The organism is Kosakonia sp. PSU_27, from assembly GCF_039409795.1.
Taxonomy (GTDB): domain Bacteria; phylum Pseudomonadota; class Gammaproteobacteria; order Enterobacterales; family Enterobacteriaceae; genus Kosakonia.
Genome location: NZ_JBCIVK010000001.1, coordinates 230,371 through 345,713, shown reverse-complemented (window position 1 = coordinate 345,713; position 115,343 = coordinate 230,371). Strand labels below are relative to the sequence as shown.

Below are 115,343 nucleotides of genomic sequence, written 5' to 3'. Positions count from 1 at the left end.
TTTTTTGTGCGTTTCTTCAAGAAAAATTTAAGTTAGCGATATTTATAAATCGACTTAATAAAGCGGCATTTTGAATTCCTTACATTCACAGCTATTGCACTGACGAAATTAACGCTCTATTATTAGCCCGACAAACCACCCCAATATAAGTTTGAGATTACTACAATGAGCGAAGCACTTAAAATTCTGAACAACATCCGTACTCTTCGTGCGCAAGCAAGAGAATGCACTCTGGAAACGCTCGAAGAGATGCTGGAGAAATTAGAAGTTGTGGTTAATGAGCGCCGCGAGGAAGAAAGCGCTGCCGCAGCTGAAGTTGAAGAACGTACACGTAAATTACAACAATATCGTGAAATGCTGATCGCTGACGGTATTGATCCGAACGAATTGCTGAACAGCATGGTTACCGCTAAGACTGGTACTAAAGCAAAACGTGCAGCACGCCCGGCTAAATATAGCTATGTTGATGAAAATGGCGAGACTAAAACCTGGACAGGTCAGGGTCGTACTCCAGCAGTAATCAAAAAAGCAATGGACGAACAAGGCAAACAACTCGACGATTTCCTGATCGAAGAGTAATCAAGCCAGATTTCAAAAGGATCCCGCCAACTGGCGGGATTTTTTTTGATAAAGCACACATTCTCTTCACAAATATAGTGTATGGCATCTGGAATATAGGTTTCTCAATGCGTGCTGCTCAAATTCTGGTCAATTCATTTATTGTTTTGTGCGATATCTTCTGCACCGCTTTGACATAACCTTTTCATTAGGAACATTCACAAATAAAAAAGGCCGGAGATAAGCGGTGCGATGCACTATTATCTCCGGCCTTATTCAGACTACTAAAGAAAGCGTATTATGCTTTCCCGGCGCCGACAGTTTCTTCGAGCCAGGCTTTAAATTCCTCGCCCAGCGAATTATGACGAATACCGTACTCTACAAATGCGCGCATATAGCCAAGTTTATTACCGCAGTCATGGCTTTTGCCTTTCATATGATAGGCTTCTACGGTTTCTTTCTCGATTAGCATATCGATAGCATCGGTAAGCTGGATCTCATCACCTGCTCCCGGAGGTGTTTTCGCCAGCAGCGGCCAAATTTCTGCGCTCAGAACATAGCGACCCACAACGGCAAGATTAGAAGGTGCGACATTAGCTTTCGGTTTTTCAACCACGCCCACCATTGGAACGCTATCACCCGGGTTCAGCGTTGCGCCTTTGCAATCCACCACGCCGTAAGCGGTAACATCATCCACAGGTTCAACCATGATCTGGCTGGCACCGGTTTCGTCAAAACGTTTAATCATCTCAGCCAGGTTATCCTGGGAGAGATCGGATTCGTATTCATCCAGAATAACGTCCGGCAAAATAACCGCTACGGGCTCGTTACCTACTACCGGGTGCGCGCACAATACGGCATGTCCCAGACCTTTCGCCAGCCCCTGACGCACCTGCATAATGGTTACGTGCGGCGGGCAAATAGACTGAACTTCTTCCAGCAACTGACGTTTTACGCGTTTTTCCAACATTGCTTCGAGTTCGAAGCTGGTATCGAAGTGGTTTTCGATAGAGTTTTTAGATGAATGTGTTACCAGAACGATTTCAGTAATGCCGGCAGCGATACACTCATTTACGACATACTGAATTAATGGCTTATCAACCAGCGGTAACATTTCTTTAGGAATTGCCTTAGTCGCTGGTAACATCCTGGTTCCCAATCCCGCAACCGGGATTACTGCTTTAGTCACTTTCGAATTTATTGCAGCCATTGAAAATCTCCTGGACTGTCCATGCTTGAACATGTTCATGAATTAACTCGCGTCTGAGTATATCAGTACCAACCCATTGACCAGGTCTGAAAAGGACGCGCTAACATCTAATTAGGACTAATACGCATAAACTGCGGCGATAGTACCACCCGTTTTTATGCGGAGGGTAAATCTATCTGCAAAGTATGATTCGATCGCTCATTCCGCGCTCAACATTAAACGCAGCCGCCCGCCGGCGCCCCACACCTGACATTGCCAGGAGTCGCAACGCTGGCTCAGCTGATTTAAATAGGTATTGCCAAGCGTACCGAGAGGCACACCATTGCTGATTTGAATTTGATGATCGCCGGTATTTAACGTTGCGTTAAGACCAGCCGAAACAAGTATCAGGTTTTTCAGTTCACTGTGGTAATAACCGACAAGCAGTGGAAACTGACCGGGTAAATTAGCCTGATGCAATAATTGGTTTACCTGCTTGAGCAGCGCACCCATCTCGGGTAAACGCTGGCGCTGGTGAGAAAGCTGTTCTTGCAGTAATCCATTAAATAAGGCGCGCAACAGCAGCGCCGCCAGCACACCGTTATTTTCTGCACGCGTCACGTCCAGGCAATAAAACGCCAGGTCCTGACCTGATATCGGCGCGATATCAAGCACCAGGCCAGGGCTTTCAACAGAAACCAGTTGCCGGTAATTTACCCGGCAACCGGAAATAACTTGCTGCACCGGAGGCTGAAGTTCCTGCAACAAATTCGCCGCGGCCTGAGGATTATCGACCAGCGCGTCCCAGTCCTGGAACAAGCGCTCCTCTTCCTCAACGCGTGAATTAAACATATTGGGATAAAGACAAGCGAAAAGCGTTTCTTTTAAACGATTAAGATCTTTAACGGGTTTAAGAACGACATCCTGAACGCCAAGACGCAATGCTTTAGCGATATCCGCCATATTTTCTGTCGCCGATATCACAAGCACCGGCGTTTGCATGCCCCGATTGCGTAACGTCTCAATGAGGACCAGGCCATTCATGCGCGGCATAGCAAGATCGCAAATCATCAGATCGGGATTATTTGCTGCCAACAGCTCAAGCGCGACAACCCCATCTTCTGCCAGCAGCGTTATCGCGCCTAAAGATTGCAACCACGAATCCAGCAGAGAGCGGAAAACGGGCTCGTCTTCAACGATCAGTATCTGTTTTCCGGCCAACGGCTGCGTCATCTTATCTCCCCTGCCTGACGATAGATCAATAGTGGCATGCTTCGCCGATAATCGCCTGTCAGAATTTGCTGAAGTCTATAAAAAATCTACTTACGAAAGGGTCCGTACTAAAGGAAGCAACTCATCCATTTTCTTTTCTGTCGCCAGTTGCCCCGCAGCAATAGCAGCATCAGCCCGATGAAAATCGAGTGTCGAAATTTGCGGGCAGAGAGGTTGCAACAGAATATCTGGCGGATCGCCAGCCATACGATTACGTTTGAGCCGGTTTTCAAGCACCTGAATAGAGGTACTCATGATTTCCATCGCCGTCGGCGCGATCGGCCGTTTTGGCGCGATCCGCCCCAGCCGTTCACGCAGACGTTGATGCCAGCGCTGCGTGGCAACCGTGTCGTTGTCTTTATCATTATTAGAAAGATTCACCGACAGCAGATCTTGCTGCATCAGATGGGCGTCATGCTGCAAATCTACGGCAATCACCACATCCGCACCTAACGCGCGGGTAAGGGAAACCGGTACGGGATTCACTACCGCGCCATCTACCAGCCAGTAACCGTTATGCGGAACCGGTGACATTAACCCGGGCATACTACAGGAGGCGCGAACAGCATGATGTAAATCCCCTTCAGTGAACCATAGCTCGCGCCCGGTGCTAAGGTTAGTTGCCACCGCGCCGAAGCGTTTCTGGCAATGGTTAAAATCCGCGAACGGCAGCAACTGGCGATACTGATTGAACACGCGTTCACCGCGCAACAGACCACCACGCTGCCAGGAGAGATCCATCAGTCGCAACACATCCCAGTAGCCAAAAGAGCGTACCCATTTCTCCAGTGCCGGCAGACGACCACACGCGTAAGCGGCACCGACCAGTGAGCCAATGGAACACCCCGCTACAATATCAATTTCGATACCGGCACGCTGTAATGCGTTAATCACGCCGATATGCGCCCAACCTCTGGCCGCGCCGGAACCGAGCGCCAGACCAATTTTCACCTTTCTCATAACGCTTATTTTACTTCCCCCGGCTTACTGTAGCCACAGCGCTACGGCTCAGTTAACATATCGCTACCCTGGCGCTAACGCGCCGTTATTTTTATTCCTGGAATGCTATTTTGTCACAATCTTGCCCTTGCGGTAGCGCTCTGGAGTATAGCCTATGTTGCCAGCCTTATCTGTCTGGTGCGCAGCTTGCGCCGGATCCGTCACGCCTGATGCGATCGCGCTATACGGCTTTTGTGTTACATCAGTCAGAGTACCTGGTAAAAACCTGGCACCCATCTTGTGGCGCAGAGGCGTTCCGCCAGCAAATTGAAGCGGGCTTCGCGGCGACCACATGGCGCGGGCTGACGGTATTTGAGCACGCTTACGGCGAAAATGATAATGAAGGCTTCGTCAGCTTCGTGGCGCGGTTTAATGAGCACGGCAAAGACGGCGCAATTATCGAGCGTTCCCGATTCTTAAAGGAGAACGGCCAGTGGTACTATATCGACGGAACGCGGCCGCAATTTGGCCGTAACGATCCCTGCCCTTGTGGGTCAGGTAAAAAATTCAAAAAGTGCTGCGGGCAATAGGTCTGCCAGCACCTTATAGCAAACACCATCAACAGGATTTACCCGGCAATGCATTCAACACAACGTAAAATTTTGCGCACCATTTGCCCCGATCAGAAAGGCCTCATCGCGCGAATCACCAATATTTGTTACAAGCACGAACTGAACATTGTGCAGAATAATGAATTTGTCGATCACCGCACTGGTCGTTTCTTTATGCGTACCGAGCTCGAAGGTATTTTTAACGACGCCACATTGCTTGCGGATCTCGATAGTGCGCTCCCGGAAGGTTCGGTACGCGAGCTGAATCCAGCCGGTCGTCGCCGCGTTGTCATTCTGGTCACCAAAGAGGCGCACTGCCTTGGCGATCTGCTGATGAAAGCAAATTACGGTGGCCTGGATGTCGATATTGCCGCCGTGATTGGCAACCATGAAACGCTGCGTTCTCTGGTTGAACGGTTTGATATCCCGTTTGAACTGGTTAGTCATGAAGGCCTGACGCGTGAAGCTCATGACCAGCAGATGGCGCAGGCCATTGAAGCGCACCAGCCGGATTACGTGGTACTGGCGAAATATATGCGCGTATTAACGCCAGAATTCGTGTCCCGCTTCCCGAATAAAATCATCAATATTCACCACTCGTTCCTGCCCGCTTTCATTGGCGCCCGGCCTTATCATCAGGCTTACGAGCGCGGCGTGAAGATAATCGGTGCCACTGCGCACTATGTGAATGACAATCTGGATGAAGGCCCAATCATTATGCAGGACGTGATCCATGTGGATCACACCTATACCGCCGAAGATATGATGCGCGCGGGCCGCGATGTCGAGAAGAACGTATTGAGCCGCGCGCTGTATCAGGTGTTAGCGCAACGCGTGTTCGTTTACGGCAATCGCACGATTATTCTTTAACCATTAATAAAATGTGTTGTTCGGCTTTGCAGCGTTACGGGCAAAAAGCAGACAACTGATTCATTTTTCTCGTTTCAACGCTTTACAGTGGCGCGTCATTTGATATGATGCGCCGCGCTTCCCGAGATGGAAGCAGGCCAGTAAGAAATAGCTTTACCCCGTGGTGGGGTTCCCGAACGAGCATAAGGTAGCTGACTGCAAATCTGCCGTCATCGACTTCGAAGGTTCGACTCGAGTGCCAGCGAGAGAACGTTGCCAGAGGCAACGGCCCGAAGGGTGAGGAGCGTTAGCTCCGAATAATCCTTCCCTTTTGCAACATCACAACAATGTAGTAGCCCCGTGGTGGGGTTCCCGAGCGGCCAAAGGGAGCAGACTGTAAATCTGCCGTCATCGACTTCGAAGGTTCGAATCCTTCCCCCACCACCATCTACATCCTGCATCGACAATTTGATTTTCCCCTGGTGGGGTTCCCGAGCGGCCAAAGGGAGCAGACTGTAAATCTGCCGTCATCGACTTCGAAGGTTCGAATCCTTCCCCCACCACCATCCTAAAATAAACTTCCAGTCTTACTATTTACTCCGATTCCTCACATTCTCCGTTCGGGGAAGGACGAGAACCTTCGATTAAGGTTCGACCCGAGCGAAGGCGAGAGAACGTTGCCGCAGGCAACGGCCCGAAGGGCGAGGAGCGCAAGCGACGAGTCATCCTTCCCCCACCACCATCCTTAAATAAATATCCAGTCTTACTATTTACTCCGATTCCTCACATTCTCTGTTCGGGGAAGGACGATGACTTTCGACCAGGGTTCGACCCGAGCGTAGGCAAGAGAACGTTGCCGCACCGGGAAACCTGACGCGCGTCTGGCAGCCGGGCCTTACAGCGGCGGTAACCGCCGTTTAACCGGCGAGCTTTTCACTATCGACGTATTACACTGCGCATATTCGGCAATGCCATCCAGTAACGTATCCAGTTGCTCAATCGAGCGCACCACCAGCCGCATAACAAAACAGTCTTCCCCCGTCACTTTGTCGCATTCGATGCACTCCGGCAGCGCCTGGAGCATTTTATCCACCTTCTGCAACATGCCTGGCATCGGGCGAACACGCACCAACGCCTGCAAGCGGTAATCCAGCGCGGCCAGGTTTACGCGCGCGCCGTAGCCTTCAATTACGCCGCGCTCTTCCAGCCGTTTCACGCGCTCTGCCGTGCTGGGCGACGTCAGCCCCACTCTCGCACTTAACACCTTCAGTGACTGGCGGGCATCCTCGGCCAGAGAGGCCAGAATCGCTCTGTCGATATCGTCAATAAGGTAATCCATTATCTTCACCTAATTTTTAAAGGAATTGGCCGTCATACACCTTACAACAACCATATAAAGCTGGCCGCCGTTTTTTCACAATATGCCAACAACGTTCAGGAGATGAAAAAATGAAAACTATCCCTAATGGCACCTGGCAGATGAGCCTGGCGATGCTGATTTCCGGGTCGATTGGCGCATTTGTGCTGCTTAGCGGTCTGCCGGTGATTGATGTTGTGTTCTGGCGCTGCCTGATTGGCGCAGGCGCGCTATTTCTTTTTATCCGCTTTGGCCGCCAGCCGTTCGCGCGCCTTGCGTTCCCGGTGTTACTGCTGGCGATAGCGGGCGGTATCGCGCTGGTGATTAACTGGCTGCTGCTGTTCGCCGCTTACAGCCGCATTTCAATGGGGCTGGCAACCGTGGTCTACAACACCCAGCCTTTTATGTTAGTGCTGATGAGTATGTTGCTCGGCGAGCGCGTTACGCTTACGAAGTGGGGATGGCTGCTGCTGGCGTTTTCCGGCGTTGTCCTCTTGTTACTCAGTGAATTGCATCACCCGAACACCCAGTGGCTTCTCGGCATTGCCATGGCGCTGGGTGCTGCCTTTTTCTATGCCGTCACCGCGTTAATCGCCCGCCACCTGAAGCAACTTCCGCCACAGCATATCGCCCTGATTCAGGTATTAACCGGCACGGTGATGTTATTACCGCTGGTGCATCTGCATGCGGCCGGCGGGACATTCCCATGGGGTGTTTTGTTAACGCTCGGCATTGTGCATACCGGCGTGATGTACCAGTTGTTGTATAGCGCGATACAAAAGCTACCCACCCCGCTGATTGGCTCGCTGTCGTTTATCTATCCGCTGGTGGCGATTGTGGTGGATAACGCGCTGTTCGGGCATACATTAAGCGCGGTGCAAATGGCGGGTGGCGTGTTAATTCTGCTGGCTGCCGCAGGCAATAACCTTGGCTGGGGCGAGCGAAAAAGCGCGCCCGCGATAATGCCAACGCGACAGTAAAAAAAGCCCCGCGTTGCGGGGCTTTTTCTGATTAGCGACGGGCGCGAACAATCTGGTATTTGCGTGTCAGGTACTCTACCGGCGCGCTCCAGATATGCACCAGGCGGGAGAACGGAAACAGCACAAACAGCGTCATGCCCAGCACCAGGTGCACGCGGTAAATAAACGCCACACCCTCAAGATGCGCGGAAGCGCCAACATGGAAGGTCACAACCGACTGTGCCCAGCCAACCAGCTTCATCATTTCGCTGCCATCCATATGCCGGGCAGAGAACGGAATGGTCAGCAGACCCAGTGCACACTGCACCATCAACAGCGACATGATCAGGATATCCGCCGTGGTTGAGGTCGCACGAATACGCGGGTTGAATAAACGGCGTTTCAGCAGCAGCAAACCACCCACCAGGCACAACACGCCGCTGGCACCACCGCCAATCATCGCCATCTTCTGTTTCACTTCAATCGGCAGGAAGGATTCATACATCCAGTGCGGTGTTAACATACCGAGGAAGTGACCGGCAAAGATCCCCAGAATACCGATATGGAATAGGTTCGACGCCAGCGTCATCCCTTTACGATCCAGCATCTGGCTGGAGCCCGCCCGCCAGCTGTACTGACCATAGTCGTAGCGCAGCCAACTGCCGAGCAGAAAAACGGCGCCGGCAATATACGGATAGATGTCAAAGAAGAACATATTAAGGAAGTGCATTAGCGCTCTCCTCCTGTTGTGATATTCAGATATTGCGGCGCAACGGCACCGGCAAAACGACGCTGATGCGCAGTGATGTCGGCATCACCGCAGCCCTGTTCGGCGAAGAATTTCACCTGCTCTTCTTCCCACACAGCATCCAGCGCCTGCGGCGTATCATCGCGGGCTTCACCGGCAATTTTTTCCGCGACCTGCGCGCTATCCACCTGCGTATTCGCCAGCGATAACAGCGCGTCGAACAGCGTTGCATAATGGCTTTCGCGCTGCGCTAAACGCGCTTTTAACAGCGCGAGGATCGGCGCGATATCCTGCAAACCACCGATAGCCTCAGACCGGGGCAGCTGTGCCAGATATTCCAGATAGAGCGGCAGATGGTCCGGCAATTCACGGCTATCCAGTTGCAGGCCGTGGCGCTCATACTGCGCCAGCAGATCGACCATCGCCTGGCCGCGATCGCGGGATTCACCGTGGACGTGTTCGAACAGCAGCAGCGAGGTTGCGCGGCCACGATCGAACAATTCGCTGTAATTCGCCTGGGCGTCCAGCAGATCCTGAGACGTCAGATCCCGCAGGAAGACGCCAACCCTCTGGGCGTCGGCTTTTGTCAGGTTTTCACCCGACGCCAGCGCATCGAAAACTTCCTGCTGATGCTGCCATAGGGCAGCATCCGGGTACTCGAGCAAACGGGAAATAACCACCAGTTCAATCATGGGTGCGGCTCCGTTTTCACTGTGACATCCACCGCGTCAATGCGACGGCTGTTGAACAGGTTGAATTTGGTATCCGAACCGTGGCAACCATCGCCGAAGCTAAAGCCGCAACCGTTTTTCTCCGGGAAGGCTTCACGCGCCAGCTCACGGTGGCTCGACGGCACCACGAAACGATCTTCATAGTTAGCAATCGCGAGGTAACGGTACATCTCCTGCGCCTGGGCGGTTGTCAGGCCAACTTCTTCCAGCGCGCGGGTATCTTCCACACCATCCACAGTTTCCGCACGTTTGAAATGGCGCATTGCCAGCATACGTTTCAGCGCCAGCAGAACCGGACCGGTGTCGCCAGCGGTCAGCAGGTTTGCCAGGTACTGCACCGGAATGCGCAGGCTTTCCACATCCGGCAGAATGCCGTTGCTGCCCAGTTCGCCCGCATCCGCAGCAGACTGGATCGGTGACAAAGGCGGCACGTACCAGACCATCGGCAACGTGCGATATTCCGGATGCAGCGGCAGCGCCAGTTTCCAGTCCATCGCCATTTTGTAAACCGGCGATTTCTGCGCCGCGTCAATCACGCTCTGCGGCACGCCATCTTCCAGCGCCTGAGCAATCACCGCCGGGTCGTTTGGATCGAGGAACACATCCAGTTGACGCTGGTAGAGATCTTTTTCACTCTCGGTGCTGGCGGCATTTTCAATCGCGTCGGCGTCGTACAGCAGAACGCCGAGGTAACGAATACGGCCCACACAGGTTTCCGCGCAGACTGTCGGCATGCCCGCTTCAATGCGCGGGTAGCAGAAAATGCACTTCTCGGATTTGCCACTCTTCCAGTTGAAGTAGATTTTTTTGTACGGGCAGCCGGTCACGCACATGCGCCAGCCGCGGCATTTATCCTGATCGATCAGCACAATGCCGTCTTCTTCACGCTTGTAGATAGCACCGCTCGGGCAGGTCGCGACACAGGCCGGGTTCAGGCAGTGTTCGCACAGGCGCGGCAGATACATCATGAAGGTGTTTTCAAACTGGCCGTACATCGCCTTCTGCATGTTCTCGAAGTTCTGATCGCGGCTCAACTTGTCGAACTCACCGCCCAAATCATCTTCCCAGTTCGGGCCTGCGGTGATTTTGTCCATCCGCTGACCGGTTATTACCGAACGCGGGCGGGCAATCGGCTGATGTTTGCCTTCCGGCGCGTTATGCAGGCGCTGGTAGTCAAAATCAAACGGCTCGTAGTAATCATCAATTTCCGGCATGTGCGGGTTAGCGAAAATTTTACCCAGCAACATCGGACGGTTACCCATACGCGGTTGCAGTTTGCCGTTGATTTTGCGGATCCAACCGCCCTTCCATTTTTCCTGGTTTTCCCAGTCGGTCGGGAAACCGGTGCCCGGTTTGGTTTCCACGTTGTTGAACCACGCGTACTCCATCCCTTCCCGGCTGGTCCAGACGTTTTTACAGGTCACTGAACAGGTATGACAGCCGATGCACTTATCGAGATTCAGCACCATGCCGACTTGTGAACGAATTTTCATTTTGCGCTCTCCTGTACCTGGTCATTGCCTTCGCCATCCAACCAGTTAATGTTCTTCATCTTACGCACCACCACGAACTCATCGCGGTTTGAACCGACCGTGCCGTAGTAGTTAAAGCCATACGCCAGTTGGGCGTAGCCGCCGATCATATGGGTCGGTTTCGGGGTAATACGGGTAACGGAGTTGTGGATCCCGCCGCGCTGCCCGGTAATTTCTGACCCCGGCAGGTTCACAATACGTTCCTGCGCGTGATACATCATGGTCATACCGGCCGGCACACGCTGGCTGACAACCGCACGAGCCGTCAAGGCACCGTTGGCGTTAAAGACTTCGATCCAGTCGTTATCCTCAATGCCGATCTCTTTGGCATCTTTATCGCTCATCCACACCACCGGACCACCGCGCCCCAGCGTCAGCATCAGCAGGTTGTCGCTGTAGGTGGAGTGGATACCCCATTTCTGGTGCGGCGTCAGGAAGTTCAGCGCTTTTTCCGGGTTACCGTTAGATTTCGTACCCATCACTTCTTTCACCGAATGGGTATCAATCGGCGGACGGTAAACCAGCAGGCTTTCGCCGAAGTCACGCATCCATTGATGATCCTGATACAACTGCTGGCGACCGGAGAGCGTGCGCCACGGAATCAGCTCATGGACGTTGGTGTAACCGGCGTTGTAGGAAACGTGCTCATCTTCAAGGCCAGACCAGGTGGGGCTGGAGATGATTTTGCGCGGCTGCGCCTGAATATCGCGGAAGCGAATTTTCTCTTCCTCTTTATTCGTGGCCAGATGCGTATGGTCGCGGCCGGTAAATTCACTCAGCGCCGCCCAGGCTTTCACCGCCACATGGCCGTTGGTTTCCGGGGCCAGCGTGAGGATCATCTCTGCGGCATCAATGGCGGTATTGAGCATCGGCTGCCCTTTCGCCGGGCCGTCCGCTTTGGTGTAGTTCAGCTTACGCAGCAGATCCATTTCGCTTTGGGTATTCCAGGCGATGCCTTTACCACCGTTGCCGATTTTTTCCATCAGCGGGCCGATGGAGGTAAAGCGCTCGTAGGTTGCCGGATAGTCGCGTTCCACCGGAATAATATGCGGCGCGGTTTTGCCCGGGATCAGGTCACACTCGCCCTTCTTCCAGTCTTTCACACCCAGCGGCTGCGCCAGTTCAGCGGCGGAGTCATGCTGAATTGGCAGCGTCACGACATCGGTCTCTTTGCCTAAATGTCCAACGCACAGCGCAGAGAAGGATTTGGCGATACCTTTATAGATTTCCCAGTCGCTTTTCGATTCCCATGCAGGGTCAACAGCGGCAGAAAGCGGATGAATAAACGGATGCATATCCGAGGTATTCATGTCGTCTTTTTCGTACCAGGTAGCGGTTGGCAGCACAATATCCGAGTAGAGACAGGTGCTGGACAGGCGGAAGTCGAGAGTCACCACCAGATCCAGTTTGCCGTCGAGACCGTTGTCATGCCATTCCACCTCTTCCGGTTTCACACCGCCCTGTTTGCCGAGATCTTTGCCCTGAATACCGTGTTCGGTGCCCAGCAAGTACTTGAGCATAAACTCGTGGCCCTTACCGGAAGAACCCAGCAGGTTGGAACGCCAGATAAACAGGTTACGCGGGTGGTTTTTGCCGTTTTCCGGCTGTTCCGCTGCGAAACGCAGCGAACCGTCTTTCAGCGATTTAACGGTGTAATCGACCGCGCTCATGCCCGCTTTTTCCGCTTCAGCGGCGATACGCAGCGGGTTGGTGCCCAGTTGCGGCGCGGACGGCAGCCAGCCCATACGTTCAGCGCGCACGTTAAAGTCAATCAGATGGCCGGTATAGCGTGATTTATCCGCTAACGGCGACAGGAATTCCTGCGCAGTTACTGTTTCGTAACGCCACTGGCTGGAGTGGTTATAGAAGTAGGAGGTGCTGTTCATGTGACGCGCCGGACGCTGCCAGTCGAGGGCAAATGCCAGCGGCTGCCAGCCGGTTTGCGGACGCAGTTTTTCCTGGCCAACATAGTGCGCCCAGCCGCCGCCGCTCTGTCCCACGCAACCGCAGAAGACCAGCATGTTGATGATCCCACGGTAGTTCATATCGAGGTGATACCAGTGGTTCATCCCGGCACCGATGATAACCATCGAGCGGCCATGCGTTTTATCGGCGTTATCGGCAAATTCACGGGCGATGCGGATAATTTGCGCCTGTGAAACTCCGGTGACTTTCTCAGCCCAGGCCGGTGTGTAAGCTTTGACTTCGTCATAACGGGTTGCGCAGTTTTCATCACCCAGACCGCGATCCAGGCCGTAGTTCGCCATGGTCAGGTCGTAAACCGTGGTCACCAGCGCGGTGGAACCGTCAGCTAATTGCAGGCGTTTAACCGGCAGTTTGTGCATCAGGATATTATCAAGTTCAACGCCAGCGAAATGCTCGGTATTGTCGCCACCGAAGTACGGGAAGCCGACCTGCGCGATATCGTCGTGTTTGCCCAGCAGGCTGAGATTCAGCTCAACATCCGCACCGCTGTTGCCGTCGCGCTGCTCAAGGTTCCACTTACCTTTTTCACCCCAGCGGAAACCGATGGAGCCATTCGGCGCGGTCAGGTTGCCTTCGCTATCGAGGGCAACGGTTTTCCACTCCGGATTATTTTCTTGGCCCAGCGCATCCACCAGATCGGCGGCGCGCAGCATGCGGCCTGCCGCATAGTAACCGTCGCGCTCTTCGAGCATCACCAGCATCGGCATGTCGGTATAACGGCGAACATAATCGGTGAAGTACTGGCTCGGTTTATCGAGGTGGAATTCACGCAGCATAACGTGGCCCATCGCCAGCGCCATTGCCGCATCGGTGCCCTGCTTCGGCGCCAGCCACAAATCACACAGTTTGGCGATTTCGGCGTAGTCCGGCGTTACCGCAACGGTTTTGGTGCCTTTGTAACGTACTTCGGTAAAGAAGTGCGCGTCCGGCGTACGGGTCTGCGGAACGTTAGAGCCCCAGGCGATGATGTAGCTGGAGTTGTACCAGTCGGCGGATTCCGGCACGTCGGTCTGCTCGCCCCAGGTTTGCGGAGAGGCTGGCGGTAAGTCGCAATACCAGTCGTAGAAACTCAGGCAGGTGCCGCCTAGCAGGGAGAGATAACGCGCGCCAGAAGCGTAAGAGACCATCGACATCGCCGGGATCGGCGAGAAGCCTGCGACACGGTCCGGGCCGTACGTTTTCACGGTATAAACGTTCGAAGCAGCAATCAGTTCATTCACTTCCTGCCAGGAGGAGCGCACAAAACCGCCGCGACCACGCGCCTGTTTAAAGCTCTTCGCTTTTTCCGCATCTTCGATGATGGAAGCCCAGGCATTAACCGGATCGCTGTGCTGCGCTTTCGCTTCACGCCACAGTTTGATCAGGCGTTTACGCATCAGGGGGTATTTCAGGCGGTTCGCACTGTAGAGGTACCAGGAGTAGCTGGCGCCACGCGGGCAGCCACGCGGTTCGTGGTTCGGCATATCCGGACGGGTGCGCGGGTAGTCAGTCTGCTGGGTTTCCCAGGTGACCAGACCGTTCTTCACGAAGATCTGCCAGCTGCACGAGCCCGTGCAGTTTACGCCATGGGTAGAACGCACGATTTTGTCGTGCTGCCAGCGGTTACGGTATCCATCCTCCCAGTCCCGGTTGGTGTTTAAGAGCTGGCCGTGCCCATCGGCAAAGGTTTCGCCTTTCTGTTTGAAGTAGCGAAACCGGTCCAGGAATTTACTCATCGGGGGTTCTCCTGTTGGAGCCTGTCAGGCTCTCTTGGTAAATCGACATTGCTGCAATTGCGGCGAAGGTAACCCCCACAAAGACAAAGAGAATTGATGGTGATCAAGCTGCCAAAGCTTCGTTTCTGCACCAAAAACACGGAGTACCCACAAAGAGTTAGGGATTTTCATTTTTTAATTCATTGATAAATAACGACTTTATATAAACTCGCAACGGTACAAGCAGATAATTCCGCGTTCCGGGGTATTAAGGGGTAGATGAACCTGCAAAGTGATGTCCGTCACAGAGGTTTCCGCAGCACGCCGCTGAGAAAATCGCAAAGTATGTTGTAACTAATGGCGACATAAAAAAAGCGCGGCTTTCACCGCGCAAGGATAATCAACATTTACTGAGTGTTATTGTTTTTTACGCCCGTATATCGCCCAGGTGATCACCACGCAGGCGATATAGAACACAAGGAACACTTTCATCGCGCCTGCCGGTGAGCCGGTTAACGCCAGTGAAGTGCCGAATGCTTTAGGAATAAAGAAACCGCCAATCGCGCCAATTGCCGAGATAAAACCCAGCGCCGCGGCTGTCTCGGTGGCGGCTTCACGCATGGCTTCACTTTCCGTGCCACCGCTTTGTTGCACGCGTTCCATGGTTTTTTTCCGGAAAATCACCGAAATCATCTGGAATGTCGAACCACTGCCCAGCCCGGCGGTCAGGAACAGCACGAGGAAGACACAGAAGAATGCGGTGAAATTGCCCCCGGAGCCGCCGGATGGCAGCGTCAGGAACAGCAAGGCGCTGAAAATCGCCATCAGCACAAAGTTCACCAGCGTTACGCGAGTCCCGCCGAGACGGTCAGAAATCGCGCCGCCTGCGGAGCGAGCCAGCGCGCCCACCAGCGGGCCGAAGAAGGCGAAATGCAGGATCTGCACGTCCGGGAACTGAGTTTTCGACAGCATTGCAAAACCGGCAGAAAAGCCGATAAATGAGCCGAACGTTGCCAGATAGAGGAAGCTCATAATCCACAGGTGCGAACGTTTGAGTACCGGAAGTTGCGCGCTAAGCGAGGCTTTAGAGGTCGCCAGCTCATTCATACCGAACCAGGCTGCCAGGGTAAACACCGCCAGTAACGGTACCCATATCCAGGCGGCGTTTTCGAGGTACAACAACGAACCATCAGGTTGTGCGACACCGGTACCGCCAAAGGCGGCAAAAATGGAGAAAGAGACCGCCAGCGGTGCGATCAACTGCATCACGCTCACACCGAGGTTGCCAAAGCCACCGTTAATACCGAGCGCGCCTCCCTGCTTCTGTTTTGGAAAAAAGAAGCTGATGTTCGCCATGCTGGAAGCAAAGTTTGCGCCGGCGAAACCACACAGCAGCGAGATAATGATAAACGTGCTAAACGGCGTGCTCAGATCCTGCACGGCAAAACCGAGCCACACACATGGAATGATTAAGATCCCGGTACTGAACGCTGTCCAGCGACGGCCACCGAACACCGGCACCATGAAGGAGTACGGGACACGTAGCAGTGCGCCGGAAACGGATGGCAACGCTGTCAGCATAAAGAGCTGGTCAGTGGTAAACTGAAAACCCACTTTCGGGAGATTGACGGCGACTGCGCTAAAAAGCATCCAGACGCAGAAAGCCAGAAGAAGACAAGGCACGGAGATCCACAAGTTGCGGCTCGCAATCTTATTGCCCTGCTGTTGCCAGAATGCCGGATCTTCAGGACGCCAGTCGGTAATAACCCGCGCTGACGAACTTTTTTCCGGGATGGTTGAGTGCTGCATATACACCTCTGCTGTTCGGTTTGATGCCTGCCACCTTAGTTTTTATAGCGGTAGTTAAGTTGATATAAATCAAAGGAAAAGCAGCCCATTTCACGGGTGAAAAATCGCCATGCTCATTTATGAGTACCTTTTACCGGCAAAAAAGGTGTGGTTTTTCACGGTTCTGACCTTCCCTACTCAGTTTGTTCCCACTCTTGTCGGCTCGCTGGCAATAAAGGGGTAATCCTTTAGAGGTATGGGTATACCCCAGGCGATGGCAGACAATAGCGCCATCCGCACCGCACGCGGCCGAGGAGCCTTAATCACCTATGCTAAAACGCCTTTTTTCACCGATCTCGCTGGTTAACCAACTGGCGTTGTTGATGCTGCTGTCGACCGCCATCGGCGTGACGGGCATGGCGATCTCCGGCTGGCTGGTACAAGGCGTTCAGGGCAGCGCACATGCGATCAACAAAGCCGGTTCACTGCGTATGCAGAGCTACCGTCTGTTGTCCGCCATTCCACTGCATGAAGACGAGCAATACTTGCTCGACGAAATGGAGTACACCGCATTCAGCCCGGAGCTGGCGCAGGCGGCACAGCGCGACGGCCAGCAAGCGCAGCTCGCTGCATTGCAAAACTACTGGCGCAGCGAAGTCGTACCGGCGATAAAACAGGCACAACAACCATCGCAAGCAGCGGAAATTATTGCGATTTTCGTTGGGCGAATCGACCGGCTGGTTACCTCGTTTGACCGCAGCACCGAACACCGTATTGAACAAGTGGTGGTGATGCACCGGCTCATGGCGATAGTGATGGGTCTGTTATTGCTGTTTGCCGTGGTCTGGCTGCGGGCGCGTCTACTCCGTCCGTGGCAGCAATTACTGAGCATGGCGCGTGCGGTCAGCCAGCGTGATTTTACCCAGCGTGCACGCATCAGCGGGCGCAACGAGATGGCGACGCTTGGCGAGGCGTTAAATAACATGTCGGCCGAGCTGGGCGAGAGCTACGCGATACTGGAACGCCGGGTACAGGAGAAAACCGCCGGGCTTGAGCAAAAGAACCAGATCCTGTCGTTTTTATGGCAGGCTAACCACCGGCTGCATTCGCGTATCCCGATGTGCGAGCGCCTGTCACCGGTGTTGAACGGTTTGCAGAATTTAACCCTGCTGCATGATATTGAGCTGCGGGTGTACGATCTGGAAGATGAGGAAAATCATCAGGATTTTACCTGCCAGTCGGATGCGAGCTGCGATGACAAAGGCTGCCATTTATGTCCGCGCAACGGTATTCTCACCGAATCCAGCGGGTTTGGCACCACGCTGAAATGGCGACTGGCGGATGCGCATATGCAGTATGGTTTGCTGCTGGCAACGCTGCCGCCGGGTCGCCATTTAAGCCATGACCAGCAGCAACTGGTCGACACGCTGGTGGAACAACTCACCGCGACGCTGGCACTCGATCGCCATCAGGACAGGCAGCAACAGTTGATGGTCATGGAAGAGCGCGCCACCATAGCCCGCGAATTACACGACTCTATCGCGCAGTCCCTCTCCTGCATGAAGATGCAGGTGAGTTGCCTGCAAATGCAGGGCGACGCACTGCCGGAAAACAGCCAGCAGTTGCTGGGGCAGATCCGCAACGAGCTGAACACCTCATGGGCGCAGCTGCGCGAGTTGCTGACCACGTTTCGTTTACAATTAACCGAACCAGGGCTGCGCCCGGCGCTGGAGTCCAGTTGCCAGGAGTACAGCGGTCGTTTCGGCTTCCAGGTACGTCTTGATTACCAGCTCCCGCCCCGGCTGGTCCCGGCGCATCAGGCGATTCACCTGTTACAGATAGCCCGCGAGGCGTTGAGCAATGCATTAAAACACTCCGGCGCAACCGCGGTCAGCGTCGCAGTGCAACAGCAGGAAAACCGGGTAATATTGCGCATCACCGACAATGGTTGCGGCATCCCGGTCAATGCTGAAAGGACGAACCATTATGGATTGATAATTATGCGTGACCGCGCGCAAAGCCTGCGCGGCGATTGCCAGGTTCGCCCCGGAGCATCCGGCGGCACCGAGGTCGTCGTGACGTTTATTCCAGAGACGTTTCTCTCATCCATGCAAGGAGATACCCATGAGTAATCAGGATCCGGCCACCATCCTCCTGATCGACGACCATCCAATGCTGCGAACCGGCGTGAAGCAGTTAATCAGCATGGCTCCCGACATCACCGTGGTCGGCGAAGCCAGCAACGGGGAACAAGGCATTGAACTGGCGGAATCGCTGGACCCGGATTTGATTTTGCTGGATCTCAACATGCCAGGCATGAACGGACTGGAAACGCTGGATAAGCTGCGGGAAAAAACCCTGTCGGGCCGCGTTGTTGTCTTTAGCGTCTCCAACCATGAAGAAGACGTGGTAACCGCGTTAAAACGCGGCGCAGATGGCTACCTGCTGAAAGATATGGAGCCGGAAGATCTGCTGAAAGCGCTGCAACAAGCCGCGGCGGGCGAAATGGTGCTCAGCGAAGCGCTCACCCCGGTGCTGGCCGCCAGCCTGCGCGCCAACCGTGCCACCACTGACCGTGATATCACCCAGCTTACGCCTCGCGAACGCGATATTCTCAAGCTGATTGCCCAGGGGCTGCCGAACAAAATGATTGCCCGCCGCCTGGACATCACCGAAAGCACGGTTAAAGTTCACGTCAAACACATGCTGAAGAAAATGAAACTGAAATCCCGCGTTGAAGCCGCCGTTTGGGTGCACCAGGAACGTATTTTCTGACAGGTTACGGGTCTGGCAGCATCCAGCCCGTATTACTGTTTTCCGCTGGCGGGATCACCGGCTCCGTCAGCTTCAGTTCGATAGTGTTCGATTCAACGCGCTGCCCTTTATCGTCTTCCACCAGTGCCGACAACGTCCAGCGGTTGGTGGCACCTTCTGCGCTATCCCAGCGCGGCATAATCAGTGTCCAGCCATCGCTGCTGCGCCCATTGGCTGGCGGCGTGAGGCTTAACGCCTGCGTATCGCCCTGCCAGGTTATCGAACGTACACCGTGCGTGCTGTTAATTTGCAGTTTCAGCGCCACCGTCTCACCCGGCTGCAAATCCCACGGCGGCGTGGCGAGAAATACCGATAACGTTTTACGCTGACGATATTCGAAAACCGGGGCATTGTTGCGCGTCGGGCTGTCATAGCGGCTACCCCGTAGCGAACGGCTCTCTGCCACCTCGCTGGCAGAGAGCTGCTTCCACAGAGGTACACCAAAGCGATAATTCACTTTCAGCCCTAAATCGTTCTGACTAACCCCACTCTCCCCCTGCCGGTGTTCGGCGGTCAGCGTCACCAGCGGGACCGGCGTGTAATTCACCCCCAGCTTCACCGCCACCGGGTTGTGATAGCCGGTGCCGGTGTCAAACAGATCAACGCTGTTGCCGAAATATTGCTCGACGCTGACGCTGGTATTGAGCTGCTGATAAAACGGCAATCGCGCCTGCGCCGTAACATCGTAGCCCCGCGCCATACGCTGTTGCAGCGTGGCGGTCTGGTATTCCCAGCTGTTTACCGGCTGGTAGTAGTTTGCTGAAAAGCGTAAGTACTCGCCCCAGGCCTCAGCGCCCAGCCCGGCGCGACCAAGATTGTCATCAAGCAGATTATCGTAAAAGGTGTTGTAGCCGAGCAGCCAGTCGCCGGCGATCCAGCGCTGACCGACGCCAACATTTCCCACCAGCCCGGCATCCTGCTGCGTCAGTCCAAGCTGGCTCCAGCTGAGATAGCGATTATTATCCTGCAATGGCACAAACCAGTCGCCGTGGCTGCCGGTGAACCCGCCTTCATTATCCACTTTGAAATCCACGCTGGCGCTGCCCCACGGCGAAAGCCAGGACTCCACTTGCTGATTCACTTCATCACTGACGACATCGCGCAGTTGTCCGAAAGCAAACTGCCGCGCCTGCTCGCCGGTGGTCAGGCCGTTATCATTCATACTGGCTTCGCCGAACGCTTTCGCCATCTCGGCGAAATGCTTTTCCTGCGCACCATTTTCCGCGGCCATGCCAAGGTCCGGCAAACCATCGCCGTCATTATCAAAGGGGTTTTCTGCTTGCTGTACGAAGCTATTCTGCCGGGCACTGGCGACGCCGCTTATCAGTGACAGCATCAGAAGTGTAAGGAGAGGATAATTCATACCGTTAAGTTTAACGGTTTTGCCAGGGCTTTACAGCCACAGACAAAATACCAGGAAAAACCTTATCCCTGCGCTTCGCTGCAGCTACAGTTAATGCACCCCTTACCGGAGAGCTGACATGAACACTAAGCATAAAATTTTGTGTAGTGCGATCCTGTTTTATGCCGCGCAGGCCGGCGCCAGCGAGCTTTTTACCCTGCAATCTTCCGCATTTGCCGATAACGCCTTAATGGAGAAAAAATTCGCCGGTAACGCCAGCAATAACCCGAACTGTACCGGCGAAAATTATTCGCCGTCGCTGGTGTGGAACAACCCACCTGCCAATACGCAGAGTTACGCGCTGGTGGTACACGATCCCGAAGGCGCGACCGGGCTGGGCGTAACGCACCTGGTGGCTTATAACATCGCCCCGTCCAGCACAGGCTTTGCGCAAAACGATCTGCGCGATGGCAAAGGCTATACGGGCGGCAAGAACACACCGGGGAATCTGCGCTGGCATGGCCCGTGCCCGCCTCCGGGTAGCGGCGCGCATCATTACACCTTCACCCTGATCGCCACGTCGCTTAAACCAACGCTGCCCGAAGGGCTGACGCGCGAAGAGTTATTTGCAAAACTGAAAGGTCACACGCTTGCCGCCACCGGGCTTATCGGTCGCTTTGGTCAGTAATTGTTGTGACTGCCTTTCGCCCGTTGCGCCGGCGCAGTAGCATAAGCGCCACGAATCCTGTTTATCGAAGGAGTGAAGATGCAAAAGATCGTGATTATCGCCAATGGCGCGGCGTACGGCAGTGAGTCGCTGTTCAATAGCTTACGGCTGGCCATCGCGCTGCGTGAGCAGAGTAGCGACACTGAACTGCGGCTGTTTTTGATGTCCGACGCAGTAACCGCCGGGTTGCGCGGACAAAAACCCGCTGAGGGCTACAACATTCAGCAGATGCTGGAAATTCTGACGGCGCAAAATATACCGGTGAAACTGTGTAAAACCTGCACCGACGGGCGCGGCATCACCGCGTTGCCGCTGATTGACGGCGTGGAGATCGGCACGCTGGTGGAGCTGGCGCAGTGGACGCTGGCGGCCGACAAAGTATTAACGTTTTAATATTGCGGCGAGTTTAATATTTTTTTCTTATGGGTGGCGTTACGTCATCAAGTTTGCCTGCTGTGTTGCCGATAGCCCTTTAAGACAACACAGCAGGTACTATAACTATGTTCAGATCGATTAAGTCCCGTATTATTGCAGCAACGGCGGGGTGTCTCGCCGGCGCTTTGCTGCTTAACACCATCATTAACTATCAGGTAACCAGCCAGCACAGCCAACAAACCCAGCAGGATATTCTCTCCAGCACCAGCGCCAGTCACAGTATTGCGATTGCCGACTGGGTCGCCAGCAAAATGAACATGATTGCCTCTTTGCAAAGCGTGGCGTTAACCGACGATCCCGTGCCGGTTTTCACGCAGATCGCACGCGCCGGTGGGTTTATCAACGTTTATGTCGGTTACGCCACGAAAACGGCGAAATTCTCCGATCCGGGCGGCGTACCGGCGGATTACGACCCGACAATCCGTCCGTGGTATCAGCAAGTGGTAAAAGCCGACGCGCCTGTCGTCACTGCGCCTTATGTTGACGCCAGCACCGGTGCGCTGGTGGTAACGTTCGCCGTCCCGGTCAAAGAGAACGGTACGTTAAAAGCCGTGGTCGCAGGCGACGTCTCGATGGATAGCGTGGTGGCTAACGTGCGCGGTATCAGCCCAACACCGAACAGCACCGGCATGTTGCTGGCAAGCGATGGTTCTGTAATTGCCGCCGCCAACGACAAACTGACCATGAAGCCCTTCAGTGAGGCGATTGGCGGGGTCAGCTTCGAACAGTTACGGGCTGGAAAACGGGTGGAAGGTGTGTATGCCGGCGAAGATAAAGCACTGCTGGCAAGCCCGGTCAAAGGCACCAACTGGCTGCTGGCGGTGGCGCTTGACAGCGCTGATTCTACCGCCGGGTTGCGCGCGCAACTGAAAGCCTCTGCGCTGTCGCTGATTGTGCTGGTGCTGATTGCCGGTACATTGATGCACTGGATTGTCGCCACCCTGCTTAAACGCCTCTTGACGGTGCGCGATGCCATGAACGCGATCAGCAGCGGCACCAACGATCTCTCGCAGCGCTTACCGGTGGATGGTCATGACGAGGTGTCACAAATAGCGCATGCCTTTAACGCCTTCAGCGACAAGCTTTCCGTAGTGATGATTAAACTGCGCGATTCCAGCAATTCGGTACAAGTGGCCGCGCAACAGATTGCCGCCGGCAACCAGGATCTCTCCGGGCGAACCGAACAAGCGGCCTCCAGCCTGCGCGAAACGGCCAGTGCGGTCGAGCAAATCACCGCGTCGGTGGCGCAGTCTACCGACGCCGCAGCTCAGGCCAACGATCAGGCGCATGTGGCTTCGCAAGCGGCGTCGCGCGGCGGTCAGGTAGTAACGCAAGCGATCAATACGATGCAGTCGATTGAAGTGGCTTCGGCAAAAATCGGCGATATCACCAGCGTGATTGACGGCATTGCTTTCCAGACCAATATCCTGGCGCTCAACGCCTCGGTTGAAGCTGCCCGTGCGGGTGAACAGGGTCGCGGTTTCGCGGTGGTTGCCGGTGAAGTGCGTAATCTGGCAAGCCGCAGTGCACAAGCGGCGAAAGAGATCAAAACGCTGATCGACTCCACCACCGAAAGCGTGGCGACCGGTTCGCGCTTTGTCCGCCTCGCGGGCGACAGCATGACGGATATTGTTGCCAGCATCGACAGTGTGTCGGTGATCATGCGTGAAATTTCCGTCGCCACCAGCGAGCAGATGAAAGGCATTCAGGAAATTAACCATGCGGTGCTAGATCTTGACCGCATGGTGCAGCAAAACGCGGAACTGGTGGTTGAATCGACCGCCGCCGCAGGCGCGCTGCGCTCGCAGGCGACGGAGCTTGCTGAAACTGCCGGTCATTTCCGCATTTAATTTTTTATCGGCGCGTTTTAACCACGGTTTTACGCGCCGTCTTCTTCCCCTGCCGAATAATGTAATTTTTGTTTAATCGTTACGTCATTATTTGATCAAAATCAGCATTCGAACCCCCTCCGTTTGGTGTTATGCACTGAGTGAATTGTGAACAAAGTCACGCACGGGGATTCTTCCCGCACGGATCGCGTTGTTAAAAAACTACGGGGTTAAAAATGGCGGTGGTAAAAGCAAGTCTGAAGTTGTTTGGTGGGGATACAGTAGTTGTTCGTTGTTCCGAAAATTGTCACATTCATTTGATGAGCGAGAAGAGCCGAACGCCGAACGCTCAAACAGATATTCTGAGTGTGCAGAATCGCGCAAGCGCCTATCTGGCTGTGCCATACAGCGGCGTCTGGAGTGTGCTGATCGACAGCCACAGCCAGTCGCTGGAGCACTCGATCAGCTACGTCGCCGCTTAACGGTTGCGGTTAGCAGGCAAAACCAGGCTGCATCTCCGGGCCTGGTTTTTCTCCCTCCAGCAGCAAACGCACTTTCCCCACCAGATCGTTCAGGCAATCATCCTGCATACCGAGCTTCATCAGCTCCTGTTCCAGTGAAAAAAGATACTGCGCATTCGTACCGAGCGGGCCGCTGGCGGCGGCAATCAATGGGGCGATGGTCTGCGCACGCGTATCGGATTCATACAGCGGGTGGCGCGGATCCATAATAAACACCAGCGCATTTACCGTGCGGCCATCATCAAGCGCCAGTTTGCACCAGCTTGGCATGTAACAGCCGGTGATCATTTCGCGTTTCCACAGCAGCGTCAGCTCATCATGCAGGGTGTCGTCGGATAAACGGTACGCCACGCCCGTGGTACGCCCGCCCTCTTTAAGCGCCAGCATGCGTCCAGGCTGGCAGGCGGTGCCGCGACCAGCGGTTAAGCGCAGACAAAACGCACGGTGCCACCCCGTCAGCGTACCGGTGCAGGATTCGTCAAACTCCAGCGCCGGGTTCCACATCAGCGAACCATAACCAAAAATCCACACCGGGCCATTGTCCGGCCGAGATGCCAGCGTCGCCGCAAGCGATGCCGCGCGCTGTTCCGCCGACCAAAGTAACGATTCGTCAATATCGCCGAATGCCGTTTTGCAATCTGCTGTTCGCAAAAAATCACGCGTTACCATCTTCTACCTCCGCCACTGCCTGCTTCCGTGCGACTGCTCAACTGCTGCCTTCCCGGCATATGCTGCTTTAAGCGCAGCTTACTACGACCTTATGCAATTCACAGGCCGCTGGCAATAGCGTCAATCCATCGAATAGAGCTATAAATGGCGAAAAGTAATTATTTCAGTGCGTTACTTCTTTTTATGCCATTTGTCATCGTCGCCTTTCTGGTAATCGTTTTTTACCGCCGCCCAGGCAACGCGGTGCGCCGTCTCCTCGCGGCTGGCATCCCCTTTGCGATCGTCTTTGTCCTTATATTGCTCCCAGGCGCTGTTAAACGCCTCTTTATAAATTTCCTGCGCATGCGCCGGCAGGACATGTTGCACGCTCTCTGGCAGATCGGACTTCGCTTTATACGGCATTTCACGCTCCTTTTGGCTTAAAGAAGTAAGCCTGGACGACAAACACCGGGCACGCCAGAAAAAGTAACAGATTGCCAGATGGTCACACCTATATCGCTGTAAGATAAATAGAAATTAAATGAGAGCGTGCATTTTATTTAGTTGATAACAAAACGAAGCGCTGAGGGTAAAACTACGTAAAAAAGCCCAGCAAAACAGCGATTTTTGTTATTTTATGACCCGTTCTTTTTCTATCTATAATTCGCAAACACCTGCACTGTGATGGAGCATCATAATGACAACAACGCACGAGGCGGTGAAAACCCGCCACAAGGAGACATCCCTTATTTTCCCGGTGCTGGCGCTGGCAGTGCTGCTTTTCTGGGGAGGTTCGCAGTCACTACCAGCGGTTATCGGCATTAATTTATTAGCACTGGTTGGTATCTTATCCAGCGCGTTTAGCGTGGTACGCCATGCCGACGTGCTTGCCCACCGGCTTGGCGAGCCCTATGGTTCACTGATCCTCAGCCTGTCGGTGGTTATCCTCGAAGTCAGCCTGATTTCCGCATTGATGGCCACCGGCGACGCCGCGCCAACGCTTATGCGTGACACGCTCTATTCCATCATCATGATTGTCACCGGCGGTCTGGTGGGCTTTTCGCTGCTGCTGGGCGGACGTAAGTTCGCCACGCAATATATGAATCTGTTTGGCATTAAACAGTATCTGATAGCGCTGTTTCCGCTGGCGATTATCGTGCTGGTGTTTCCGATGGCACTGCCGCAGGCCAATTTTACAATTGGTCAGTCGCTGCTGGTGGCGTTGATCTCAGCGGCCATGTACGGCGTATTTTTGCTTATCCAGACCAAAACGCACCAGAGCTTGTTCGTCTATGAACATGAAGACGAAGGCGATGATGACGATCCGCACCACGGCAAACCGTCCGCGCACGGAAATCTGTGGCACACGCTGTGGCTGATTATCCATCTGGTTGCGGTCATTGCCGTGACGAAAATGAATGCGACGCCGCTGGAAGCGCTGCTGACAGAAATGAATGCGCCGGTGGCATTTACAGGTTTCCTGGTGGCGCTGTTGATCCTCTCGCCGGAAGGATTAGGGGCGTTAAAAGCGGTGCTGAATAATCAGGTACAGCGCGCAATGAACCTGTTCTTTGGCTCGGTACTGGCAACGATTTCCCTCACCGTCCCGGTTGTGACGCTGATTGCGTGGCTAACCGGTAATGACCTGGTGTTCGGCCTGGGCGCGCCGGAAATGATTGTCATGGTCGCTTCGCTACTGCTGTGCCAAATCTCGTTCTCTACCGGGCGAACCAACGTGCTTAATGGCGCGGCGCACCTGGCGCTGTTCGCAGCCTATCTGATGACAATATTTGCCTGACAGGCAGAAACAAAAAACCCCGCACTCGCGGGGTTTTTTATGCTTACTCGGTATCGAGTTCGTCGAAGCTTTTCACCAGATCATCAATCGCTTTGATCTGTTTTAAGAACGGCTCCAGCTTATCCAGCGGCAGCGCGGACGGGCCGTCGCATTTTGCGTTATCCGGATCCGGGTGCGCTTCAATAAACAGCCCTGCCAGACCGGTTGCCATCCCGGCACGCGCCAGTTCAGTAACCTGAGCACGACGACCGCCAGACGCCGCGCCGAACGGGTCGCGGCACTGCAACGCGTGGGTGACATCGAAAATCACCGGCGAGTTGTTGGAGACTTTCTTCATCACGCCGAAGCCCAGCATGTCGACCACCAGGTTGTCATAGCCGAAGTTCGCGCCGCGATCGCAGAGGATCACTTTATCGTTGCCGCCTTCGTGGAATTTATCCACGATATTGCCCATCTGGCCCGGGCTGACAAACTGCGGTTTTTTCACGTTGATGACCGCGCCCGTTTTCGCCATCGCTTCAACCAGATCGGTCTGACGCGCGAGGAACGCAGGCAACTGGATCACATCCACTACATCAGCCACCGGCTGCGCCTGCGACGCTTCATGCACGTCGGTGATCACTTTCACGCCAAAGGTCTGTTTCAGTTCCTGGAAGATTTTCATCCCCTCTTCCAGACCCGGTCCACGGTAGGACTTGATGGAAGAACGGTTGGCTTTATCAAAAGAGGCTTTGAACACGTACGGGATACCCAGTTTCTGGGTCACGGTGACGTAGTGTTCGCAAATGCGCATTGCCAAATCGCGGGATTCCAGCACGTTCATACCACCAAACAGTACAAACGGCAGGTCGTTCGCGACGTTAATGTCGCCAATGCTGACCACTTTTTGTTTCATAAAATCGCCTTATCGAGTGTGAATCGGAACAAATCTTTAATGCAGGGTAATCTGCTTGTGCGCAATCGAATTGATTTGCGCGCGGATCATTTCACTTATCGGATCCTCAGGACACTGCTCTACAAAGTAGTTCAAATCATTCAGCGCCACATGGTCACAATCCAGCTGCGCATAAATCAGACCGCGATCGCGGATTTCATACGGATCTTCGGGATTGAACTGCAACAGCGCTTCACTGGCGCGCAACGCCAGTTCCATCTGCTGCTCTTCCATCAGCGCCGACTTCAAGGTATCCAGTAATTTGCGGATCACTTCGGCGTTGTCGGCCTCATCGAGATCTTCGTTAAACAGCTCGGCCACCGGGCTGATATTGCCTTTCAGCCACACTTCCAGCGTGTGTTCATCCAGCGTGTCGCCGTTAAACGGGTTGATCAGCCACATTTCACCATCCAGCCATTCGGCACGCAGGATGAGCTGAGTCGGGAAAATCACCGGCGTCAGGGGAATATCCAGCTGACCGGCGACCCACAGTAAAATCGCGCCCAGCGATACCGCGCTACCCTGACGGTTTTGCAGCACTTTATCCAGCCACAGCGCGTCAGATAAACGGTACACGCCGCGCGTATCTTTAAAACCCCATTCGCCGTAAAACAGCTCAACGAGTTTTTCCAGTTGCCAGTCCTGAGGCTTTGCCTGACCTATCTCCTCACGTGCCAGACTGAGCAACCGCTCCAGTTCGTCTTGCACATATTGCGAAGGAAAGTCATCGCGAATCAGCTCGGAAACAAGGATCATCCCGTCGCATAACGGCGCTTTGTTAAATTCGAAATCAGCTAACGATCTCATGTCTTACCCCAGTATCGGTACTTTTGTGGCGGCGAGTTTAATGATGATGTACAGCACCACCAGCCCCAGCAAGAAAGCGATAAAACCTGTTTGCTGGCTGCGCGGGCGATGTCGCCCCAGCGCAATAAAACCCAAAACGATGTAGATGATAACGCCAAACAGCTTTTCAGTCAGCCATGCGCCTTTAACCGTAAATGGCAAATAGCCTGTCACCCACATCAAACCCGCGCCGCTGAGCAGCAGCACGGTATCCACCGTGTGCGGCACCACCCGCACCCAGCGGGCGTTAATACGCGGATCGCCCGACCAACGCCACCAGTAGCGTAAAACAAACAGGCTAACGGTGAGCGCCACAGAGGTCAAATGCAATGTAATCAGCAGTTTAAAAGCATTCATTGCCCGTTACTCCTGTAAAAGCCATTGCCCCAGCGTCAGGCGTTCGTTATCACCGTAATCCCGGCACGTTGCCACGTGCTGCCAGCCGTAATGTTCGAAGATAGCGCGAACATCTGCGCCCTGTTGCCAGCCGTGTTCCAGCAGCAGCCAGCCGCCGGGCAACACATGCTGGCGGGCAGCGTCAATGATGGTGTGTAAATCTGCCAGTCCGTTGTTGGCCGCCACCAGCGCACTGAGCGGTTCAAAACGCACATCGCCCTGCGCAAGATGCGGATCATGCTCATCAATGTAAGGTGGATTGCTGACAATCATGGCAAATTGCTGCCCTTCAAGCGCGCTGAACCAGCGGCTTTGCAGGATTTCAATATTGGTGATGTTCAGATGTGCGGCGTTACGTTGTGCCAGCGCCACCGCATCCGGAATCAGATCGACCGCCGTGACGTTGCAGTCCGGGCGCTCGCTCGCCAGCGCCAGCGCGATGGCGCCAGTGCCGGTGCCTAAATCGAGAATGCGACACGGTGAGGAAGGAAGGCGCGCCAGCGCCTGCTCTACCAGGCACTCGGTGTCGGGGCGCGGAATAAGGGTTGCCGGCGAGACAAACAGCGGCAGTGACCAGAACTCCCGTACGCCAATCAGATGCGCCACCGGCTCGCCATTTACACGACGAGCCAGTAACGTCGCCAGCTGTTGCTGCTGCCAGGCGTCAAGTATGGTTTCACCAAACGCGAGAATGAACGTACGCGATTTGCCAGTGACAAAGCCCAATAAGATCTCCGCGTCGCGACGCGGGCTTTCGCTCGCGGCCAGCTCACTTATCGCCTGGCGCAACCACTGTTGATAATCCATTAGTCCTGCTCGGAGAGCGCCGCCAGCTGGTCGGCCTGGTATTCCTGCACAATCGGTTCGATCAGCATATCCAGCTTGCCTTCCATCACTTCGTCAAGGCGGTACAGCGTGACGTTGATACGGTGATCGGTCACACGGCCCTGCGGAAAGTTATAGGTGCGGTTACGGTCGCTGCGATCGCCGCTGCCCAGCAGGTTACGCCGTGTTGAGGCTTCTGCCTGCTGGCGTTTCGCGGCTTCTGCGGCGTGGATGCGCGCGCCGAGCACTGACAAGGCTTTCGCTTTGTTTTTATGCTGCGAGCGTTCATCCTGGCACTCGACCACAATCCCGGTCGGCAGGTGGGTAATACGGATTGCGGAATCGGTGGTGTTAACGTGCTGACCGCCCGCGCCGGAAGAGCGGAAGGTATCAATACGCAGATCGGCCGGGTTGATATCCGGCATTTCTGCTTCCGGCAGCTCCGGCATCACGGCCACGGTACAGGCAGACGTGTGAATACGGCCCTGCGATTCCGTCGCCGGAACGCGCTGGACGCGATGTCCGCCGGATTCAAATTTCAGACGTCCGTAAACGCCCTCGCCGCTAATTTTGGCGATCACTTCTTTAAAACCGCCGTGCTCACCTTCGTTGGCGCTCATGATCTCGACGCGCCAGCGGCGGGATTCGGCATAACGGCTGTACATACGGAACAAATCGCCGGCAAACAGCGCCGCTTCGTCGCCCCCGGTTCCGGCGCGAACTTCGACAAACGCGTTACGTTCATCATCAGGATCTTTTGGCAGCAGCAACAGCTGCAATTGCTGCTCGAGTTGCTCGCCTTTTTCTTTCGCGTCGCGCAGTTCATCCTGCGCCAGGTCGCGCATTTCCGGGTCGTCGAGCATCATCTGCGCGGTTTCGATATCTTCCTGAACCTGTTGCCAGTCAGTAAAACAGCGCGACACATCGCTCAGTTGTGCGTATTCGCGCGACAGCGCACGGAATTTATCCTGGTCGGCGATGGTTTGCGCGTCACCGAGCAGCGCCTGAACTTCTTCATGGCGCTCATGCAGGGCTTCCAGTTTGGCAACGATAGAAGGCTTCATAGGCGTAAATGCACCTTTTAATAATAAGAGAGTGTTGTGCTAATCCAGCCCGAGGCTGTTGCGCAGAATATGCAGGCGCTCATCGTCCCCGTCACGGGCGGCCTGCTGAAGAGATTTGGTTGGGGCGTGGATAAGGCGGTTGGTCAGTTTCCACGCCAGATCTTGCATGATAGCTTGCGGATCGCCGCCCTGCTCCAGCGCGGCAAGCGCTTTGGCAGTCAGTTCATCGCGTGCCGTTTCAGACTGGCTGCGGTATTCGCGAATGGTCTCGCTGGCGCTTTGCGCACGCAGCCAGGCCATAAATTCACTGGTTTCCTGGGCGACGATGGTTTCCGCCTGCACCGCCGCGGCTTTACGCTGCGCCAGGTTGTGCTGAATAATACTTTGCAGATCGTCGACGCTATAAAGATACGCGTTCGCCACTTTGCCCACTTCCGGCTCGACATCGCGCGGCACGGCGATATCCACCAGCAAAACAGGCTGATTACGCCGCGCTTTCATCGCGCGTTCCATCATCCCTTTACCAATAATTGGCAGCGGGCTGGCGGTGGAACTGATCACGATATCAGCATCTTTCAGGCGCTCATCAATATCGCTTAAAGCAATGACTTCCGCACCGACCTCATCCGCCAGCACCTGCGCACGTTCACGCGTACGGTTGGCGATGATCATTTTCTGCACTTTATGCTCACGCAGGTGGCGCGCAACCAGCTCAATGGTTTCGCCCGCGCCCACTAACAGCACGGTCACCGACGCAAGGGATTCGAAGATTTGCCGCGCCAGCGTACAGGCGGCGAAAGCGACCGATACCGCACTGGCGCCAATATCGGTTTCCGTGCGCACACGCTTGGCGACGGAGAATGATTTCTGGAACATGCGCTCCAGATCGCTGGCGTTGTCATGACCACGCCGGGAATCGGCAAAGGCCTTTTTCACCTGGCCTAAGATTTGCGGCTCGCCGAGAACCAGCGAATCCAGCCCGCTCGCCACACGCATTAAATGGCTGACGGCGTCGTTATCCTGGTGCCAGTAGAGGCTCTGGCGCACTTCGTCTTCACGCAAATGGTGATAATCACACAGCCAGCGCACCAGCGCTTCTTGCAGGTTGTCCCGCTCTTCAACGCTCAGGTAGAGCTCGGTACGGTTGCAGGTTGACAGCACCACACCGCCTTGCACCATCGGCTGTGACAGCAGGCTTTCTAACGCCTGGTCAAGCGTTTCCGGCGAAAATGCAATGCGTTCTCGCAACGAAACGGGAGCCGTTTTGTGGTTGATGCCAAGTGCTAAAAGGGTCATGAGCGCGGGAATAGTACCAACGTTGATAAGGTTAGACTGTACGCATCATACAGGATGAGTGAGGTCAATAAAAGAGACACTACCCTTTCGGAGTAATTGGTAATTTAATGATTTAAGACAACTTGAACGTAGACGCTGTTTCAGAGCGGCGCTAGCATTAAGCGTAATACTGCAACCTCGCAAGGATTTCCCCTCGTTATGACTCTGCCAGACTTCCGTTTTATTCGCCTGCTGCCGCTGGCAAGCCTCGTGTTAGCCGCTTGTACGCTCAATGCACCAAAAGGGCCGGGACAAAGTCCGGATTCGCCACAGTGGCGCGAACATCAGCAACAGGTGCGCAGCTTAAATCAGTATCAAACGCGCGGCGCATTCGCTTATATCTCTGACGAGCAAAAAGTGTATGCCCGTTTCTTCTGGCAGCAAACCGGCCAGGATCGCTATCGTCTGTTGCTGACCAACCCGCTGGGCAGCACCGAACTGGAACTGAACGCCCAGCCGGGTAACGTGCAACTGGTGGACAACAAAGGCAAACGGTATACCGCCGATGATGCTGAAGAGATGATTGGCAAACTGACCGGCATGCCGATCCCACTTAACAGCCTGCGCCAGTGGATCCTTGGTCTGCCAGGCGATGCCACCGATTATAAACTCGATGCGCAATACCGCCTGAGCGAGTTGAATTACAGCCAGGGCGGCAAAAACTGGAAAGTGGTATATGGCGGGTATGACAACAGCCAGCCCTCCCTGCCGGCCAATATGGAGCTGAGCGACGGCAAACAGAGCATCAAGCTGAAAATGGACAACTGGATTGCCAAATGACGACCTGGCCCGCTCCGGCGAAACTCAACCTGTTTTTGTACATTACCGGCCAGCGCGCCGATGGCTACCACACGCTGCAAACCCTGTTTCAGTTTCTTGATTATGGCGACACGCTGAGCATTGAACCGCGCCGCGATGGAGAGATCCGCCTGCTGACACCGGTCGAAGGCGTGCCGGACGAAGAGAATCTGATTGTACGCGCCGCACGTCTGCTCATGCAGCGCGCGGCACAAAGCGGTCGTCTGCCTGCGGGTAGCGGCGCAGAGATCGCTATCGACAAACGCCTGCCGATGGGCGGCGGGCTCGGCGGCGGGTCGTCGAATGCTGCCACCGTGCTGGTCGCCCTCAACCACCTGTGGGGCTGCAAGCTGAGCGTCGATGAGTTAGCCGAACTCGGCCTGCGACTGGGTGCCGATGTGCCAGTATTTGTCCGCGGTCACGCGGCTTTCGCCGAAGGGGTTGGCGAAATCCTCACCCCGGTCAATCCGCCGGAAAAATGGTATCTGGTGGCGCACCCTGGCGTCAGCATTCCCACGCCGGTAATTTTCAAAGATCCCGAGCTGCCGAGAAATACGCCGCAAAGGTCAATTGATACGTTATTAAAATGTGAATTCGGCAACGATTGCGAGGTTATCGCAAGAAAACGTTTTCGCGAGGTTGATGCCGCGCTTTCCTGGCTGTTAGAATACGCGCCGTCGCGCCTGACTGGCACAGGAGCCTGTGTCTTTTCCGAATTTGACACCGAATCCGCCGCTCGTCAGGTGCTTGAGCAAGCCCCGGAATGGCTGCACGGTTTTGTCGCGCGAGGCGTCAACCTCTCGCCGCTAGCGCAGACCATCGCCGGGCAAGCTGAGCTCCGGTGACAACGTCACACCTGTTCCAGACGTTGCATCGCGCTCTTTAATACACCGCATGGATAGAATTCAGCCCTGACCGCACATTTTGGCCGATTCTATCCACCACTGGACGCATGCCTGAGGTTCTTCTCGTGCCTGATATGAAGCTTTTTGCTGGTAACGCTACCCCGGAACTAGCACAACGTATTGCCAACCGCCTGTACACTTCTCTCGGCGACGCCGCCGTAGGTCGCTTTAGCGACGGCGAAGTCAGCGTACAAATTAATGAAAATGTACGCGGTGGTGATATTTTCATCATCCAGTCCACTTGTGCCCCTACCAACGACAACCTGATGGAATTGGTTGTGATGGTTGATGCCCTGCGCCGTGCTTCCGCAGGTCGTATCACCGCGGTCATTCCTTACTTTGGCTATGCCCGTCAGGATCGCCGCGTGCGCTCCGCCCGTGTACCGATTACCGCAAAAGTGGTTGCCGATTTCCTCTCAAGCGTCGGCGTTGACCGTGTACTGACCGTTGACCTGCATGCTGAACAGATTCAGGGCTTCTTCGATGTACCGGTAGATAACGTATTCGGTAGCCCAATCCTGCTTGAAGATATGCTGCAACTGAATCTGGACAACCCGATTGTGGTTTCCCCGGATATCGGTGGCGTCGTTCGCGCCCGTGCGATTGCCAAGCTGCTGAACGATACCGATATGGCGATCATTGATAAACGCCGTCCGCGCGCTAACGTCTCCCAGGTGATGCACATCATCGGTGACGTGGCAAACCGCGACTGCGTTCTGGTTGACGACATGATCGATACCGGCGGTACGCTGTGCAAAGCAGCAGAAGCGCTGAAAGAGCGTGGTGCGAAACGCGTGTTCGCCTATGCCACTCACCCGATTTTCTCCGGTAATGCGGTAAATAACCTGCGCAACTCTGTTATCGACGAAGTGGTTGTCTGCGACACCATTCCGCTGAGCGATGAGATCAAAGCGCTGCCGAACGTACGTACGCTGACGCTGTCTGGCATGCTGGCTGAAGCTATCCGTCGTATCAGTAACGAAGAATCGATTTCCGCCATGTTCGAACATTAATCGTTGCTGTATAAAAAACCCGCTCAGGCGGGTTTTTTTAGCTTTAAATATTATTTGTATGATTTATTAATTAGTTATCGAATGATTTCCAGGGGACGCCAGACTATTGTGAACAGATTGTTCTCACCTCATGTCATGCCTTTTCGCGCGCTAATCGACGCGTGCTGGAAAGAAAAATACACCACTGCCCGTTTCACCCGCGATCTGATTGCCGGGATAACGGTTGGTATTATCGCTATCCCGCTGGCGATGGCGCTGGCGATCGGCAGTGGCGTGGCACCGCAATACGGGCTTTATACATCGGCGGTTGCCGGGATTGTTATCGCCCTGAGTGGCGGTTCGCGCTACAGCGTTTCCGGTCCGACGGCCGCCTTCGTGGTGATCCTGTACCCGGTTTCGCAGCAGTTTGGTCTGTCGGGCCTGCTGGTAGCGACGCTCATGTCCGGTGTGTTTCTGATCCTCTTCGGGCTGGCGCGCTTTGGTCGGTTAATTGAATACATTCCGCTTTCTGTGACGCTCGGTTTCACTTCCGGGATCGGCATTACCATCGCCACCATGCAGATAAAAGATTTTCTCGGCCTGCAAATGCCGCATGTGCCGGAACACTATCTGCAAAAAGTCGGCGCGCTGGTGATGGCACTGCCGACAGTCAATCCGGGTGATGCGGCGATTGGTATTGTCACCCTCGCCACGCTGGTGCTGTGGCCGCGCTTGCGTTTACGTCTGCCGGGGCATCTGCCCGCGCTGCTGGCGGGCTGCGCGGTGATGCTGGTGGTCAATCTGCTCGGCGGTCACGTCGCGACCATCGGTTCGCAATTTCACTACGTACTGGCAGATGGTTCGCAGGGCAACGGCATCCCGCAGCTGCTGCCGCAACTGGTGCTGCCGTGGGATCTGCCAGGTTCTGAATTTACCCTGAGCTGGGATTCGCTGCGCGCGTTGCTGCCTGCGGCATTTTCTATGGCAATGCTTGGTGCTATCGAATCGCTGCTGTGCGCTGTCGTGCTGGACGGTATGACCGGCACCAAACATAAAGCCAACAGCGAGCTGATTGGCCAGGGGCTGGGCAATATCGCCGCACCGTTCTTCGGTGGGATCACCGCGACCGCAGCGATTGCCCGTTCGGCGGCCAACGTCCGCGCCGGGGCCACGTCACCCATTTCGGCGGTGGTTCACTCACTGTTAGTAATCATGGCGTTACTGGCGCTGGCTCCCCTGCTCTCCTGGCTGCCGCTGTCTGCCATGGCGGCGCTGTTGCTGATGGTGGCGTGGAATATGAGTGAAGCGCACAAAGTGATCGATCTGCTGCGCCGCGCGCCGGTGGATGACATTGTGGTGATGCTGATTTGCATGTCACTGACCGTGTTGTTCGATATGGTGATCGCCATCAGCGTAGGGATTGTGCTCGCGTCGCTGCTGTTTATGCGCCGTATCGCGCGGATGACTCACTTGTCCGTGGTAAACGTCAGCGTACCGGATGATGTGCTGGTGCTACGCGTGATCGGCCCGCTGTTCTTTGCTGCTGCAGAAAATGTGTTCAGCGATCTGGAAACCCGTATCGCCGGAAAGCGCATTGTGGTGCTGAAATGGGATGCGGTGCCGGTGCTGGATGCAGGCGGGCTGGACGCTTTCCGTCGTTTCGTCAACCGCCTGCCGCAGGGTACTGAACTGCGCGTCAGCAACCTTGAGTTCCAGCCGCTACGCACGCTGGCACGCGCGGGTATACAGCCAATCCCTGGCCGTCTGTCGTTCTTCCCTAACCGTGATGCGGCCTTAGCCGACCTGTAATCATGATGCGCGGCGGCGCATCATCACCTCAATCGCCCGTTGTAGCCATTGCAGCACGTCGGGCGTCATCCAGGTTCCCTTCATCAGATGCGGCTCCTGTTGCATCGCCCTGCGGAATTTTTGCTGCGTTTGCGGATCGGTTCCGGCATAAGACTGGAACAGCTCCAGCCAGTTAGCGGCCAGCGCCTGCGCTTCGTCAGACTCTGGATCTACTGCCTGACGTTGAGCGGTATACAGTTTCGCCACCAGCGGCGGCCACTCCATCATGCGGTCAAAATAGTGCGCCCGGGTAAACGCCATCTCTTGCGCAGACAAATAACGCTGCCAGATAGCGAGCTTGCTTTCCGCAAAACTGTGGGTAATAAAATCGACCGCTTCCTGCGTAATGCCTGTTTGCTCACGCATTTGGGGCTCCACGCGGTGCATCTCATTTAAGCGGGTCAGAAACTCCGGTTTGTTGGCAGTATCCTGCTCCAGCCGCGTCATCCAGCGGGTTGCCAGATCCATCGCGCGCGGATCATCCACCGGGCACTTCTGCGCTAAAAGGGTTTGCACTTCGCTCACCATTTGCGCCCAGAATCGTTCGCGAGCCTCATCGCGCGAGGCAAACGGTAATTCCTGTAACTCTTGCGGACTAAACCAACGATCGTACATTTTCATTAACTCCAGGGTCTGTAGCCAGGACTCCAGATCGGGCTCCACGCCGCTGGCGAGACCATCACGCAACACCGCAAGCTGTTCGCGCAGAGTGACAATATTGCGCATTTGCTTGTCGAGCAGCATGATTTGGTCATCCAGTAATTCCGCCAGCGGACGCGTTTCCCGCGCCAGATAATCCCCGATTGTCGCCAGTTCCATACCCGCTTTCGCCAGCGCCTGAATCATATGCAGGCGTTTGACATCCGCGAGCGCATAAAGCCGGTATCCGGCGGCGCTTCGGGCAGAAGGCAACAGCAAACCGATTTGCTCGTAGTGGTGCAACGTACGCACACTGATCCCCGCACGTCGCGCTAACTCCCCCACCTGAATCAACATAGCTGCTCCTTTCTCGCCCACAGACTGGACTATCGGGCCTCACGTTACGTGAGGGTCAAGAAAAAAGCCAAAAAAAACGGCTCCCGCAGGAACCGTTATCGAAACTGACTTTTTAACTATGATGTTGCCGGTCCCTGCGGCAGCGTTTGTCATAATGACGCACCCACCAGTACTTATCGCACACCTGCTCATGACCACTTACGCGGGCGCCAGCGAGCCAGAGAACGGCGCCGAGGAAGATGCTCAGCACAGCGCCATGGGCAAAAAACTGCGGCAGGTTAAGTTGCGGCAGCTGGTTTAAAATGGAATAACCAACGCCGACAACCATCACGACCAACCCCAACCCCATAAGCACATTACCGAGCAACGAAGCGTTTTTGCGTTTCATCTGTCACCTCCGGAACGACGGGTTGGATGGGATAACCCCAATCCTTGTGCGTAAAGTATAGACAGCCACCCTTTTAGCGGTTGCGGGCACGATCACAATTACACATCTATGACTAACACAAATTTACAAATAACCTACTGAACTACATGAAATTCGAATGGTTGATGTGAGCAATCATTATCATTTTTCGCGTTTCGCCGGGAGAATTTTGTCTTCGCGTCCCGCACAACGTAAACTACGCGCCGGACATTGATCTGGTCAGGAATAAAAAGTGACGATTAAACTGATTGTCGGACTGGCGAACCCCGGCGCTGAATACGCCGCAACGCGCCATAACGCGGGCGCCTGGTATGTTGATTTGTTGGCGGAGAGAGCCCGCGCGCCGCTGCGCGACGAACCGAAGTTTTTCGGCTATACCTCGCGCATCAATCTGGCGGGTGAAGACGTGCGTCTGCTGGTTCCCACGACATTTATGAACCTGAGCGGTAAGGCGGTCGCGGCAATGGCGACGTTTTATCGCATCAACCCGGACGAAATACTCGTCGCCCACGATGAGCTGGATCTGCCGCCAGGCGTGGCGAAATTTAAACTGGGGGGCGGCCACGGTGGCCATAATGGTCTGAAAGATATCATCAGTAAACTGGGCAATAACCCCAATTTTCACCGTTTACGCGTTGGAATTGGTCATCCGGGTGATAAAAACAAGGTTGTCGGTTTTGTGCTGGGCAAACCACCGGTTTCCGAACAGAAACTGATTGACGAAGCCGTAGACGAAGCGGCGCGTTGTACCGAGATCTGGCTGAAAGACGGTTTAACCAAAGCCACCAATCGCCTGCATGCCTTTAAGGCGCAGTAAGCGGGTTGCGGCGGCATTTTTGCCGCGCGTAACAGCGGTTACGTGTATAATAGCCAAAGTTATTCACTTTTCTACAATCTGTTTTTCGCAACAGGTTGATTATCAAGATATTAAGGTAATTACATCATGGGATTCAAATGCGGTATCGTTGGCCTGCCCAACGTAGGTAAATCCACCCTGTTCAATGCGCTCACCAAAGCAGGTATTGAAGCGGCTAACTTCCCGTTCTGTACTATTGAGCCGAACACCGGTGTCGTACCGATGCCCGATCCGCGTCTGGATAAACTCGCGGAAATCGTGAAACCGCAGCGTATTCTGCCGACCACCATGGAATTCGTCGACATCGCCGGTCTGGTAAAAGGCGCGTCCAAAGGCGAAGGTCTGGGCAACCAGTTTTTGACCAACATTCGCGAAACGGAAGCCATCGGCCACGTTGTGCGCTGTTTTGAGAACGACAATATCATCCACGTTGCGGGCAAAGTGAACCCGGCCGAAGATATTGACGTGATCAACACCGAGCTGGCGCTTTCTGACCTGGATACCTGCGAACGCGCTATCCATCGCGTGTCCAAAAAAGCGAAAGGCGGCGACAAAGATGCGAAAGTTGAGCTGGCCGCGTTGGAAAAATGCCTGCCGCAGCTGGAAAACGCCGGTATGCTGCGCGCGCTGGATCTGAGCAAAGAAGAGAAAGAAGCGATTCGCTACCTGAGCTTCCTGACACTGAAGCCGACCATGTATATCGCTAACGTGAACGAAGACGGCTTTGAAAATAACCCTTACCTTGACCAGGTTCGCGCTATCGCTGAGCAAGAAGGCTCCGTCGTGGTGCCGGTTTGTGCCGCCGTTGAAGCAGATATCGCCGAGCTGGACGATGAAGAGCGTGACGAGTTCATGGCCGAACTGGGTCTGGAAGAGCCGGGGCTGAACCGCGTGATCCGCGCAGGTTACGCCCTGCTGAACCTGCAAACTTACTTCACCGCCGGCGTGAAAGAAGTGCGTGCATGGACCATCCCGGTTGGCGCAACCGCGCCGCAGGCGGCGGGTAAAATCCATACCGACTTCGAAAAAGGCTTTATTCGTGCGCAGACCATCGCGTATGAAGATTTCATCGCTTACAAAGGTGAGCAAGGCGCGAAAGAAGCCGGCAAGATGCGTGCAGAAGGCAAAGAGTACATCGTGAAAGATGGCGATGTGATGAACTTCCTGTTCAACGTCTAAATAAGCTTTGTTGTCTCATGAGATGTCAGAACATCTCATGAAGCTTACAAAACCCGCTAAAATCCACGCACTTGCGTGGATTTTTTATTCCGTATTGTCGCATGAAAGCGCGGTCTGAAATGAATACATAGGTGCGTACAATCAGTTTCCATTCTTATCTTGGGTGAGTGCAATAACGCTATAAGAAATAGACAAGAACCCGCTAGATCCGCAAGGTCAATGACGCATCTAACACCTTTGAGCTGCTCGCTAAAGAATGGTTGCAAATAAAAGACCGGGCAGAAACCACCAAAATGCGCCGACTGGATATGCTTGAACGTGTGGTTTTCCCCGCAATCGGTAAGCTCCCTGTCAGAGATATCACCCCACACCACATTCTTAAAATTCTTCAGGAAACCGCTAAACGCGGCGCTCCGACTGTTGCCGCTGAAGCGCGACGTACTATTTCATCGGTTTTCGAGTTGGCAGTGGCAACGCTTAGAGCTGATAGCAATCCTGTCTGGCCTGTACGCAAGGCGCTTCCGGCGAATAAGACACAGCACAAACAGGCATTGAATCCACACCAAATCGGGAAGCTATTAAGCTGTTTTGATAACAGTCGCGGCTCATATCAGGTTAACTATTGCATGTGGCTAATGTGGTGGACGCTGGCGCGACCAGCCGAAGTCACCGAGGCAGAATGGGCAGAATTCGATCTCGATAATGCACTATGGACCATTCCGGCAGCGCGGATGAAAGCCCGCAGAGAACACGTTATTCCCCTTCCCTCCCAAGCCGTCAACATGCTCAGAACGCTACAGGGATTAACCGGACATCGACAGCACCTGTTTCCGGGCAGGGATAATCCGCTAGGTCCAATGACATCGCACTCGCTGCGCCAGCTACTTAAAAGCCTCGGCTGGAGTGGAACTTACAGCCCACATGCAACCCGAACCACAGGCAGCACACGGTTAAACGAGATGGGCTATCGACCTGATGCTATCGAAGCTCAGCTTGCGCACGCTGATACCAACAACGTTCGCCGCACGTACAACCATGCGACGTATCTTGATGAGCGTAAAGTGATGATGCAGGAATGGGCTGATAAGCTTGATGGCTGGGTAAGCAGCACTGACAGTGTAAGTATCCCGCTTAACCGAACCATTCACTTTTAGAGATCTTCCGACATACTGACTATGTCTCCTGAGGAGATCACCATGCGTAAAGCCCGATTCACCGAACACCAGATCATTGCCGTTCTGAAGTCCGTCGAAGCCGGACGTACCGTCAGGGATATCTGCCGCGAAGCTGGTATCTCTGAGGCCTCGTATTACAACTGGAAAGCGAAGTTTGGCGGGATGGAAGCCTCTGATATCAAAAAGATGGAAGACCTGGAAGATGAAAACCGGCGCCTCAAACAGATGTTTGCTAATCTCAGCCCTGGATGCCGGGCCCTAGACGTTATCGAAAAAAAACGTTAACACCAGCGATAAAACGTGAGCTGGTCAGCTATCTGATCGCGCAGTTTGCCATAAGCTTACGCCACGCCTGCAGGACATTGTCGCTGAGCAGGACGGTATTTCGTTATCAGCCGGACACGCGCCGTGATGAGCCGGTGATTATGGCGCTGACCGTGGCGGCTGAACGCGATCCGCGATACGGATTTAAAAAGTTTTTTCAGGTATTTCGCAGGCAGGGCAATAGCTGGAACCATAAAAGAGTTCACTGTATTTACTGCCTGCTGAAACTGAATTTTCGCCGTAAGGGAAAACAGCGTCTGCCGGTACGTAATCCGGCTCCGCTGGCAACGCCGCAGGCGATGAACCAGAGCTGGTCCACCGATTCAATGCACGATGCGCTGGCCTGCGGCAGACGCTTCCGGACCTTCAATGTGGTGGATGACTTTAACCGCGAGGCCCTCGCAATAGAAATCGATCTGGATATCCCGGCACAGCGAGTGGTCAGGGTGCTGGACAGGATCGTGGCAAACCGGGGTTATCCGCTGAAACTGCGGATGGATAACGGGCCGGAACTGGTCTCGCTGACGCTGGCGCAGTGGGCTGAAGAGCATGGTGTGATACTGGAATTTATCAAACCCGGGAAACCAACGCAGAATGCCTTTATTGAACGTTTTAACCGGACGTACCGGACAGAAATTCTGGATTTTTATTTATTCAGAACGCTGAATGAAGCATGGGAAATTATAGAGCCCTGGCTCGCTGAATATAACAGCGAACGGCCCCATGCATCCCTGAATAACCTGACACCGGAAGAGTACCGGCTGATGACTGAAAAACCGGAACTCTCAAAAAGTGCATGGAACAAAATCGGGTGCGCTTACAATGTGAACTGGAACTAAAAGGAAGCAAAACGGGTGCAGATAGGTTGCAAAAACACCGGCGCAAGGCCGGTGTTGAGAATAAGTAATGATTAAGAAAACTCTATTTTGCAATCTGACAGAGGGATTGAGCGGCCATCTGAAATAACAAATTGATCACCTTTGATTTGGGCGAGTAATAAACCAAGGCCAATGGCCCCTGCCTCAATATCTTTTCTCCAACCGTCAAGATCACCATGATAGGAAATCGCGTGAAAAATAGGCCCCGAGGGCGGGGTGACTTTGCACCCGCGATCATTTACCCCTCCACGAACAGCATTCGGAGGCTCAGAAAAGCACGTAATATTATTAAATTGTTTTCGGGGATTGTTTTTCCCATCGTCCGAAAAATAAACAACGTGCTGCCCATCCACAACCGTAACACCTGGTACATCTCTAGCGTCCGACTGCTCAATTTTTCCACCGAGAATTTTTTCTAACGTTTCTCGATCATTACTCATTTTACACCTCACTTTGTGGCCGGGGTAATTACAAACTTAAAGTTTGTGACGCCCGCATCGGTAAACACCTTAGAATAGTAACTAGCTAATTCCGGGCTGTTCGTATGATAAATAGCACCACCATCGAAACCAGAGGAGTATTTTTTCGCCTGATCTACCATTTTCTTCTGTTCAGCTACTGACCATGGCTTCGAACCAGCCGGGCTTTCTGGGTTCCGAATAGAACTAGCCCAGTCATCGACAAATTTGGCTTCAATAGCTGTGGGTTTCCCGCCGATCAGTGCCACTTCATCAGCGACACCGTTGACACGTTGCCCATCGACAAGTGCCGTGTATTGACGTTCAGCAAATGGAGTATCCCCATACATCCCGCGCACACCACTTTCGTAACTCCGCGCCTTATCGATTGCCCGACTACCACTCACAGCAACGGGATTGGTGGTTTCCAGCGTAATGCCTGCGCCTTTTGTACCAACATCGGCATTAACGTAATGCTCGGAAACCGTAGTCGCTTTTCCTGCACTTCCTACTCCACCAATCCCCGCAGCCCCAACCTGCGTCAGACCATAAATGCCCTCGGAGTAAGCCGGTGATACACCCAACCCTTCCAGCAGGTATGCACCACTGGTTTTCTGGTCGACCCCGTACAGGAAAGCGTTCCACCCGGCGTTAGCCGTATCCAGCCCCGAGGCTGCCAGATAACTCCCGGCCAGACAAGTTACGCCGCCCGTACACGCTGCCACGCCACCAACTGCTTGTAGCTCTCCTCCGGTGAATTGCGCCAGACCGCCTATACGCGTCCCCACATTGTAGCGTGAGAGTGTGTCGCCGGTCTGATCGCTGAGCGAATACCCGAACATCGGCACGCTGGCATAGGTGTAACTGCCCATCGCGTAGATCAGTTGATTGCTATTCTGAGCCGCCAGTTGTGTGCGCTCGCTCGCATATGCGTCACTGTTACCTAACTGCTCCAGGGCTTGCGCTTTGATGTAATCCGCAGAACCTTCCGCAAACTCAGCGGAACATTTGACCAACGCACAGGCCGCTGCTTTCAGACGCGCTTCTTTTTCTTTATCCCCACCGGATAATTGCTGGATACGGGCAATTTCATCAGGATGCAATTGCCGGTTATAACGTTCAGCATCCAGTGATACTGCTGCACCGGACTGCGCACCGTTTGTTCCACCAATCACCCCGCCTATTGCGCTACCGCTCAGTGCGGCGGCCCATTGGGTAATCGCCCCTCTTTCATTGCGGTCCAGCTGCGTATTGTTACTCAGATAGGTATCAACCATCTGACCAAACACTTCACTGCTCAATCCAGCAAGCCCACCGGCCAGCGCATTCCCGCCGCCCATACTCGCCTGGATGGCACCTATCACACCGTGAATAGCCGCTTTTTCCGGGCTATCCGCCGCCCATCCCATCGCCTCGCCAATATCTCCGGCGGCAGTGTTCGCCATCTGCCCGAACACCGCGGCCAGTTCTTGCTGCTCTGCGATTTTCTTCTGATCAAAGATTTTATCGATATGACCATTGGCGTTGTCGGTGTCACGACTTAACCCTGTAACATCCTGCGCTTGCTGATCTCCAGCACGTATTACGATGCTGCCTGCAGCAATGGCGGATTGCGTTGTACCTGAAGCCGCACCGCTGCTCGCCACACTGATGGCAGGCACAACACCACCGCTGTTTACACGCTCGCCTTTGTCATTGTTTCCTGATGAGAAACCACCGGAAAGACCTTTGCTACTGGCGCTGTACTGCGCTTTGTTATCTATGTCACGCCATCCTAACGTACCGGTATAAAGCAGGTTCTTATCTGCTGTTGCAGTACTGGCTATGACCGCGCCATCCAGTTGGGTATGGTTACCGACCGTAATATCAAACCCTTTATCCCCGGCAAACAACCCGCTTTGCTCACCGACGCTGGCGTAGTCGCTGTCGGTTTTGCTTTTATTGACACTCAGGGAGGCGGAACCGGTCATTGACCCAAAGGTGAAACTGGCACCGCCGCTCACGCTTTTCTGCTGGCTGTGGTACTCGTCAGTATCCTGCAGGCTGGTAACCGTCAGGTTACGTCCCACCTCTGCAGTGATTTTTTCACCCAATGCCTGTGCGCCGGAGATGACCGTATCTCCACCGCTGCTAAGACTCAGCTCGTTGCTGGCGTTGACGCGCGTATTTACATATTCGGTACTCTTACCGTCAGCCGTTCCTTTTGACTGGTAACCATTGGCTGACACACCTATTCCTGTCTCCTGACCCAGTGATAGATGTACCCCCACATTCCAGCCACTGCTGCTATTCTTGCTGGTTTGTTCAGTGTTGTTCGATGCCGCATCCAGCAACAGGTTATTCTGCGCCACAAGAGTGACATTCTTGCCAGTCACACCGCTGCCGCTGATGTGAAGGTCCCCGCGACTCCCGTTCGCTCCCGTCGCCACCAGCGTTGTATTCCCTCCTGCGCTAAGCGTGCTGCCACGAACCTGATTTTGCGTAGAACTGGACTCTGACGAGCTTTTACTCGAACCGACGCTCACCTCCACCTTGACGGCATTCATATTGCCCTGGGCTATATCAGCCGCCATAGAAGGGGCTTGCGAGGCGGCCACCCATGCATTTTTTGCTGCCTGCACGGCATACAGGGTTTTCAGTCGTTCATCGCTGACTTCCTGGCTGCGTTTCAGTGTATTGTTGGCTGCCATCGCGGCATCGATCACAGGACTCGATACGGATAATGTCAGACCACTCTTCTTCTGCTCGAAACGTTCCTTGCGTTTCAGTAGATCGTTACCCGGGTCAACGATAATTTCCCCTGCGACCACGTTCAGATTTTTATCTGCAATCACATCAGCGCCACTGATGTGCGCTTTTTCACCGGCGACAATATTGGCGTTACCCCCCGTTGAGCCAATGGTGCTCACACTCTGGCTCTGGGTGGTCCCCTGCTCTTTCAGGCTCTGCTTCGTACTGGAACTGCCAATGGTAAAACCGATGCCGCCGGACCCCATCAGGCCGCTCTTTTTCTTCTCTTTAAACTGCCAGTTCGAGTCGGTGTTGGTGGCGGCGGTGATATCTACGTTATGCACCGCACTGAGCGCCACATCGCCATCGCCCACCACGGATGAACCTTTCACCAGCAGGTCATTGCCGGATTTCACCGTCACGTTATCGCCGCTCAGCAGCGTGCCGGATTCACGGGTGGCGCTCTGCTCGGAAATGGTGTGCGTTTTGGTTTTACTGAGGAAGCCGCTTTTGGTTTTGGTCTCTTCTTTGTAGTGATAATCGCTTTCGGTGGCGGTCGTCAGGTTCACATCGCGCCCGGCCTGTACGCCGATATCGCCTTTCGCGTTAACCTGCGCGGCTTCGGCGTTCATATCACGTCCGGCGAGGATCACCGTGTTAGTGCCGCTGGCGATCTCGGTGCCCTGCTGGCGCACCTGCTCGTTAATCACCGTTTTCTTGCTGGCTTTGTAGCTGTCGCCCTGGGTGGTGGCTTCCGCCAGCAGATTGACGTCGCGCCCTGCCTGCATGCCGACCTGCTGTTCAGCCGCCAGCCCGGCGGCCTGCGAGTTGATATCCTGGCCTGCGGCGAGTATCAGGTTATTGCCTGCACTGACAGTGGTGCGATCGAGGCCGGTGCTGTGGTTTTCGCTTTTGCCGCTGTGGCTGTTGTTGCGGGTCTGCTGTGCGTCGAGGTTCAGATCGTTGCCCGCTGACAGCTTCGCGTTTTTCCCGGCGCTGACATCGCTGGCGCTGAGCGTCAGGTCGTTGCCCGCCTGCATGCCAAGGTTGCCGCCGGCAGTGATACCGCTTCCCTGATACGACACCTGCTCGCGGCCCGTTGCCGTCTGGCGGAGATAACCCGCTTTAAAACCGGACTGGCTGTACGCGTCATTTTTCTCGATCGCGTTGACGGCGATATTGCCACCGGCATCCATCAGCAGATCGCCGCCCGCTTTCAGCGTGGCGCCGGTCAGGGTGATATCTTTACCCGCTGCCAGCGACAGGCCATCCGTTGCGGTGATACCAGCGATACTGCCAAGCGTGGTGTTTTTGAGGCTGACCGACCCATATTTGCTTTTCGCATCCAGCGAGAACTGATCGGCCAGCGTGACGTTATTAATGCTGCCGTCGAGACTCTCCAGCGCCACGGTTTTGCCGCTGATGGAGGAGCTGAGGTTACTGATATTGCCGATGGCGCTGAGACTGACGTTGCCGCCCGCTTTCATCAGCGCATCGTTGCTGTTGGTGATGGCCCCGCCGCTCTCCACGCTGAGGTTGTTTCGCGCCAGCAGCGTACCGCCGGTGTTGGTGACACTGCCTCCTTCGAGGCTGACATTGTTCCCGGCAATCATACTGCCGTTATTGACCGTGACATCTTTCGGCGACAGGTAGACTTTCGGGATCATCACCGTTTCGCCATTGATGATGGCGCTTTCCCACCACAGGATGCTGTGGTCGAGCGCGGCGATTTGATCGGCATTGAGCGCCACACCAAACTGCAGCCCCAGTGACTGCTGCGCGTTAGCGGCGTTATCCATCAGATACTGCATCTGCGCGAGATCGGAGCCGATACCGTTCAGATAGCGGTTACCGGTCTGGTTCAGCACGACGTTACTGACATAGCGCGTGTCAAACGCCGCATCGCCGAGGAAGCGATAGTCATGATCCGGGTTAAGTTTGATGCGATCCAGCATGTAAGCAGAGCCGAGAAACTGCTTCTCATCGGTATAAGTGCTGCTGGTTTCGCGCGGGGCGGCAGACGGCGTCACGCCGAGCAGTTTGTTCAGATCGCCAAACAGCGCCGGATCTAACTGGCCAAGCCCGTCGAGTTTCGGGTTAACGGTGATGAGGTACGGGCTTTTCGGGTTAGCCGACACCACAAAGTAGCCGTTATTACCGGAAGGCAGCGGGTAGGCGCTGGTATCAACGGATTTCCCCTGATGCGCGTCGAGCGCGCCAGTGCTGGTGTTTTTCAGCGCCGCACTGGTGACGCCCGCGTTTGTCAGACTGCCCGCATTGCCACCGTTAATCTGCTGCAGTGCGTTCTGCAGTTGATCCTGCCACTGCGGGGAATTCACCGATACGGGGCCTGCGGCGAGCGTCTGTTTTGCCACGCTACCGCCAATACTCTGATTGCTCAGGGTATTCAGTGACGGAGCGGTGAGGGTGCCACTGACGCCGCCGGCATTTGAAGTGGTAGCGGTGTTGCTGAGATTACTGCTGAAGCTGGCGCTGACGTTACCACCGGCCTGGATGACAGCGCGATAGAGCTGTCCCTGGGTGGTCTCGATTTCATGCCCAATCAAGGTATAAGCAATATTCTGCACATACTGCTCATATCTATCACTCTTATTCCTTAAACCGCCTGCAGGAATCGCAAACTCAGCATAGGTTACGTCCTTGCCTGTTCCATATTTATAAACCAGAACGTCTGAGGTAACGCTGTTTTGCCAGCTCTGGTTGTTAAGCTGCGCCCCCCGCAATAACAGGTTGTTAGCGCTGACGATGTCGCTGGCTTTGTTATCAAGCACACTGGCTGAAATAACGGCATTACGGCCAGATGCGATTCGTGCGCTTCCGCCACTACTGCTGACGTCGGTACGGGTCTCGCTTAAAACAAATTTTTGGGTGCTGTTGCCCTCGAAGGGCGCATAGTGATAAGTCGTTTCTGTCCATGAATCACACCCACCATCAGCTCCTGCACAGCTGTTGCCTTCCACATAGGATTTAACCGTGTAGTAACCATAACTTCCCGTAGGGAGCAGCGAATAATGTACGCTCAAGGTAGGCTTACCCACGCCCGTAACACTTTGAGCGGTTGTTGACGTTGTCGTGTTAGTGACCAGTCCATCCCTGGTATTCAGCAAATGTCCGGTATTAATGGTGATATCGCCATTTCGCGTTTCAATAGTGCCGGAGGTGTTCACCACCTCGCTGTTAGCATTGCCCGCCGCGTCGCGCTGCAGCCTCAGGTTGTTGCCCGCCAGCATATCGCCGCGCTGGTTGGTGATGCTGCCGGCGTACAGCGCCAGGTTATTCGCCGCGTACAGTAGCGCGGTGTTGACGATACTACCCGGCGCACTGAGCGTCAGGCTGCCGAGTGTGCCGGCAAAGCCGTTCGCCGTGATGTTGCCCCGGCTCGCCAGCGTCACATCGCCGCCGCCCTGCAGCGAACTGTTGCCGTTCAGCACGATGTTGCTGCCGCTTAACGTACTCGTGCCGCTGCCGGTGGTGATTTGCCCGTTGTTGGTCAGTTGCCCGCCCGCACTCAGGTTCACCGCCTGGCCCTGCATCACGCTCTGGTTATCTATCGCACCGTTACTGGTGACACTCAGGGTTTTCCCCGCCGCCAGCGCGGTTTTACCGGTAAACGCATCGGCCAGTTGCAGCGTCAGGTTGCCGAGCGCCACGATTTGCCCCAGCGCGTTGAGCCCGGTCGCCCCCACAAACAGGTCACCGCCGCTGAAGAGTCTGCCGGCGGCGGACTGGTTCACCTGCGCGGCGTTCACCGTCAGCTGGCGGCTGCCCAGCAGCGTGCCGTTGTTAGTGAGCTGGCGGTAATTCAGCGTCAGGTCGTTCGCCTGGGTGGTGCCCTGGTTCGTGAAGGTGTCGCCGGTAAGCGTCATCCGGTCAGCCAGCAGCGTACCGGTCGCGGCATTGTTCGCCGCATTCAGAATGAGGTCGGTTGCCTGTAGCCAGCCCGCACCGCTGTACTGCGGGGCGGTCAGCGTCAGCGTCCCGCCTGAGAGCTGTTTCCCCTCGTTGCGCGCCTGCGTGGCGGCAGTCATCCGGGTGTCACCCGCGCCCTGAATCAGACCGTAGTTGAGCAGTTGCGGCGTGGTGAGCGTCAGCCCCTGCCCGCTGACCAGCTGCGCGCCGGCATTGTTGGTCAGCGTCTCCGCGCTGACGGTCACGCCGCTGCCCTGGATGTTACCGGCGTTATCGACACGCTGTGCCGTCAGGTTCAGCGCCCCGTTGCCGGCAAGCTGCCCGCCCGCCTGCTGGGTGAACGTACCCGTGAGCGTCGCGGTCAGCCCGTCGCTGCCGCTGATGGCACCATTGTTCGTCAGCGAACCGGCACTGAGGGTCAGGTTTTTCGCCGCCCACTGCCCGCTGTTCGTCAGCGACAGCGCCTGCAGTGCCGCCGTGCCCATGGCGGTGATTTTGCTGCCTGCAGCGGACGTCAGGTCACCGGCAAGCTGAAGATTAAGTGCCCCGGCGCTCTGAATAGCACCGCGGTTATCCAGCGACTGCGCCGCCAGCAGAATGTTATTGCCCTGCCAGGTGCCGGTGTTGTTCACACTCCCGGCGGTGATATCCAGCGTGCCCTGCGTCAGCAGCGAACCGGCGTTAATCAGCTCCAGTTGCGGGGCAGCCATCGCCATCCGCGCCATCAGGGTCGCCGTGGCCTGGCTGTTATCCAGCGCCAGACTGTCGAGGCCGGTCAGCGTACCGTTGTTGGTGACACGACCTTCATGGGCCGACAGCGTTTTGCCCTGCACGCTGCCGTTGTTGGTGAGTTGTTGCCCGCGCAGGGTGATGTCCCCGGCGCTGAGCAGTTGTCCGTCGTTGTTCAGCTGTGCCGCGCGGATATCCGCCTGGCCCTGGCTCAGCATCTGCCCCTGGTTAGCGAGTGTGCCGGTAACCTGTACGTTCAGCGCGTCCTGCGCCTGCACCGTGCCACTGTTATGCAGGCTGTCCGCCGTTGCGGTCAGGGTTTTACCCTGCATCCGGCCCGCGTTGTCCAGGGTGTTGCCCAGCAGTGCCAGACTGCCGCCGCTGACAAGCTGCCCGTCCGCGGTAGTGGTCAGCGTGTTGCCATCCCACGTCAGCCCGTCCGTCCCCTGAATCAGACCGCTGCTTTGCAAATCGCCGTGCAGGGCGAGCACTTTCGCCATCAGCGCGCCGCTGTTCGTACTGTTCTCTGCTGTCAGCGTCATCCCCTGCCGGCTGACCACCTGGCCCTGGTTATCCAGCGTGCCGCTGACCGTGGCAGTCAGGCCGCTCTGCCCGAGAACCGTGCCGGTGTTCATCCACTGCCCGGTCGCGAGGTTCAGCGTGTCACCCTGTATCTGCCCGGCGTTGTTCAGCCGGTCATTTTTCAGCAACACCGCGCCGTTACTGAGCAGCAGGCCGCCCTGCTGGTTAGTCAGCGTGGTACCGGAAGCGGTCAGCAGCGCCGTGCCCTGCAGCGTGCCGCTGCTGGTGATGTCAGCGCTGTTCAGCGTCAGGTTTTTCGCGGCAATCAGGCCGCTGTTGCTCAGTTGCGACGTGTTCAGCGTAGCGCTGTCGCCCGCAACCATGCGCCCGTCCGCCGCGTTATTCACCTGTTGCGCCAGCGTCAGCAGCAGCGTGGTGGCACTCAGGTTGCCCTGGTTATCGAGGGTCTGCCCGCTGAGGTTCAGCGTGCCCGCCGTCGCCAGCGACCCGCCGTTGGTGGTGGACTGCGCCGCCAGCGTCAGCGCATCGTCGCCCTGCACGCTGCCCGTATTACTGAGCGTGTTCGCGGTGATGTCGGTGGTTTTTGCCGCCAGCACGCCACGGTTGCTGATGTCATCCGCCGTCAGGCTGAGCGTATTATCCGCCAGCAGCCGCCCGCTGTTCTCCAGACGGGTGTAGTCGCTGAACAGGCTGATACCATTGATTTCGCCGCTGCTGGTCAGGCTGTTGCCGTGCAGATGCAGGTCACCGTCGGTGGTGATTAACCCGCTGTTGTTCAGTTGCGGGATAGCAAGCGTCAGGTCTTTTGCGGAGTACAGCGTGCCGCCGGTGAGGTTTTCCAGCCAGTCCGCCTGCAGGTTCAGAGCCTGTGTGCCCTGCAACAGCCCGCTGCTGGTGATATGTGTGCTGCCGAGGCTGAGCGTATCCGCGACCAGCGTACCGCTGTTGTTCAGCGCACCGGGGGCGGTCAGGGTGATGGCTGACGCATTCGATTTCCCGCCGTGACTGACGGATTTCGCCGTCACGCTGAGCGTGCCTTTCGCCGCCTGGGTGCCGTTGAGGGTTGCAGTGTTATCTGCCGCCAGCGTCAGAATACTGCCGCTCTGCAGCTGTGCCTGCTGGCGGGTCTGCAGGTCAGCCGCTTTCACGCTCAGGGCTTTACCGGCATTCACCTGCCCGCCGATATCAGCGGTGGTCTGCGCGGTCAGCGTCACATCGCCTTTCGCGGTAATAGTGGAGCCGGTGCCGGTGGTCAGCGCGCCGGCCTTCACGTTCAGGGAATCGTCAGCGGCCAGGGTGCCGTTGTTCTGCACCCCATCGCCGGAGGCAGTAAGCGTCTGCCCCTGCAGTGTGCCGCCGTTATTCAGCGTCGAGGTGGTGGCGGTGAGATTGCCTTTTGCCGCTACCATCCCCTGGTTATCCAGCCGGGCGACCGTAAGCCGGGTATCACCTTCGGATAGAAGCGAGCCGCTGTTGTGCAGCGCATCGCCGGTCACGCCCAGCGACTGGCCCTGCAGTGTTCCGCTGTTGTTCAGCGTGGACGCCGAGGCGGTGAGCTGATTTTTCGCGGCGATGGTGCCCTGGTTATCCAGCTGCCCGGCGGTAATGCGGGTATCACCCGCCGCCATCAGCGTGCCGCTGTTGTGCGCCGTCTGGGTGTTAATCTCCAGCACCTGCCCCTGCAGGGTGCCGCTGTTGTTCAGGTTGCCCGTGGTGGCCGTCAGTTGCCCTTTCGCCGTTATCGTGCCGGCATTATCCAGCTTATCCGCCGTTATCCGGCTGTTGCCGCCGGCGGTCAGTTCACCCTGCCAGCTGATACCCTGCGCATCCAGGGTGGCGTTACCCGCAGCGCTGAGCTGGCTGTCCGCATCGCCGTTAATCTGTTTTGCGCTGAGCGCCGTCTGCCCGGCAGCGATTTTGCTGGCAGTAAGCGCGGTATTCCCCGTCGCAGCCAGCGTCAGTTTGCCGTCCGCCGCCAGCGTGGCGTTGTTCAGCGCCATATCCTGCGTGCTGTTAACCGCGATATCACCGCCCGCTTTAAGGCTGCCGGTGAGCGTCACGCCGTCGCCCTTCGCCGTCAGCGACCCGCTGGTGACACTCTCCCGGACGGTCATTTTCCCGTTCGCATCAAGCGTGATATCGCCCTGGCGCGCCGCCAGATTACCGAGGTTCACCCCCACGCCTTTTTCTGTGGAGACCAGGTGAATACGGTTGGCATACATGCCGCCGAGTGCGCCGGTATCCACCGCCACCACCGGTGCCGCGCCCTCGCCGTTGATAGCGGTCGCCTTACCGCTGGCATCCACCCGGTTCGCCCCGGTGGTGACCGTTAAATTCTTCGCATGTATAGCAGCGTTGACTTCGGTGGCACGGGAAATCAGTGACAGCGCATCGCTACCGCTGGTATTCAGCCCCTGGCCTTCGACGGTGATGGTGCCTTTTGTCACCTCGAGAGCCGAGAGGTTGCCCGCCGCGTCAAACTGTGGTTTGCCGGTGGTCAGTGTCGCATTCGGCGTGTTGATAAAGCCGCAGCCGTTACAGGTGATGCCGTACGGGTTGGCGACCATCACATTGGCGGCTTTTCCCGCCACTTCGGTGTAGCCCTGCAGCTGTGAGCGGCTGCCGCCGGTCACTTCGTTGATAATGCCCTTCGCTTCCTGCCCGGCCTTCAGGTTCGGGTTGTTCTGGATAAGCCCGCCAAGCTGGGTCTGGTTCAGCTGCCCGGTGGCGTTGTTGAGGATGAGCCCCTGCTGGCCGACGTTGTATTCGTTAAACTGGTTGTGCGAGATGCCCGCGCCGTTGGGTGGAGCGATGTTCACCACCGGCACGCCGTTGCCGGCTTTGTCCATGCTGGCCGGGCCGGTCGGCGTGATGGCCGCCGCGAAGGAAGGTGCCACGGGCTGCCAGACCAGCAGGCCGATAATCAGCCAGCTGAGTGCGCGCTGCGAGAAACGAACCGGTTTATCGGTATTCATCCTTGTCTTCCTTTAAAAAGTGACAGCCACACGCCAGTTAAATGTCAGGTGGTCCGGGCCGAGCCAGTCCGGGTAACGCAGCGGTGTGCCGACAGAGACCTGGCTTGCGAACCAGCGCCCGGCGCTGCCCAGTCCTGCCGCGGCGCCCCAGAGCGTGCCGGCGGCATACCGGTCAAGCCGGTCTTTCTCCAGCCAGCCGCCATCCAGCGCCGCGGTGGCGCTTATCTGCCCGAGCACCGGCAGCGTGAACAGGGTGTAATTCACTTCGTTGCGCCAGTAACCGCCGTTGTCGCCGGAGATGTACTGCTCTTTGAAACCGCGCACCGAGCTTTCACCGCCAAGCGTCAGGCGCTCGCTGCCGTAGAGCCGGTCCGGCGACCACTGCCCGTACAGGCTGGACAGCCACAGCAGGTCGCTGGTGAGCGGGCGCTGAAAACTGGCGCTGAGGCTCCCCTTGCGGAACTGCGCGCGCGGCACATCACCGGTTTTGCCTTCATCGGTTTCGGCGTTAAACCACGGCATGCCGTGGCTGTAGGTCGGGTTGAAGGTTGCCACGCCGCCCAGCAGTTTCTGCGTGTGGCTGATGCCAAACTGCAGGCTGGAAAGATTGCGCGTGCTGCTGACCAGCGGGGCGTCGTTAAGCCAGTTGCGCGATGCGCGCTGTGTGATGCCGGCGCTGAGCGCGGTTTTGATGTCGCCGTTGCGGAAAATAACGCGTGAGAGGTTCAGGCGGTGGGTTTTCGTATCCCCCGTGGAGACCCACGGAAACCCCTGACTGATGATGGTGGTGCGGTAATTGCTCCAGGCGTAGCTGTAATCCAGCAGGCTGTAGCCGTACGGAATACTGACCCCGGCCTGAAAATTCTGCGCGTCATACCCGGTGGCGAAATCGCTGCTGCGTCCGCCGCTGACAAACCACTTATCCGCCAGCCCCAGTAAATTATTGCCGGTCAGTGAACCGTTCAGCTGATTTTCACCGGTGCTTTTCTGCCCGCTGTTATCCAGCGACACAGAGGCACTTAACGGAAATTCCGGCGTGGCGGTTAAATTCACGGTGGAATAACCGGGTTCGCTGTCCGGCACTATTTCAATCTGCACCGGCTGACTGCGCAGGCGGTTAATCTGCTCCATGCCCTGTTCAATATCCCGCAGGTTGAGAACTTTCCCCTCCAGCCCCGGAAATACCATTTTCAGCATGCGCGGGGATTCACCTTCCAGGCGGATATGGCGTAATTTTCCCTCCAGCACCACAATGCGTAATTCGCCGTGGGATAAATCCTGCTCGGTAAGAAACGCGCGGCTGGTAATATAGCCCCGGCTGATATACCAGTCGGAAATGGCGGCGGTGAGTCCGGTTATTTTCGCCATATTCAGGCACTGGTTCTGCCAGGGCGCGAGCAGCTTCTGCTGCGCTTTTTCACTGATGAGCGTCACGCCGGAAAGGGTGATGGTGTGGATATCAATACAGGGACCACCGGCCTGCGTGTCAGACGGGGTGCGGCCTGCGCGCGGCAGCGGTGTGGCACGTTCCAGCTCATCGCGCTGCTGCTGGTTCTGGCGCAGCAGTTGTTCCTGCTGCTGACGGACAGTATCACGATCCGCCGGTGATAATGGCGCAGCCTGCAATCCCGCCGTGACAAAAAATAACACTACCACTAAATAGCGCACGTTAGCCCATCCCTGACCAGAATAAATGTCACCCTCACCAGTAAATTTTGGTTAGGTTAGTTATAATCATCATTTTCAAGTATTTTCTTATGGGCTTAATGAAAAAACAATATTCAGGACGTAAATAGACAATTTCTGTCAAAATTTAGGTTTAGTTCCGAATATATTCCAGTTAATGATATTTTAGCATGCCAACCCACCGGAAAATAATGACAAGCCAGCGCCCCAGGAAATACAATTGAGAACTAACTTAAAATTACCATTCATGCTTTTTAATGATAGTTAGACCTTATAACGGCAAATCATATTACGTAAACATATAAAAGTTTATAATATCGTGATGGTTTTATTTCCCACTTTACAATAACTATGTGTTATTGGTTCGCGGGATTGTCACCAGGTTCGCAAGTGACCTGCTCCCCATTGATTAACACACGACGATGTTAGTAATGTCTTCATCAGCAACGTGAGGACATCCCCATGAAGAAGCGTTTTTCTGTCGAACAGATCATCAGTATTCTCCGCGAGGCCGAGGGTGGCATTTCCGCCCGTGAGCTTTGCCGTAAGCATGCTATTTCTGGCACAACCTTTGACACCTGGCGTAAGAAGTTTGGTGGCATGGAAATCCCTGAAGTAAAACGCCTTAAGTCGCTTGAAAAAGATAACGCCCGTCTCAAGAAGTTGCTTGCGGAAGCTATGCTGGATAAGGAAGCATTACAGGTAGCGTTGGGCCGAAAGTACTGACGACAGACCACAAGCGGGAAGCTGTTGTAGTGATGTGTAAAGCGACGGGTCTGCCGCAACGTCGAGCCAGCAGGCTGACTGGTTTGTCCCTGTCGACCTGCCGCTATGAGGCGCAGCGTCCGGCGGTTGATGCGTATTTATCCGGGCGCATCACTCAGCTGGCGCTTGAGCGCCGGCGTTTTGGTTACCGTCGTATCTGGCAACTACTGCGACGAGAGGGCCTGCGTGTTAATCACAAGCGCGTGTACCGCCTTTATCATCTCAGCGGCCTGGGTGTTAAGCGCAGACGACGTCGTAAAGGCTTGGCAACAGAACGTCTTCCATTGCTCCTTCCTGCAGCTCCTGACCTGACGTGGTCGATGGATTTCGTCATGGACGCACTGGCCACCGGACTCAGGATCAAGTGCCTGACCTGCGTCGATGATTTCACGAAGGAATATCTGACAGTCACTGCTGCCTTCGGTATATCAGGTATTCAGGTCACACGTATTCTGGACAGCATTGCGTTATTTCGTGGCTATCCGGCAACGATCAGAATAGATCAGGGACCAGAGTTTACCTGCCGGGCACTGGATCAGTGGGCCTTTGAGCATGGCGCTGAGCTCCGGCTTATTCAGCCGGGCAAGCCGACACAGAATGGGTTTATCGAAAGCTTTAATGGTCGATCTCCGGATGAATGTCTGAATGAGCACTGGTTCAGCAATATTGTTCACGCCAGAAAAATCATTAACGACTGGCGGCAGGACTATAACGAGTGTCGGCCTCATTCCTCACTGAATTATCTGACGCCAGCGGAGTTTGCAGCAGGCTGGCGAAATGGAAAAAACGAAGATAAACAAATCGACATTACTAACTGATTATTGTGTTTAATACTGGGACAGGTCATTTTATTCAATCTCATAAAGCTCACAAAAGCCTATAAAATCCACGCTATTGCGTGGATTTTTCATTTCATAACAACTTAACTCGTCACGTCACACAATATAGTTCGCGTTACCATCAATATTTAATGCGATAAACACAGCGCATATGGCTCCGTAATTTACCCTGCCGTATTTGCCGTATTGATATCAGATGTGTTCGTATTTATATTTTTTCCATTAGATTTATATTTCGAGGAAATTAAAAAGCCTCATATAACGATTATAAATTTGTTCTATATCGCAGGAAGCACTGAAATATATACAAGCCACTAATAAGCAACATTTTCGTTGATTACCTGGCGGCATTCTCTTTTATATCAATGAAACACAGTAATTTTTATAGCATACACACCTGGAACTTTGAGTGGAGAAATAATATGAATACTAACGCTTTGGATTTTGTGCTTAAAACACCGATTGAAACCACTGCCGATCTGGCACCGTTACTGGAACGTCTAAAAGGAGTACCGGATCATGGTCAGTCAAAAAGAAAAACCATGCTGACTGATAATAAAGTCTCTGCACAAGTCAATGCCGGCAGCCTCATCTCATTTACCGAACGGCTGGATGGTCAGAATAAACAAGATGTGCAGAACTCAACACTGTTCGCTCAACTGGCGGCGGATAAACACTGCAACCGTTATACTGCGCCCATGGATTGGTATCGTTTTTATGTCAATGTACTGGGCCAAATTGGCTGGAACCAACCTGCTTTCGCGTTTGATACCTATACGTCAGGTGCCAGTACCGTAAAACTGGATGAGGCTGTGTTGGGAATCATTGCGCAAATCGCTACTGTCGGTGAGGTTGCATTAGTGGCAGCGGCAATGAAGGCGTTATCCAGCCTGAGCGATACCTCAAAGCAAATGCTTATCTGGGATGCGAAATCAAATTCGGAAAACACCGGTAATTTTCAAATTTTCCCGGCAGATCTGTTACCAAATGGCGATGTGGTAATGATGCTTGATGGTATGCAATTTGATGCGAAGCGCAATGAGGGGCGTTTTTTGTGGGTAACCTGGCAATCCACCTCGATCAAAATTCAACGCGCGGCAAATAAATTCGTCTTAAACGAAGGTGTTTATAAGGGGGTGCGCCAGGCCGTTATTGATAAACTGGGTGATCGGGCAATCGATATGATTGCAAATATTGAAATCTGATATCGAAATACGGTTATTTTACTCTGTCGTCCATGATGAAGTAATAAGCCATGTTATGGACGACCACCTATTATACTTGCGATACATTGCGAGGTTAATTTATGTTGTCACTCCTGAATTCCATCATGCTTCCTGAATTAACAGATCGAGAAAAAATGCTTAAATCTGCCGCCCGCTGTCCTGACCCGGCGGTTGGTTCAGATGATGATAATTATGCGCAAATTAACGAAGGTATTGTGCTCTCTTTTGATAAAACCCTCTCCAGCCAACAGCGGGATGATGTGAGCCATTCTCTGTTATTCGCTCAACTTGCGGCAGATAAGAAATTTAACCGGCATTCTGCCACTCAGGACTGGCAGGAAAGTTTTACGGGTGTGCTTGCAACGGTAGGCTGGAATATGCTCCATTTTGCCAGTCAATCCATTGAGCTTTCAGCACCTGTCGACTGGGCTGCGTTAGTGAATCAGCATATTCCCGACGCGACACAGTCTCTGGCAGGCGCGAGTATTCACGCGGCGCAAGACCTCACATTGACCTCGCCCGCTTTTACCTTATGGGAATCCGCGGCTATCAATCCGCACAAATATAGTGACGGCCTTTTCATTGTGACACCAACGCTGAATGTACAAAATTCGCCGCAAATCATTGTTCTGATGCTTGCTTATCACTTTACCAGTGATGTTGAGGGTTTTATGAAATGGCAAGAAGGCTATTCCATAGATATATACAAACTGGGACTCAAATTAAATGAAGATATTTACAACCAGCTCAGACAACCTATTCTTACAAAGCTTGGCGATCGCCCGGAATATCTGATAGCAAATATCCCATTGGATACAGCAATGTGATTACCTGACGATAATACATACTAATCCCCTTTCTGACATGCTAATTACTTTAACGACGGCGGCGCTTATTAAAATTTATTAGCAACAGGACAACCCAACTGCTTAACCAATAAAAGCAGAGTGCTTATTTGATAGTTATCTGTGTAAGCACTCTTGTTTTTACCCACAGGATATACCTGAAACAGAATTCACAATAAATACATGGAGAAATACAAATGTCTGATACAACTCACGTCTCTTTCACCGCGAAATATGCATCGGTTTCCGCGTGGTCGGGGGCGCTTAAAATAACACTTCTCAATAATACTGGAAAAACCATTAACAGCCCTGTGAAAATTAGCTTCGATATGCCGCAAAGCGTTCAGCCGTCTACCAATATTGGGTTGAACATCGAGAAAACGGGGATAAGTACGACACATATTACCGGGCAATTAGCGAACTACCTGACACCAATCGCTGATGGCAAATCGGTCAGCTTTATTGTCAATATCGGTTCCAATAATGGTAGCTTAAGCGCTGATGTTTTACCGATCGCTTATTATGTAAATGGTGTACTCGCCGGAGACAGCGATACGCCAGATACCACAGCCCCCTCAGCACCGACAGGTCTGGTTTCCACCGGCACCACCAGCTCAACCATTGCTCTTTCATGGAACGCCTCCACCGATGATGTAGGCGTCAGCGGCTATATTGTCACCTGGAGCTGGGCCAACGGAAGGCATACTAAACGCGTACCGAACACCACCACTATCCTCGATGGTCTTAGCGCAGATACGCAATATGCAATCTCGGTACAGGCCTATGATGCCGCAGGCAATGTATCCGACAATACTGGCAGCATCAGCGTGCTGACCCGGCCCGTTTCGCCAGATACCACCGCCCCCAGCGTTCCGGTTAACCTGCATGTGACGCGTATTGCGCACAATGCCATATCCCTGGCATGGAATGCCTCTACCGATGACGGTAGCGGCGTAAAAAACTATGTGGTGTCTTACGCCGAACCAGGAGCTTCATCGCAGACCGTTACCGTGACAACAACGTCAGCCACCATCGGCGGCCTGAAACCAAACACCCTTTACACCTTCCGTGTCTTCGCTGTCGATAACGCAGGCAACCAGTCAGCCAGGAGCACTGCAATTAGTGGCAAGACTTCCGGTAAACCCTCGACAGGCTCTGGCGCCACTGATTTTGCACCCTATGTTGATGTCACTATATTCGCTAAATGGGCAACAACGCCCCCGGGACTCAACCAGGATTTTATCAGTGATGCGATCGCATTCGGCGTCAAAAAGTTCCATCTCGCTTTCCTTGTGCAGGATCCCGCCAACCCGAAAAATCCGGTCTGGGGCAACAGTAGTTTTCCACTCATGGCCATCAAACCGCTGACAGATTTAATTAATAACGCAGGTGGTGAACCCATATTTTCTTTTGGTGGTTTTTCCGGCGTGGATTTTTCCACCACATGGAGCGTTAATGATCTCGCCGGGTTATATGTCAATATCGCCAATAATTACGGTGTAAAAACGATCGATCTCGATTTTGAAACCCAGGGTTTTTATAATAGCAATGTTGCATTCCCGGCATTTGTGCAAGCTAAGAAAGCCGTTCCATATCTGGAAGTCAGTGTCACGCTGCCCGTATTACCGACTGGATTAGTTCAGGCTGGCCTGGATGTACTTACTAGTGCAGCAGCGAATAAATTACACCCTTACGTTAATATTATGGCGATGGATTACGGCCCAAGTTTTGCCGGCAATCAGGGGGATTATGCTATTCAGGCAATTAACGCCACCAAAGATCAGCTAAAAGCGATTTGGGGTTATACCGATGCCGAAGCATATTCAAAAATCGTTGTGACACCGATGATCGGCCACAATGACACTGACCCGTTAGTATTCACGCTTGAGGATGCAGTTAAGGTTGCTGAATTTTCCAAAGCCAACAATCTGCATCAAGTCAGTAACTGGTCTCTGGGACGCGATTTTGCACCTGATACCATCGACGAACATGGCAATATGCACTCGAACAGTAAACCAACCAGTACGCTGATCACTGGTCAGGAAAACTATGCTTTCGCCAAAGCTTTTGCAAAAATCCTCTCCTGAGTGTTCTCTGCGGGGTCGGTAACGACCCCGTTTTATACTACCCCGCCACAAGCTGTGATCATTCTGAAGTGTTCTCTGGCAGTGCGATAATGCATAAATGCCATTTAACATGCCCGGCCGGAACAGGAAATAGACTTCACCTGAACGACGCACGATCACAGCTCACACTGTCTACTCTCTTAATTATTTCAGGAATGGACGGTCAATCATTTCACTTGTTTTTTAAAGTATAACCAGTTGATTTAGAATCCGTCGCAGAAGATGTAAGCGTAATAAACTTTCATACCCAGCATGAAAAACCTCGCCAGGTATACTGTTAACGACAAATGTCTATTATTAAATCTGACACCACTAACAGTTAGTACATATAGCAAAATGATATTTTTGGATGAAAGCGAATTTCACGGATTAGCGAACAGCTATGCCAGAGTATATAAGGGAAAAATACCCGCAACCGCTTTTTTCCCTCCTTTTATGGGGCCGGATTTCTGACACCAGCGTTGTTAGCCCGGGTCGGATGCCACAATTCACCCATCATGTTTAAAAGACGTTTTTTGTTATTGCCTGTACGGGCTTTCAATCAAAACCCTTTCGATTATTTACAGCGAAGAGTATTGCGCAGATAAGCTCTGGAATCGGATAACGCTAATTCTGCTGCCGGTCACCAGGCTTTCATGTTGTTGTCGAAAGGAGCACATCGGCGCACCGAAAACCCTGCGTTTCAAGGTATAACCAAATGAGATAATAAGATAACACCCTACTTCGCAAAAATAATTAAGAGGTTGTTTATAAGCGTCAGGCATAACTTAAAGTTATTATCCGTTCCCTGTCGGATAAAAGGCCTATGGAAATCACCCTAATTTCAATTATTCACACCATTGACTACTCTATGAAGTAATAGATTCATTGAAGAAACTATTATATGGAGAAGGCGCATGCATATATTCATGATTGACAAACATTCTATATACATTGAAGAAATGACATCGGTAGTGTCTCATAGCATTCCGGAAGTAAAAATCTGCGGTTTAAATGATTGTAAGAAAATCAATGAAACTCTGGGCAAATTCCCCGCCTCCTTAATTATTCTGGATGGTAATGATAATAAAAAAGCATGTATTGAGTTAATTGATAACTTATCGCAGCACTATCCTGGCATCCCGGTGGTGATGCTGGTAAATAAATGCCAACTCATCTCGTTGCGACAATTTCTGAATCATCATGCCATTGCTTTTGTCAGGCGCGACTCCCCCCCCGAAACCATCACACAAACGCTACATACCGCTTCTGCGGGCATGCTCAGCTTTCCCCACGAGAATATGACGGTTCTGGATAATAACCATCGTACCCTGGCTTGTCTAAGCGAACGTCAGCGCGAGATCCTCAAATTGCTGGCTGCCGGCGAATCTAATAAACAAATTAGCCGCCTCCTGAATATCAGTCCGGGTACCGTAAAAACGCATCTCGAATCTATTTTTCGTCGCCTGAATGTGACTAACCGCACCCAGGCGGCAATGATGTATTTTAAAGAAAGTTAGCCACACTATTTATGCTGTTCGATTGCCATCTATTCCCAACGAGTCTCTAGCACAAAAGGAGCATCAGATGTAAATAATGCTCCTTTTATCATACTCACTCTTTTTTTGCGGTGGTGATTTTTTTAGCTTATTTTGCTGCTCTTTTATGGGGAAATTTCTTACTGGATGGCAGATTTGTAGACGGCGGGTGTATGCAATAGCTGATTGTTACTATCCCGATACCGATATCTTTAAATATAAAAAAAGAGGATTGATAAGGCGTTAATATGACATCAAACAATAAAAAAGGCACATTTATCGCCACCTGTAACATAAAACCAATCCCCGCAATCAGCAGCCCAATACTATATCCTCGCGAAATATAAACGGTATTGAGAAGGCGATGACTGAGCGCGCTAATCAGAATAATCAAAGCAACAAAAACATCTACCAGAGTGAGTACCCAGTATAAAACCTTCAACATCATGATGGATCTCCTGTTTTTGAACTACGAACGGATCGGTAACGGCCTGGTATTTTGTTAACACCTCTGGCGGCGCGCTTCAGCTCTCCTGCCACCTGCAAAATGTCGCGCTCTTCTCTGTGGCAGAAAAAATTGGCCAGCCAGGCAACCATTCCGACACTGATTGACCCAATGAAATAACCGATCCCCATAGCAGTATCCTTATCTGTAAAATTCATTCCCAGCCATTGAGAGATAATTCCTCCCAGGGTAAATGTCGTACTAACGCTAATCCCCCCGATAATGATGCCCGCCGTCAGCCGGCCACGTTGATACAACTTTTTAGGTTGCCAAAAAAATGACACGCTCAGGCCACCAAATAATCCGGCGAGAGCGGCCAACCAGTTACTGAATAACCCCATGTCATCAATTGTTATCATTGCAGCCTCCTTAAATTATCAAGATATGACCTCAGTAAACGTCATGAGGCCTTAACATCAATTACTGACAAGGGAGAAGCACGACAGTTGTAGCGCCATTATCCGTAGAGAGATAACGCACCGCGCTTTGTGGGTTGTCGATCACATATTTATCAGTACGCAAACCGCGTACGCTATCCGTCACTGCACTGTACCAATTCCCGGCATCCGCAAATTGCTAGCCAATCCAGAGAGCGGGTTTGTTACGCTTTATGTGAGACTCGCCCCGTGATTTTCACACTGAACGATCCCCTTGCGGGCGAACCTTTCAGACTGGCTTGTGGACTGGTTTCGCTGTTACCTGATTCGCGTTGGGTAACATCCAGTTCGAAGCCAATTGCCCTTTCTCCAATGCTGATATTTCAATGAGGGATGGCAACAAGCAGGGGAAATGGCCCCGGGCAAAAGGGCCAAAGGTAAGATTAATTACACATTTATACCTGCAAAAAACCACACTCGATAAATAACCTTATTTAATAAACTGTATTAGTACAGACTCGGACTAATACAGTTTTAGATATTTCATTAATTATTTAGTCATATTAGCATCAATGACCTGATAGAACGCATTCCCTGTGTCGGCAATTGTCCATACGCCCAAAATAACTTGATACCCCGAGCGTTGTGGAATAGTACAGTTCATCTGGACTTTACTTTGCGGGATTTTCCCGTTATCAAATCTTTCGCAGAAGGGTTTTAAATCAAAATCAGCCCGAGCTAATGGTTTATTCGGATCCCATCCTTGCTTAGTGATGTAATATTTCCAGGAAGTTGTGCTATGGCGGGCGGTGAGCGTCCAGTCAAATGTATGCGCGCCACTTTTGAGATTGACTTTGTACCAACGACCTGGCGTCTGTTCATTTAATTCAGAAAAACTCGGATTCCCTGCGCTTGCGATTAAACCATCGGAAGGACCGCCGACAGGAAAACCTTTCACGCCTTCAATCGATTGAGGTTCATACATCACCGCGCCACAAGCTTTATTTAATGCACCGCCCGCGTGAGAGCAAAGAAATGAACGACTTGGTGGGTTATCAATATATCCATGCGCGTAAACATAACCAGTTAGAAATAAAGATAACATTAAGATCAGTAGATTTTTTTTCATGATTGAATATTCCTTTTCAGATGTGATATTACCTGTTGATATTAATAACCAGGCTGATTTAAGATTTTTGTTGATATACCTCCTTTACAGAAAAAATATAAAAACGCGCCGGGTTCATCGCATTTTAAGGTTTGCAGATAGAGGTCTTACCTTCTCTGCACAACCTTTGCAGGGATTCCGGCGCCTGGTTTTCCGGGATCAACAACTGCATCTCTTTTTGCCGGGCCGTCCAGGTAATCTGGAGGCGGTAGAAACGCTGGTCACCCTCGCCTGGAGAATTTGCCAGGCCAGGCCGCTGCCCGAGCGGTAATGCCTGGCGAAGAATAGTGTCAAGGCGCTGGCGCTGCTCTGTATTCAACTGCGCTATTTCAATGCACTGCTTTCTGATGAGTTTCGGCATATAAACCAGCCCGCCTTCACGGGCCAGTTCAATCACCACATCATCGGTGAGTTCAGGTGTGCTCACCATAACACTCCAACTTCTCTCCAGGCCTGTTCGATGGCGTTGGCAACCGCTTTGCCGGAACGTTTTCCACCGTGATAGATAGTCAATCTGGCGAAGGTGGCGAAATCTGCGTCCGGAGTCAGTGACTTGTCACAAACCGTGTCGTACCAGGCGTAACCGGTTTTTTCCCATGCATAACCGCCGACAGCGACAGATGCCAGGTAAAAGGCGCGATTTGGGATACCGGAATTTAAATGCACACCGCCATTGTCATCGCGGGTTCGGACATAATCGTTCATATGGGCGGGCTGCGGGTCGGCACCTAACATCGGATCGTTGTAGGCGGTGCCCGGCGCAGACATGGAGCGCAGCGCACGGCCATTAATTCTTTCACCCAGTAATCCTTCGCCAATCAACCAATCAGCCTGGTCGGCGGTTTGCTGGTAGTAGTATTGCTTCACCAGCGAGCCGAAAACATCTGATAAAGATTCATTCAGTGCGCCTGACTGCGCATAATAGATCAACCCGGCCTCACTGCCGGTGACGCCGTGACCGAGTTCATGTGCGATGACATCGATGGCAATCGTGAAACGATTAAAAATAACACCGTCGCCATCACCAAAAACCATCTCCTGCCCATCCCAGAACGCATTCATATATGATTCACCGAAATGCACGATGCCATTCAGGGCCATCCCCTGGTTATCAAGAGAATTGCGTCGCCAGACTCGCCAGAAGAAATCATGCGTCACGCCGAGGTACTCATAGGCCTCGTCCGCTGCGATATCGCCATTGGAAGGTTGGCCTTCATAACGTACCAGCGTGCCATTTACCGTCGACTGATGATGCGCATCGTAAATATTACGCATCAATTCGCCAGGGTAGGTGGCCAGAGGCTTAGAGATTCCTTTAAGGCCGATATCCATCAAGTTTTGCACATGGACTAAAGTTCGACGCGCAAAGTGTTGCTGCGCCTCAGAGCCATTGTCGATAATGCGACGTAAAATATGGGGAGGAATAAGACTGTGTGGGTAATATGCGGACATATTATTCTCCTTGGCTTTATTTAGGCTGTATGAGGACATATTGGCCTCCTTGCAATAAAATTATCTACGAGCAAATATGCTGTTCCCCTTGAAATAAGAAAGAACAACAAAAATATAGGCCTGCTCACCTCTTTTACTCAATACGGCAAATAATCCAGGGCAAATTACGGAGCCTTCCGCATTGTTATTTTATAGCCAGTAATAAAATCACTTTCACCTGACTATTACCTGAAAAAAACATTATTCAGATGTTATTTAATGCAACCATTACCCATCGGATAGCTCATTATCAGGCAAGCATTGCTTCATTAAATATATTATTAACTTTTGCGTATGATTCCCGACGGATATAAAGGAAGGTTATACCAGATGTGATATTTGCCGCGTCCGCAACATCTGCCCTACCCTTCGTCTGCACAAAATAATTATATTGCGCGACGCCCGGTTAATAGTGCATATCAATGGCGATAAACCCGGTAAACGGAATGATTTTCTGGACACTTTTCCGCTAATCAATCGCCACGGATATTCCCGACACTTCCGGGCCGCTGATAATAGTGGTTTTCATACTCCGCCGGTGGCAGGGATTGCGCTAACCATGCTGACGCTTACTGATATAAAACAGTTCGTTGTCATCAAAATTTCGCTGCGGGATTCATCTCTCGTTCGGTAGATTTTTTTCTTTAATTCTTCACGCTTCAGTAACGGAAAAACTTTCTGTAACGGCGTTGTCGTGGCCGTCAGCACGACGACTCATGCTGTCCTCCAGGCCGTGTGATCGGCACAGCAGAGTCATCAAAATGGCTCTGCTGTGCCTGTTAAACCCATGGCGATGCAATCACATGAGATCTGATTGCCTCTCTAAAAGCCGTTACCTCACCTGAACGTTTTTTCAGGACTCACCACCATCCAGACCGCCACGCCGATAATAAGCGCCCCCATAATGAAACCGCTGTTAATGGTTTCGCTCAGTACCAGATATCCCCATAGCACGCCAAACGGCGGAATTAAAAATGTCACGGTTAATGAACGTAACGGCCCGATATCGGCAATCAGTCGAAAATAGAGGATGTAAGCCCATGCCGTGCAGAAAACCCCGACTGCAATGACGCTCACCCAGGCCTCTTGCTGCAGCCAGTTAACCGTTGGCCCGAACCGGGTGCTGCAGATGAAAAAAGGCAGCAAAAAAACCGTTGCGCCTGTTTGACTACCGAAAGCGACTATTTTCGGATCAAGTCCCCCTTTGTTTGAAATCCAGCTGCGCGTCAGAAAGCCGGCGATCCCATAACAACTGGTCGCGATAAGACAAGCAATAACGCCGATGATTTGTTTATCCGCTGATTGCGCTTCACCGATGGTGGTAATCACGATGATGCCGACAAGCCCCAGCAGCACGCCACCCCATTTTTTGAGGGTGAGTTTCTCGGCAAAAAAGGAAAAACCCACCAGCGCCCCCATCAACGGGGTGGTTGCATTCAAAATGGCCGAATACCCGGCAGGCAGCCATTGAGCCGCCAGACAATACATCAGAAAAGGCAACCCGGAATTAATAACGCCGAGGATAAATGAGGATTTGAACTTATCTTTAAAATCAAACGAAGATTTAAACAGTAATAAAATGACCGCGAGTCCGATAAAACCAAAAAATACGCGCAAAAATGCCGTATTAATCGCACCGAACTGCGGTACCGCTATGCGCATAAAGAGAAAACTCGCGCCCCAGATAGCGGCAAGCAACACTAACCGAAGATAATCAGCAACACGCATAACCGTTCCTTTTCGTTTACGGGGAATTCACGGCGAAACTGTGAAACATGCCAGACAGACTGACAAACAAGATTTTTGTTTATACTTAAGATTTTCTAACTCATGAGACAGTGTCGTTAATGAAAATGCCCCCTTTACATGCACTTATGTGTTTTGAGTCGGCCGCAAGGCTGATGAGTATCAAAGCGGCTGCTGAAGAGTTATGTGTGACATCCAGCGCTGTCAGCCAGCAAATCGCAAAACTGGAAAACTTCACCAGCACCAGGCTGTTCATCCGCAGCCCTCGCCGTCTGGAACTGACAATCGAGGGGCGCATCTATATGCGGGCGATAAGACCCGCGTTCAGCCAGATAGCAGAAGCAACGCAACGCTTAATGAATGAGGGAAAGGCAAACAAAGTGACGGTCAGTTGCACCAGTGGTTTTGCCATTCAATGGTTGCTGCCGCGCCTGCCAGCCTTTGAAAAAGCCAATCCGGGTGTGGAAGTGCAAATCAGCACCACCAACAGGCAGGTTGATTTACTTTCCGAAGGGATTGATTTCGCTATCCGACACGGTGCGGGTAACTATCCGGGACTGACGTCTGAGGTCCTGGTAAACGACAATCTTCTCCCGGTCTGTAGCCCCCGATTACTCGCGGCAGAAAGCGAACTCCCAGGACCGCGGGATGTGGCAAAGTACCCGCTGCTGCACGATGAGCACCGGCTGGACTGGGCCTTATGGTTTCATACGCTGGGTATTGACGATGTGAAGAGTGACACCGGCCCCATTTTCATCGACTCCAATGGCGTGATTGAAGCGGCAATTGCAGGTAGAGGCATCGCGCTTGTTCGCCGTGCTCTTGTACGCGAAGAGCTAAGAAGTGGCCTGCTAATTAACCCGCTGAAAATCTCGCTTCATTCGCCGATAGCCTACTATCTGGTGTATGAGGAATCCGCATTGTTGCAGAAGATAAGCCGCCGCTTTCGCGACTGGATCTCGGCTGCTGCAGCCACTGAAGAGTAAGGACGTAGTATGCAAATCGACCTCCATTTACTTGAAGAAATCATCAGCAAAATTTTTATTGAAATGAAGCAGCGGGGAATAGATAGCATTGCGCTGGATGCCGATTATTACTGGAATGTTCCCTCCGCATCCCTCTACGATCCTCACCGTGAGCCAGATAAATTAGACATCGGCCAGCTGGTTGATGACTACGACATAGTGAAGCTGGCTTATGAGAAGAACAGTCTGGTTAGCTATAACTTAAAAAATGTCGCGGCAATCATGAGATTCTTATCGGAAAAATATTCATTTTGAAGGCAAAATTGTGGCTGGCATCTCAGCGTTAACGGTGTCACCTCTTGTCGCTGAAACAGATTGTGCGCGGAATTCGTTCGTCCTGCGGAACACAAGCTGCCTGTTTTGTGACTGACGGAAGAACGGCTAAGCCATCAGACTGAGCACTAAAACCCCTACGGGTGCGCGGTATTTCCCCCTGCCGGCGTGCATTGCGCGTTGTTCGCGCCCGGCGCAAAGGGGCACTGGCCTTTGTTGCTGCCCCTTCCCCAGGGTGTCGCAGCGTTATCGCGGACATGAGGCGATCCCGGCGCTGCGTTACTGTTTAACCCATACCAGTTGGTCAACCCGGAACCCGAGGCTTCGCGCGGTATTCAGATAATCCTGTTTTACCGTTTCAGGAAGCGTCGGCGTGCGGGAGAGGATCCACAAATAGTCGCGGTTCGGGCCGCTCACCAGCGCGTACTGGTAATTGTCATCGAGTTTGATCACGTTATAGCCGCCGTAAAACGGGCCAAAGAACGATACTTTCAGCGCCGCGGTGGTCGGCTCGCCGGTGAAATAAGCCTTCCCTTCGCTCTCGCTCCACTTCTGCTTTTGCGGATCAAAACCACGGTTAAGGACGCTGATCCCACCGTCGCTGCGCTTGCCATAAGTGGCGGTTACCTGTTGAAGCCCGCGCTCAAAACGATTTTCCAGACGCGCGATTTCATACCATTTCCCCAGATAACGGCTGGCGTCAAACCCGGTGATCGGCTGCACCCCTTTTGGCGGCGTCGGAGATTTACAGGCGACAAGTGTCAAGGCGATAGCCACACCCGTCACCACTGGCCATAACTTCATGAGAACTCCTTTCATCTTCGCGGTTGGCAGTAAAGTGTAGTGCAAACGGCCCACACTTCATTCAACCCATAAATATTCGTAGTATATTGAGAGCATTCTTTATTAGCGGGTTTACCTTATGTCTTACTCCATCGGCGAATTTGCGCAACTTTGCGGGATCACCGCGACCACGCTGCGTGCCTGGCAGCGTCGTTACGGCCTGCTCAAACCGATGCGCACCGATGGCGGTCACCGGCTCTACAGCGATGACGATGTGCAGCAGGCGCTAAAAATTCTCGATTGGGTGAAAAAAGGCGTCCCTGTCAGCCAGGTGAAACCGTTGCTGGAGCGCCCCGGCGCGCGTCGCACTAACAACTGGCTGACGCTGCAGGAAAACATGCTCCAGCGCCTGAAAGAGGGAAAAATCGAATCCCTGCGCCAGCTTATTTATGATTCAGGACGTGAATATCCGCGCCCGGAACTGGTAACCGAAGTGCTGCGACCGCTGCGCAGTAAAGTGTCGGCCAATATCCCGGCGATGATGACCCTGCGCGAAATCCTCGATGGCATCATCATTTCTTACACCTCCTTTTGCCTTGAAGGGGACAGAAAAGCGCCGGGCGATAACTATCTCATCACCGGATGGCACCTTGCCGATCCGTGTGAAATCTGGCTTGAAGCGCTCAAACGCACCGGCCAGGGCCACCGTATTGACGTGCTTCCCGTGCCGCCTGCAACCTTAGCGCCGGAGATCCTGCCGGAACGAAAGTGGTTGCTGGTCACTTCCGGCAAACTCACCGTCGCCCGTAAAAAACAGATCGAACTCTGGCAACCACGCGTTCGCTCCCTCGACGTCATCTCGCTCTAATCCCTTCCCTGCGCAGGCCTATGCATCAAGCGCAACGGTTACCGTTGCGTATTACCCTCATTTTTTCGCAAAAAAACACCGCAAACAACCAATTGAATTCTCTACTAAATAAAAAATATTTTCATCAAAACTTGGACAAATAATTTTAATTGTGTAAGTTTGAATTATGCAGTTCCGTTACGTTGTTCAACGCCCTGGTGAGAGTCATGAGCACACTGTCCCGCGTCATCGATCGGTTTGTTGAGTACTACGCCCGGCTGGATAGCCAGCCCGTCTCTGCGCTATCCGCGCTGTATCACCCGGATGCGCTGCTTATCGATCCGTTTGGCGAACACCTGGGGTTACCGGCTATTGAGCGCTATTTCAGCCACCTTCTCGCCAGTGTTAGCCACTGCCATTTTTCCATCGACTCACCACTTCACGACGATGCGCGTTTTGCCACAAGCTGGACCATGCACTGGTCGCATCCGCGCATTGCCGGCGGGAAACACCTCACGCTGCCGGGCTGTTCAGTGGTGGATGTGCGGGGCGAAAAGATAGTGCGGCAGCGCGATTACTACGATGCCGGCGAGATGATCTACCAACATCTGCCGCTGCTGGGTTGGGCGGTTCGCGGTGTGAAACGGAGTGTGCGCGCATGATGACTGTCCTCATCACTGGCGCCAGCTCCGGTATCGGCGAGGGGCTGGCGAGATCCTGGGCCCGCGATGGCTACCACGTTATCGCCTGCGGGCGTGACCCGGTGCGGCTGGAAGCACTCCGGCAATCCAGCCCGAACATCACAGTTCGCCTGTTTGATATGACCGATCGCGAAGCCTGCCGCCATGCGCTGGCCGATTGCTGCGCCGATCTCACCATCCTTTGCGCAGGCACCTGCGAGTATCTCGATCGCGGCGTGGTGGATGCAGAGCTGGTTGAACGGGTGGTCACGACCAATTTTCTCGGGCCGGTCAATTGCATTGCCGCGCTGCAACCGCAGCTGGTGGCGGGAAACCGCGTGGTGCTGGTCAGTTCGATGGCGCACTGGCTGCCGTTTCCACGCGCCGAGGCGTATGGCGCGTCGAAAGCCGCACTGAGCTGGTTTGCCAACAGCTTGCGGCTGGACTGGGAAGCTAAAGGCATTGCCGTCACGGTCGTTTCACCCGGTTTTGTGGATACACCGCTGACGCGTAAAAACGATTTTGCCATGCCAGGCCAGGTAAGCGTTGATGAGGCGGTAAACGCTATCCGTCGTGGTCTGGCGAAAGGCAAAAACCACATCGCCTTCCCGACCGGTTTTAGCCTGATCCTGCGTCTGCTGGCCGGGCTGCCCTCTTTTCTTCAGCATGCGCTGTTGCGCAGGATGGTGCGTTCATGAAGATTGCCATTATCGGCAGCGGCATTGCCGGGTTGACCTGCGCCTGGCGGCTGGCGGGACACCATCAGGTGACGCTGTTTGAAGCACAGCCCACCGCTGGCGGGCATACCGCCACGGTCGATATCACCACGCCGCAGGGTACTTACGCCATTGATACCGGTTTTATCGTCTACAACGATCGCACCTACCCGCGCTTTATGGGCCTGCTCAACGAGCTTGGCATCCGTGGGCAAAAAACGCAGATGAGCTTCTCGGTGCATAACCCGCGCAGCGGTCTTGAGTACAACGGACATACGCTCACCTCGCTATTCGCTCAGCGGCGTAATCTTTTCAACCCTGCATTCTGGGCGTTACTGAAAGCAATTGTGCGCTTTAACCGGCTGGCGAAAGCGGCGTTACAAGACAATATGGATGAGAATGCCACGCTGCAAACCTTCCTTGAGCGCCACCACTTTAGCGATTTCTTCGCCCGTCACTACATTTTGCCGATGGGTGCCGCCATCTGGTCATCCTCCTTGCAGGAGATGCGCCGCTTCCCGTTGCCGCTCTTTTTGCGCTTTTTTGAACATCACGGCCTTTTGGATATCACCCATCGCCCGCAGTGGTATGTGGTGCCCGGCGGCTCGCGGGAGTACATCCGTGCGATGCTCTCACAACTGGGCGATCGCCTGAGCCTGCAGCTTAACGCGCCGGTGCAAAAAGTGATTCGCCATGACAACCGCGTCGATATCGAGCTTGCCACAACCACGCAGACTTTCGACCAGGTGATTTTCGCCTGCCACTCCGCGCAGGCGCTGGCAATGCTTGATGCCCCAACCCCTGCCGAACGTGAAGTGTTAGGCGATATCGGCTGGCAGCGCAACGCAGTCGTTTTGCATAGCGATCCCCGCTTGCTGCCGGTACGCCAGCGCGCATGGGCAAGCTGGAACTATCGTCTGAGCGAGCAGGATCATGCCAGCGCCTGTGTGACTTACAACATGAACATTCTCCAGGGGCTGCCGGCGGGAAGCCCGCTATTCTGCGTCACGCTGAACCCGGATAAGCCTATCGATGATCGCTACGTCTGGCAGCGCTTTGTCTATGAACATCCGCTGTTTAACCCGGCAAGCTGGCGCGCCCAGGCGCGGCGTCATGAGATTAACGGCCAGCACCGGAGCTGGTACTGCGGCGCTTACTGGTACAACGGATTTCATGAAGATGGCGTGCGCAGCGCGCTCGATGTCGTCCACGGCATCGCCACCAGCGAGGGGCGCGCCGATGAATAGCTGCCTGTATCAGGGCGTGTTGCGCCATCGTCGGCTGCAGCCGAAAGCGCACCATTTTCGCTATAGCGTATTTATGGCCTGGATTGATCTGGACGAGCTTGATGCGCTGCCTTCGGTCGGCATTCGCCGTAATCGCTTTGCTGCGGCCTCATTCCATGATGCGGACTATCCGCTGGGCACGCCGCTTAAAGCGCGTGCGCTCGCTCAAGTGGAAAAGCTGACCGCCGAGCGCCCGGACGGCCGCGTGATGCTGCTGACCCAGTTGCGCTATTTCGGCTTTCACTTTAACCCGGTCAATTTTTACTACTGCTACGACAGTGCGGGTAGCCTGCGCTGGGTGCTGGCAGAGGTGCGCAACACGCCGTGGAACGAGCGCCATTACTACGCCGTTGAAGGCCAGACGCCGCGCCCGCTGGAAAAAGCGTTTCACGTCTCCCCCTTTAATCCGATGGAGATGGTCTATCACTGGCGCTTCAACAGCCCCGGTAAAACGCTGCACATGCATATCGAAAATCATCAGCAATCAAAAGTGTTCGACGCCACGCTCATGCTGAGCCGGGAACCGTTAACCCGCGCCACGCTGGCGTCTTTACTGCTGCGTATTCCGTTGATGACGCTAAAAACCGTGTTGGCTATTTACTGGCAGGCGCTGCGGCTGTGGCTCAAACGTGTGCCGATTTATCCTCATCCCGTGAGCAGGAGTGAACGTTCATGACCGATCCCGTCTTTGCGCTTGAACCCGAGATTTCGCGCAACGTCCGTATCGCGCGATGGATACTTTTCCGCCTGCTGAGCGGCATTCAGCAAGGCTCCATCACCCTGCGTGAAGGCGCCCAGGCGTTTCATTTTGGCGATACCTCAGCTACGCTGCGCGCCGAGGTGCAGATTGTGGCACCCGGTGTTTACTGGCGGCTGGTGACCGGCGGCAGCCTCGCCGCTGCTGAAGCCTGGATCGCGGGCGACTGGGAGACCAGTCAGCTTACCGCACTGCTACAGATCCTGGCGCTGAATAGCCGCGTGCTCGGGCGGCTGGAGAGCGGTTTTCGCTGGCTTAGCCGACCTGTTGAGCGGCTGCGTCACTGGACGCGACGCAACCATCGCCAGCAGGCGCGAGAAAATATCGCCGCCCACTACGACCTGGGCAACGCCTTTTACGCGCAGTTTCTCGATGAAAATTTGCTCTATTCCAGCGCGCTTTTTGCCGACGACAATCAGGATCTTGCCGACGCGCAACAGGCCAAAATGGCCAGACTTTGCGAACAACTGGCGTTGACACCTGCCGATCATCTGCTGGAGATCGGCACCGGATGGGGCGCGATGGCGGAGTACGCCGCCCGTCACTATGGTTGCCGGGTAACCACCACCACGCTTTCGCAGGAGCAGTACCGCTGGGCAAGCGAGCGCATTGCCCGCGCGGGGTTGCAGGATCGTGTGCAGGTGCTGCTTTGCGACTATCGCGATCTGACAGGTGAATTCGACAAACTGGTGTCGATCGAGATGATAGAAGCCGTCGGTCAACGCTATCTGCCTACCTTTTTCAAAACCTGCCAGGCGCGTCTGCGTCCCGGTGGCAAAATGGCGTTGCAGGCGATCACCATTCAGGATCAGCGCTACCGCGACTACAGCAAAAGCGTCGATTTTATTCAGCGCTACATCTTCCCCGGCGGCTTTTTGCCGAGCATCACCGCCATGAACGATTGGATGACGCGCCACACCGATTTTGTCGTACGCAATCTGTTCGATATGGGACCTGACTACGCCCGCACGCTCGCGCACTGGCGGCAGCGTTTTAACCACGCCTGGCAGGAGATTGAAAAACTCGGCTTTGATAACCGCTTTCGCCGCATGTGGCTCTACTACTTTGGCTACTGCGAAGCCGGGTTTAACGCGCGCACCATCAGCGTGGTGCAACTGACCGCGGAGCGCGTATGAAACGTTATCTGCAGGTCTTTTTATTGGCTATCGCGTTCGATCTCTACTGGACGCTGGTGGTGCTGTTTCGCGAGCGCGGCCTGGTTATCTGGCTTACGCTGGCGATCGCGGCCTGCATGCTGTTATCCCCTACACAGCGTCTGTACGCCCTGTTTCTGGCAGGAATGGGGGGCGGACTGGATGCATTCTGGGCGCTGACGGGTCTTATCGAATTTAGCGGCGATTCGCTGCTGCCGCTGTGGATGGTGGCGCTGTGGCTGATGTTTGCCTGCGTCTGGACGGCGCTGAGCAGTACCTCGACGCTTCCCGGCTGGGCCCTGATGTTGATGGCGACAGGCGGCGGCCCGGCGGCTTACCTCCTTGGCGAACGATTAGGTGCCATCACCTTTCTGGCCCCCACGTTTATTGTCGTTAGCTCGATGGCTACCGGCTGGCTGGTGATGATGCTCTTTTTCCATATTGTGACGGGGAGGCGCTGATGCGAACCGCGTTACTGATGTTGTTGTGGCTTGGCGCGCTGGTGCCCACGGTCCACGCTGCCGACTGGTTAAGCTGGCGCAAAGTTGGCGACGCGACGCTGACCTGGGGGCCGTTTACGGTTTATACCTCGCAGTTGCGCACGCCAGACGGCCGCTACAGCGGGCCTGAACAGGATCAGGCGCTGATCATCACCTACCAGCGCGATATCGACCGCGACGAACTGGTAGACGCCACCCGCGAACAGTGGCAGGCGCAGGGGATCCTGGCGCGCGAGCCGCAGAGCGAAGCCTGGTTGCACATGTTGCGCAGGCTGTGGCCTGACGTAACATCCGGCACGCAACTGGCGTTTGTGATGCGCGGCAAACAGGGGCAATTCTGGTATCGCGCCGCTTCGTCGCAGCAAGGCTTTGCCCCACTCGGCCCACACCAGTCGGAGGCGTTCAGCAGCCACTTTCTGGCGATCTGGCTTGCGCCCGCCACGCAATATCCCGCCCTGCGTCAACAGTTGATCGGAGGTCAAAAATGAAACGCATTCTGGCGCTCGGCCTTGCGCTGATGATGCTGCTGCTGGCCGGTTGTAGCAGCGAGATTGGCGATTATCAACACCAACAGCCGCCGCTTGATATTTTCCGCTATTTCAACGGCACAACCGAAGCCTGGGGGATGGTGCAGGATCGCAGCGGCAAACAACTGCGCCGCTTCCATGTTGAGATCAAGGGCGAGGTGGTGGGCGAGACGCTCACGCTCAATGAGCACTTCGTTTATGACGATGGTGAAAAGCAGCAACGGGTGTGGCATATCCGCCGCGTCGGTAGTGATCGCTACGAAGGTACGGCAGGCGATATTGAGGGCGTGGCAACCGGGCAGTCGGCCGGTAACGCCTTTAACTGGCACTACCGCATGAACGTGAAAGCCAACGGCAGCACCTGGCTGCTGAACTTTGATGACTGGATGTATCTGCAGGACGACATCCATTTATTCAACAAAACAGCGATGAAGAAGTTCGGCATTACCGTCGGGACGGTGACGCTTTTCTTCACCCGCCAAACGCAGTAAGAGGATAGCGCCATGAAAACCCCACCCATGATTGGTATCAGCGGTTGTTTAACCGGCTCCACCGTCCGTTTTGACGGCGGACATAAACGCATGGGCTTCGTGATGGACGAGCTGGCGCGGTGGGTCACGTTCAAACCCGTCTGCCCGGAGATGGGCATCGGCCTGCCCGTGCCGCGCCCGGCGCTGCGTCTGGTGCAGACCACCGCCGGGGATATCCGTATGCGCTTTAGCCACGCCCCGCACGACGATGTGACAGAGAAAATGGCCGAATTCGCCGAGGCGTATCTCGCCCGCCAGGAGGGATTAGCCGGTTTTATCGTCTGCGCGAAATCGCCAAGCTGCGGCATGGAGCGCGTGCGGCTGTATGACGAAAATGGTCAGCGCGGGCGTAAAGAAGGGGTGGGGCTTTTTACCGCTGCGCTGCTGGCGAAATACCCATGGTTGCCGGTGGAGGAAGATGGCCGCCTGCACGATCCGCTGCTGCGGGAAAACTTTGTCGAGCGCGTTTTCGCCCTGCATGAACTCAATACTTTGCGGGCCAACGGCCTGACGCGCCACGGTCTGCTGGAATTTCACAGCCGCTACAAACTGCAACTGCTGGCGCACCATCAGGCGGGCTATCGGCAGATTGGCCCGTTCGTCGCCTCCCTGCATGAGTGGGAAGATCTGGATGCCTTCTTCAGGGTGTATCGCGAAAAGCTGATGGCTATCCTGAAAAAAAATGCTTCCCGGGAGAACCATACCAATGTGCTGATGCATATTCAGGGCTATTTCCGCGAACATTTGAACAGCCGTCAGCGGGGCGAACTGCGCGATGTGATCCTCAATTATCGCAACGGGCGGCTGCCGATCCTCGCCCCGATCACGCTGTTAAAGCACTATCTCGCCGAATACCCGGATGGCTACCTGGCGAAACAGCGCTACTTTACCCCCTACCCCGACGATCTGGCGCTGCGTCTGACCGTTCACTGAATTAATGACAAGAAAGCCCGAATGACCCTTACGGGCTCCTGAACCACCCCCTTTAGACGACATCGTAGTGTCGTCTTTTTTTTTCCCGGCATTGCCAGCGGCTTATGCGATCCTGAAGAGAGGGGGCAACTCACCGCGCGGAACAGACGATGGTGGCATGATCCCACCACGGATTCTCGTTCACCTGGCTTGCATGCACGACAAACTGCGCGTTTTGTACTTCCTCGAGCAAATCAGCCAAGGGTTTAAGCGTGCGCCAGGCTTGCCCCTGCCTGAGCAGACACTGCTGGTCGCTATCGTAAGCCGCGATATCCCCGGCGTAGCGCGGCAGCCCGCACATCGAGCTGATAACAAAGTACCCTGTCGGTTTGAGCAACCGCCTGACTTCGGCCAGGCAGCGCTGCCGGGCATCGCCAATGAGACAGTGCAGACAACTGCCATCCACAATCAGATCAAACATGGCATCGTCACATTGTGGGAGATGGCAGACATCGCCCGTGAAAAAGTGCGCGGGCAGGCCCGCCTGCGTAAAACGCGCTTTCGCCCATTCGATGGCGGTTGGCGCGAAATCCACGCCCCAGACGGTATCGCCTCGCAGGGCAAAATAGTGCGCCGCCATGGCACCATTGCCACAGCCAAGTTCCAGGATGGTCGCACCGGGTTGCGGAAGATAATGTTGCTGGCTGAGCCAGGCAAAAACCTGCTGTTGTTGCGCTTTCGCGCGTTGGTAACCGTCGCCAGCCCAGGCTTCGGCACCGCTGGCTTGCAGTTCCTGATACTGTTTTTCGTAAATATCCATTGAGCACCTCACGTCCGGGCAAACCTGTCGTCACGCATGTTGATGGTAGTTAAACGTTGTGCCGCTATAGTGCGCGCATCAAAGGGTGAATGCTATTGCGCGTTTTGTTAAACGCACTTGCTGCTGCACCCCGCGCAATTATCTATACTCCCTTTCACCTGCCCTCATTCCGTAAGGTTTCCTGTGTTAGCCAAAATTCTTGTCGCCATTGTTGCCGTCATTCATCTCTACATTCTGGTGCTGGAAATGTTCCTCTGGGACACAAAAACAGGCCGCAAAGCCTTTAACCTGAGCGCGGAGTTTGCCCGCGAAACCCGCGTTCTGGCCGCAAACCAGGGGCTGTACAATGGCTTTCTTGCCGCAGGGTTATTGTGGGGGTTGTGGCTCGCTGAGCGCGGCGTGGCGGTACTCTTTTTCTTTCTTATCTGCGTGCTGATTGCCGGGGTTTTCGGCGCGGTCACCGCCAGCCGTAAAATCCTTTATGTGCAGGCGCTTCCGGCTCTGCTGGCGCTGATTGCGTTGCTGGCGCAGCAGATGTCGTGACAGTGAGTACTGTTTTTCCTGCCGGGCTAAATGGCCGCAACGGGAAGCCGCGATGTGCAGGCGCGTCGCTTAGCGCGGCGCTTTTTGTTGTTCCGCAAAGTAGTGCGCGGGCGTGCTGCCCATTGCTTTTCTGAACATGGTGATAAAGGCGTTCACCGATTCATAACCCAGTTTTGCCGCCACATTTTGCACCGAGACACCACTCGCCAGCTCCCGCAAGGCAATCACCAAATGGAGCTGTTGCCGCCAGCGCCCGAAGCTCAGCCCGGTTTCGCGCAGCATCAAACGCGCCAGCGAGCGTTCGCTGAGCGCCAGCCGCTTTGCCCATGCTTTAAAGGTGCTGCGATCGTCGGGATGGTTTACCAGCGCCTGTGCCATCGCGCGGATTTTGGCGTTCGCTGATACGGGCAAACTGACGTTTTGCTGCGACATGGTGGCTAACTCGTCGAGCGTGACTCTGGTCAGCCTGGCAACATGGCTGTCTGCGGGGTATTCGACGCTCTCGCCTGTCAGTCTGTCCACCAGTTCTTTGACCAACTGGGAGATCGCCAGCGTGCAACACTGGTTCGGTAGCGCTGCCGCGCCAGGCTCGATAAACAGATAATTGAGATGCGCGTTCCAGGTGGCGCTGACGCTATGTGCGACGCCGCCCGGGATCCAGACCGCGCAGTGCGGCGGCACAATCCAGATCTCATTTTCCGCCCGGCAAGTCACCGCGCCATACAGCGCAATAATTAACTGCCCTTTACGGTGGGTATGCACCGGCACTTCGGCTTCGTAATCAACAAAATCGAGACGACGCGCCACCGCCGGGCAGTCGGTGGTGTCGGGATCAAACAGGGTCGTGGCATAACGGGTTGGCATACGATTGGCAACATTCAGGTATTTTTTGACAGAATAGAGTATTTAATGGCGTGCGCAAGCCGGTAATACTTCCCGCCATGAACAAAATTGATTTCTCACCCCGCCGTTTGTTGCGCGATTTATCTGCCCTGCGTCGTCGTATGGGCGCGATGTTGGGTTCCGTCACAGTGGCGGGCGATGCCAACGCATTACTCTATTCCGCCAAGAGCTTTGCTGCGGCAATGCTCGCTTATTACATCGCCTTATCGATTGGCCTTGAAAAACCCTCATGGGCGATCATTACCGTTTATATTGTGTCGCAAACCTCGGTTGGCGCGTCGCTGAGCAGAAGCGTCTACCGCTTAGCCGGTACAATAGTGGGTGCCGGGGCGACGGTGTTGATTGTGCCCACTTTCGTAAACACGCCGATTTTTTGTAGCGTGGTACTCACCGGCTGGATCACCGTTTGTCTCTATTTATCGCTGCTTGAGCGCACACCCCGTGCGTACGCTTTTGTGCTGGCCGGTTACACGGCGAGTCTGATCGGTTTTGCGGCAGTTTTTCACCCCGGCGAGATTTTTGATACCGCCATTGTTCGTGTGCAGGAGATTGGGATTGGCATCTTCTGCGCGGCGCTGATTCACCGCTATGTATTGCCAAAACGGATCTCTGGCCTGTTCAACAGCAAAATCGCGCAAACGCTGCATTCCGCACGCCAGATGCTGGCAGACGCGCTGGCGGGAAGTGCCAATGAGGCGGCCGCTAATCTGCGACTGGCGCTGGCGTTACAATTTCTGCAAGGCCTGAGCCACCATATCCCTTACGACTTCGCCTTCTCGGCGCCGGTGCGCCATGCGCGAAAAGCGCTGCATGACAAGCTGGCGCGTTTGTTGATCGTCAGCGGTGAAATACATGATCGCCTGTTGATAGTCACTGCCCTGCCCGCCGATATTCAGACGCTGCTGGAAGAGGTGCAAAGCTGGCTCGTCGGAGAAGATAGCGCAAAACGGAAAATCACCGGACAAGCGCTGGCAGAACGCTGCGCGATATTAACCAAACGGCTTGCCGCCGCAGAGGCGCTGACCTTTGAAACGGCGCTGCAGATGAACCTTGTTCGTCACCTCCATGAAGCCATTATCCTGTTGCTGGACTGCGAGCGGCTCGCGAACGCACTCGCGCAGGCAAAACCGGCGCAACAACCAGCAGAAGATAAACCGGCGAAAGGCTATGTCTTTCACCGCGACAGCCTGTCTGCGGCGCGCACGGCGCTGGGGGCGTTTGTCATCATCCTCTGTGGTTGCCTGATCTGGATTTATTCCGCCTGGCCCGATGGCGCGACGGCGGTCTCCATTCTCGGGGTCTGCTGCACGCTGTTTGGTAGTTTCGATACCCCCGCCCCGCATATTGTGAAATACATGATAGGTTCCGCCTGGGGGGTGATGGTGAGCCTGCTCTACAGCTTTGCCCTGCTTCCCCAGGTGACAGATTTCGCGGTGCTGGTGGCGGTGCTGGCGCCGGTCTATCTGTGGGCCGGATCGTTACAGGCGCGACCGGCTACCACCTTTATGGCGATGGGGATCACGCTGACGCTGCCCATCTTATGTGAGCTGGGAGCGCACTACAGCGGTGATTTCGCCACCGCCGTCAATACCGCCATCGCGCTTTTTGCCGCCACCGGCTTCGCGGTTCTGGGTATGGGGTTGCTGCAAACCGTGCAGGCCGATGCCGCCATCCAGCGTTTATTGCGCATCTGCCAACGCGATATCAGGCGCAGTGTGAAAGGCGTCATGATGCTTGATGAAGTGCACTGGACCAATCTGATGATGGACAGAGCGGCGTTGTTACTGCCGCGCCTGCAACGCAGCGAACAGGCAGCCGGAGATGTGCTGCAGGCGATGTTGCAGGCTTTGCGTATCGGCCTTGCGGTAGTGCATTTACGTCGCTTGCAAACACAGGTTAACCGTAAAACCGCCGTTGAGATAAGCCTGCTTCTTGAACGGCTTATCCACCATACCGACTCGCCTGCGCCAGGCCCGCACCTTCACACCCTGATTGACCACCACGCGCCGTCGCCGTATGAGCTTTCACAAAAACTCACCGACAGCCTGCTGGATCTGCACTGTGCCTTGCGTGAACACAATAAGGAGCCGAACGATGGTTAATGATCTCAATCTCGCTGGCGTATACATTCCCGGGCTGCTGGTGATCGCGCTGGCGGCGTTACTGCTCACGCTATTATGGGTGCCGCTTTTCACCTTCAGCAGACCCCTTCGGCGCCTGCCCTGGCGTCCGCTGATGAGTTTTACCACTTACATTGTTACTTTTTTCCTGCTTATGCAGGGACTGAACGCGCTGGGGTTAGTCGCATGAAATCCTTTTTTTCTCTGTTAAGCCGTTATGCACTGACGTTAAGCGCCGTGCTGGTGGCAACCCTCCTTGCTTACCTGATGTGGAAACATTACGCGCAGCGTCCCTGGACCCGTGATGGTCGGGTGCGTGCTGATGTGGTGCAGATAGCGCCGGATGTTTCCGGGCCGGTGGCAAATGTTGCCGTTCGCGATAACCAGTGGGTTAATCGTGGCGATGTGCTCTATTCGATCGATCCGCACTGGCTGAAGCTGGCGGTAGCCAGCGCGCAGGCGGATGTCGAGGCGAAACGCCATGAGATGTTAATGCGCCAGGATGCGGCGACAAGGCGTTCGCAAATTAAAGGCGTGATCTCCGGCGAAGACTTACAACAAACAGGCAGTGCGGCCAGCATCGCGGTGGCGAATTATCACGGCGCGCTGGCGGCGCTGGAACTGGCACAACTAAATTTATCGCATGCCACGGTGCGCGCGCCGGTAGCGGGCTATGTCACGCATCTCAGGCTGCGTCCGGGCGACTACGCCACCGCCGGGGAAACCAAAGTGGCCATCATTGATGCGAACAGCTTCTGGGTTGTGGGCTATTTTGAGGAGACAAAACTGCGGCATATTCATGTCGGAAATCGCGCGCACATCGCGCTGATGGGGTTTGAACCCGTCATCACCGGTCACGTTGAGAGCATCGGGCACGGCATCGGCGACAGCAATGACGAAACGGGTGGTCTTGGCCTGCCGGACGTCAACCCCACCTTTAGCTGGGTGCGACTTGCGCAGCGCGTACCGGTCCGCATTCATATCGATAAGTTGCCCGCAGGCGTGGAGTTAGTGGCGGGGTTATCCGCCACGGTGTCAGTGGAGACTACCGGGCGGAAAACTTCCCCGTCGTTACTCGCCCGCATAACCGGTGAATAACCAAAGCGTTAAATGTTGTCTTGATTTTGTCCGCTGACAGCCTGTTCAGCGCCAGCGGACGATACGGCAACGCCTTATTTAAACAGTTTCTGCACAAACTCAGCATAGGCGGGACGCCAGACATCCATTTCATGCCCCAGACCGGGATACGCTTTATAGCTAAACGTGATGCCCTTTTGCTCCAGTTCTTTTTTAAGCCCGGCAATATCCTTCCCGGTGACGGTATCTTTTTCGCCCACCACCACCGTGAAGTTATGCAACTGCTTATTCACTTCCTGCGGCTTATTGAGCTGCGCTGTCACGCCCGCATCCGGGACGGTGGCGGTGGTGACACCACTGAATGTCGCCAGCCAGCCAAAGCTGTCCAGATGGTTCATCCCGGAAACCAGTGCCTGAAAGCCCCCTTGTGAGAGCCCGGCCAGCGCACGTCCGCCAGCATCCTTGCGCACATTAAAGCGGGCATCGACCAGCGGAATAATGTCATGCATCAGTTCGCGATCTGCCGCTTTGGCATTAAGCGGATAGAAGGTTTTGCGCCGCTCTTTCGGCGGGAAATTTTCCGGGATCGCCTGCACGATATCCGTTTCGGTATCCGGCACCACCACCAGCATGGGTTTGATTTTCCCTTCGGCCAGCAGGTTGTCCATTATCTGCGGCAACCGCCCCTGATCAATGGCGGAAAGGCCGGTATCGCCAAAACCATGGTAGAAATAGAGCACCGGCAGAGGCTCGCCTTTACCGTTGTAACCCGGCGGCGTCCAGATATACATGCGACGCTCTGAACGCAGTTCTTTCGCGTGGTAGGTCACCGTCAACAGATCGCCATGGGGCACAGCGCGATCGTCCAGAATACTGCCCGGCACCAGAATCAGGCTGGTATTGACCTGGCGCTGCGGTTTCTGAAACCGGCTTCCTGTATCCACCGAACGAAAACCATCGACATCAAAGTAATATTCGTAAAGGTTCGGTGCCAGTGGGGCGCTTTTCCACGACCATATGCCGTGCTCATCTTTTTGCATGTCGTGTGAAACAACGCTCTCCGGGGTTGAACCGGTCACCACCGATACCCGCTTTGCGCCCGGTGCGAAAAGGCGGAAGGTAATACTTTTATCGGCGTTAACCTGGGTTACATACTGGCTTACCGGCACAGATAAATCCGGCGTCGCCGGTAATGGCGCGGCCACGGCAGGAAGCGTCGCGCCCGTAACAAGCGCGCTGACGGTAAGCGCCAGCCAGGTAATGTGTGTTTTCATATTCCACTCCCTCATTGTTTTTTTCGTTAAGGCAGAACGTGTTAGCGCATTCCCACCACGCTTCAACCTGAACGCCAGCCCGCCCGATCAATGTTACCCGCGAAGGCTGGCAGCAAAAGTTTGCGTAGTGAGCGGATTTTTAAAAACCTGTTTCTGTGCGTTTTGCGATATATGTTGCGTAAATCAGCGACTTTTAACCAATTTTGAACAGGGTTAAGAAAGAGAGGACGTTCTGTGAACATCACGCTGAGTTTCTGTATGGCGAGCTTTTCGACCTGTTGCAGCGGTGCGGGTTTTGAAGGTGAAACAGGTGAAACGCGCCCGTCGCGTTTCACCTCGGGAGTATTAGGAAATGCGGATCGACCGTCAATCCACGGTTTAGAGAACCTCAACCACCGCGAACTCTTCCGCGACAAGCTCCATCTGTTCAGAGAAAAATCCCGCGCGGGTAAAAAAGGCTTTGTGCTCTTCGCGCCAGTATTCAAGGCTTAAATCGCCCTCGCCCTCTTTTCTGGCAAACTCTTCCGTCACATCGCAAAAGCGTACCAGGCGCAGCGCTAGCATTCTGATGACGCAAACCGGGGAATGTTGCCCGTCGAGAATAATATGATAACTGCCGATTTTGGCTGCCGACTCTTCAGCGAGGTAGGAAGCAAGCGAGCAGCAGGAGGCCGTTTTTCTGCCACTCACCACTAAGCGTGCAAGCGCGTTTGCCATCTCCGCGTTATCGCCGAATGACCATGCCTGTGCGCCGGGATAGGCGTTTTTTAGTTCATCAATTTTCGTCATGCTGGACCTTTTATCGGCGTATTATCGGCGTAACTTCGCGGCAACTCGCGTTCAGGGCGGGCATTGTGCCGCCGTATTTCCCATCCATTAACGTAACCGCCTACGTTTTGATCACTGCTCTTTTTTGCGCACAAGAGAGGTGACAATGGCCGTCAATCCACCGATAAGCGGCATCGGTCCTGCGCCGGCGAGGAAGTTTTCGCGATCGATTTGGTTATCACGGCGAATATCCGCAAAGCGGGCAAGCGCGTTTTTTTCACTGCTCGCGCTGATCTCTTCAAACTGTTTTTCGAAGCCCTGCGCCACCAGTTGTCAAGCGGCATCCCTTTGCGAACTTTTCAGCACAAGGATTTGCTTACCTTTTTGATAAAAACTGTAATCCGTCATTTCTCACTCCCTCATAGAAAAGGTGGCCCGACAGGTAATATATCTGGCTTAAGTGAATTCTGAACCTGTTTTCTGCACAATTTGTTAAGCCGGTAAGAAAGACCCTTTTATCTTCAAGCCCTGTACCTTTCTGCAAAGATAATTCGCGTTTCTCTTTCCTTACTCCCGCCCCATATTTCGCGGTCACACGCCGGTATCTGTGTTGAGATTTAACTTAAAGAAGATATTGCCCGTTCCCTTCTGCCAAGCAGAACTTAGCCAACTCGTTTAAGGATGTTTTACCTGTTGCCACTCCATCGTCACTCCATATTAGCGGCAATATAAATCAATAAATCCTCTGCAGAATGTGTACTGTCCGCAGGAGGAAAAATGAACAGATTTAATTATTTCATGAAATACACCGAGTATCTGGGTCGAAAACTTTTAACCGGTATGGTTCAGGATCACCAGTTTCATAGCAAGAGATTAAAAAGACTCACGGGCAGAACCCCCGATCTGGTTAATCCGGTGACGCTGAGCGAAAAAATATGCTACCGAATGATGCATGACCATAACCCGCTCTATACGCGGCTGGCAGATAAACTGGCGGTGCGCGATTACGTTGCTACGCGTACGCAGAAAGTACAATTACCCACCTTGCTTTGCGTCTATGACAACGTGCAAAGCATCGATTTCAGCCAGTTACCGGACAAGTTTGTGCTGAAGTGTAATCACGACAGTGGTAGCGCAGTAATATGCACCGATAAGGATAAACTCAATATTGCGCGCGCGCTGCAGAAGCTGGATTTTGCCCTGCGCAAAAATATGTATTACACCACCCGGGAATGGCAGTATAAAAACATCAAACCGGTTATATTGTGCGAAAAATACATTGATTTATTTTCCGAAAGAGACAAAAGCCGCACGCCAGAAATGCTGAGAATACACTGTTTTCACGGCATCGCGGGTTTTATCGAAGCAGACTTTACCGATGATGCCGGTCACGGTTTTATTAATGTCTACAATCGCTGCTGGCAGTTGCAGCCCTTTCAGATGGAATATCCCAATACCCCCGGGGCGATACCTGAACCGGAATTATTGTATAAGGCAATAACCGCTGCGCAGGAGCTGTCAACCGGGATCGATTATTGCCGAATTGATCTTATGCTGCAGCGTGATGTTATTTATTTCAGTGAAATCACCCTCAGCCCCCGGCGCGGCAAGTTACAAATCTCACCGCCAGAGTGGGATACCCGGCTGGGTGAGATGTGGAATATGGCCGCGAGACAAACCAACCCGCAGTTGCAGACACTGAAAGCGTAATCACGGTTGTTTCCGTAGGGGCCATGCGAGGCGAAAAATGGAATGGCCCTGATCGGTTAACGTGTAGGTAACGTCGCCCTGATGGGCAAGCATGATGGCTTTCAGCACTGACAACCCCAGCCCACAGCCTCCCGGATTGGTATCCCTTGCGCTGGCGCCGCGCTGAAAGGGGTGAAACATAAATTTATGAAACGCCTCCGGGATCCCCGGCCCCCCATCTTCAATAAGAATAAAGTTCTCGTGTTCATTCGCGCCGTGGCGGATCACCATGCTTTTAGAGGTGGCATATTTTATCGCGTTATCGAAAAGGACAGTCAGACACTGAATGATTCGCAGCGGATCGCACTGGCATTGCTGGGGGTGTAATTCGGTCGCGACGGTAAAATGGCTACGTTTAAACTCCAGCGCAAAGGAATCCACCGCGCTCTGAATGATCTCCTGCAAATCCACTTCCGCGAGCGTTAACGTAAATTCGGCCCCGCCGGATGAACTCACCACCCGCAGATCTTCTATCAGGCTGGATAACCCCTCGGTTTGCTTAAGCAGATTGTTAAACAAGGTTGGATTTGGCTCGAATACGCCATCCACCAGCCCCTGTAAACGGCCCCGCAGAATGGTAACCGGCGTGCGCAGTTCATGGGCGATGGCGGCATTCCAGGATCTGCGCTGCGCATCCATTGTTTGTAGTTTTTCCGCCATCTCATTGAAGTCATTAACCAGATGATTAAGCTCACCCAGATGGGAACTGGCGCAAAATGCCCGCGCGCCCAGATCGCCCTGGGCTATCCTGCGCAGGCTGGTCGCAACGGAGCTTAACGGGGTCAATATTCTTGCCGACAGTTTTACCGTAAAAAAAAGCGAGATGGATAAACTTATCGCGGAGGCAATCAGGATCCATAACCAGTCCAGATAGGTCATCTGATCCTCATTCCCGGCCATTGCCCCGCCGGGAATGTAATAAATGATAAAGGTATAAAACAGGTAGGAGCCGATAACCGAGACAGCAATAACCGTCAGCGTCAGCGAAATCATAAACGCCAGAACCTGGCGGCTTAACGGATGGCCTTTGTTCATTTGTTTTCACCTAACCGGTAACCCATGCCGCGAATACTTTCCGGAACCCCTTTTAACCCGCAGTTTTCCAGCTTTTTGCGTAGCTTGCTCATATGGCTGTCCACCGTGCGATCCAGGGTATCACCTTCCGGCAGGCAGGCATTGAGCAACTCTTCGCGCGAGCAGACTTTGCGCGGGTTACGCGCCAGATAGGCCAGCAGTTTGAATTCAGTCGTTGTCAGTAAGGGAGAGATAACCTCGCCGCAACCATTGATCTCCACATAAAAATCTTGCGGATACACCGTTAAAAAGGGGGTGCGGATAGGCTTGTTGTGGAGTTGTTCGTGGCTGGCCTTTGCCCTGCGCAGCACAGCTTCGATACGTGCGACCACCTCAGTGGGATTGAAAGGTTTAACGACATAATCATCCGCGCCAAGCCGCAGCCCCATCAGTTTGTCGATATCCTGATCCAGTGCCGTAACCATGATGACCGGAATATTGCTCTCTTTTCGCAGTGTGGAAAGGACAGTCCAGCCATCAAACACCGGCAACTGAATATCCAGTAATACCAAATCGGGCTTTTTCAGACGACAGGTATCTATTGCCTGCTCGCCGTCTGCCGCGCGCAGGGTGCGCATCCCCGAACGCTGAATATAACTGGTCAGAATATCCGCTATTTCATCATCATCTTCAGCAACAAGAATAAGATAGTTGTCGTTCATGATTTCTCCCCCCACCACTGATATTGCAGGCATTCTGTGACCTGGCTTGCGCAAAGCATACACCGATGTTTTCGCTGCGGTTAATGCACCGATGCAAATGCCGTTTTTCTAAGCTGTTTCTGAAGCCAGGCAATAACGCGCAGGTCATCAGCGAACATGAGACCCGCTTGTGCGGCGAAAGTTGCATCCAGGTAAACCCGCTGACGTCTCATTTTTTTCTCAATGTCTGACGGCAACATCCGCAAGTGAATATTTACCAGGCAGACGTACACACTCGCTCCACATTCGGGTAATCAATTTTCCACAGTCCTGGATAACAATAGAAACTAAGGCATAGAAAATAACGTGTTACTGGAAAACGATGACATAAATAAACACGGTAAAAACATCTTATTTCATTACCGGTAACGCTATCTTTCGGAGTAGATATATCAATGAAGTACTTACGGAAGCTCACCGCTGAAAAAATCAGTTCATTGATGATATTTTCGATATGGTTATGGGGAATGTTCTATATATGGCTTATTTTGATGCACAACGTTGAGGAAAAAGTAGGTGCGACGCTGCTTTCATCGCCGTTTATCTATTCGGCGTTAAGCATTTCACTTTTATTGTTTTTGCTACAGGAAAAAGCGGGCGTACTGAAAGAGCTGGCGCTTGTCACCTTCGTTTTGGTCATCATATTTCTTCACCTTATTCTCATCTTTAATATTCTGTTACTGAGGTTTCCTGATATTTATGATTTTAGTTTTTATTATGAGTGTTTTTTGATTATTTTCCTCGGCGTTACGCCGATGTACCTTTTATTGCGGATCCTCTGAATCTTATTGAATGCGAAGCAACGATTTTTGGCGATAAGCGTGGTGACAGGTAGCGAGAAAATTCTGGCATCTTTATATCGCAGATAAACTAGCCGCCTCCATATAGCCTCCATAAAGCGGCCATTCTGCGTAAACATCAAAACGATACATTGCATCAATGCACTGTAATTCTGGCGCATATGTTAATCGGCTCGCAATGAAAGCGCAGGGGTGATTAAGCATAAAGGTAAGCCAGGATTGTTCATCCATACTGGGTAGATAATTTTTATAATGACGTCGATAAATAAACACCCACCGTCCTCCACTGAAAATGTAAAAAGGACATTAAAACATCTGGCCGTAAAAAACGGGAAAAAGCTCTCGGTGACTTTTTTGCTGGTGATTGCGGAAAACGTGACCTATTTGTTATATCCCGTGCTGGCGGGCATCGCTATCAACGCGATTCTGGCGGGGAATGCCCTTACAGCCGCGCTGTATGGGCTGATGATCCTCTTTATCTGGATCCTCGGTGCAACCCGTCGCAGCATCGATACGCGCACATTTGCACGCATTTATGCCGGTCTTGCCGTATCGGTTATTATTGCGCAGCGTAAATATCAGCTTAATCACTCAACCATCGCCGCACGGGTGGTGTTAGCCCGTGAATTTGTTGATTTCTTTGAGATGCATCTGCCGATGCTGATGACCTCGATTATTTCCCTTTTTGGCGCGGCCATTATGCTGCTCATCATTGAGTTTCACGCCGGGGTGATGTGTGTGGTTATTGTCATTATTCTGTCGTGCTTTCTTAAAGGCTATACCCGTAAAAATGAGTTGCTGTTTAACCGGCTGAATAACCGACTGGAGAAGGAGGTGGACTATGTGCATAAAGCCACCACGCTCTCGCTTAACCGCCATTATTCCTCCCTTGCCCGCTTGCGAATCAGACTTTCCGATCGTGAAGCGCTGGGATACCTGGCGATCGGCGTGCTGATCGCCCTGCTCTTTACCCTGACCATTATATTAATGACCTCAACCCAGGGGGTGAACGCCGGGCATATTTATTCGGTAATGACGTATATGTGGATGTTTGCCACCAGCCTTGATGATGCTCCGCAACTGCTGGAGAAGTTTTCACAACTTAAAGACATTGGTCAACGCGTCAAGACGGATGATGTCGATACCGGGACATTATCACCGCAGCAAAAACCTTGAGTTTACTCATCTCGCCTTAATTGTTCGGAATTGATTTCATGCCACAGTTTTTTATTGACCGGCCTGTTTTTGCCTGGGTTGTTGCACTGTTCATTATATTGAGTGGGTGTTTATCCATCCCGCATCTTCCGGTCGCACAATATCCGTCGGTCGCGCCGCCGAGTATTATTATTTCGGTCAGTTTTCCTGGCGCATCGCCTGACATGATGAATAGCTCGGTGGTTTCACTTATCGAGCGAGAGATCACCGGTGTCGACAATTTGCTCTATTTCGAGTCCACCAGCGATACCACCGGAATGGCGTCTATCACGGTGACGTTTAAACCGGGAACGGACAGCAAACTCGCGCAGATGGATGTGCAAAATAAGGTAAAAACCGTGGAGCCACGCCTACCGCAGGCAGTGAGACAAAACGGTGTCAGCGTTGAAGCAGCCGAGTCTGGTTTTCTGCTGATGGTCGGACTGAAATCCGAAACGGGTGGCTATCAGGAGGCGGATCTGAGTGATTATTTCGCCAGAAACATCAGCGATGCACTTCGTCGCGTGCCGGGCGTGGGCAAGGTTCAGTTGTTCGGCGGTGAAAAAGCCATGCGCATCTGGCTTGACCCGGTAAAAATGCACCATTACCAGCTTTCAGCCAGTGACGTCATCAGCGCGGTGAGCCAACAGAATGTGCTGGTTTCACCCGGCAGATCGGGAGACGAACCGGCGCTGCCGGGCCAGGACGTCACTTATCCGTTAACCGTGAAGGGGCAACTCACCTCTGTTGCGGAATTTAAAAATATCACCCTCAAAGCGACCACGGACGGCGCGCGTCTGACGCTTGGCGATATCGCACGCGTGGAGTCTGGGTTACAGAGTTATACCTATGGCATCCGGGAAAATGGCGTTCCGGCAACGGCAGCAGCGATTCAGCTTTCACCAGGCGCGAATGCCATCAGCACTGCCGCAGGGATTCATCAGCGACTGGCCGAACTGAGCACCGCGCTGCCGCAGGGCATGGCGTTTACCGTTCCGTTCGACACCGCCCCTTTTGTCAAAGCGTCGATCATCAAAGTGGTACAAACGTTAGCCGAAGCGATGGTGCTGGTTTTTCTGGTGATGCTGATCTTTTTGCACAACATCCGTTGCACGCTCATCCCGGCCATTGTTGTTCCGGTGGCGCTGCTCGGGACATTCACCGTGATGCTGCTAAGCGGCTATTCCATCAATATTCTGACCATGTTTGGCATGGTGTTAGCCATTGGCATCATCGTCGATGATGCGATTGTCGTCGTCGAGAACGTTGAGCGACTGATGGCAGAAAAAGGCCTCCCGGCGCGCGAGGCGACCCGCGAAGCGATGCGGGAAATCACACCGGCGATTATTGGCATTACGCTGGTGCTCACCGCCGTGTTTATCCCGATGGCCTTTGCCAGCGGTTCGGTCGGGGTGATTTACCGCCAGTTCACGGTTTCGATGGCGGTATCGATCCTGTTCTCCGCTTTTTTAGCTTTAACGCTGACGCCTGCGCTCTGTGCCACCCTGCTGAAGCCGCATCAGAAAAATGCGACTTCAGCGGGAAGATTTGCCGCCGGGTTTAACCGTTATTTTCAGATGCTCTCTTCCCGTTATACCGCGGGACTGGGGTATGTAGTAAAGCGCGCCGGGCGAATGATGCTGCTTTATGTCGCGCTGTGCGCAGCCTTGGTGATGGGGTTAATCACGCTGCCATCCTCTTTTTTGCCCGAAGAGGATCAGGGCTATTTTATGTCCTCCATCCAGCTTCCCTCCGAGGCCACGATGCAGCGCACGCTCGCGGTGGTGAAACGCTATGAAGATGAGGTAGCGGCACGGCAAGCCGTTGATAGCAATATTATGATCCTCGGTTTCGGTTTTTCAGGCTCGGGGCAAAACTCCGCGCTGGCTTTTACGACCTTAAAAGCGTGGTCCTCGCGCAAGGGCATCGCAGCCCAGGATGAAGCCGATCTCATTCAGGCAAAAATGCAATCCGTGCCCGACGCGGTAACCATGAGCCTGCTGCCGCCCGCTATCGCTGATATGGGCACCTCTTCCGGGTTCACCTTTTATGTTGAAGACAGAGCGGGCAAAGGCTACGAGGCGCTGAAACAGGCCGCAGACAGGCTGGTTTTACAGGCAAACAGGCATGCGAATCTTACGGATGTCTATATCGATGGATTACCCGAGGGGGCGTCTATTTCCCTGAACATTGATCGGGAAAAAGCGCAAGCGTTAGGCGTATCGTTTGAGGAGATCAATCAGGCTATTTCTGTCACCTCGGGTTCAAACTATGTCAATGACTACACCAATGCTGGCCGTGTCCAGCAGGTCATTGTGCAGGCCGATGCGGCCTACCGAATGCAGCCTGAAACGCTGTTAAAAATATCCGTAAAAAACCGGCTCGGGGAAATGGTGCCACTTTCAGCTTTTGTCACCTCGTCCTGGCACCAGGCCCCGCAGCAACTCAATCGTTATCAAGGATACCCGGCCATTCGCATTACCGGCAGCGCCGCTTCGGGCCACGCCAGTGGTGAAGCGATGAAAACCATGGAGCAGCTGGCAAAGGCATTACCGCCAGGGTTTACCGGCGAGTGGGCGGGCAGTTCGTTGCAGGAGAAAGCCTCGGCGTCCCAGTTGCCAGGGTTAATCCTCCTGTCTGTGCTGGTGGTATTTCTGGTGCTGGCGGCACTGTTTGAAAGCTGGTCAATTCCCGTTTCCGTGATGCTGGCCGTGCCGTTGGGTCTTATCGGCGCGCTTATTGCTGTCAGCGCTACCAGTATGACCAACGATGTCTTTTTCAAAGTGGGCTTAATTACCCTGATTGGTCTTTCAGCCAAAAACGCCATTTTGATTGTCGAATTTGCCCGGCAGCTACGCCACCAGGGCATGAGCACCCTGGAGGCAACATTTGTGGCGTCCCGACAACGGCTGCGCCCGATTTTGATGACCTCGTTAGCCTTCACGCTGGGCGTTGTTCCTCTGATGCTCGCCAGTGGTGCCAGCGCCAGCACGCAGAATGCCATCGGTATTGGGGTTTTCGGGGGCATGATCAGCGGCACCGTATTCGCCATTTTCTTTGTGCCGGTATTTTTTATTGTGGTGACAGCATTTTTTGACAGGAGTTTGCGATCCATAAATGACCCCAAAGCGTGACGTATAACCAGGCCGACACAAGCCGGTACGTGTTTGTTTAAAGCCCCGGAAAGGGGCTGAACCGTGGTTAACTAGGGTGCAGGGGGAACGGGTGGCGCCGGTGCCAGTTCCCTCACTTCCAGCCGGACTTCATAACGCTTGCCGTTTTCCAGCGCCGGCAGATTTTTAACCACATTGTTCAACGTATCGACCGGGGTGGTGGTTTGCTGGACGACACCATACACGAGGGCTCCCGGCACGGACGGGCTATCCCTTTGTAACGGCGGCGGTTTTATATCGCCCTCCGGGGCAGCAAAAACAGAAAAAGTGCACACCATAACGGCAGTGGCCAGGCTTGTCTTCGTTAATCTTCTCATGCTGTTCTCCGCGTTTGTGGTTAAAAAAACATCACCCGACGGAAAATAGCTCGCCAACAAGAAGGGAATGTGAACGCGTTTCGCAAGAGAGGAAAATTGCCGGACAACATCGCGACGTCATGGCCAGAAACGGCGTCGCGGCAGGCATTTCTTTCCCCCGCCATGTACGCTTTTGGCTTCCAGCATGGTACTCAGCATCGTAGCCAGACCGTAGTGGTGTCGATCCGGTGCGTTATATCAGCTTCGTACTATTCAATAATATTGACCTGACATTGGCTGTTGTCATTCCAGGCAAAAAGCACCAGATGCCAGAGCCCGGGCGCTTTACGCGAAGGGTCAATTAAACCATTAAAGCCGAGTGATTCCAGCCGATTACGCACACCCCACGAGCCGGGAACGCCGCCCTCTTTCACCATTTCCTGCCATGGCGCAATCGCATCTTGAAGATTAATGCCCGCGGCCTGCACGGCATCTGCACTCCGGAGATCAAAAATTTTCTTTGCCATAACCCTGACTTTGACTATTTCCAGGCTGGCGCTTCGGTTGCTACGGTGGGATTGCATGGCTGCTTCTACACCTGCCGGCGATGAGCTCAGGTACAGCGTTGGCTGATGGCTGTCAGAATAGCGCCCTGGCGCTCTGGAGCCGGCTAATGCAAAGCGCCGGTAAGCCGGATCAACTGCGCGATAAAAGACTCCGTCAACCGCTGTAAAATGCGTTGTCAGATCCATAAATCTCCTCATTGTGTTCTGAGAAAAAGTCTGCCATGGCAGCCGCGTCGATTCTGCTTCGTTTAATGGCCTGATTTCCGTCCTGCTGCCTGTGCTGATACGAGGATAAATTTGATGCTGCTCAATATGTAGTCCGATCCGTGTTGCAAGGTCAACAAGCGCGGCGTATCACCGTCGATGGCACTTTTGCCATTCTTGGGGGACGAAAACATGGCTGACAGAAGACCACTTAATCCAGACGTCGTCGTACCTAAACCTGGTGGTGGCACACAACCTCGCGATCGCAACAATAACGGAAGGGTTCGTGAGAAACGCTCGGACGCAGGTAAATCAAGAAAATGATGACCGGGGCCACCTTGCGGTGGCCTCTTTGTTTTGTACGCTAAGGGAATTGGCAACGCAACCTTGCAAAAACTCTGCGAAATAACAGGCTTAAGAAAGTACTTAAAGACAAACAAAAGAGACAGCCATGCAGCCATCCGGGCGTGTAAGTGGTTAAAATAAAAAAACATAAACATTGCCAAATCGAACTCGCTATGTCATAATAGCGTCATCGGTTTGGAATACAGACCTTATGAAAGCAGTTTTAGTAAAGCAGTCCTCAGTTCAAGAGTTATCCAAAGATACCCTTCTTCGTGAGCCTCCTCCTAAGTGCCAAATAAGTCACTCTATAATCACAGGCCATTATCGCCGCGCTTCGTGGCTCATCAATTAAGGAAATATCAATGTCTAATAAAATGACTGGTTTAGTAAAATGGTTCAACTCTGATAAAGGTTTTGGCTTTATCACTCCGGACGACGGCAGCAAAGATGTGTTTGTTCACTTCTCTGCAATCCAGAGCGACAGCTACAAAACCCTGGATGAAGGTCAGAAAGTCTCCTTCACCATCGAAAGCGGCGCGAAAGGCCCTGCAGCTGGTAACGTTACCGCGCTGTAAGTCCTGCCCTTTATCAGCGGTGCTTACCACAGCGATGAAGGCAAACAGCCTGAGCAGTTAAGCGCGACTGAGAATAAAAAACCCGCCTGGTGCGGGTTTTTTATTGCCCGCATTTCGGCAAAACGAAAAGCGGCTCCGCCAGACAGGCGTAGCGCTGTTTGGCACAACCAGAAAAGCGACATTAAGAAATATCCTGCCAGATGAATAAATATTGAGAGCCCGCCCACATTTAATTCGCCATTATCCCCAAAGAACATAGAGCACTAATTAAAACCAGGCTAATCGGTAATTTCGCAAGCCCGTCAGTATGAATGACGGCACATATAATATATTCCCTCTTAGTTTTATCTCTGCCAATAAAAACCTTTGCTGACTCATGATTACAATGCTGATCGAATAAAAGCACACGGCTTTTTTCGCTATCTATAATGCAATGTGCTTCATTTACTTAAAATATATTTTTCGCCTGCAATTTTTTTCTTTTTTCCATTAAAAAATGTGCAGCAATTGTCGATAAGTATTTTGATAAGTCCTGTCTCCAGCGTCCTCTTAAGAAGTGAAGACACCTGCAATCTGATAAGAAGTGAAAGTGAAACCGTCTTTTGAATATTAAGAATTATTATTGAGGATACCTCTATGCCAAAGCTGTTACCGTCAATAAAAAACCTGCCTGTCGCTGCCAAGCTGTTTGGCGGATTTGCGGTTTTGATAATTATCATTGTTCTGTCTTCACTTATCAGCATTCAGCAATCCAGCAATATCCGCGACCACGCCCTGAAAGGAAAATTAATCAATGAAATCAGTACGGAGCTAAATACCGCGCGGCGTAACCGTTTGACGTATCAATTAAACCACGATGAAAAATCCCTTGAGGCGAACAAAGTCGCCATTGAAAAAATGGACCAGAAAGCAGTTACTGGCCTGGACTACACCTGGGACGATGACGCTCGCGTGTTGTTTGATGAACTGCGCAGCACTATCCCGGATTACGCCACTCACCGGGACACGTTTGTTAAGCTGGAAAAAGTGACCGTCGGGCAGTCACAGAATCTGACATCAGCTGATATGAAAACCCTGCTCAATCAATTCACTACCCGCCTTGAGCAGCAGGAAACCACCACCAAAAACGAGATAGCGCTACTGAACCACCTCAACAATATCTGGACGACGGCGTATGAGATCCAGTCATCGGCGGGTAAGCAAGGAATGGACATTTTTGCCCGTCAGTACGATGAAGCAACGAAAATGCTTAACGCTGAAAATGCGGCGTTTAGCGCTGAAGACAAAGAGATGGCGCAGGCGTTTCTCAGCGGCCTGCAGGGGCACGTCACAGCATATGCGGCTGCATTAAAAGAGTCGCAGAAGGCAGCGACGGAATTGACCGCCGTGGCAGAAAAAATTAATACCGTTACCTCGAATTTGGTTACAGGCCAGACGCAGAAAAATATCGATATCATTCAGCGGGTGATGATCATCATGGGCGTGGTTGCCCTTTGCGCCGTACTGACGGGGTTACTGGTCGCCTGGCTGCTTACGCGCCAGATGACGCGACAGATAAAACACAATCTGACGCTGGCAGAACGTATTGCCGAAGGTGACCTGACCGCAACCATTGAACCTCAGTCAAAAGATGAACTGGGTCGCCTGACGCTGGCCATGGGCGTGATGAACGACAAGCTTCGCGAAATGATCACTCAGATAAAAGAGTCGGTGGTTCATGTTGCCAATGCCTCTTCGGACATTTCAGCAGGCAATACGGATCTGGCCTCCCGCACAGAACAGCAGTCTGCCGCCGTGGTTGAAACAGCGGCCAGCATGGAGGAGTTGACCTCAACGGTTAAGCGTAATGCTGACAACGCGCGCGAAGCCAGTCAGCTCGCGGTGCTGGCGGCGGAACATGCACGTTCCGGTGGGAAAATTGTCTGGGATGTCGTCAGCACGATGGAGACGATCACCGAAAGCTCAAACAAAATCACCGATATTATCAGCGTCATCAATGGCATCTCTTTCCAGACCAATATCCTTGCACTAAACGCAGCCGTTGAGGCGGCGCGCGCAGGTGAACAGGGGCGCGGTTTTGCCGTGGTGGCGGGAGAAGTAAGAAGCCTTGCATCGCGCAGTGCTCAGGCCGCCAAAGAGATCGAAAGTCTGATTAAAGAGTCCGTCCAACGTGTGGTGACCGGTTCAGAAATGGCCAATAAAGCCGGGACGACGATGGAGCAGATTGTCTCTTCTGTCACCAATGTGAGTGGCATCATGAACGAAATCTCCAGTGCGTCGGAAGAACAGAGCAGAGGTATCGATCAGATTGGTAAGGCGGTCACCGAGCTGGATTCAACGACACAGCAGAATGCCGCGCTGGTTCAGGAGTCGTCTGCGGCATCATCATCACTGGAACAACAGGCTGAGCAACTTGCACAACTGGTTTCGGTGTTCAAACTGCGTTCCGATACCGTTAAGCCGAAAAAAAGCGTAGCGGCGCCTCACCGCAAGGTTGATCTGAAGCCCGCAACGTCGACAGGTCATAGTGCTGACTGGGAATCGTTCTGACGGTTATGACTTGCCAGTAAGTGCCCTCCTGATGAGGAGGGCACTGTTCGCGGCCAAATGATAAACGGTGGCGGCTTATTACCTGTCTGACAGCCAGGGTTCGACGATGGATACTTTCTGATTGTCAAAATCAAGGGTAAGCGTTGAACCAAGGGGTAAGGTCAGCATCGGATGCGTGTGGCAGCAATCAAAACCATCCACGATCGGAACGTTTTCGTCACCTAAAACTTCTCGTAATACATCGTAAGGCGTCCGGCCGCTTCCGGCGTTATCGAATAATTCATGTTTACCAAGAAGGATCGCCCGCACTTTTTTAAACACGCCATTGAGTTTCAGCATCACGAATGAACGTTCAACGGTGGCAATATCTTTTAAGCTATCTTCAATGAACAGAATGTCACCGGATCGTATTTCAGGCATCCATTCACTCCCCCAGATACCCGATAACGTATTCAGGTTACCGCCAATAACGCGCCCTGTGTGTACCCCCTGCCCGATAAACCGGCAGTTATTCGCATACAGTGTTTTAGCGCGTACCGGCTCGGCATCATCCCAGTTAAGCCGTTCATCCGTCCATTTTTCCGGTAAAACATAGTCGTAGTGACCGTTATTCTGTCCGCAAAGTATTTCAATAAACGCGTGATAAGTGGCATCCACCAGCGGCGGAAATTCACCAAATGAAGCAACCAATGCCGGGCCATAAAAGGTAACTAATCCCGTTCGCGCATAAATTCCCGCCAGTAACGCAGTGGTATCTGAATAACCGATGATTATTTTGGGGTCTGCTTTCAGGGCGTCATAATCAATAAAAGGCAGCAAGGCGTTACTATTATTTCCCCCTATTGTCGACATCACACAGCGAATGTGCGGATCGCGAATAAGTTCGTTGAACTCCTGCGCTCGCTCCGCAATCGTGCCAGAGCGATAGAAATCAGACTTGCCGGTCAGACGACCGGCTTGAAGACGAAACCCTTTCTCCTCCAGGAAGCGTTTCCCACGGCTAAACCGATTGGGTGCCGTGGTAGTTACCGGCGCTGATGAAGAGAAAAAACCAATGGTGTCACCGGCCTGAAGAGGCGGCGCCAGAAGAGGCTTGCTGAAGTTAATCATTGGGATCCTTGTCTGTACTTACCTGCCAGCTTGCGGGCAAAACCTGTTTAGCACGCTTACTTAACGCCACGACTGACGGCTTGTTGCCAACCTGCCCGGCACTGATTTTTGCGGGCAGGAGCGAACGGTGCTGGCGCTATTTTTTCTTATTCAGCATCGATTTTAAATCGGCAAAGGGGTTATACGTCGCGGCCCCGACATCTTTCTGCGCGTCTTCCCCCGCCACAACGGTAGTGCCGTACTGATCGGCTTCCGTATATTTCGAGTGTTCGTGGTCATGGCAAAACAGACACAACAGCTCCCAGTTGCTGCCATCTTCCGGGTTATTGGTATGGTCGTGATCGATATGGTGAACCGTTAATTCTCGCAGATTTGAATAGACAAACTCGCGGGAACAGCGCCCGCACACCCACGGATAGATTTTCAGTGCTTTCTCACGATAACCGCTTTCCAGCCGCGCGTAGTTTTTTGGGATCAAAGCCATTGCCAGTGCCACCTGTTATAAAAAGATAGGTTTCTACTATATCCCAAAAGCGACGCACTGACGTAACCCGCAGCGGTGAATGGCTGGCAATACACCGCTGCTGGCCGTCTGCTTTATTAGCCTGTTAGTGGAGCGGCTTAACTCCGCTATCTAAGCGGTGGTTGATCGCATTTGACCGGCACGCCATCCGCGAGCTAAAAACGCCAAAATATCGGCAGTGCCGCCCAAAGCACGGCGCTGCTGATGGTCGCTGTTGTCCAGGCGTGCTTTTGCTGGCATAGACATCAAACATCGTCTGCATCGTCAGCCGCCTTGAAGATGCAGACTCACCACACGTTTGCAGTCGACCGCCTTTCCTGCGCCCCTTCACCAGCACGACAGAATGTTACATTTATGTATCACACGATTGACGTGAAAGCCGATTATTATCCCTTCTCGCAGGTGTTCGATACGGCATCTGTTTTGTCTGCCAGCCGCCGAAAGCGGATAACAACCCGCTTTCAGGATGCGGAAAACCGGGACTTCAGGAACGCAGCGCATGCACATAAAAAGGGGTTCTATGCCGTTACGCTCGCTACAGGCACTCTGTTTAGTGAATTTTTTCATGGCGGATGTCAGGGATGGCCTTGGCCCCTTTTTGGGGATCTTTCTCACTGAGCATCACTGGCAAGCCGACAACATTGGCTGGATGATGACAGCCGGCGGTCTGGCGGGTCTGGTGGCGACCATGCCTTCCGGGCTGGTCGCTGACGCCACCCGGCATAAACGCGGCATTCTTGTTGCCTGCTGCTTGCTGATCACCGCCGCCACGCTGTTACTCTGGGCGTATCCGACACTTTTCGTCGTTGGTTTTTCACAACTTGTCACCGGCATATCCGCCGCGTTTATTGCGCCGCTATTAATGGGTATTACGCTTGGCTTAACCGGCCCGTCTGGCTTTAACCGGCAGATGGGCAGGAACGAGGCGTTTAACCACGGCGGAAATATGAGTGCCGCGATCCTGGCGGGCATTCTGGTGTGGTATTTCGGTACCGATGCCGTTTTTATTCTGATGACCGGCATGGCGATATGCGCAACGTTCGCCGTATTTGCTGTTCGCAATAACGACATTGATAACCGCGCCGCACGGGGGCTCAGTCACGGCGAAGATCCGGCGGCCGTCCCCCGCCTCAGTGCGATTATCACCCACCCGGCCCTTATTGCGACCGGCGTGACGCTGATGCTGTTTCACCTGGCTAACGCGGCGCTGCTGCCGATGCTCAGCATGCGGGTGGCCTCCGCGCCCGGCGGGGAAATGAGCGCCGGTGTATATGCGGCGGCGACCGTCATTATTTCGCAACTGGTGATGATCCCCGTCGCCTTATTTGCCGCCGCCAGGGCGGGAAAATATGGTTACCCGCTGCTGATTACCGCAGCGTTGCTGGTTCTGCCGCTGCGCGCGGCACTTGCCTGCGTCTCGGCAGGACCGCTTTTTATGATCCCGGTTCAGATACTGGATGGCGTGGCCGCAGGGCTGCTGGGCGTGGCGGTACCCGGTTATATCGTTAAATTGCTGGAAGGCAGCGGGCACACCAACGCCGGGCAGAGCTTTATCATGCTGTTGCAGGGTGCCGGAGCCGCATTCAGCCCGGCGATGGCGGGAACAATTGCGGCGAAATACTCCTACAGCGTGGCGTTTGCCGTGCTGGGGGCAATCGCCCTGCTGGCGCTGGTTATCTGGTGGCTACGCCGGCTTTTTTCAGGAGTTAGTAAAGAGCGGCAGTATGAATGACGCGCGCCCCGGCGCGGCTGAAAAAGCGCCGCGGGTAGTCTCTGTTTAATAGCGCGTTGGCGGCACGCCGAACATGGCGCGAAACGCAAAGGTAAACGAGGCCGGGCTTGAATAGCCAAGCTCCAGCGCCACCTGCGTCACGCTGCGTTTGTTTTTTAGCATCACCACGGATTCCAGCAAACGCACCCGTTTTTTCCATTCGCTGAACGCCACGCCGGTCTCCTTTTTGAAACGGCGCGAGAACGTGCGCACCGACATACCGCTACAGGAGGCCCACTGTTCAATACTGTGCGCGTCGCCGGGGGTTTTCTGGATCTGGCTGCAAACTCTCGTCAGCAACGGCGATACCGGCCAGGAGACCGATAACCCGGCATCGGGTAAACGTCTGAGCAGCGAAATCAGCACCTGCACTAACTGCGCGTCATCGCCTGCGTCGTCATACTTTTCCGGCACGTTTTGCGTGGCGTAGTGAATATACTCACGCACAAAATCACTCACCACCACCACCTTACTGCCGCTAAAGGGGATGGTGGCAAAATCGGCCTCGACATACAGGCTTTCCAGCAATACGTCGCTGCCGGCAAGAAGACGGTGCGGCACGCGCGCCGGGATCCAGACGCCGTAAAGCACGGGCACCACCAGCGTCTTCCCTTCAATTTCCACCCGCATACTTCCCTCGCGCGCATAGAGAAATTCCGCGAACGGATGCTCATGCATGTCCACGCCCGTATCGCCGCGTAAAGGGTAACTGCGAAAGTACACCGGGCGAGGCAAGGTCATCAGCACCGGCGCGGGCTGGCCGCTAATGGGCTGACGAGGCGGCAACACAAGCTTTGAGCACATAACAACCTGACCTCTATTCGATGAAGTTTGTCTTGATAGCACAGCGCAGGCAAAACGGGTTTCCTGAATAATGAACGGGTCATAAATATATTTCACCCGTTGTGAACAATTTACCAGCCAGCTGCCTGAGCGATAAGCCTTTTTCGCACTGACGGGCAGTGAATAACGGGGGAATTACCGGCTGAGCGCACGCTACGTTGAAGGAAAGATGATGGCTAACGAATGTACCGTCGATGTGATCAGTAAACCCGGCCACTGGCTGCGGATTGTCCAGGAACTGCTGTCCCAGGCAGGCATCATGATTAATGGTCCCGAACCCTGGGATATCCGTGTGCATGACGCGCGTTTTTTCAGGCGCGTGTTGCAGCAGGGTTCACTCGGGCTCGGTGAAAGTTATATGGAGGGCTGGTGGGATTGCAAACAGCTCGATGCGTTTTTTGACAAGCTATTGCGCGCCAGGCTTGATGAGCAGCGCCCGGCGCGTTTGGCCGACCTGATGCGCATTGCCGCGGCGCGCATCATCAACCCTCAGTCCCGTCGCCGCGCCTGGCAAGTGGGCGAAGTGCATTACGATCTGGGTAACGATCTGTTTAGCCGCATGCTCGATCCCCATATGCAGTACTCCTGCGGTTACTGGAAAAACGCCGATGAACTCTGCGCGGCGCAGGAGGATAAGCTCGCGCTGATCTGTGAAAAACTGCAGCTTAAACCAGGCATGACGCTGCTGGATATTGGCTGCGGCTGGGGCGGTTTAGCGCAATACGCGGCGCGCCATTATGGTGTCAGCGTTGAAGGCATCACCATTTCGGCAGAGCAAAAAGCCTACGCCGAAAGCCACAGCGAGGGGCTGGATATTCGCATCCTGTTGCAGGATTACCGCGATCTGGATAAACGCTATGACCGCATCGTCTCCGTCGGCATGTTCGAACATGTCGGGCCGAAAAACTATGCGACCTACTTTAACGCCGTCGATCGCTGCCTGAAGCCAGATGGTCTGTTTTTACTGCACTCCATCGGGTCGAATAAAACCCTGCATAATGTCGATCCCTGGATCAATAAATACATTTTCCCGAATGGCTGCCTGCCCTCCTTAAAACAGATTACCGAAGCCAGCGAGCCCTATTTTGTTATCGAAGATGTGCATAATTTCGGTGCCGATTACGACAAAACATTAATGGCCTGGCATCGCCGTTTTAATCAGGCCTGGCCGCAAATAGCGGGCAATTACTCCACGCAATTTCATCGCATGTTTAATTATTACCTCACCGCCTGCGCGGGCGCATTTCGCGCCAGAAATATCCAGCTCTGGCAGATCGTATTAAGCCGCGGCGTCACCGGCGGGCTGCGCGTGGCGCGCTAAAGAGACGCGTAAACAGGTAAGCGCAAACGCCCTCGCCGCCTGCCTGAAATGAAAAATAACGTTATGCCGTTATCTTCGCTGGAAGCTAAATAATATGAACGTAAATTTTTTTGTTACCTGCATTGGGGACGCACTTAAATCGCGCATGGCGCGAAACAGTGTCCTGCTACTCGAACAGTTAGGCTGCCATGTGCAGTTTCCTGAAAAACAGGGCTGCTGCGGTCAACCGGCAATTAATAGCGGCTACATTCGTGACGCCTTGCCGGGTATGAAAGCGCAAATTGCGGCGCTGGAAATCAACGACTACCCGATTATCTCGCCTGCCGGTTCCTGCATGAACGCGATCCGCCACTATGGGGACTGGCTGGTCGATGAACCTGAGTGGGCGATGCGCGCCGCGAAGGTTGCCAGCCGCATGGTTGATCTGACCTCCTTTATCGTTAACCAGCTTGGCGTAACCGACGTCGGCGCGCGCCTGCCAGGACGGGCGGTCTATCACCCCTCATGCAGCCTGTTTCGTAAGCTCGGGGTACGTGATGAACCGCTAATACTGCTGCGCGAAGTGCGTGATCTGGAAATTGTACCGTTTGGCGCCCAGGAAACCTGCTGCGGATTTGGCGGCACCTTTTCGGTCAAAATGGCCGAAATTTCCGGCGAGATGGTGAAAGAAAAGGTCGCGCATATCATGCAAGCCAGGCCGGATTACCTGATTGGCGCGGATGCCAGTTGCCTGCTGAATATCGGCGGGCGTTTACAGCGTGAAGGCCAGAACGTGCGTGTGCTGCATATCGCTGATGTGCTGATGAGCCGCTAAGGAAACACTATGTCGCTAAAAACCAGCAATGTTCCTTTTTATGACCGGGTACAGCAGCAAATTGACGATCCGGTAATGCGCCACGCCGTGGCGAACGCGCAGGATCGGATCGGTATCAACCGGCAGAAAATGGTCGATGAACTGGAAAACTGGCCCGACTGGCGCTCGCACGCCGCTGAAATTCGTGCCCATGTTCTCGACAATCTGGATGCCTATCTTTACCAGTTAAGCGAAAAGATCCGCGCTAACGGCGGTCACGTCTTTTTCGCCGATACGCATGAAGATGCCACCCGCTATATTTTGCAGGTTGCCGGGGAAAAACGGGCGCGCAAAATCGTTAAATCGAAGTCGATGGTCACCGAAGAGATCGGCATGAACGCCGCGCTTGAAGCGGCTGGCATTGAGGTCGTGGAAACGGATCTGGGCGAGTATATTCTGCAACTCGCCAAAGATGCCCCCTCACACGTGGTGGTACCGGCCATTCATCGGGATCGCCATCAAATTCAGCAGGTGTTGCGCGAAAAGCTGGGTTATAACGGCCCCGAAACGCCGGAAGCCATGACGCGTTTTATTCGCCAGAAGATCCGCGAGGATTTTCTCAGCGCCGACATCGGCATTACCGGCTGCAACTTTGCAGTCGCGGAAACCGGCACGCTCAGTCTGGTGAGCAATGAAGGCAATGCCCGGCTTTGTACCACCGTGCCGAAAACGCATATCGCCGTGATGGGCATGGAGCGCGTGGTGCCGACATTCGCCGAGCTGGACGTCATCCTCACCATGCTGGCGCGCAGCGCGGTTGGCGCCCGTCTTACGGGATATAACACCTGGCTTACCGGCGCGAAAGGCAGCATGGAGAGCGACGGGCCGGAATCGTTCCATCTGGTTATTGTCGACAATGGCCGCTCGCAGGTGCTGGGCTCGCCTTTCCAGGACATCCTGCGCTGCATCCGCTGCGGTGCCTGCATGAATACCTGCCCGGCCTACCGTCATATCGGCGGACACGGTTACGGCTCAATCTATCCCGGCCCGGTTGGCGCGGTGCTTACGCCGTTGCTCGGCGGTTATGATGATTTCAAAAACCTGCCCTACGCCTGCTCGTTATGTACCGCCTGCGATGATGTCTGCCCGGTGCGCATTCCGCTGTCGTCACTGATCCTTGAACACCGCCGCACGCTGGCGGAAAGCGGAAGAACGCCCGCCATAGAAAGACACACCGTTCATCTGTTCAATTACGCCAACCGTCACCCCCGGCTGTGGAAAGTAGGCATGGTCGCTGGGGCACGCGCCGCCCAACTGATGATCCGCAACGGCAAGATGCCCTTTACGATCTCAGCCATCGGCAAGTGGACGGAGGCCCGCGATCTGCCCGCTGCCGATGGCGAGAGTTTCCGCAGTTGGTTTAAAAAACACCAAAAACAGCATAAAAACGGGGAGCAAGCCTGATGGAAAACCGCGATGCGTTTATGCAAAAAATTGCCGGACGGCTCGGTCGCGAACCGCGTCAGATACCGCCGCCGCTGGAGTTTGCCGGACACGCTCCGCTGACAAGCCGCTATGCCGGACAGATCCAGCAGCACCCCTGCGACAGTTTTATCGAATATGCGACCACAGTTATGCAGGCCCACTGCGAAGTGGCTCCGCTGGCGCAAATTCCCCAGCTTGCCGAACGGATCTGTAACCAGTACGGCGGCGGTCCGCTGCTGATTAGCGGCGACGCCCGGCTGGCAAACGTCGGGATCACCGCGCATTTGCAGAACAGGTTTCCAGCACATTGCTGGGCGTCATCGGGCGGAGAAGAGAATCTGCGTCGCGCCGCACAAGCCAGCATTGGCGTGGTCTACGCCGAATATGGTCTGTGCGAAACCGGCGGTGTGGTGCTCTTTTCCTCCCCGTCACAGGGGCGTGCTATCAGCCTGCTGCCCACCACCACCCTGTTCGTTATCTATAAGAGCAGGTTGCTGTATGGTGTCACACAACTGGCGCACGTTTTGCGCCAGCGGGTGCAGGAAGGCGAAACGCTTCCCTCGTGTATCAATCTTATCGCCGGACCAAGTTCGACGGCCGATATTGAGCTGATTAAAGTCGTCGGCGTCCACGGGCCGCTTAATGCCGTCTACTTAATTATTGAAGATTGCTGATGCGGATAACCTGACGGGCGGAAACAGGTTATCTGCCCGTAAACAGAATGACGCTTTTGCGTTCGGGGAGGAAACAGAGATAACTTCCCCAAACGCCGCGCATTAACAGCGGGAATTGAAATGAGAAAAAAGTCCTCGTTATATCTGATGAGCTTAACCATCCAGGATATTCTCCAGTGGATAGAGCGCAATATTGCCGAGCCCTTACCGCTTGGCGTGTTAGCGAAAAAATCCGGTTACTCCGCCTGGCATTTCCAGCGCGGTTTTAAACAAATCGCCGGCATGTCGCCTGGGATGTATATCCGCTACCGGCGCATGGTGATTGCGAAAGCGTTGCTGAGCGAAACGCATCGCTCTATTACGGATATTGCGCTGCACCTGGGTTACCAGCAGCAATCGACATTCTGCCGCGCGTTTCGCGAACAGTATCAGTTAACGCCAAGACAATATCGCCTGCTTGCGCAGGAGCAGGCGACGCAGGAATAAACCGCTCTTCGCGTCGCCACCCTCCAGGCTACACTGAAACGCTCGACCAGCGCGCAAGGAATAAGGGATGACAGCTCAGGATTTATCAAAAATGGGGGCTGCGAACGTGGCGCTTTTTGTTGATGAGCATGGCCAGCGCGTCATTGAGAAATATCCCGTCAGTGAGGTTGAATATGCTTTCTATCAACATGCGGCGCACCGGCTCAACGCGGCAAAGATTGCCTCGCCAGGGCTGTTATTCGCCGATCCGGCGCGACAGTTAGTAAGGCTTGAGTATATTCCCCACCCGGTTTCGCAGGATGCCGTGGCAGGTGATGAGGTGTTAGCGATGCTGGCTCGCTTGCATCGCGTTGCGCCAGAGGCGTCATGGCGCTATCACCCGCACAGCTGGTCAGTTTCCGCGCTGGAAAAATCGCTGGCGCTGCTGGCGTTGCCGGAACCGGCTTCGCAACAACTGCGCCGTTTTCAGCAATCCAGCGAGGTGCTCTTTCGCCATCCGGGGTTAATTTCCGGCGACAGCAATGCGGGTAACTGGGGACGACGGGATAACGGCGAGCTGGTGCTCTTCGACTGGGAACGATTTTCCACGGGAAGCCCGGCGATTGACCTCGCGCCGCTGATAAAAGGGATGGGCACCACACACGCTTTTCAGGCGCTTGCCGGGCGCTATTGTCGTATTGCGGATCATGCAACACCGCGCGAACTCGGCCGGGAGATTGCCCTCGCCAAAGCGTGGATTGTCACCGAAGTGGTCACGCTGCTTGCTGAGCGGCAGAAAACCGATCTTCAGCGCTATCTCGCCTGGTATCGGCAACATCTTCCGGACTGGTTAGACAGCACCGTTACCCTGCTCTGAATGGTGGCAGCTTACTGTTCTGTTCGCGTAGCTTTCCCCACGGTTTCGGCATAGGGTGTTATGAGCATTAGCTCATTAACAGGAAACGTAAGATGCGTGATCTTCCCCCCACAGCGACACTGCGCGCCTTTGAAGTGGCAACCCGCCACACCACCTTTACCGCGGCGGCGGCAGAGCTGTGTATAACGCAAAGTGCCGTCAGCCATCAGCTAAAAAATCTCGAGGACATCTGGGGATTACCGCTGTTTCAGCGCGGCAAAACCCTCAGCCTGACGCCAGCCGGTGCCGCGCTCGCCCCGCTGGTGCGTGAATTTTTCAGCAAACTGGAAACCACGCTGGCGGATTTGCGCGAGCAAAAAGGCCGGGTGCGGCTGCGCGTCAACACCACTTACTCTTTTGCGCTGAAATGGTTGCTCCCACGCTTGCCGGATCTGGCGCGCTTACACCCGGAAATTCTGGTGACGCTGGAAAGCACCGATCAGGCCATTAACTTCGCCAGCACCGATGCCGATGTGGCGATCCGCTTTGGTCACGGGAATTATCCGGCGCTGCATACAGAATTTATGTTCCGCGAGCAGCTTTTCCCGGTTGCCAGCCCGGCACTTTTGCAGCGTTTTGGCACGCCGGATGAACCTGCCGAACTGCTGCGTTACCCGCTGCTGACGCGCGATGGCGCCGATCTGGTTCCCAAATGGGACGCCTGGTTTAAGCAGGTCGGCGTTAATACCGATGTGCTGCATGAGAACGTGCGTTTCGCCGATACCAATATGACCATCGAAGCGGCGTTACTGGGCCAGGGAATTGCGCTGGCGCGCAGTGGGCACGTTGAAAAGGAGATCGCCGATGGCTCGCTGGTGCGGCTTTTTGACGTGCCTTTCCCGTCGCCGGCCGCCTATTATTTTGTCTGCCCGCAGGGGATCGAAACACAGCCGCACATTGTGACTTTCCGCAGCTGGCTGTTGGCAGAATCACAACAGGCACAGCGTAACTATCGCTAAGCATGAGTATTTGTTCATGCTGGTGTGATGACACTTCACTTTTCATCCGGGCATGTGCTGATTAGCATCGATACATGCCCACTTACCTTGTTTTGCTGACGTTATTCGCCGCCCTGCTGCATGCCAGCTGGAATACGCTGTTACGCGGCGGCACGGATCGCTTATGGTCCATGACCATCATGTGCGCGACGATAGCCCTCACCTGCATTGTCGTGGCGCCGTTTTTACCCTTGCCGGCTTATGCCAGCTGGAAATATGCGCTGCTGTCAGCGGTGCTGCATGTCGGTTATAACCTGTCTCTGGTACGCAGTTATCAGAGCGGCGATTTCGGGCAAACCTACCCGATTGCGCGCGGTGCTTCACCGCTGATGGTGACCCTGGCGGCGGCTCTGTTTGCCGGGGAAAAAATGGCCGTGAACGCGCTGGCTGGCATTGGGTTGATTTCCGGCGGTATTCTGCTGCTTGCCCTGCAACGCCGTCGCCTGGCGCTACCGGGTCTGACATATTCGCTGGTCACTGGCGCGTTTATCGCCGCTTATAGCGTGGTGGATGGCATTGGCGTGCGCATCGCGGGTAATGCCATCGCCTATACCGTGTGGATGAGTGCGTTATGGGGCGCGCTGATGCCCGCGCTCTATATCGGGCTTCGCGGTGCAAAAAGTTTACTGCGCTGGCGTCCCGATGTATTGCCTGCCGCCGCCGGCGGGCTGGTTTCGCTGCTGGCTTACGGCATCATTATTTATGCGATGGCGACCGCGCCAATGGGGGCAGTTTCAGCGCTGCGTGAAACCAGCGTTCTGTTTGCGGCACTACTGGGTTATCTGTTTCTCGGCGAGACGTTAACGCTAAGAAAAGTGCTGGCGTGTACGGTGATCGCGACCGGCACGGTAATGATTGGTTAACCACATCAGGAGAACTCACCATGTCTGATTTTCCGACAATTGCGCTGCTTGGCCCGGGGGCTATCGGCACGACTATCGCGGCGGCGCTGCACGAAGTGGGCCGCGCGCCCGTTTTATGCGGACGTACCGCGCACCCGCAGTTGATTCTGCGCCACGATGAGGGGGAAATTGTGGTGCCCGGCCCGGTATTGAGCGATCCGGCAGCGCTGCATAAGCCGTTCGATCTGGTGTTTGTGGCGGTGAAAACCACGCAGGTTGCGCAGAGCGCCGCCTGGCTGGCGACGTTATGCGATGAAAACACCGTTGTGTGCGCGCTGCAAAATGGCGTCGAGCAAAAAAACCAGCTCGCGCCACTGGTCAACGGCGCAAGCGTGCTGCCGTCCGTCGTCTGGTTCCCGGCGCAGCGTGAGCCGGATGCCTCTGTCTGGCTGCGCGCCAGACCGCGCCTGACGCTGCCGGACATGCCGCAGGCAGAACGGGTGGTGAAAGCGCTCAGCGACACACGCTGTGCGGTTGAATTGTCGGCGGATTTTACGTCGATCGCCTGGCGCAAGCTGTTGCAGAATGCGGTCGCTGGCCTGATGGTGCTCGCCAATCGCCGCGCCGGCATGTTCACACGCGAGGATATCACCGCGCTGGCACTGGTGTACTTGCGTGAATGCCTGACGGTTGCGCGGGCGGAAGGCGCGGTGCTCAGCGATAACGTTGCCCGGGAGATTGTGGACGGTTTTCACCGTGCGCCGGCGGATTTGGGGACCTCAATTCTCGCCGACCGCCAGGCGAATCGCCCGCTTGAGTGGGATATCCGTAATGGTGTGGTGCAGCGCTATGGTCGCACGCATGGCATCGCCACGCCCATCAGCGATGTGGTGGTTCCGCTGCTGGCCGCAGGCAGTGAAGGCCCCGGTTGATCGTCCGGTTTTGCACGAAAAAGGGAGCGTGATGCTGTTCATTTCGTCATCAGAAAACACGGTGTGCCAGGCTTAAAGGGAAATTTGTTCGCCTGCAAGGGCAACGCCTGGTTTACCTTCTGACGACGCGAGGAAAGCATGACACAGATATCGTCTCTCTCTGACCACGAAATTCAGCTGCTTGATCGCTACTGGCGCGCGGCCAATTATCTCTCTGTCGGGCAAATCTACCTGATGGATAACCCGCTACTGCGCGAGCCGCTCAGGCCGGAACATATCAAACCGCGCCTGCTGGGCCACTGGGGTACCACGCCGGGGCTGAATTTTATCTATGTTCATCTCAACCGCGCCATACGCCAGCGCGATCTCGATATGATTTATATCTGCGGCCCCGGCCATGGCGGGCCAGGCATGGTGGCCAACACCTGGCTTGAGGGGAGCTACAGCGAAATCTACCCGCAGATAAGCCAGAACGCCGACGGCATGAAGAAGCTGTTCCGCCAGTTTTCTTTCCCCGGCGGCATCCCCAGCCACGCCGCGCCCGAAACACCCGGTTCGATTAATGAAGGCGGCGAGCTGGGTTACTCACTTGCTCATGCGTTTGGCGCGGTGTTCGATAACCCATCCCTGATTGCCGCCTGCGTGATTGGCGATGGCGAAGCGGAAACCGGCCCGCTGGCCTCGAGCTGGCACGGCATAAAATTTCTCAACGCCGCCCGCGACGGCGCGGTACTACCGATCCTGCACCTGAACGGGTACAAAATTGCCAACCCGACGCTTCTCGGGCGCACCAGCGATGATGATTTACAACAGCTCTTTCGCGGCTACGGCTACGAACCGCTGTTTGTCAGCGGCCATGAACCCGCCAGGATGCACCGCCTGATGGCACAAACGCTGGAACAGGCGCTGAACAGCATCCGTGACTATCAGCAGCAGGCGCGCAGTGGCGAGGCGCAGACCACCGTGCCGCGCTGGCCACTGATCATTCTGCGCAGCCCCAAAGGCTGGACAGGCCCGCAAACCGTCGATGGCAAAAAAGTGGAGGATTTCTGGCGCGCGCACCAGGTTCCGGTTTCATCATGCCGTGAAAACGATGAGCACCGGCAACTGCTGGAACAGTGGATGCGCAGCTATCAGCCAGACGATCTTTTCGATGCATCGGGACAACTCAAAACAGAACTACAGGTACTGGCTCCGGTCGGCGACAAACGCATGGGCGCGTCGCCGTGGACCAACGGTGGTCGTTTACGCCGGGAGCTGGTGACGCCGGACCTGCATCACTACGCCGTCGAAGTGACCTCCCCGGGCGAAACGCAGGCCGAATCCACCGCCGCGCTGGGTGCCTATCTGGCCGGTATTTTCGAACACAACCGCGATAATTTCCGGCTGTTTGGCCCCGACGAAACGGCCTCCAACCGGTTGAGTAAAGTATTCGACGTAACGAATCGCACCTGGCAGGAGCCGCTTAAACCCTATGATGAGCAACTGGCGCGCGATGGCCGGGTGATGGAGATCCTGAGCGAACATCAATGCCAGGGCTGGCTTGAGGGCTATTTGCTGACCGGGCGTCACGGGCTGTTCAACTGTTATGAGGCGTTTATTCATATTGTCGACTCGATGTTTAACCAGCATGCGAAGTGGCTGAAAGTGACGCGCAACCTGCCCTGGCGCGCGCCGATATCGTCGCTCAACTACCTGCTCTCCTCGCATGTCTGGCGCCAGGATCACAATGGTTACAGCCATCAGGACCCCGGTTTTATCGATCATGTCGCCAATAAAAAAGCGGATATTGTGCGCATCTACCTGCCGCCGGATGCCAATACCCTGCTGTGTGTCGCCGACCACTGCCTGAAAACCTGGGATCGCATTAATGTCATCGTCGCCGGGAAACAGCCTGCGCCTCAGTGGTTAAACCTCGACGACGCGGCAAAACACTGCGCCGCAGGGATGGGGATCTGGCCGTGGGCCGGAAACGTGCAGCAGAACGAAACTCCGGATGTGGTGATGGCCTGCGCGGGCGACGTGCCGACCATGGAAACCCTCGCTGCGGTCGACCTGCTGCGTCATTACCTGCCGGAGCTGCGTGTTCAGGTGGTGAACGTCGTGGATCTCATGGCGCTGCAAACCCAGGATCAGCATCCGCATGGCCTGAGCGAAGAGGCCTTCGAGGCGGTGTTTACTGCCGATAAGCCGGTGATTTTTGCCTTCCACGGCTACCCGAGTCTGATTCACCGCCTCACTTATCAGCGCAACAACCACCGCCATTTTCACGTGCATGGCTTTATGGAAGAAGGCACCACCACTACGCCATTTGATATGACCGTGCTCAATGAACTGGATCGTTTTCACCTGGCGCAGGAGGCGATTTTGCGCGTGCCGTCGTTACAGGGCAAAGCGGATGACATCCTGGAGGATCTGGCGCAAAAAATTGCCGCGCACCATCTGTATGTTCGCGAATATGGCGAAGACTTGCCTGAAGTGCAGAACTGGAAATGGCCATCGCAGCAAGGAGAAGGCAACGTACCGGAGTAAACGGGCGTGCAACCCGCACGCGTAATGTCCCATGCGTTACCAGCACGCCGTTCGCCAGGCGCGGCGTGCTGGCATTAGGGAGCACGCTGCTGGCACATCTTTTGGTAGCAGCTATACCTGTTAAGAAGATGATTTTGCTTGGGAGTAGTATGGAATATCTGGCCTGGACCGCTGCGGCGGGTTGTTTGTTGTTGTTTATGTCTCTCTCTTACGGCTGGATAAGCCGTGTCCCGGTGCCCATTTTTGGCCTCTATCTGCTGGTGGGTATTGCCTGCGGGCCGTGGATGCTGGGGCTGATTGGCATTGATATTGTTCGCCACGCCCCGCTTACCAGCCGGATAACGGAAATGGCGATGGCGGCGTCGCTTTTTATCACCGGGCTAAAAATCCGCCTGCCGCTTACCTCGCCTTACTGGCGAATGGGCATCATGCTGGCGCTGCCCGCTATGTTGCTGACCATTGCCGGGATTATGCTCGCCGCCCATTTTATGGCCGATCTTTCATGGCCGTTATCGCTGGCGCTGGCGGCTATTCTCGCCCCTACCGATCCGGTGCTGGCAAGCCTGGTGGCTATCAACGATGCACAGGATGATGACCGCCTCAGGATCGCGCTCTCCAGTGAAGCGGGTCTCAATGATGGCACCGCGCTGCCCTTTTTGATGCTGGCGCTGCTCTGGCAAAAAGCCGGTGGCACAATCAGCGCCGGGGAATGGTTTCACTGGTTGAGCGTCGATCTGCTCTGGGCGCTGATCGGCGGGCTGGGTATCGGTTTTGTTCTCGGACGCTTAATTGGCCTGGTCGCCACACGCTCACGCCACGCGCAGGGGGAAGTGGCACCCAGCGATTTTATTGCGTTAGCGCTGATTTGCCTGAGTTTTTCGCTGGCGATGATGCTCAGCGCGTCCGGTTTTCTCGCGGCGTTCGCTGCCGGTATCGGCCTGCGTAGCGCCGAGATGAGCGTACAAAAACGCCACACCAGCGAGGACGATCACGACCTGCCCGCCGAGATGCAGGTGAATCCGCATACCCGGCACGGGCTTGAAGAGCATAACCCGATCAAATCCGTCGGTCTGGTGGTGGGCGATGCGCTCTCCTTTGGCGATACCGTTGAGCGGTTGCTGGCGGCCGGGCTGGTGATCGTGCTTGGTGTGACACTGTCACGCCACTGGGATGCCAGCGCGCTGCTGCTGGCCTTCACCGTGTTTATCATCATTCGCCCCCTCGCCGTCTGGTTGCTGACCTGGCGTTCGGGTGAATCCGTGCTGCATCGGTTAAGTCTTGGCTGGCTGGGCATTCGCGGGATCGGCAGTCTTAACTATATCGCCTACGCCTGGACGCATGGCCTTCAGAACGCGGGAGCGATAACCGATATCGCCATCACCATCGTGACGCTAAGCGTGCTGGTGCACGGTATTTCAGTCACGCCATTACTCACCCTGCGGCGAAAACAGGAACAGCGCTGAACGTCGCCGCGAACCATCATACGCAGACGTAGCGTCGCTGAGCTTGCGGCGTTGTCATGCTCACCCGCAGATAAAAACAGGAGACAACGATGAAAGCCGCACGCTATTTTCAGCCGGGAAAACCGGAGGTTTTACGTTATTCCGACGTCCCCGAACCTGTTTGTGGTCCGAACGATGTGCTGATCCGCGTAG

Annotated in this window: 99 protein-coding genes, 2 tRNA genes, 2 other RNA genes and 4 pseudogenes (1 of these 107 running past the window's edge); 63 read left to right on the top strand and 44 right to left on the bottom strand. The window is 54.2% G+C overall.

Translation table 11 applies throughout. The features are described from left to right. The first annotated feature begins 165 nt into the window (after positions 1–165). The gene (hns, locus tag AAIG26_RS01650; RefSeq protein WP_017457162.1) at positions 166–579 is read left to right on the top strand and encodes a histone-like nucleoid-structuring protein H-NS; all 414 of its coding nucleotides are present in this window, start codon (positions 166–168) and stop codon (positions 577–579) included. A 277-nt stretch (positions 580–856) separates the two neighbouring features. Here the strand turns inward: hns and galU are convergent, their stop codons facing one another. The 3 genes from galU to rssA form a co-directional block, all read right to left on the bottom strand. Then, positions 857–1,768 carry a UTP--glucose-1-phosphate uridylyltransferase GalU gene (galU, locus tag AAIG26_RS01645; RefSeq protein ID WP_017457161.1) on the bottom strand — a complete coding sequence of 304 codons (912 nt, stop codon included), beginning with the start codon at positions 1,766–1,768 and terminating at the stop codon, positions 857–859. Positions 1,769–1,966: 198 nt separating this feature from the next. After that, a complete protein-coding gene (rssB, locus tag AAIG26_RS01640) occupies positions 1,967–2,980 on the bottom strand; it encodes a two-component system response regulator RssB (protein ID WP_016495833.1) in 1,014 nt (337 codons plus the stop codon). Between the two features lie 90 nt (positions 2,981–3,070). Next, positions 3,071–3,979: a patatin-like phospholipase RssA gene (gene rssA / locus AAIG26_RS01635; RefSeq protein ID WP_343179470.1), complete on the bottom strand. Its 909-nt coding sequence runs from the start codon at positions 3,977–3,979 to the stop codon at positions 3,071–3,073. A gap of 110 nt (positions 3,980–4,089) precedes the next feature. Here rssA and AAIG26_RS01630 point away from each other — a divergent pair, with 110 nt between their 5' ends. The 6 genes from AAIG26_RS01630 to AAIG26_RS01605 all read left to right on the top strand — a co-directional run bounded on the left by AAIG26_RS01630 (position 4,090) and on the right by AAIG26_RS01605 (position 6,160). Further along, positions 4,090–4,548, top strand: a complete 459-nt coding sequence (locus AAIG26_RS01630) for a YchJ family protein (protein WP_071925192.1) — start codon at positions 4,090–4,092, stop codon at positions 4,546–4,548. Between the two features lie 48 nt (positions 4,549–4,596). Further along, positions 4,597–5,439, top strand: a complete 843-nt coding sequence (gene purU / locus AAIG26_RS01625) for a formyltetrahydrofolate deformylase (RefSeq protein WP_016495830.1) — start codon at positions 4,597–4,599, stop codon at positions 5,437–5,439. A 173-nt stretch (positions 5,440–5,612) separates the two neighbouring features. Next, positions 5,613–5,754, top strand: a non-coding RNA gene (locus tag AAIG26_RS01620) — RtT sRNA. A 26-nt stretch (positions 5,755–5,780) separates the two neighbouring features. Further along, positions 5,781–5,865, top strand: a tRNA-Tyr gene (locus AAIG26_RS01615). 34 nt (positions 5,866–5,899) lie between these two features. Further along, a tRNA-Tyr gene (locus AAIG26_RS01610) sits at positions 5,900–5,984 on the top strand. 43 nt (positions 5,985–6,027) lie between these two features. Then, positions 6,028–6,160, top strand: a non-coding RNA gene (locus AAIG26_RS01605) — RtT sRNA. A gap of 153 nt (positions 6,161–6,313) precedes the next feature. Here AAIG26_RS01605 and AAIG26_RS01600 read toward each other — a convergent pair. Next, entirely contained in the window at positions 6,314–6,757 is a 444-nt protein-coding gene (locus tag AAIG26_RS01600) for an Lrp/AsnC family transcriptional regulator (protein WP_044489636.1), read from the bottom strand. Between the two features lie 110 nt (positions 6,758–6,867). On the opposite strand from AAIG26_RS01600, the gene AAIG26_RS01595 reads away from it, so the two are divergent. Next, positions 6,868–7,755, top strand: a complete 888-nt coding sequence (locus AAIG26_RS01595) for a DMT family transporter (RefSeq protein ID WP_343179468.1) — start codon at positions 6,868–6,870, stop codon at positions 7,753–7,755. A 31-nt stretch (positions 7,756–7,786) separates the two neighbouring features. Here the strand turns inward: AAIG26_RS01595 and narI are convergent, their stop codons facing one another. From narI to AAIG26_RS01570, 5 genes are all read right to left on the bottom strand, one after another. Beyond that, complete coding sequence (gene narI / locus AAIG26_RS01590; RefSeq protein WP_343179467.1) at positions 7,787–8,464, bottom strand: respiratory nitrate reductase subunit gamma; 678 nt, start codon at positions 8,462–8,464, stop codon at positions 7,787–7,789. Beyond that, positions 8,464–9,174 carry a nitrate reductase molybdenum cofactor assembly chaperone gene (narJ, locus tag AAIG26_RS01585; RefSeq protein WP_160270023.1) on the bottom strand — a complete coding sequence of 237 codons (711 nt, stop codon included), beginning with the start codon at positions 9,172–9,174 and terminating at the stop codon, positions 8,464–8,466. Before narJ ends, narI begins: the two co-directional genes overlap by 1 nt. After that, positions 9,171–10,706: a nitrate reductase subunit beta gene (gene narH / locus AAIG26_RS01580; protein WP_045513502.1), complete on the bottom strand. Its 1,536-nt coding sequence runs from the start codon at positions 10,704–10,706 to the stop codon at positions 9,171–9,173. Before narH ends, narJ begins: the two co-directional genes overlap by 4 nt. Then, positions 10,703–14,446, bottom strand: coding sequence for a nitrate reductase subunit alpha (locus AAIG26_RS01575; RefSeq protein WP_016495824.1), 3,744 nt, complete (start codon positions 14,444–14,446; stop codon positions 10,703–10,705). The genes narH and AAIG26_RS01575 overlap by 4 nt, the downstream gene beginning before the upstream one ends. A gap of 396 nt (positions 14,447–14,842) precedes the next feature. Continuing rightward, positions 14,843–16,234, bottom strand: coding sequence for a NarK family nitrate/nitrite MFS transporter (locus AAIG26_RS01570; protein WP_343179466.1), 1,392 nt, complete (start codon positions 16,232–16,234; stop codon positions 14,843–14,845). Positions 16,235–16,542: 308 nt separating this feature from the next. On the opposite strand from AAIG26_RS01570, the gene narX reads away from it, so the two are divergent. Together narX and narL are read left to right on the top strand one after the other, a co-directional pair. Beyond that, positions 16,543–18,345 (top strand): nitrate/nitrite two-component system sensor histidine kinase NarX, encoded by a 1,803-nt coding sequence (narX, locus tag AAIG26_RS01565; protein ID WP_016495821.1) that lies wholly within the window; start codon positions 16,543–16,545, stop codon positions 18,343–18,345. Continuing rightward, complete coding sequence (gene narL / locus AAIG26_RS01560; RefSeq protein WP_016495820.1) at positions 18,338–18,988, top strand: two-component system response regulator NarL; 651 nt, start codon at positions 18,338–18,340, stop codon at positions 18,986–18,988. The genes narX and narL overlap by 8 nt, the downstream gene beginning before the upstream one ends. A 4-nt stretch (positions 18,989–18,992) precedes the next feature. Here the strand turns inward: narL and AAIG26_RS01555 are convergent, their stop codons facing one another. Further along, positions 18,993–20,363, bottom strand: coding sequence for a YchO/YchP family invasin (locus AAIG26_RS01555; RefSeq protein WP_343180303.1), 1,371 nt, complete (start codon positions 20,361–20,363; stop codon positions 18,993–18,995). Positions 20,364–20,508: 145 nt separating this feature from the next. Between AAIG26_RS01555 and AAIG26_RS01550 the strand changes: the two genes are divergently transcribed. From AAIG26_RS01550 to AAIG26_RS01535, 4 genes are all read left to right on the top strand, one after another. Beyond that, positions 20,509–21,057 (top strand): YbhB/YbcL family Raf kinase inhibitor-like protein, encoded by a 549-nt coding sequence (locus AAIG26_RS01550; protein ID WP_016495818.1) that lies wholly within the window; start codon positions 20,509–20,511, stop codon positions 21,055–21,057. 78 nt (positions 21,058–21,135) lie between these two features. Next, on the top strand, positions 21,136–21,489 hold the full coding sequence (locus AAIG26_RS01545) for a DsrE/DsrF/TusD sulfur relay family protein (RefSeq protein WP_269231098.1): 354 nt from the start codon (positions 21,136–21,138) through the stop codon (positions 21,487–21,489). A gap of 107 nt (positions 21,490–21,596) precedes the next feature. Next, a complete protein-coding gene (locus tag AAIG26_RS01540) occupies positions 21,597–23,381 on the top strand; it encodes a methyl-accepting chemotaxis protein (protein ID WP_045513506.1) in 1,785 nt (594 codons plus the stop codon). A gap of 215 nt (positions 23,382–23,596) precedes the next feature. Beyond that, entirely contained in the window at positions 23,597–23,842 is a 246-nt protein-coding gene (locus tag AAIG26_RS01535) for a hypothetical protein (RefSeq protein WP_343179465.1), read from the top strand. A gap of 9 nt (positions 23,843–23,851) precedes the next feature. Here AAIG26_RS01535 and AAIG26_RS01530 read toward each other — a convergent pair whose 3' ends face one another. Both AAIG26_RS01530 and chaB read right to left on the bottom strand, forming a co-directional pair. Further along, entirely contained in the window at positions 23,852–24,550 is a 699-nt protein-coding gene (locus AAIG26_RS01530) for a gamma-glutamylcyclotransferase (protein WP_343179464.1), read from the bottom strand. 171 nt (positions 24,551–24,721) lie between these two features. Next, complete coding sequence (chaB, locus tag AAIG26_RS01525; RefSeq protein ID WP_016495813.1) at positions 24,722–24,952, bottom strand: putative cation transport regulator ChaB; 231 nt, start codon at positions 24,950–24,952, stop codon at positions 24,722–24,724. A gap of 274 nt (positions 24,953–25,226) precedes the next feature. Between chaB and chaA the strand changes: the two genes are divergently transcribed. Beyond that, positions 25,227–26,327 carry a sodium-potassium/proton antiporter ChaA gene (gene chaA / locus AAIG26_RS01520; RefSeq protein WP_016495812.1) on the top strand — a complete coding sequence of 367 codons (1,101 nt, stop codon included), beginning with the start codon at positions 25,227–25,229 and terminating at the stop codon, positions 26,325–26,327. A gap of 43 nt (positions 26,328–26,370) precedes the next feature. Here the strand turns inward: chaA and kdsA are convergent, their stop codons facing one another. From kdsA to hemA, 6 genes are read right to left on the bottom strand one after another with little or no spacing between them, the layout of a single operon-like run. After that, complete coding sequence (gene kdsA, locus AAIG26_RS01515; protein WP_016495811.1) at positions 26,371–27,222, bottom strand: 3-deoxy-8-phosphooctulonate synthase; 852 nt, start codon at positions 27,220–27,222, stop codon at positions 26,371–26,373. Between the two features lie 36 nt (positions 27,223–27,258). Further along, positions 27,259–28,068 (bottom strand): invasion regulator SirB1, encoded by an 810-nt coding sequence (gene sirB1, locus AAIG26_RS01510; protein ID WP_016495810.1) that lies wholly within the window; start codon positions 28,066–28,068, stop codon positions 27,259–27,261. Between the two features lie 3 nt (positions 28,069–28,071). Continuing rightward, positions 28,072–28,464 carry an invasion regulator SirB2 gene (gene sirB2 / locus AAIG26_RS01505; protein ID WP_016495809.1) on the bottom strand — a complete coding sequence of 131 codons (393 nt, stop codon included), beginning with the start codon at positions 28,462–28,464 and terminating at the stop codon, positions 28,072–28,074. Positions 28,465–28,470: 6 nt separating this feature from the next. Continuing rightward, complete coding sequence (prmC, locus tag AAIG26_RS01500) at positions 28,471–29,310, bottom strand: peptide chain release factor N(5)-glutamine methyltransferase (RefSeq protein WP_343179463.1); 840 nt, start codon at positions 29,308–29,310, stop codon at positions 28,471–28,473. Further along, positions 29,310–30,392 carry a peptide chain release factor 1 gene (gene prfA, locus AAIG26_RS01495; RefSeq protein WP_016495807.1) on the bottom strand — a complete coding sequence of 361 codons (1,083 nt, stop codon included), beginning with the start codon at positions 30,390–30,392 and terminating at the stop codon, positions 29,310–29,312. Before prfA ends, prmC begins: the two co-directional genes overlap by 1 nt. 39 nt (positions 30,393–30,431) lie before the next feature. Beyond that, positions 30,432–31,688: a glutamyl-tRNA reductase gene (gene hemA / locus AAIG26_RS01490; protein WP_045513513.1), complete on the bottom strand. Its 1,257-nt coding sequence runs from the start codon at positions 31,686–31,688 to the stop codon at positions 30,432–30,434. A 198-nt stretch (positions 31,689–31,886) separates the two neighbouring features. Here hemA and lolB point away from each other — a divergent pair, with 198 nt between their 5' ends. From lolB to dauA, 4 genes are all read left to right on the top strand, one after another. After that, positions 31,887–32,507 (top strand): lipoprotein insertase outer membrane protein LolB, encoded by a 621-nt coding sequence (gene lolB / locus AAIG26_RS01485; RefSeq protein ID WP_343179462.1) that lies wholly within the window; start codon positions 31,887–31,889, stop codon positions 32,505–32,507. After that, positions 32,504–33,370, top strand: coding sequence for a 4-(cytidine 5'-diphospho)-2-C-methyl-D-erythritol kinase (ispE, locus tag AAIG26_RS01480; RefSeq protein WP_016495804.1), 867 nt, complete (start codon positions 32,504–32,506; stop codon positions 33,368–33,370). Before lolB ends, ispE begins: the two co-directional genes overlap by 4 nt. A gap of 125 nt (positions 33,371–33,495) precedes the next feature. Then, a complete protein-coding gene (prs, locus tag AAIG26_RS01475) occupies positions 33,496–34,443 on the top strand; it encodes a ribose-phosphate diphosphokinase (RefSeq protein ID WP_017457137.1) in 948 nt (315 codons plus the stop codon). Between the two features lie 108 nt (positions 34,444–34,551). Beyond that, positions 34,552–36,231: a C4-dicarboxylic acid transporter DauA gene (gene dauA, locus AAIG26_RS01470; RefSeq protein WP_343179461.1), complete on the top strand. Its 1,680-nt coding sequence runs from the start codon at positions 34,552–34,554 to the stop codon at positions 36,229–36,231. Here the strand turns inward: dauA and AAIG26_RS01465 are convergent, their stop codons facing one another. Both AAIG26_RS01465 and ychH read right to left on the bottom strand, forming a co-directional pair. Beyond that, a complete protein-coding gene (locus tag AAIG26_RS01465) occupies positions 36,232–37,266 on the bottom strand; it encodes a MerR family transcriptional regulator (RefSeq protein WP_343179460.1) in 1,035 nt (344 codons plus the stop codon). It lies immediately after the preceding gene. Positions 37,267–37,378: 112 nt separating this feature from the next. After that, positions 37,379–37,654, bottom strand: a complete 276-nt coding sequence (gene ychH / locus AAIG26_RS01460) for a stress-induced protein YchH (RefSeq protein ID WP_016495800.1) — start codon at positions 37,652–37,654, stop codon at positions 37,379–37,381. A gap of 271 nt (positions 37,655–37,925) precedes the next feature. Between ychH and pth the strand changes: the two genes are divergently transcribed. The 4 genes and pseudogenes from pth (at position 37,926) to AAIG26_RS01440 (ending at position 42,066) form a co-directional block, all read left to right on the top strand. Then, positions 37,926–38,510, top strand: a complete 585-nt coding sequence (gene pth / locus AAIG26_RS01455; RefSeq protein WP_007371851.1) for an aminoacyl-tRNA hydrolase — start codon at positions 37,926–37,928, stop codon at positions 38,508–38,510. Positions 38,511–38,636: 126 nt separating this feature from the next. Continuing rightward, positions 38,637–39,728, top strand: coding sequence for a redox-regulated ATPase YchF (gene ychF, locus AAIG26_RS01450; RefSeq protein ID WP_016495799.1), 1,092 nt, complete (start codon positions 38,637–38,639; stop codon positions 39,726–39,728). Positions 39,729–39,934: 206 nt separating this feature from the next. After that, a pseudogene (locus AAIG26_RS01445) lies at positions 39,935–40,882 on the top strand (tyrosine-type recombinase/integrase); the annotation flags it as partial. Between the two features lie 42 nt (positions 40,883–40,924). Further along, a protein-coding gene (locus AAIG26_RS01440; protein ID WP_343179459.1) for an IS3 family transposase occupies positions 40,925–42,066 on the top strand; the annotation gives its coding sequence in 2 pieces (ribosomal slippage) (positions 40,925–41,183 and positions 41,183–42,066; 1,143 coding nt in all). A 71-nt stretch (positions 42,067–42,137) separates the two neighbouring features. Here AAIG26_RS01440 and AAIG26_RS01435 read toward each other — a convergent pair. Genes AAIG26_RS01435 through AAIG26_RS01425 form a run of 3 tightly spaced genes read right to left on the bottom strand, consistent with a single transcriptional unit; the run spans position 42,138 to position 55,138 of the window. Next, complete coding sequence (locus tag AAIG26_RS01435; RefSeq protein WP_343179458.1) at positions 42,138–42,545, bottom strand: hypothetical protein; 408 nt, start codon at positions 42,543–42,545, stop codon at positions 42,138–42,140. 8 nt (positions 42,546–42,553) lie between these two features. Beyond that, positions 42,554–53,470, bottom strand: coding sequence for a hemagglutinin repeat-containing protein (locus AAIG26_RS01430; protein ID WP_343179456.1), 10,917 nt, complete (start codon positions 53,468–53,470; stop codon positions 42,554–42,556). 12 nt (positions 53,471–53,482) lie between these two features. Beyond that, positions 53,483–55,138: a ShlB/FhaC/HecB family hemolysin secretion/activation protein gene (locus AAIG26_RS01425; protein WP_343179454.1), complete on the bottom strand. Its 1,656-nt coding sequence runs from the start codon at positions 55,136–55,138 to the stop codon at positions 53,483–53,485. A gap of 480 nt (positions 55,139–55,618) precedes the next feature. On the opposite strand from AAIG26_RS01425, the gene AAIG26_RS01420 reads away from it, so the two are divergent. The 5 genes from AAIG26_RS01420 to AAIG26_RS01400 all read left to right on the top strand — a co-directional run bounded on the left by AAIG26_RS01420 (position 55,619) and on the right by AAIG26_RS01400 (position 62,456). Then, positions 55,619–56,739, top strand: a protein-coding gene (locus tag AAIG26_RS01420; protein WP_343179452.1) for an IS3 family transposase whose coding sequence is annotated in 2 segments (ribosomal slippage) — positions 55,619–55,877 and positions 55,877–56,739 — 1,122 coding nt in all. Because the reading frame shifts where the segments join, the coding sequence is not laid out codon by codon here. Positions 56,740–57,182: 443 nt separating this feature from the next. Beyond that, a complete protein-coding gene (locus AAIG26_RS01415; RefSeq protein WP_016495795.1) occupies positions 57,183–57,965 on the top strand; it encodes a hypothetical protein in 783 nt (260 codons plus the stop codon). Between the two features lie 101 nt (positions 57,966–58,066). Continuing rightward, a complete protein-coding gene (locus tag AAIG26_RS01410) occupies positions 58,067–58,813 on the top strand; it encodes a hypothetical protein (RefSeq protein WP_343179450.1) in 747 nt (248 codons plus the stop codon). A gap of 215 nt (positions 58,814–59,028) precedes the next feature. Further along, the gene (locus AAIG26_RS01405; protein ID WP_343179449.1) at positions 59,029–60,918 is read left to right on the top strand and encodes a fibronectin type III domain-containing protein; all 1,890 of its coding nucleotides are present in this window, start codon (positions 59,029–59,031) and stop codon (positions 60,916–60,918) included. A 935-nt stretch (positions 60,919–61,853) separates the two neighbouring features. Then, a complete protein-coding gene (locus tag AAIG26_RS01400) occupies positions 61,854–62,456 on the top strand; it encodes a response regulator transcription factor (protein ID WP_016495792.1) in 603 nt (200 codons plus the stop codon). A 127-nt stretch (positions 62,457–62,583) separates the two neighbouring features. On the opposite strand, the gene AAIG26_RS01395 is transcribed toward AAIG26_RS01400, so the two are convergent. The 8 genes and pseudogenes from AAIG26_RS01395 to AAIG26_RS01360 all read right to left on the bottom strand — a co-directional run bounded on the left by AAIG26_RS01395 (position 62,584) and on the right by AAIG26_RS01360 (position 67,743). Continuing rightward, on the bottom strand, positions 62,584–62,922 hold the full coding sequence (locus tag AAIG26_RS01395) for a hypothetical protein (protein WP_016495791.1): 339 nt from the start codon (positions 62,920–62,922) through the stop codon (positions 62,584–62,586). Further along, positions 62,919–63,338: a hypothetical protein gene (locus AAIG26_RS01390; RefSeq protein ID WP_343179448.1), complete on the bottom strand. Its 420-nt coding sequence runs from the start codon at positions 63,336–63,338 to the stop codon at positions 62,919–62,921. The genes AAIG26_RS01395 and AAIG26_RS01390 overlap by 4 nt, the downstream gene beginning before the upstream one ends. Before the next feature lie 245 nt (positions 63,339–63,583). Next, positions 63,584–63,766 (bottom strand): annotated as a pseudogene (locus AAIG26_RS01385) (hypothetical protein); the annotation flags it as partial. A gap of 140 nt (positions 63,767–63,906) precedes the next feature. Continuing rightward, entirely contained in the window at positions 63,907–64,485 is a 579-nt protein-coding gene (locus AAIG26_RS01380) for a lytic polysaccharide monooxygenase (RefSeq protein ID WP_160269939.1), read from the bottom strand. Positions 64,486–64,609: 124 nt separating this feature from the next. Then, on the bottom strand, positions 64,610–64,951 hold the full coding sequence (locus tag AAIG26_RS01375) for a protealysin inhibitor emfourin (RefSeq protein WP_174240601.1): 342 nt from the start codon (positions 64,949–64,951) through the stop codon (positions 64,610–64,612). Further along, entirely contained in the window at positions 64,948–65,976 is a 1,029-nt protein-coding gene (locus tag AAIG26_RS01370) for a M4 family metallopeptidase (RefSeq protein ID WP_016495787.1), read from the bottom strand. The genes AAIG26_RS01375 and AAIG26_RS01370 overlap by 4 nt, the downstream gene beginning before the upstream one ends. A gap of 512 nt (positions 65,977–66,488) precedes the next feature. Further along, positions 66,489–66,751: pseudogene (locus tag AAIG26_RS01365) on the bottom strand (IS3 family transposase); the annotation flags it as partial. A gap of 101 nt (positions 66,752–66,852) precedes the next feature. Continuing rightward, positions 66,853–67,743, bottom strand: coding sequence for a DMT family transporter (locus tag AAIG26_RS01360; RefSeq protein WP_343179447.1), 891 nt, complete (start codon positions 67,741–67,743; stop codon positions 66,853–66,855). Positions 67,744–67,862: 119 nt separating this feature from the next. Between AAIG26_RS01360 and gcvA (AAIG26_RS01355) the strand changes: the two genes are divergently transcribed. Both gcvA (AAIG26_RS01355) and AAIG26_RS01350 read left to right on the top strand, forming a co-directional pair. Beyond that, positions 67,863–68,747 carry a transcriptional regulator GcvA gene (gcvA, locus tag AAIG26_RS01355; RefSeq protein ID WP_343179445.1) on the top strand — a complete coding sequence of 295 codons (885 nt, stop codon included), beginning with the start codon at positions 67,863–67,865 and terminating at the stop codon, positions 68,745–68,747. A gap of 9 nt (positions 68,748–68,756) precedes the next feature. Next, on the top strand, positions 68,757–69,041 hold the full coding sequence (locus AAIG26_RS01350; protein ID WP_343179444.1) for a hypothetical protein: 285 nt from the start codon (positions 68,757–68,759) through the stop codon (positions 69,039–69,041). Between the two features lie 297 nt (positions 69,042–69,338). Here the strand turns inward: AAIG26_RS01350 and AAIG26_RS01345 are convergent, their stop codons facing one another. Continuing rightward, positions 69,339–69,863: a lipocalin family protein gene (locus tag AAIG26_RS01345; RefSeq protein WP_160269932.1), complete on the bottom strand. Its 525-nt coding sequence runs from the start codon at positions 69,861–69,863 to the stop codon at positions 69,339–69,341. A 118-nt stretch (positions 69,864–69,981) separates the two neighbouring features. Here AAIG26_RS01345 and AAIG26_RS01340 point away from each other — a divergent pair, with 118 nt between their 5' ends. The 10 genes from AAIG26_RS01340 to AAIG26_RS01295 all read left to right on the top strand — a co-directional run bounded on the left by AAIG26_RS01340 (position 69,982) and on the right by AAIG26_RS01295 (position 77,772). Next, a complete protein-coding gene (locus tag AAIG26_RS01340) occupies positions 69,982–70,710 on the top strand; it encodes a MerR family transcriptional regulator (RefSeq protein ID WP_045509546.1) in 729 nt (242 codons plus the stop codon). Positions 70,711–70,916: 206 nt separating this feature from the next. Then, a complete protein-coding gene (locus AAIG26_RS01335; RefSeq protein WP_343179442.1) occupies positions 70,917–71,351 on the top strand; it encodes a nuclear transport factor 2 family protein in 435 nt (144 codons plus the stop codon). Beyond that, positions 71,348–72,067 carry an SDR family NAD(P)-dependent oxidoreductase gene (locus AAIG26_RS01330; protein ID WP_045509549.1) on the top strand — a complete coding sequence of 240 codons (720 nt, stop codon included), beginning with the start codon at positions 71,348–71,350 and terminating at the stop codon, positions 72,065–72,067. Before AAIG26_RS01335 ends, AAIG26_RS01330 begins: the two co-directional genes overlap by 4 nt. Then, the gene (locus tag AAIG26_RS01325) at positions 72,064–73,332 is read left to right on the top strand and encodes an FAD-dependent oxidoreductase (protein ID WP_343179440.1); all 1,269 of its coding nucleotides are present in this window, start codon (positions 72,064–72,066) and stop codon (positions 73,330–73,332) included. Before AAIG26_RS01330 ends, AAIG26_RS01325 begins: the two co-directional genes overlap by 4 nt. Beyond that, positions 73,325–74,047, top strand: a complete 723-nt coding sequence (locus tag AAIG26_RS01320; protein ID WP_343179439.1) for a DUF1365 domain-containing protein — start codon at positions 73,325–73,327, stop codon at positions 74,045–74,047. The genes AAIG26_RS01325 and AAIG26_RS01320 overlap by 8 nt, the downstream gene beginning before the upstream one ends. Continuing rightward, positions 74,044–75,264, top strand: a complete 1,221-nt coding sequence (locus tag AAIG26_RS01315; RefSeq protein ID WP_343179438.1) for a cyclopropane-fatty-acyl-phospholipid synthase family protein — start codon at positions 74,044–74,046, stop codon at positions 75,262–75,264. The genes AAIG26_RS01320 and AAIG26_RS01315 overlap by 4 nt, the downstream gene beginning before the upstream one ends. Then, positions 75,261–75,743, top strand: coding sequence for a DUF2878 domain-containing protein (locus AAIG26_RS01310; protein ID WP_343179437.1), 483 nt, complete (start codon positions 75,261–75,263; stop codon positions 75,741–75,743). Before AAIG26_RS01315 ends, AAIG26_RS01310 begins: the two co-directional genes overlap by 4 nt. After that, positions 75,743–76,270 carry a hypothetical protein gene (locus tag AAIG26_RS01305; protein WP_097405865.1) on the top strand — a complete coding sequence of 176 codons (528 nt, stop codon included), beginning with the start codon at positions 75,743–75,745 and terminating at the stop codon, positions 76,268–76,270. The genes AAIG26_RS01310 and AAIG26_RS01305 overlap by 1 nt, the downstream gene beginning before the upstream one ends. Further along, complete coding sequence (locus tag AAIG26_RS01300) at positions 76,267–76,800, top strand: DUF3833 domain-containing protein (protein WP_343179435.1); 534 nt, start codon at positions 76,267–76,269, stop codon at positions 76,798–76,800. Before AAIG26_RS01305 ends, AAIG26_RS01300 begins: the two co-directional genes overlap by 4 nt. 12 nt (positions 76,801–76,812) lie before the next feature. Then, complete coding sequence (locus tag AAIG26_RS01295; RefSeq protein WP_016495773.1) at positions 76,813–77,772, top strand: DUF1722 domain-containing protein; 960 nt, start codon at positions 76,813–76,815, stop codon at positions 77,770–77,772. Between the two features lie 130 nt (positions 77,773–77,902). Here the strand turns inward: AAIG26_RS01295 and AAIG26_RS01290 are convergent, their stop codons facing one another. After that, a complete protein-coding gene (locus AAIG26_RS01290; RefSeq protein ID WP_016495772.1) occupies positions 77,903–78,571 on the bottom strand; it encodes a class I SAM-dependent methyltransferase in 669 nt (222 codons plus the stop codon). A 183-nt stretch (positions 78,572–78,754) separates the two neighbouring features. Between AAIG26_RS01290 and AAIG26_RS01285 the strand changes: the two genes are divergently transcribed. Beyond that, positions 78,755–79,114, top strand: coding sequence for a DUF1304 domain-containing protein (locus AAIG26_RS01285; RefSeq protein WP_016495771.1), 360 nt, complete (start codon positions 78,755–78,757; stop codon positions 79,112–79,114). A 69-nt stretch (positions 79,115–79,183) separates the two neighbouring features. On the opposite strand, the gene AAIG26_RS01280 is transcribed toward AAIG26_RS01285, so the two are convergent. Next, positions 79,184–79,978 (bottom strand): helix-turn-helix transcriptional regulator, encoded by a 795-nt coding sequence (locus tag AAIG26_RS01280; protein WP_343179433.1) that lies wholly within the window; start codon positions 79,976–79,978, stop codon positions 79,184–79,186. A 149-nt stretch (positions 79,979–80,127) separates the two neighbouring features. Here AAIG26_RS01280 and AAIG26_RS01275 point away from each other — a divergent pair, with 149 nt between their 5' ends. From AAIG26_RS01275 to AAIG26_RS01265, 3 genes are read left to right on the top strand one after another with little or no spacing between them, the layout of a single operon-like run. After that, positions 80,128–82,119, top strand: a complete 1,992-nt coding sequence (locus AAIG26_RS01275) for an FUSC family protein (protein WP_343180302.1) — start codon at positions 80,128–80,130, stop codon at positions 82,117–82,119. After that, positions 82,112–82,327, top strand: a complete 216-nt coding sequence (locus tag AAIG26_RS01270; RefSeq protein ID WP_343179431.1) for a hypothetical protein — start codon at positions 82,112–82,114, stop codon at positions 82,325–82,327. The genes AAIG26_RS01275 and AAIG26_RS01270 overlap by 8 nt, the downstream gene beginning before the upstream one ends. Beyond that, positions 82,324–83,235 (top strand): HlyD family secretion protein, encoded by a 912-nt coding sequence (locus AAIG26_RS01265; RefSeq protein WP_097405860.1) that lies wholly within the window; start codon positions 82,324–82,326, stop codon positions 83,233–83,235. The genes AAIG26_RS01270 and AAIG26_RS01265 overlap by 4 nt, the downstream gene beginning before the upstream one ends. Positions 83,236–83,309: 74 nt before the next feature. Here the strand turns inward: AAIG26_RS01265 and AAIG26_RS01260 are convergent, their stop codons facing one another. From AAIG26_RS01260 to AAIG26_RS01250, 3 genes and pseudogenes are all read right to left on the bottom strand, one after another. Further along, positions 83,310–84,488, bottom strand: a complete 1,179-nt coding sequence (locus AAIG26_RS01260; protein WP_343179429.1) for an alpha/beta hydrolase-fold protein — start codon at positions 84,486–84,488, stop codon at positions 83,310–83,312. Between the two features lie 378 nt (positions 84,489–84,866). Further along, positions 84,867–85,277, bottom strand: coding sequence for an ASCH domain-containing protein (locus tag AAIG26_RS01255; RefSeq protein ID WP_343179427.1), 411 nt, complete (start codon positions 85,275–85,277; stop codon positions 84,867–84,869). Positions 85,278–85,388: 111 nt separating this feature from the next. Next, positions 85,389–85,664, bottom strand: a pseudogene (locus AAIG26_RS01250) (hypothetical protein). A gap of 369 nt (positions 85,665–86,033) precedes the next feature. On the opposite strand from AAIG26_RS01250, the gene AAIG26_RS01245 reads away from it, so the two are divergent. After that, the gene (locus tag AAIG26_RS01245) at positions 86,034–86,966 is read left to right on the top strand and encodes an ATP-grasp fold amidoligase family protein (RefSeq protein WP_343179425.1); all 933 of its coding nucleotides are present in this window, start codon (positions 86,034–86,036) and stop codon (positions 86,964–86,966) included. Here the strand turns inward: AAIG26_RS01245 and AAIG26_RS01240 are convergent, their stop codons facing one another. After that, positions 86,967–88,040: an ATP-binding protein gene (locus AAIG26_RS01240; RefSeq protein WP_343179424.1), complete on the bottom strand. Its 1,074-nt coding sequence runs from the start codon at positions 88,038–88,040 to the stop codon at positions 86,967–86,969. Beyond that, entirely contained in the window at positions 88,037–88,741 is a 705-nt protein-coding gene (locus AAIG26_RS01235; protein ID WP_016495761.1) for a response regulator, read from the bottom strand. Before AAIG26_RS01235 ends, AAIG26_RS01240 begins: the two co-directional genes overlap by 4 nt. Positions 88,742–89,175: 434 nt before the next feature. Here AAIG26_RS01235 and AAIG26_RS01230 point away from each other — a divergent pair, with 434 nt between their 5' ends. The 3 genes from AAIG26_RS01230 (at position 89,176) to AAIG26_RS01220 (ending at position 93,908) form a co-directional block, all read left to right on the top strand. Next, the gene (locus AAIG26_RS01230; RefSeq protein ID WP_343179423.1) at positions 89,176–89,562 is read left to right on the top strand and encodes a transporter; all 387 of its coding nucleotides are present in this window, start codon (positions 89,176–89,178) and stop codon (positions 89,560–89,562) included. Between the two features lie 270 nt (positions 89,563–89,832). After that, positions 89,833–90,756 carry an ABC transporter six-transmembrane domain-containing protein gene (locus AAIG26_RS01225; protein WP_016495758.1) on the top strand — a complete coding sequence of 308 codons (924 nt, stop codon included), beginning with the start codon at positions 89,833–89,835 and terminating at the stop codon, positions 90,754–90,756. Between the two features lie 38 nt (positions 90,757–90,794). After that, the gene (locus tag AAIG26_RS01220) at positions 90,795–93,908 is read left to right on the top strand and encodes a multidrug efflux RND transporter permease subunit (RefSeq protein WP_343179422.1); all 3,114 of its coding nucleotides are present in this window, start codon (positions 90,795–90,797) and stop codon (positions 93,906–93,908) included. A 71-nt stretch (positions 93,909–93,979) separates the two neighbouring features. Here the strand turns inward: AAIG26_RS01220 and AAIG26_RS01215 are convergent, their stop codons facing one another. Next, entirely contained in the window at positions 93,980–94,132 is a 153-nt protein-coding gene (locus tag AAIG26_RS01215) for a hypothetical protein (RefSeq protein WP_343179421.1), read from the bottom strand. 380 nt (positions 94,133–94,512) lie between these two features. After that, positions 94,513–94,995, bottom strand: coding sequence for an RES domain-containing protein (locus AAIG26_RS01210; protein ID WP_343179420.1), 483 nt, complete (start codon positions 94,993–94,995; stop codon positions 94,513–94,515). Positions 94,996–95,720: 725 nt separating this feature from the next. Here AAIG26_RS01210 and cspA point away from each other — a divergent pair. Both cspA and AAIG26_RS01200 read left to right on the top strand, forming a co-directional pair. Further along, entirely contained in the window at positions 95,721–95,933 is a 213-nt protein-coding gene (cspA, locus tag AAIG26_RS01205; protein ID WP_016495754.1) for an RNA chaperone/antiterminator CspA, read from the top strand. Positions 95,934–96,569: 636 nt separating this feature from the next. Next, on the top strand, positions 96,570–98,483 hold the full coding sequence (locus tag AAIG26_RS01200) for a methyl-accepting chemotaxis protein (RefSeq protein ID WP_343179418.1): 1,914 nt from the start codon (positions 96,570–96,572) through the stop codon (positions 98,481–98,483). 78 nt (positions 98,484–98,561) lie between these two features. Here AAIG26_RS01200 and AAIG26_RS01195 read toward each other — a convergent pair whose 3' ends face one another. Together AAIG26_RS01195 and yajD are read right to left on the bottom strand one after the other, a co-directional pair. After that, positions 98,562–99,593: a S66 peptidase family protein gene (locus AAIG26_RS01195; RefSeq protein WP_160269866.1), complete on the bottom strand. Its 1,032-nt coding sequence runs from the start codon at positions 99,591–99,593 to the stop codon at positions 98,562–98,564. Positions 99,594–99,729: 136 nt separating this feature from the next. Further along, complete coding sequence (yajD, locus tag AAIG26_RS01190) at positions 99,730–100,077, bottom strand: HNH nuclease YajD (protein WP_013365700.1); 348 nt, start codon at positions 100,075–100,077, stop codon at positions 99,730–99,732. 559 nt (positions 100,078–100,636) lie between these two features. Here yajD and AAIG26_RS01185 point away from each other — a divergent pair. Then, positions 100,637–101,848 carry an MFS transporter gene (locus AAIG26_RS01185; protein ID WP_343180301.1) on the top strand — a complete coding sequence of 404 codons (1,212 nt, stop codon included), beginning with the start codon at positions 100,637–100,639 and terminating at the stop codon, positions 101,846–101,848. A gap of 45 nt (positions 101,849–101,893) precedes the next feature. On the opposite strand, the gene AAIG26_RS01180 is transcribed toward AAIG26_RS01185, so the two are convergent. Then, complete coding sequence (locus AAIG26_RS01180; protein ID WP_016495749.1) at positions 101,894–102,691, bottom strand: helix-turn-helix transcriptional regulator; 798 nt, start codon at positions 102,689–102,691, stop codon at positions 101,894–101,896. Between the two features lie 211 nt (positions 102,692–102,902). Between AAIG26_RS01180 and cfa the strand changes: the two genes are divergently transcribed. The 12 genes from cfa to AAIG26_RS01120 form a co-directional block, all read left to right on the top strand. Beyond that, positions 102,903–104,051, top strand: coding sequence for a cyclopropane fatty acyl phospholipid synthase (gene cfa / locus AAIG26_RS01175; RefSeq protein ID WP_343180300.1), 1,149 nt, complete (start codon positions 102,903–102,905; stop codon positions 104,049–104,051). Positions 104,052–104,145: 94 nt separating this feature from the next. Then, positions 104,146–104,865 (top strand): (Fe-S)-binding protein, encoded by a 720-nt coding sequence (locus AAIG26_RS01170; protein ID WP_313627248.1) that lies wholly within the window; start codon positions 104,146–104,148, stop codon positions 104,863–104,865. 9 nt (positions 104,866–104,874) lie between these two features. After that, the gene (locus tag AAIG26_RS01165) at positions 104,875–106,308 is read left to right on the top strand and encodes a LutB/LldF family L-lactate oxidation iron-sulfur protein (RefSeq protein WP_343179417.1); all 1,434 of its coding nucleotides are present in this window, start codon (positions 104,875–104,877) and stop codon (positions 106,306–106,308) included. Continuing rightward, the gene (locus AAIG26_RS01160; RefSeq protein WP_097405848.1) at positions 106,308–107,003 is read left to right on the top strand and encodes a lactate utilization protein C; all 696 of its coding nucleotides are present in this window, start codon (positions 106,308–106,310) and stop codon (positions 107,001–107,003) included. Before AAIG26_RS01165 ends, AAIG26_RS01160 begins: the two co-directional genes overlap by 1 nt. Before the next feature lie 120 nt (positions 107,004–107,123). Then, positions 107,124–107,489 carry a helix-turn-helix transcriptional regulator gene (locus tag AAIG26_RS01155; RefSeq protein WP_343179415.1) on the top strand — a complete coding sequence of 122 codons (366 nt, stop codon included), beginning with the start codon at positions 107,124–107,126 and terminating at the stop codon, positions 107,487–107,489. 67 nt (positions 107,490–107,556) lie between these two features. Then, entirely contained in the window at positions 107,557–108,345 is a 789-nt protein-coding gene (locus tag AAIG26_RS01150; protein WP_269231139.1) for a phosphotransferase, read from the top strand. A 92-nt stretch (positions 108,346–108,437) separates the two neighbouring features. Continuing rightward, positions 108,438–109,343 carry a transcriptional regulator GcvA gene (gcvA, locus tag AAIG26_RS01145; RefSeq protein WP_343179414.1) on the top strand — a complete coding sequence of 302 codons (906 nt, stop codon included), beginning with the start codon at positions 108,438–108,440 and terminating at the stop codon, positions 109,341–109,343. A gap of 74 nt (positions 109,344–109,417) precedes the next feature. Next, positions 109,418–110,245: a DMT family transporter gene (locus tag AAIG26_RS01140; protein WP_343179413.1), complete on the top strand. Its 828-nt coding sequence runs from the start codon at positions 109,418–109,420 to the stop codon at positions 110,243–110,245. Positions 110,246–110,265: 20 nt separating this feature from the next. Further along, entirely contained in the window at positions 110,266–111,156 is an 891-nt protein-coding gene (locus AAIG26_RS01135) for an oxidoreductase (RefSeq protein WP_343179412.1), read from the top strand. Positions 111,157–111,294: 138 nt separating this feature from the next. Then, on the top strand, positions 111,295–113,688 hold the full coding sequence (locus AAIG26_RS01130) for a phosphoketolase family protein (RefSeq protein ID WP_343179411.1): 2,394 nt from the start codon (positions 111,295–111,297) through the stop codon (positions 113,686–113,688). Between the two features lie 149 nt (positions 113,689–113,837). Next, the gene (locus AAIG26_RS01125; protein ID WP_343179409.1) at positions 113,838–115,151 is read left to right on the top strand and encodes a cation:proton antiporter; all 1,314 of its coding nucleotides are present in this window, start codon (positions 113,838–113,840) and stop codon (positions 115,149–115,151) included. Positions 115,152–115,240: 89 nt separating this feature from the next. Further along, positions 115,241–115,343: the 5' end (the start) of a zinc-binding alcohol dehydrogenase family protein gene (locus AAIG26_RS01120; RefSeq protein ID WP_343179408.1), read on the top strand. 854 nt of this gene lie beyond the right edge of the window; only the first 103 of its 957 coding nucleotides appear in the window; its start codon is at positions 115,241–115,243; its stop codon lies beyond the right edge, outside the window.

Excerpts from the sequence above, each read along its gene's own strand:
- AAIG26_RS01305 (WP_097405865.1), top strand. The coding sequence starts at position 75,743 with ATGCGAACCGCGTTACTGATGTTGTTGTGGCTTGGCGCGCTGGTGCCC.
- AAIG26_RS01555 (WP_343180303.1), bottom strand. The coding sequence starts at position 20,363 with ATGCTGTCACTGATAAGCGGCGTCGCCAGTGCCCGGCAGAATAGCTTC.
- narX (WP_016495821.1), top strand. The coding sequence starts at position 16,543 with ATGCTAAAACGCCTTTTTTCACCGATCTCGCTGGTTAACCAACTGGCG.
- AAIG26_RS01325 (WP_343179440.1), top strand. The coding sequence starts at position 72,064 with ATGAAGATTGCCATTATCGGCAGCGGCATTGCCGGGTTGACCTGCGCC.
- AAIG26_RS01310 (WP_343179437.1), top strand. The coding sequence starts at position 75,261 with ATGAAACGTTATCTGCAGGTCTTTTTATTGGCTATCGCGTTCGATCTC.
- AAIG26_RS01430 (WP_343179456.1), bottom strand. The coding sequence starts at position 53,470 with ATGAATACCGATAAACCGGTTCGTTTCTCGCAGCGCGCACTCAGCTGG.
- AAIG26_RS01340 (WP_045509546.1), top strand. The coding sequence starts at position 69,982 with ATGTCTTACTCCATCGGCGAATTTGCGCAACTTTGCGGGATCACCGCG.
- chaB (WP_016495813.1), bottom strand. The coding sequence starts at position 24,952 with ATGCCGTATAAAGCGAAGTCCGATCTGCCAGAGAGCGTGCAACATGTC.
- cspA (WP_016495754.1), top strand. The coding sequence starts at position 95,721 with ATGTCTAATAAAATGACTGGTTTAGTAAAATGGTTCAACTCTGATAAA.
- cfa (WP_343180300.1), top strand. The coding sequence starts at position 102,903 with ATGGCTAACGAATGTACCGTCGATGTGATCAGTAAACCCGGCCACTGG.
- ispE (WP_016495804.1), top strand. The coding sequence starts at position 32,504 with ATGACGACCTGGCCCGCTCCGGCGAAACTCAACCTGTTTTTGTACATT.
- AAIG26_RS01230 (WP_343179423.1), top strand. The coding sequence starts at position 89,176 with ATGAAGTACTTACGGAAGCTCACCGCTGAAAAAATCAGTTCATTGATG.
- AAIG26_RS01370 (WP_016495787.1), bottom strand. The coding sequence starts at position 65,976 with ATGTCCGCATATTACCCACACAGTCTTATTCCTCCCCATATTTTACGT.
- AAIG26_RS01170 (WP_313627248.1), top strand. The coding sequence starts at position 104,146 with ATGAACGTAAATTTTTTTGTTACCTGCATTGGGGACGCACTTAAATCG.
- AAIG26_RS01260 (WP_343179429.1), bottom strand. The coding sequence starts at position 84,488 with ATGAAAACACACATTACCTGGCTGGCGCTTACCGTCAGCGCGCTTGTT.
- AAIG26_RS01405 (WP_343179449.1), top strand. The coding sequence starts at position 59,029 with ATGTCTGATACAACTCACGTCTCTTTCACCGCGAAATATGCATCGGTT.
- AAIG26_RS01130 (WP_343179411.1), top strand. The coding sequence starts at position 111,295 with ATGACACAGATATCGTCTCTCTCTGACCACGAAATTCAGCTGCTTGAT.
- kdsA (WP_016495811.1), bottom strand. The coding sequence starts at position 27,222 with ATGAAACAAAAAGTGGTCAGCATTGGCGACATTAACGTCGCGAACGAC.
- AAIG26_RS01320 (WP_343179439.1), top strand. The coding sequence starts at position 73,325 with ATGAATAGCTGCCTGTATCAGGGCGTGTTGCGCCATCGTCGGCTGCAG.
- AAIG26_RS01575 (WP_016495824.1), bottom strand. The coding sequence starts at position 14,446 with ATGAGTAAATTCCTGGACCGGTTTCGCTACTTCAAACAGAAAGGCGAA.
- AAIG26_RS01415 (WP_016495795.1), top strand. The coding sequence starts at position 57,183 with ATGAATACTAACGCTTTGGATTTTGTGCTTAAAACACCGATTGAAACC.
- sirB1 (WP_016495810.1), bottom strand. The coding sequence starts at position 28,068 with ATGAGATCGTTAGCTGATTTCGAATTTAACAAAGCGCCGTTATGCGAC.
- AAIG26_RS01185 (WP_343180301.1), top strand. The coding sequence starts at position 100,637 with ATGCCGTTACGCTCGCTACAGGCACTCTGTTTAGTGAATTTTTTCATG.
- AAIG26_RS01245 (WP_343179425.1), top strand. The coding sequence starts at position 86,034 with ATGAACAGATTTAATTATTTCATGAAATACACCGAGTATCTGGGTCGA.
- AAIG26_RS01270 (WP_343179431.1), top strand. The coding sequence starts at position 82,112 with ATGGTTAATGATCTCAATCTCGCTGGCGTATACATTCCCGGGCTGCTG.
- AAIG26_RS01350 (WP_343179444.1), top strand. The coding sequence starts at position 68,757 with ATGCAAATCGACCTCCATTTACTTGAAGAAATCATCAGCAAAATTTTT.
- AAIG26_RS01155 (WP_343179415.1), top strand. The coding sequence starts at position 107,124 with ATGAGAAAAAAGTCCTCGTTATATCTGATGAGCTTAACCATCCAGGAT.
- hns (WP_017457162.1), top strand. The coding sequence starts at position 166 with ATGAGCGAAGCACTTAAAATTCTGAACAACATCCGTACTCTTCGTGCG.
- AAIG26_RS01380 (WP_160269939.1), bottom strand. The coding sequence starts at position 64,485 with ATGAAAAAAAATCTACTGATCTTAATGTTATCTTTATTTCTAACTGGT.
- AAIG26_RS01330 (WP_045509549.1), top strand. The coding sequence starts at position 71,348 with ATGATGACTGTCCTCATCACTGGCGCCAGCTCCGGTATCGGCGAGGGG.
- AAIG26_RS01195 (WP_160269866.1), bottom strand. The coding sequence starts at position 99,593 with ATGATTAACTTCAGCAAGCCTCTTCTGGCGCCGCCTCTTCAGGCCGGT.
- AAIG26_RS01570 (WP_343179466.1), bottom strand. The coding sequence starts at position 16,234 with ATGCAGCACTCAACCATCCCGGAAAAAAGTTCGTCAGCGCGGGTTATT.
- AAIG26_RS01395 (WP_016495791.1), bottom strand. The coding sequence starts at position 62,922 with ATGATGTTGAAGGTTTTATACTGGGTACTCACTCTGGTAGATGTTTTT.
- AAIG26_RS01345 (WP_160269932.1), bottom strand. The coding sequence starts at position 69,863 with ATGAAGTTATGGCCAGTGGTGACGGGTGTGGCTATCGCCTTGACACTT.
- AAIG26_RS01280 (WP_343179433.1), bottom strand. The coding sequence starts at position 79,978 with ATGCCAACCCGTTATGCCACGACCCTGTTTGATCCCGACACCACCGAC.
- AAIG26_RS01400 (WP_016495792.1), top strand. The coding sequence starts at position 61,854 with ATGCATATATTCATGATTGACAAACATTCTATATACATTGAAGAAATG.
- AAIG26_RS01200 (WP_343179418.1), top strand. The coding sequence starts at position 96,570 with ATGCCAAAGCTGTTACCGTCAATAAAAAACCTGCCTGTCGCTGCCAAG.
- AAIG26_RS01535 (WP_343179465.1), top strand. The coding sequence starts at position 23,597 with ATGGCGGTGGTAAAAGCAAGTCTGAAGTTGTTTGGTGGGGATACAGTA.
- hemA (WP_045513513.1), bottom strand. The coding sequence starts at position 31,688 with ATGACCCTTTTAGCACTTGGCATCAACCACAAAACGGCTCCCGTTTCG.
- prfA (WP_016495807.1), bottom strand. The coding sequence starts at position 30,392 with ATGAAGCCTTCTATCGTTGCCAAACTGGAAGCCCTGCATGAGCGCCAT.
- AAIG26_RS01390 (WP_343179448.1), bottom strand. The coding sequence starts at position 63,338 with ATGATAACAATTGATGACATGGGGTTATTCAGTAACTGGTTGGCCGCT.
- AAIG26_RS01550 (WP_016495818.1), top strand. The coding sequence starts at position 20,509 with ATGAACACTAAGCATAAAATTTTGTGTAGTGCGATCCTGTTTTATGCC.
- AAIG26_RS01530 (WP_343179464.1), bottom strand. The coding sequence starts at position 24,550 with ATGGTAACGCGTGATTTTTTGCGAACAGCAGATTGCAAAACGGCATTC.
- rssB (WP_016495833.1), bottom strand. The coding sequence starts at position 2,980 with ATGACGCAGCCGTTGGCCGGAAAACAGATACTGATCGTTGAAGACGAG.
- AAIG26_RS01160 (WP_097405848.1), top strand. The coding sequence starts at position 106,308 with ATGGAAAACCGCGATGCGTTTATGCAAAAAATTGCCGGACGGCTCGGT.
- AAIG26_RS01125 (WP_343179409.1), top strand. The coding sequence starts at position 113,838 with ATGGAATATCTGGCCTGGACCGCTGCGGCGGGTTGTTTGTTGTTGTTT.
- AAIG26_RS01545 (WP_269231098.1), top strand. The coding sequence starts at position 21,136 with ATGCAAAAGATCGTGATTATCGCCAATGGCGCGGCGTACGGCAGTGAG.
- AAIG26_RS01165 (WP_343179417.1), top strand. The coding sequence starts at position 104,875 with ATGTCGCTAAAAACCAGCAATGTTCCTTTTTATGACCGGGTACAGCAG.
- purU (WP_016495830.1), top strand. The coding sequence starts at position 4,597 with ATGCATTCAACACAACGTAAAATTTTGCGCACCATTTGCCCCGATCAG.
- AAIG26_RS01290 (WP_016495772.1), bottom strand. The coding sequence starts at position 78,571 with ATGGATATTTACGAAAAACAGTATCAGGAACTGCAAGCCAGCGGTGCC.
- galU (WP_017457161.1), bottom strand. The coding sequence starts at position 1,768 with ATGGCTGCAATAAATTCGAAAGTGACTAAAGCAGTAATCCCGGTTGCG.
- AAIG26_RS01210 (WP_343179420.1), bottom strand. The coding sequence starts at position 94,995 with ATGGATCTGACAACGCATTTTACAGCGGTTGACGGAGTCTTTTATCGC.
- AAIG26_RS01335 (WP_343179442.1), top strand. The coding sequence starts at position 70,917 with ATGAGCACACTGTCCCGCGTCATCGATCGGTTTGTTGAGTACTACGCC.
- AAIG26_RS01435 (WP_343179458.1), bottom strand. The coding sequence starts at position 42,545 with ATGAGTAATGATCGAGAAACGTTAGAAAAAATTCTCGGTGGAAAAATT.
- AAIG26_RS01275 (WP_343180302.1), top strand. The coding sequence starts at position 80,128 with ATGTTGGGTTCCGTCACAGTGGCGGGCGATGCCAACGCATTACTCTAT.
- rssA (WP_343179470.1), bottom strand. The coding sequence starts at position 3,979 with ATGAGAAAGGTGAAAATTGGTCTGGCGCTCGGTTCCGGCGCGGCCAGA.
- narH (WP_045513502.1), bottom strand. The coding sequence starts at position 10,706 with ATGAAAATTCGTTCACAAGTCGGCATGGTGCTGAATCTCGATAAGTGC.
- ychF (WP_016495799.1), top strand. The coding sequence starts at position 38,637 with ATGGGATTCAAATGCGGTATCGTTGGCCTGCCCAACGTAGGTAAATCC.
- narJ (WP_160270023.1), bottom strand. The coding sequence starts at position 9,174 with ATGATTGAACTGGTGGTTATTTCCCGTTTGCTCGAGTACCCGGATGCT.
- AAIG26_RS01300 (WP_343179435.1), top strand. The coding sequence starts at position 76,267 with ATGAAACGCATTCTGGCGCTCGGCCTTGCGCTGATGATGCTGCTGCTG.
- narL (WP_016495820.1), top strand. The coding sequence starts at position 18,338 with ATGAGTAATCAGGATCCGGCCACCATCCTCCTGATCGACGACCATCCA.
- AAIG26_RS01135 (WP_343179412.1), top strand. The coding sequence starts at position 110,266 with ATGTCTGATTTTCCGACAATTGCGCTGCTTGGCCCGGGGGCTATCGGC.
- narI (WP_343179467.1), bottom strand. The coding sequence starts at position 8,464 with ATGCACTTCCTTAATATGTTCTTCTTTGACATCTATCCGTATATTGCC.
- AAIG26_RS01295 (WP_016495773.1), top strand. The coding sequence starts at position 76,813 with ATGAAAACCCCACCCATGATTGGTATCAGCGGTTGTTTAACCGGCTCC.
- chaA (WP_016495812.1), top strand. The coding sequence starts at position 25,227 with ATGACAACAACGCACGAGGCGGTGAAAACCCGCCACAAGGAGACATCC.
- AAIG26_RS01220 (WP_343179422.1), top strand. The coding sequence starts at position 90,795 with ATGCCACAGTTTTTTATTGACCGGCCTGTTTTTGCCTGGGTTGTTGCA.
- AAIG26_RS01140 (WP_343179413.1), top strand. The coding sequence starts at position 109,418 with ATGCCCACTTACCTTGTTTTGCTGACGTTATTCGCCGCCCTGCTGCAT.
- prmC (WP_343179463.1), bottom strand. The coding sequence starts at position 29,310 with ATGGATTATCAACAGTGGTTGCGCCAGGCGATAAGTGAGCTGGCCGCG.
- yajD (WP_013365700.1), bottom strand. The coding sequence starts at position 100,077 with ATGGCTTTGATCCCAAAAAACTACGCGCGGCTGGAAAGCGGTTATCGT.
- AAIG26_RS01150 (WP_269231139.1), top strand. The coding sequence starts at position 107,557 with ATGACAGCTCAGGATTTATCAAAAATGGGGGCTGCGAACGTGGCGCTT.
- AAIG26_RS01225 (WP_016495758.1), top strand. The coding sequence starts at position 89,833 with ATGACGTCGATAAATAAACACCCACCGTCCTCCACTGAAAATGTAAAA.
- AAIG26_RS01595 (WP_343179468.1), top strand. The coding sequence starts at position 6,868 with ATGAAAACTATCCCTAATGGCACCTGGCAGATGAGCCTGGCGATGCTG.
- AAIG26_RS01465 (WP_343179460.1), bottom strand. The coding sequence starts at position 37,266 with ATGTTGATTCAGGTGGGGGAGTTAGCGCGACGTGCGGGGATCAGTGTG.
- AAIG26_RS01600 (WP_044489636.1), bottom strand. The coding sequence starts at position 6,757 with ATGGATTACCTTATTGACGATATCGACAGAGCGATTCTGGCCTCTCTG.
- AAIG26_RS01360 (WP_343179447.1), bottom strand. The coding sequence starts at position 67,743 with ATGCGTGTTGCTGATTATCTTCGGTTAGTGTTGCTTGCCGCTATCTGG.
- AAIG26_RS01180 (WP_016495749.1), bottom strand. The coding sequence starts at position 102,691 with ATGTGCTCAAAGCTTGTGTTGCCGCCTCGTCAGCCCATTAGCGGCCAG.
- AAIG26_RS01265 (WP_097405860.1), top strand. The coding sequence starts at position 82,324 with ATGAAATCCTTTTTTTCTCTGTTAAGCCGTTATGCACTGACGTTAAGC.
- AAIG26_RS01540 (WP_045513506.1), top strand. The coding sequence starts at position 21,597 with ATGTTCAGATCGATTAAGTCCCGTATTATTGCAGCAACGGCGGGGTGT.
- lolB (WP_343179462.1), top strand. The coding sequence starts at position 31,887 with ATGACTCTGCCAGACTTCCGTTTTATTCGCCTGCTGCCGCTGGCAAGC.
- AAIG26_RS01240 (WP_343179424.1), bottom strand. The coding sequence starts at position 88,040 with ATGAACAAAGGCCATCCGTTAAGCCGCCAGGTTCTGGCGTTTATGATT.
- sirB2 (WP_016495809.1), bottom strand. The coding sequence starts at position 28,464 with ATGAATGCTTTTAAACTGCTGATTACATTGCATTTGACCTCTGTGGCG.
- AAIG26_RS01410 (WP_343179450.1), top strand. The coding sequence starts at position 58,067 with ATGTTGTCACTCCTGAATTCCATCATGCTTCCTGAATTAACAGATCGA.
- gcvA (WP_343179445.1), top strand. The coding sequence starts at position 67,863 with ATGAAAATGCCCCCTTTACATGCACTTATGTGTTTTGAGTCGGCCGCA.
- gcvA (WP_343179414.1), top strand. The coding sequence starts at position 108,438 with ATGCGTGATCTTCCCCCCACAGCGACACTGCGCGCCTTTGAAGTGGCA.
- AAIG26_RS01255 (WP_343179427.1), bottom strand. The coding sequence starts at position 85,277 with ATGACGAAAATTGATGAACTAAAAAACGCCTATCCCGGCGCACAGGCA.
- ychH (WP_016495800.1), bottom strand. The coding sequence starts at position 37,654 with ATGAAACGCAAAAACGCTTCGTTGCTCGGTAATGTGCTTATGGGGTTG.
- AAIG26_RS01315 (WP_343179438.1), top strand. The coding sequence starts at position 74,044 with ATGACCGATCCCGTCTTTGCGCTTGAACCCGAGATTTCGCGCAACGTC.
- AAIG26_RS01235 (WP_016495761.1), bottom strand. The coding sequence starts at position 88,741 with ATGAACGACAACTATCTTATTCTTGTTGCTGAAGATGATGATGAAATA.